This window comes from Variovorax sp. OK212, assembly GCF_900112425.1.
Classification (GTDB): Bacteria; Pseudomonadota; Gammaproteobacteria; order Burkholderiales; family Burkholderiaceae_C; genus Variovorax.
In genome coordinates this window covers 57,672-171,727 of record NZ_FOLP01000001.1, presented here as the reverse complement: position 1 = coordinate 171,727, position 114,056 = coordinate 57,672, and the positions used below count along the sequence as shown (strand labels likewise).

General features: G+C 68.1%; 97 protein-coding genes, 2 pseudogenes and 2 riboswitches (2 of these 101 cut by a window edge). Of the genes and pseudogenes, 40 read left to right on the top strand and 59 right to left on the bottom strand.

Annotation, left to right across the window (positions count from 1 at the left end; genetic code table 11):
* From BM004_RS00680 to BM004_RS00660, 5 genes are all read right to left on the bottom strand, one after another.
* On the bottom strand, positions 1 to 1,947 hold the 5' portion of the coding sequence (locus BM004_RS00680; protein ID WP_093210645.1) for a 3-hydroxyacyl-CoA dehydrogenase/enoyl-CoA hydratase family protein. The gene continues 489 nt to the left of window position 1, outside the view; 1,947 of the gene's 2,436 nt are visible here — the first part of the coding sequence; it begins with the start codon at positions 1,945 to 1,947; its stop codon lies off the left edge, out of view.
* A gap of 121 nt (positions 1,948 to 2,068) precedes the next feature.
* Positions 2,069 to 2,503 carry a DUF2147 domain-containing protein gene (locus tag BM004_RS00675; RefSeq protein ID WP_093210643.1) on the bottom strand — a complete coding sequence of 145 codons (435 nt, stop codon included), beginning with the start codon at positions 2,501 to 2,503 and terminating at the stop codon, positions 2,069 to 2,071.
* Between the two features lie 55 nt (positions 2,504 to 2,558).
* Positions 2,559 to 4,355 carry an acyl-CoA dehydrogenase C-terminal domain-containing protein gene (locus BM004_RS00670; protein WP_093210641.1) on the bottom strand — a complete coding sequence of 599 codons (1,797 nt, stop codon included), beginning with the start codon at positions 4,353 to 4,355 and terminating at the stop codon, positions 2,559 to 2,561.
* A 94-nt stretch (positions 4,356 to 4,449) separates the two neighbouring features.
* Positions 4,450 to 5,139: a TetR/AcrR family transcriptional regulator gene (locus tag BM004_RS00665; RefSeq protein ID WP_093126433.1), complete on the bottom strand. Its 690-nt coding sequence runs from the start codon at positions 5,137 to 5,139 to the stop codon at positions 4,450 to 4,452.
* Between the two features lie 154 nt (positions 5,140 to 5,293).
* On the bottom strand, positions 5,294 to 6,052 hold the full coding sequence (locus tag BM004_RS00660; protein ID WP_093210639.1) for an SDR family oxidoreductase: 759 nt from the start codon (positions 6,050 to 6,052) through the stop codon (positions 5,294 to 5,296).
* 143 nt (positions 6,053 to 6,195) lie between these two features.
* On the opposite strand from BM004_RS00660, the gene BM004_RS00655 reads away from it, so the two are divergent.
* On the top strand, positions 6,196 to 7,083 hold the full coding sequence (locus BM004_RS00655) for a LysR family transcriptional regulator (protein ID WP_093126438.1): 888 nt from the start codon (positions 6,196 to 6,198) through the stop codon (positions 7,081 to 7,083).
* A 3-nt stretch (positions 7,084 to 7,086) separates the two neighbouring features.
* Here BM004_RS00655 and BM004_RS00650 read toward each other — a convergent pair whose 3' ends face one another.
* The 18 genes from BM004_RS00650 to BM004_RS00565 form a co-directional block, all read right to left on the bottom strand.
* Complete coding sequence (locus BM004_RS00650) at positions 7,087 to 7,950, bottom strand: isocitrate lyase/PEP mutase family protein (RefSeq protein WP_093126440.1); 864 nt, start codon at positions 7,948 to 7,950, stop codon at positions 7,087 to 7,089.
* Complete coding sequence (locus BM004_RS00645; RefSeq protein WP_093210637.1) at positions 7,947 to 9,359, bottom strand: FAD-dependent oxidoreductase; 1,413 nt, start codon at positions 9,357 to 9,359, stop codon at positions 7,947 to 7,949. The genes BM004_RS00650 and BM004_RS00645 overlap by 4 nt, the downstream gene beginning before the upstream one ends.
* On the bottom strand, positions 9,356 to 9,970 hold the full coding sequence (locus BM004_RS00640) for a cysteine hydrolase family protein (RefSeq protein WP_093210635.1): 615 nt from the start codon (positions 9,968 to 9,970) through the stop codon (positions 9,356 to 9,358). Before BM004_RS00640 ends, BM004_RS00645 begins: the two co-directional genes overlap by 4 nt.
* Entirely contained in the window at positions 9,967 to 12,021 is a 2,055-nt protein-coding gene (locus tag BM004_RS00635; RefSeq protein WP_093210633.1) for a hydantoinase/oxoprolinase family protein, read from the bottom strand. Before BM004_RS00635 ends, BM004_RS00640 begins: the two co-directional genes overlap by 4 nt.
* Positions 12,018 to 13,715 carry a hydantoinase B/oxoprolinase family protein gene (locus BM004_RS00630; RefSeq protein WP_093210631.1) on the bottom strand — a complete coding sequence of 566 codons (1,698 nt, stop codon included), beginning with the start codon at positions 13,713 to 13,715 and terminating at the stop codon, positions 12,018 to 12,020. Before BM004_RS00630 ends, BM004_RS00635 begins: the two co-directional genes overlap by 4 nt.
* The gene (locus BM004_RS00625; RefSeq protein ID WP_093126452.1) at positions 13,708 to 14,229 is read right to left on the bottom strand and encodes a LeuD/DmdB family oxidoreductase small subunit; all 522 of its coding nucleotides are present in this window, start codon (positions 14,227 to 14,229) and stop codon (positions 13,708 to 13,710) included. Before BM004_RS00625 ends, BM004_RS00630 begins: the two co-directional genes overlap by 8 nt.
* Entirely contained in the window at positions 14,226 to 15,524 is a 1,299-nt protein-coding gene (locus BM004_RS00620) for a 3-isopropylmalate dehydratase large subunit (protein ID WP_177206291.1), read from the bottom strand. Before BM004_RS00620 ends, BM004_RS00625 begins: the two co-directional genes overlap by 4 nt.
* Complete coding sequence (locus BM004_RS00615; RefSeq protein WP_093211933.1) at positions 15,521 to 16,477, bottom strand: tripartite tricarboxylate transporter substrate binding protein; 957 nt, start codon at positions 16,475 to 16,477, stop codon at positions 15,521 to 15,523. The genes BM004_RS00620 and BM004_RS00615 overlap by 4 nt, the downstream gene beginning before the upstream one ends.
* A 39-nt stretch (positions 16,478 to 16,516) precedes the next feature.
* On the bottom strand, positions 16,517 to 17,227 hold the full coding sequence (locus tag BM004_RS00610) for an ABC transporter ATP-binding protein (RefSeq protein WP_093126455.1): 711 nt from the start codon (positions 17,225 to 17,227) through the stop codon (positions 16,517 to 16,519).
* Positions 17,224 to 17,994 carry an ABC transporter ATP-binding protein gene (locus BM004_RS00605; RefSeq protein ID WP_093210629.1) on the bottom strand — a complete coding sequence of 257 codons (771 nt, stop codon included), beginning with the start codon at positions 17,992 to 17,994 and terminating at the stop codon, positions 17,224 to 17,226. Before BM004_RS00605 ends, BM004_RS00610 begins: the two co-directional genes overlap by 4 nt.
* Entirely contained in the window at positions 17,987 to 18,967 is a 981-nt protein-coding gene (locus tag BM004_RS00600) for a branched-chain amino acid ABC transporter permease (protein WP_177206289.1), read from the bottom strand. Before BM004_RS00600 ends, BM004_RS00605 begins: the two co-directional genes overlap by 8 nt.
* Positions 18,964 to 19,836 (bottom strand): branched-chain amino acid ABC transporter permease, encoded by an 873-nt coding sequence (locus BM004_RS00595; RefSeq protein ID WP_093126463.1) that lies wholly within the window; start codon positions 19,834 to 19,836, stop codon positions 18,964 to 18,966. The genes BM004_RS00600 and BM004_RS00595 overlap by 4 nt, the downstream gene beginning before the upstream one ends.
* Before the next feature lie 145 nt (positions 19,837 to 19,981).
* Entirely contained in the window at positions 19,982 to 21,184 is a 1,203-nt protein-coding gene (locus BM004_RS00590; protein WP_093210627.1) for an ABC transporter substrate-binding protein, read from the bottom strand.
* A gap of 21 nt (positions 21,185 to 21,205) precedes the next feature.
* Complete coding sequence (locus BM004_RS00585) at positions 21,206 to 21,988, bottom strand: GntR family transcriptional regulator (protein ID WP_093126845.1); 783 nt, start codon at positions 21,986 to 21,988, stop codon at positions 21,206 to 21,208.
* Positions 21,945 to 22,895, bottom strand: a complete 951-nt coding sequence (locus BM004_RS00580) for an AraC family transcriptional regulator (RefSeq protein ID WP_093210624.1) — start codon at positions 22,893 to 22,895, stop codon at positions 21,945 to 21,947. The genes BM004_RS00585 and BM004_RS00580 overlap by 44 nt, the downstream gene beginning before the upstream one ends.
* A gap of 21 nt (positions 22,896 to 22,916) precedes the next feature.
* Positions 22,917 to 23,765: a fumarylacetoacetate hydrolase family protein gene (locus BM004_RS00575; protein ID WP_093126471.1), complete on the bottom strand. Its 849-nt coding sequence runs from the start codon at positions 23,763 to 23,765 to the stop codon at positions 22,917 to 22,919.
* A 27-nt stretch (positions 23,766 to 23,792) separates the two neighbouring features.
* Entirely contained in the window at positions 23,793 to 24,548 is a 756-nt protein-coding gene (locus BM004_RS00570; RefSeq protein WP_093210622.1) for an SDR family NAD(P)-dependent oxidoreductase, read from the bottom strand.
* Complete coding sequence (locus BM004_RS00565; protein ID WP_093210620.1) at positions 24,545 to 25,279, bottom strand: SDR family oxidoreductase; 735 nt, start codon at positions 25,277 to 25,279, stop codon at positions 24,545 to 24,547. Before BM004_RS00565 ends, BM004_RS00570 begins: the two co-directional genes overlap by 4 nt.
* Before the next feature lie 146 nt (positions 25,280 to 25,425).
* Here BM004_RS00565 and BM004_RS00560 point away from each other — a divergent pair, with 146 nt between their 5' ends.
* The 4 genes from BM004_RS00560 to BM004_RS00545 all read left to right on the top strand — a co-directional run bounded on the left by BM004_RS00560 (position 25,426) and on the right by BM004_RS00545 (position 29,798).
* A complete protein-coding gene (locus BM004_RS00560; protein ID WP_093210618.1) occupies positions 25,426 to 26,166 on the top strand; it encodes a FadR/GntR family transcriptional regulator in 741 nt (246 codons plus the stop codon).
* An 86-nt stretch (positions 26,167 to 26,252) separates the two neighbouring features.
* Entirely contained in the window at positions 26,253 to 27,779 is a 1,527-nt protein-coding gene (locus tag BM004_RS00555; protein ID WP_093126478.1) for a UxaA family hydrolase, read from the top strand.
* A gap of 21 nt (positions 27,780 to 27,800) precedes the next feature.
* Positions 27,801 to 28,733 (top strand): SMP-30/gluconolactonase/LRE family protein, encoded by a 933-nt coding sequence (locus BM004_RS00550; RefSeq protein WP_093210616.1) that lies wholly within the window; start codon positions 27,801 to 27,803, stop codon positions 28,731 to 28,733.
* 3 nt (positions 28,734 to 28,736) lie between these two features.
* Positions 28,737 to 29,798 (top strand): malate/lactate/ureidoglycolate dehydrogenase, encoded by a 1,062-nt coding sequence (locus tag BM004_RS00545; protein ID WP_093210614.1) that lies wholly within the window; start codon positions 28,737 to 28,739, stop codon positions 29,796 to 29,798.
* 68 nt (positions 29,799 to 29,866) lie between these two features.
* On the opposite strand, the gene BM004_RS00540 is transcribed toward BM004_RS00545, so the two are convergent.
* The 4 genes from BM004_RS00540 to BM004_RS00525 all read right to left on the bottom strand — a co-directional run bounded on the left by BM004_RS00540 (position 29,867) and on the right by BM004_RS00525 (position 33,243).
* Positions 29,867 to 30,433, bottom strand: a complete 567-nt coding sequence (locus tag BM004_RS00540; protein ID WP_093210612.1) for a hypothetical protein — start codon at positions 30,431 to 30,433, stop codon at positions 29,867 to 29,869.
* Between the two features lie 32 nt (positions 30,434 to 30,465).
* Positions 30,466 to 31,116, bottom strand: coding sequence for a nucleoid occlusion factor SlmA (gene slmA / locus BM004_RS00535; RefSeq protein ID WP_093126487.1), 651 nt, complete (start codon positions 31,114 to 31,116; stop codon positions 30,466 to 30,468).
* A gap of 77 nt (positions 31,117 to 31,193) precedes the next feature.
* Positions 31,194 to 32,087: an acetylglutamate kinase gene (argB, locus tag BM004_RS00530; RefSeq protein ID WP_093126490.1), complete on the bottom strand. Its 894-nt coding sequence runs from the start codon at positions 32,085 to 32,087 to the stop codon at positions 31,194 to 31,196.
* 58 nt (positions 32,088 to 32,145) lie between these two features.
* Positions 32,146 to 33,243, bottom strand: a complete 1,098-nt coding sequence (locus tag BM004_RS00525) for a glycosyltransferase family 4 protein (RefSeq protein ID WP_093126492.1) — start codon at positions 33,241 to 33,243, stop codon at positions 32,146 to 32,148.
* A 45-nt stretch (positions 33,244 to 33,288) separates the two neighbouring features.
* On the opposite strand from BM004_RS00525, the gene BM004_RS00520 reads away from it, so the two are divergent.
* Positions 33,289 to 34,059, top strand: coding sequence for a glycosyltransferase family 2 protein (locus BM004_RS00520; protein WP_093210610.1), 771 nt, complete (start codon positions 33,289 to 33,291; stop codon positions 34,057 to 34,059).
* Here BM004_RS00520 and BM004_RS00515 read toward each other — a convergent pair whose 3' ends face one another.
* Positions 34,060 to 35,046 (bottom strand): glycosyltransferase family 2 protein, encoded by a 987-nt coding sequence (locus BM004_RS00515; protein WP_093210608.1) that lies wholly within the window; start codon positions 35,044 to 35,046, stop codon positions 34,060 to 34,062.
* Positions 35,046 to 36,911, bottom strand: a complete 1,866-nt coding sequence (locus BM004_RS00510) for a glycosyltransferase family 2 protein (protein ID WP_093210606.1) — start codon at positions 36,909 to 36,911, stop codon at positions 35,046 to 35,048. Before BM004_RS00510 ends, BM004_RS00515 begins: the two co-directional genes overlap by 1 nt.
* A gap of 328 nt (positions 36,912 to 37,239) precedes the next feature.
* On the opposite strand from BM004_RS00510, the gene BM004_RS00505 reads away from it, so the two are divergent.
* Positions 37,240 to 38,043, top strand: coding sequence for an ABC transporter permease (locus BM004_RS00505; RefSeq protein WP_093210604.1), 804 nt, complete (start codon positions 37,240 to 37,242; stop codon positions 38,041 to 38,043).
* 3 nt (positions 38,044 to 38,046) lie between these two features.
* On the top strand, positions 38,047 to 38,748 hold the full coding sequence (locus tag BM004_RS00500; protein ID WP_093210602.1) for an ABC transporter ATP-binding protein: 702 nt from the start codon (positions 38,047 to 38,049) through the stop codon (positions 38,746 to 38,748).
* A gap of 11 nt (positions 38,749 to 38,759) precedes the next feature.
* Here the strand turns inward: BM004_RS00500 and BM004_RS00495 are convergent, their stop codons facing one another.
* The 13 genes and pseudogenes from BM004_RS00495 to rfbB all read right to left on the bottom strand — a co-directional run bounded on the left by BM004_RS00495 (position 38,760) and on the right by rfbB (position 54,660).
* The gene (locus tag BM004_RS00495) at positions 38,760 to 39,929 is read right to left on the bottom strand and encodes a glycosyltransferase (RefSeq protein WP_093210600.1); all 1,170 of its coding nucleotides are present in this window, start codon (positions 39,927 to 39,929) and stop codon (positions 38,760 to 38,762) included.
* Positions 39,929 to 41,299, bottom strand: coding sequence for a rhamnosyltransferase WsaF family glycosyltransferase (locus BM004_RS00490; RefSeq protein WP_256219733.1), 1,371 nt, complete (start codon positions 41,297 to 41,299; stop codon positions 39,929 to 39,931). The genes BM004_RS00495 and BM004_RS00490 overlap by 1 nt, the downstream gene beginning before the upstream one ends.
* 104 nt (positions 41,300 to 41,403) lie before the next feature.
* A pseudogene (locus BM004_RS00485) lies at positions 41,404 to 42,298 on the bottom strand (hypothetical protein).
* 287 nt (positions 42,299 to 42,585) lie between these two features.
* Complete coding sequence (locus BM004_RS00480) at positions 42,586 to 44,586, bottom strand: rhamnan synthesis F family protein (protein WP_093210596.1); 2,001 nt, start codon at positions 44,584 to 44,586, stop codon at positions 42,586 to 42,588.
* Positions 44,583 to 46,472, bottom strand: a complete 1,890-nt coding sequence (locus BM004_RS00475; protein ID WP_093210594.1) for a glycosyltransferase family 2 protein — start codon at positions 46,470 to 46,472, stop codon at positions 44,583 to 44,585. Before BM004_RS00475 ends, BM004_RS00480 begins: the two co-directional genes overlap by 4 nt.
* Before the next feature lie 75 nt (positions 46,473 to 46,547).
* Positions 46,548 to 47,537 carry a GHMP family kinase ATP-binding protein gene (locus tag BM004_RS00470; protein ID WP_093210592.1) on the bottom strand — a complete coding sequence of 330 codons (990 nt, stop codon included), beginning with the start codon at positions 47,535 to 47,537 and terminating at the stop codon, positions 46,548 to 46,550.
* Positions 47,534 to 49,444: an HAD-IIIA family hydrolase gene (locus BM004_RS00465; protein ID WP_093210590.1), complete on the bottom strand. Its 1,911-nt coding sequence runs from the start codon at positions 49,442 to 49,444 to the stop codon at positions 47,534 to 47,536. Before BM004_RS00465 ends, BM004_RS00470 begins: the two co-directional genes overlap by 4 nt.
* A complete protein-coding gene (locus tag BM004_RS00460; protein WP_093210588.1) occupies positions 49,441 to 50,400 on the bottom strand; it encodes an SDR family NAD(P)-dependent oxidoreductase in 960 nt (319 codons plus the stop codon). The genes BM004_RS00465 and BM004_RS00460 overlap by 4 nt, the downstream gene beginning before the upstream one ends.
* A gap of 80 nt (positions 50,401 to 50,480) precedes the next feature.
* The gene (locus BM004_RS00455) at positions 50,481 to 51,110 is read right to left on the bottom strand and encodes a D-sedoheptulose-7-phosphate isomerase (protein ID WP_093210586.1); all 630 of its coding nucleotides are present in this window, start codon (positions 51,108 to 51,110) and stop codon (positions 50,481 to 50,483) included.
* Positions 51,111 to 51,214: 104 nt separating this feature from the next.
* Positions 51,215 to 51,763, bottom strand: a complete 549-nt coding sequence (rfbC, locus tag BM004_RS00450) for a dTDP-4-dehydrorhamnose 3,5-epimerase (RefSeq protein WP_093210584.1) — start codon at positions 51,761 to 51,763, stop codon at positions 51,215 to 51,217.
* Positions 51,760 to 52,656, bottom strand: a complete 897-nt coding sequence (gene rfbA / locus BM004_RS00445) for a glucose-1-phosphate thymidylyltransferase RfbA (RefSeq protein ID WP_093210582.1) — start codon at positions 52,654 to 52,656, stop codon at positions 51,760 to 51,762. The genes rfbC and rfbA overlap by 4 nt, the downstream gene beginning before the upstream one ends.
* A gap of 28 nt (positions 52,657 to 52,684) precedes the next feature.
* On the bottom strand, positions 52,685 to 53,575 hold the full coding sequence (rfbD, locus tag BM004_RS00440; protein ID WP_093210580.1) for a dTDP-4-dehydrorhamnose reductase: 891 nt from the start codon (positions 53,573 to 53,575) through the stop codon (positions 52,685 to 52,687).
* Positions 53,572 to 54,660 carry a dTDP-glucose 4,6-dehydratase gene (gene rfbB, locus BM004_RS00435; RefSeq protein WP_093210578.1) on the bottom strand — a complete coding sequence of 363 codons (1,089 nt, stop codon included), beginning with the start codon at positions 54,658 to 54,660 and terminating at the stop codon, positions 53,572 to 53,574. The genes rfbD and rfbB overlap by 4 nt, the downstream gene beginning before the upstream one ends.
* A 116-nt stretch (positions 54,661 to 54,776) precedes the next feature.
* A riboswitch (glycine riboswitch) is annotated at positions 54,777 to 54,867 on the top strand.
* A 36-nt stretch (positions 54,868 to 54,903) separates the two neighbouring features.
* A riboswitch (glycine riboswitch) is annotated at positions 54,904 to 55,018 on the top strand.
* A 90-nt stretch (positions 55,019 to 55,108) separates the two neighbouring features.
* Here rfbB and BM004_RS00430 point away from each other — a divergent pair.
* Positions 55,109 to 56,410 (top strand): D-amino acid dehydrogenase, encoded by a 1,302-nt coding sequence (locus BM004_RS00430; protein WP_093210576.1) that lies wholly within the window; start codon positions 55,109 to 55,111, stop codon positions 56,408 to 56,410.
* 61 nt (positions 56,411 to 56,471) lie between these two features.
* On the opposite strand, the gene BM004_RS00425 is transcribed toward BM004_RS00430, so the two are convergent.
* From BM004_RS00425 to BM004_RS00415, 3 genes are all read right to left on the bottom strand, one after another.
* On the bottom strand, positions 56,472 to 57,752 hold the full coding sequence (locus BM004_RS00425; protein WP_093211929.1) for an FIST signal transduction protein: 1,281 nt from the start codon (positions 57,750 to 57,752) through the stop codon (positions 56,472 to 56,474).
* 45 nt (positions 57,753 to 57,797) lie between these two features.
* Positions 57,798 to 58,565 carry a PhaM family polyhydroxyalkanoate granule multifunctional regulatory protein gene (locus tag BM004_RS00420; RefSeq protein WP_093126548.1) on the bottom strand — a complete coding sequence of 256 codons (768 nt, stop codon included), beginning with the start codon at positions 58,563 to 58,565 and terminating at the stop codon, positions 57,798 to 57,800.
* Positions 58,566 to 58,635: 70 nt separating this feature from the next.
* Positions 58,636 to 60,081, bottom strand: a complete 1,446-nt coding sequence (locus BM004_RS00415; protein WP_093210574.1) for an aminotransferase-like domain-containing protein — start codon at positions 60,079 to 60,081, stop codon at positions 58,636 to 58,638.
* 122 nt (positions 60,082 to 60,203) lie between these two features.
* On the opposite strand from BM004_RS00415, the gene BM004_RS00410 reads away from it, so the two are divergent.
* The 11 genes from BM004_RS00410 to BM004_RS00360 all read left to right on the top strand — a co-directional run bounded on the left by BM004_RS00410 (position 60,204) and on the right by BM004_RS00360 (position 69,030).
* A complete protein-coding gene (locus BM004_RS00410) occupies positions 60,204 to 60,803 on the top strand; it encodes a LysE family translocator (RefSeq protein ID WP_093210572.1) in 600 nt (199 codons plus the stop codon).
* Positions 60,800 to 61,768: a DMT family transporter gene (locus BM004_RS00405; RefSeq protein ID WP_093210570.1), complete on the top strand. Its 969-nt coding sequence runs from the start codon at positions 60,800 to 60,802 to the stop codon at positions 61,766 to 61,768. Before BM004_RS00410 ends, BM004_RS00405 begins: the two co-directional genes overlap by 4 nt.
* Positions 61,768 to 62,250 (top strand): VOC family protein, encoded by a 483-nt coding sequence (locus BM004_RS00400; RefSeq protein ID WP_093210568.1) that lies wholly within the window; start codon positions 61,768 to 61,770, stop codon positions 62,248 to 62,250. Before BM004_RS00405 ends, BM004_RS00400 begins: the two co-directional genes overlap by 1 nt.
* A gap of 12 nt (positions 62,251 to 62,262) precedes the next feature.
* On the top strand, positions 62,263 to 63,465 hold the full coding sequence (locus tag BM004_RS00395; protein ID WP_093126562.1) for an aminotransferase-like domain-containing protein: 1,203 nt from the start codon (positions 62,263 to 62,265) through the stop codon (positions 63,463 to 63,465).
* 41 nt (positions 63,466 to 63,506) lie between these two features.
* Positions 63,507 to 64,163 (top strand): LysE family translocator, encoded by a 657-nt coding sequence (locus BM004_RS00390; protein WP_093210566.1) that lies wholly within the window; start codon positions 63,507 to 63,509, stop codon positions 64,161 to 64,163.
* Positions 64,164 to 64,173: 10 nt separating this feature from the next.
* On the top strand, positions 64,174 to 65,025 hold the full coding sequence (locus BM004_RS00385; protein WP_093210564.1) for a PhzF family phenazine biosynthesis protein: 852 nt from the start codon (positions 64,174 to 64,176) through the stop codon (positions 65,023 to 65,025).
* A 39-nt stretch (positions 65,026 to 65,064) separates the two neighbouring features.
* Positions 65,065 to 65,706 (top strand): glutathione S-transferase, encoded by a 642-nt coding sequence (locus BM004_RS00380; RefSeq protein WP_093210561.1) that lies wholly within the window; start codon positions 65,065 to 65,067, stop codon positions 65,704 to 65,706.
* 5 nt (positions 65,707 to 65,711) lie between these two features.
* Positions 65,712 to 66,635 (top strand): PhzF family phenazine biosynthesis protein, encoded by a 924-nt coding sequence (locus BM004_RS00375; protein WP_177206287.1) that lies wholly within the window; start codon positions 65,712 to 65,714, stop codon positions 66,633 to 66,635.
* Between the two features lie 69 nt (positions 66,636 to 66,704).
* Positions 66,705 to 67,397, top strand: coding sequence for a VOC family protein (locus BM004_RS00370; RefSeq protein ID WP_093210559.1), 693 nt, complete (start codon positions 66,705 to 66,707; stop codon positions 67,395 to 67,397).
* 2 nt (positions 67,398 to 67,399) lie between these two features.
* Positions 67,400 to 68,032 carry a LysE family translocator gene (locus BM004_RS00365; RefSeq protein ID WP_093126579.1) on the top strand — a complete coding sequence of 211 codons (633 nt, stop codon included), beginning with the start codon at positions 67,400 to 67,402 and terminating at the stop codon, positions 68,030 to 68,032.
* 26 nt (positions 68,033 to 68,058) lie between these two features.
* Entirely contained in the window at positions 68,059 to 69,030 is a 972-nt protein-coding gene (locus tag BM004_RS00360; protein ID WP_093210557.1) for a threonine dehydratase, read from the top strand.
* Between the two features lie 21 nt (positions 69,031 to 69,051).
* On the opposite strand, the gene BM004_RS00355 is transcribed toward BM004_RS00360, so the two are convergent.
* Complete coding sequence (locus tag BM004_RS00355) at positions 69,052 to 69,879, bottom strand: creatininase family protein (protein ID WP_093210555.1); 828 nt, start codon at positions 69,877 to 69,879, stop codon at positions 69,052 to 69,054.
* Between the two features lie 349 nt (positions 69,880 to 70,228).
* On the opposite strand from BM004_RS00355, the gene pgaA reads away from it, so the two are divergent.
* The 5 genes from pgaA to BM004_RS00330 all read left to right on the top strand — a co-directional run bounded on the left by pgaA (position 70,229) and on the right by BM004_RS00330 (position 77,700).
* Positions 70,229 to 72,802, top strand: a complete 2,574-nt coding sequence (pgaA, locus tag BM004_RS00350; protein WP_093210553.1) for a poly-beta-1,6 N-acetyl-D-glucosamine export porin PgaA — start codon at positions 70,229 to 70,231, stop codon at positions 72,800 to 72,802.
* A gap of 56 nt (positions 72,803 to 72,858) precedes the next feature.
* Complete coding sequence (gene pgaB / locus BM004_RS00345; RefSeq protein WP_093210551.1) at positions 72,859 to 74,949, top strand: poly-beta-1,6-N-acetyl-D-glucosamine N-deacetylase PgaB; 2,091 nt, start codon at positions 72,859 to 72,861, stop codon at positions 74,947 to 74,949.
* A complete protein-coding gene (gene pgaC, locus BM004_RS00340) occupies positions 74,946 to 76,223 on the top strand; it encodes a poly-beta-1,6-N-acetyl-D-glucosamine synthase (RefSeq protein ID WP_093210549.1) in 1,278 nt (425 codons plus the stop codon). Before pgaB ends, pgaC begins: the two co-directional genes overlap by 4 nt.
* On the top strand, positions 76,213 to 76,794 hold the full coding sequence (gene pgaD / locus BM004_RS00335) for a poly-beta-1,6-N-acetyl-D-glucosamine biosynthesis protein PgaD (RefSeq protein WP_093126593.1): 582 nt from the start codon (positions 76,213 to 76,215) through the stop codon (positions 76,792 to 76,794). The genes pgaC and pgaD overlap by 11 nt, the downstream gene beginning before the upstream one ends.
* 108 nt (positions 76,795 to 76,902) lie before the next feature.
* On the top strand, positions 76,903 to 77,700 hold the full coding sequence (locus BM004_RS00330) for an SDR family oxidoreductase (protein ID WP_093126596.1): 798 nt from the start codon (positions 76,903 to 76,905) through the stop codon (positions 77,698 to 77,700).
* A gap of 471 nt (positions 77,701 to 78,171) precedes the next feature.
* On the opposite strand, the gene BM004_RS00320 is transcribed toward BM004_RS00330, so the two are convergent.
* A complete protein-coding gene (locus tag BM004_RS00320; protein ID WP_093210547.1) occupies positions 78,172 to 79,080 on the bottom strand; it encodes a LysR family transcriptional regulator in 909 nt (302 codons plus the stop codon).
* 108 nt (positions 79,081 to 79,188) lie between these two features.
* On the opposite strand from BM004_RS00320, the gene BM004_RS00315 reads away from it, so the two are divergent.
* Positions 79,189 to 80,199 (top strand): zinc-binding alcohol dehydrogenase family protein, encoded by a 1,011-nt coding sequence (locus BM004_RS00315; protein ID WP_093210545.1) that lies wholly within the window; start codon positions 79,189 to 79,191, stop codon positions 80,197 to 80,199.
* Positions 80,200 to 80,217: 18 nt separating this feature from the next.
* Here the strand turns inward: BM004_RS00315 and BM004_RS00310 are convergent, their stop codons facing one another.
* The gene (locus BM004_RS00310) at positions 80,218 to 81,993 is read right to left on the bottom strand and encodes a chloride channel protein (RefSeq protein WP_093210543.1); all 1,776 of its coding nucleotides are present in this window, start codon (positions 81,991 to 81,993) and stop codon (positions 80,218 to 80,220) included.
* A complete protein-coding gene (locus BM004_RS00305) occupies positions 81,990 to 82,415 on the bottom strand; it encodes a MarR family winged helix-turn-helix transcriptional regulator (RefSeq protein WP_093210541.1) in 426 nt (141 codons plus the stop codon). The genes BM004_RS00310 and BM004_RS00305 overlap by 4 nt, the downstream gene beginning before the upstream one ends.
* Before the next feature lie 95 nt (positions 82,416 to 82,510).
* Here BM004_RS00305 and BM004_RS00300 point away from each other — a divergent pair, with 95 nt between their 5' ends.
* Positions 82,511 to 83,065, top strand: coding sequence for a GNAT family N-acetyltransferase (locus BM004_RS00300; protein ID WP_093210539.1), 555 nt, complete (start codon positions 82,511 to 82,513; stop codon positions 83,063 to 83,065).
* 15 nt (positions 83,066 to 83,080) lie between these two features.
* Here BM004_RS00300 and BM004_RS00295 read toward each other — a convergent pair whose 3' ends face one another.
* On the bottom strand, positions 83,081 to 84,466 hold the full coding sequence (locus BM004_RS00295; RefSeq protein ID WP_218152662.1) for a PQQ-dependent sugar dehydrogenase: 1,386 nt from the start codon (positions 84,464 to 84,466) through the stop codon (positions 83,081 to 83,083).
* 131 nt (positions 84,467 to 84,597) lie between these two features.
* Between BM004_RS00295 and BM004_RS00290 the strand changes: the two are divergent.
* From BM004_RS00290 to BM004_RS00260, 7 genes and pseudogenes are all read left to right on the top strand, one after another.
* A pseudogene (locus BM004_RS00290) lies at positions 84,598 to 85,364 on the top strand (alanyl-tRNA editing protein).
* 54 nt (positions 85,365 to 85,418) lie between these two features.
* The gene (locus tag BM004_RS00285) at positions 85,419 to 87,659 is read left to right on the top strand and encodes a protein-disulfide reductase DsbD family protein (protein WP_177206285.1); all 2,241 of its coding nucleotides are present in this window, start codon (positions 85,419 to 85,421) and stop codon (positions 87,657 to 87,659) included.
* Between the two features lie 94 nt (positions 87,660 to 87,753).
* The gene (locus BM004_RS00280; protein WP_177206283.1) at positions 87,754 to 88,446 is read left to right on the top strand and encodes a thioredoxin family protein; all 693 of its coding nucleotides are present in this window, start codon (positions 87,754 to 87,756) and stop codon (positions 88,444 to 88,446) included.
* 175 nt (positions 88,447 to 88,621) lie between these two features.
* Entirely contained in the window at positions 88,622 to 89,947 is a 1,326-nt protein-coding gene (locus tag BM004_RS00275) for an MFS transporter (protein ID WP_093126613.1), read from the top strand.
* A 484-nt stretch (positions 89,948 to 90,431) separates the two neighbouring features.
* Complete coding sequence (gene hemE / locus BM004_RS00270; protein WP_093210535.1) at positions 90,432 to 91,550, top strand: uroporphyrinogen decarboxylase; 1,119 nt, start codon at positions 90,432 to 90,434, stop codon at positions 91,548 to 91,550.
* A 472-nt stretch (positions 91,551 to 92,022) separates the two neighbouring features.
* Positions 92,023 to 94,122 (top strand): replication restart helicase PriA, encoded by a 2,100-nt coding sequence (priA, locus tag BM004_RS00265; protein ID WP_256219803.1) that lies wholly within the window; start codon positions 92,023 to 92,025, stop codon positions 94,120 to 94,122.
* A gap of 49 nt (positions 94,123 to 94,171) precedes the next feature.
* A complete protein-coding gene (locus BM004_RS00260) occupies positions 94,172 to 95,152 on the top strand; it encodes a hypothetical protein (protein WP_256219732.1) in 981 nt (326 codons plus the stop codon).
* 41 nt (positions 95,153 to 95,193) lie between these two features.
* Here BM004_RS00260 and BM004_RS00255 read toward each other — a convergent pair whose 3' ends face one another.
* A complete protein-coding gene (locus BM004_RS00255) occupies positions 95,194 to 95,403 on the bottom strand; it encodes a hypothetical protein (RefSeq protein ID WP_093126632.1) in 210 nt (69 codons plus the stop codon).
* A 284-nt stretch (positions 95,404 to 95,687) separates the two neighbouring features.
* Here BM004_RS00255 and BM004_RS00250 point away from each other — a divergent pair, with 284 nt between their 5' ends.
* Positions 95,688 to 96,413, top strand: coding sequence for a hypothetical protein (locus BM004_RS00250; RefSeq protein WP_256219731.1), 726 nt, complete (start codon positions 95,688 to 95,690; stop codon positions 96,411 to 96,413).
* Here BM004_RS00250 and BM004_RS00245 read toward each other — a convergent pair whose 3' ends face one another.
* Positions 96,414 to 97,442 carry an AEC family transporter gene (locus tag BM004_RS00245; RefSeq protein WP_093210531.1) on the bottom strand — a complete coding sequence of 343 codons (1,029 nt, stop codon included), beginning with the start codon at positions 97,440 to 97,442 and terminating at the stop codon, positions 96,414 to 96,416.
* Positions 97,443 to 97,607: 165 nt separating this feature from the next.
* On the opposite strand from BM004_RS00245, the gene BM004_RS00240 reads away from it, so the two are divergent.
* The 5 genes from BM004_RS00240 to BM004_RS00220 are packed head-to-tail and all read left to right on the top strand — an operon-like array spanning position 97,608 to position 103,699.
* Entirely contained in the window at positions 97,608 to 99,713 is a 2,106-nt protein-coding gene (locus tag BM004_RS00240) for an ATP-dependent helicase (protein WP_093126645.1), read from the top strand.
* Positions 99,710 to 100,204, top strand: coding sequence for a hypothetical protein (locus BM004_RS00235; RefSeq protein WP_093210529.1), 495 nt, complete (start codon positions 99,710 to 99,712; stop codon positions 100,202 to 100,204). Before BM004_RS00240 ends, BM004_RS00235 begins: the two co-directional genes overlap by 4 nt.
* Positions 100,201 to 101,376: a phospholipase A gene (locus BM004_RS00230; RefSeq protein WP_093126649.1), complete on the top strand. Its 1,176-nt coding sequence runs from the start codon at positions 100,201 to 100,203 to the stop codon at positions 101,374 to 101,376. Before BM004_RS00235 ends, BM004_RS00230 begins: the two co-directional genes overlap by 4 nt.
* A 32-nt stretch (positions 101,377 to 101,408) precedes the next feature.
* Complete coding sequence (gene nadE, locus BM004_RS00225) at positions 101,409 to 102,272, top strand: ammonia-dependent NAD(+) synthetase (RefSeq protein WP_093210527.1); 864 nt, start codon at positions 101,409 to 101,411, stop codon at positions 102,270 to 102,272.
* Between the two features lie 5 nt (positions 102,273 to 102,277).
* Positions 102,278 to 103,699 carry a coniferyl aldehyde dehydrogenase gene (locus BM004_RS00220; RefSeq protein WP_256219730.1) on the top strand — a complete coding sequence of 474 codons (1,422 nt, stop codon included), beginning with the start codon at positions 102,278 to 102,280 and terminating at the stop codon, positions 103,697 to 103,699.
* A 34-nt stretch (positions 103,700 to 103,733) separates the two neighbouring features.
* On the opposite strand, the gene BM004_RS00215 is transcribed toward BM004_RS00220, so the two are convergent.
* The 7 genes from BM004_RS00215 to BM004_RS00185 all read right to left on the bottom strand — a co-directional run.
* Positions 103,734 to 105,107: a sigma-54-dependent transcriptional regulator gene (locus BM004_RS00215; RefSeq protein ID WP_093210525.1), complete on the bottom strand. Its 1,374-nt coding sequence runs from the start codon at positions 105,105 to 105,107 to the stop codon at positions 103,734 to 103,736.
* Positions 105,108 to 105,114: 7 nt separating this feature from the next.
* The gene (locus BM004_RS00210) at positions 105,115 to 107,007 is read right to left on the bottom strand and encodes a sensor histidine kinase (protein ID WP_093210523.1); all 1,893 of its coding nucleotides are present in this window, start codon (positions 107,005 to 107,007) and stop codon (positions 105,115 to 105,117) included.
* A gap of 137 nt (positions 107,008 to 107,144) precedes the next feature.
* Entirely contained in the window at positions 107,145 to 108,494 is a 1,350-nt protein-coding gene (locus BM004_RS00205; protein ID WP_093210521.1) for a dicarboxylate/amino acid:cation symporter, read from the bottom strand.
* A 245-nt stretch (positions 108,495 to 108,739) separates the two neighbouring features.
* Positions 108,740 to 109,987 (bottom strand): tetratricopeptide repeat protein, encoded by a 1,248-nt coding sequence (locus tag BM004_RS00200; RefSeq protein ID WP_093210519.1) that lies wholly within the window; start codon positions 109,985 to 109,987, stop codon positions 108,740 to 108,742.
* Positions 109,988 to 110,011: 24 nt separating this feature from the next.
* On the bottom strand, positions 110,012 to 111,169 hold the full coding sequence (locus BM004_RS00195; RefSeq protein ID WP_256219729.1) for an HlyD family type I secretion periplasmic adaptor subunit: 1,158 nt from the start codon (positions 111,167 to 111,169) through the stop codon (positions 110,012 to 110,014).
* Entirely contained in the window at positions 111,162 to 113,336 is a 2,175-nt protein-coding gene (locus BM004_RS00190) for a type I secretion system permease/ATPase (protein WP_256219728.1), read from the bottom strand. Before BM004_RS00190 ends, BM004_RS00195 begins: the two co-directional genes overlap by 8 nt.
* On the bottom strand, positions 113,333 to 114,056 hold the 3' portion of the coding sequence (locus BM004_RS00185; protein WP_256219727.1) for a TolC family outer membrane protein. Its footprint extends 704 nt past the window's final position; 724 of the gene's 1,428 nt are visible here — the last part of the coding sequence; its start codon lies off the right edge, out of view; its stop codon occupies positions 113,333 to 113,335. Before BM004_RS00185 ends, BM004_RS00190 begins: the two co-directional genes overlap by 4 nt.

Below are 114,056 nucleotides of genomic sequence, written 5' to 3'. Positions count from 1 at the left end.
GGCGTTCTCCGCCGCGCGGCGCGCGATGTAGGTCAGGCCGCCCGCGCCGGGGATCAAGCCCACGCCGACTTCGACCAGGCCGATGTAGCTTTCCATCGCCGCCACGCGCCTGGCCGAATGCACGGCCAACTCGCAGCCGCCGCCCAGCGCCATGCCGCGCACGGCCGAGATCACCGGCACGTTGGCGTAGCGGATCTTGAGCATCACGTTCTGCAGCTCTTCTTCCGCGCCCTCGACCGCGCCGATGCCCGCGACCACGAAGGCCGGCAGCATCGCCTGCAGGTCGGCGCCGACCGAGAACATCTCGTCGGGCGACCAGATCACCAGGCCCTTGTATTCGGCTTCGGCCAGGTCCACCGCGGCGCCCAGCGCCTCGGCCACATCGGGGCTGATGGCGTGCATCTTCGAGTGGATGCTCGCGATGAGCACTCCCTCGAATCCTTCCTTGTCGAGCGTCCACACGCGCACGTCGCCTTCGTCGCTGATCGTGGTGCCGGCCGTGTTGGCGTCGGGCGCGTTGGCGCCCAGCACGCTCTCGGGGAACAGCTGGCGGTCATGCACGGGCAGCTTGCGCTGCGGCACGAACTTGTTCTGCGAGGCGCTCCACGAGCCCTCGGGCGTGTGCACGCCACCGGCCTCGGCCACTGGGCCTTCGAACACCCACTTCGGCAGCGGCGCGCTGCTCAGCGCCTTGCCCGCGTCGATGTCTTCCTGCACCCACTTGGCCACCTGCGCCCAGCCGGCTTCCTGCCACAGCTCGAACGGGCCCTGCTTCATGCCGAAGCCCCAGCGCATCGCGAAGTCGATGTCGCGCGCGCTCTCGGCAATGTCGCCCAGGTGCACGGCGGCGTAGTGGAAACCGTCGCGCAGGATCGCCCACAGGAACTGGCCCTGCGGCCCTTCGCTCTCGCGCAGCAGCTTCAGGCGCTCGGCGGCGGGCTTCTTCAGCATGCGGCCGTAGACCTCGTCGGCCTTCGCGCCGGCGGGCACGTACTCGCCGCTCTTCAGGTCGAAGCGCAGGATGTCGCGGCCGACTTTCTTGAAGAAGCCGGCCTTGGCCTTCTGGCCCAGGTTGCCCAGCTCCAGCAGCTTGGCGAGCACCGGCGGCGTCGCGAAGTTGGCGTAGAACGGATCGGTCTGCGCGTCCAGGTTGTCCTGCAGCGTCTTCACGACGTGGGCCATGGTGTCCAGGCCCACCACGTCGGCGGTGCGGAAGGTGCCCGAGCTCGCGCGGCCCAGCTTCTTGCCTGTGAGGTCGTCCACCACGTCGGGCGTGAGGCCGAACTTCTCGACTTCCTTCAGCGTGGCCAGCATGCCGGCAATGCCGACGCGGTTGGCGATGAAGTTGGGCGTGTCGTGCGCGCGCACCACGCCCTTGCCGAGCGTGCTGGTGACGAAGGCCTCGAGGTCGTCGAGCACCTGCGGCTGCGTGGTGGGCGTGTTGATGAGTTCCACCAGGAACATGTAGCGCGGCGGGTTGAAGAAGTGAATGCCGCAGAAACGCGGCTTCAGCGCTTCGGGCAGTGCCTCGCTGAGCTTGGTGATCGACAGGCCCGAGGTGTTCGAGGCCAGGATCGAATGCTTGGCCACGTGCGGCGCGATCTTCCGGTACAGGTCGAGCTTCCAGTCCATGCGCTCTGCAATGGCCTCGATGATGAGGTCGCACTCGCCGAGCTTGGCCAGGTCGTCTTCGTAGTTGGCCTGCTCGATCAGCACCGCGTCGGCCACGTCGCCGAGCGGCGCGGGCCTGAGCTTCTTGAGGTTGTCGATGGCGCGCGTGACGATGCCGTTCTTCGCCGCGCCTTGCGCGACCGCGCCGGTCGCGTCCTTGGCGGCCAGGTCGAACAGCACGACCGGCACGCGCACGTTGACGAGGTGGGCCGCAATCTGCGCGCCCATCACGCCGGCGCCGAGCACGGCGACCTTCTTCACTTGAAATCGGGACATAGCTGGGTTTCGAAGTTCTGAATTCATTCGGGGAACACCGCGGAACCGGCTTTGCCGGGCCGCTGGTGTTGCACCCTTGAGGGGGAGGCTGCTACACGAAGTGAGCAGCAACGGGGGTGGGTCATTGAACACGGTTCCAGGTTTGGGTGCGCCAGAAGGGGCCCAGGTAGCCGCGCACTTCGAGCTTCTTGCCGCCGTCGATGGGCGTGAAGCTCGCGCGGTATTCCTTGCCGTTCTCGGGGTCGAGGATCTTCCCGCCCTCCCAGACGTCCTTGCTCTCGGCCTTCTTGCCGCCGCGGATGATGTCCAGGCCGACCATGGGCTTGCCCTTGCGGTCGTCGCTGCATTCATCGCAGGTGGCGCCGGGCTTGGCGTCCTTGCCCAGCGCCTTCTCGATGCGCCCGAGCAGCGCGCCGTTGGTCTCGGCAATGCTGATCTCGGCCTTGACCTCGCCGGTCTTGTCGTCGACGTTGCGCCACACGCCCACCGGCGTGCTCTGGGCCATGGCCGAGAGGGCGGTCGCGGTGAACAACAGGGCTGCAAGCGTTTTTTTCATGATCGGCTCCCGGATGAGTGGATGAGGAAGAACAGCGGCTTTTATCAGCGGCCTTTTATGCCAGCGCCGCGTCGGTGTCCATGAGCACCTTGCTGCCGGCGCGCGCGGTGCGCATCAGCGTCGCGGTCTCGGGGAACAGCTTGGCGAAGTAGAAGCGCGCGGTCTGCAGCTTGGCCACGTAGAACGGGTCGGTGTTGCCGGCGGCAATTTCGCGCAGCGCCACTTGCGCCATGCGGGCGAACAGGTAGCCGAACACGAAGTGGCCGGCCACGCGCAGGTAGTCCACCGCGGCGGCGCCCACTTCGTCGGGGTTCTGGAAGCCCTTGAAGCCGATCTCGGTGGTGAACTTGGTGAGCTGGTCGCCCAGCACGGCCACGGGCGTGATGAACTCCGACATCTTCTCGTTCACGCCCTCTTCTTCCACCAGGCGGGCCACCAGCTTGCCGAACTTCTTCAGCGACGCGCCGTTGTTGCCCAGCACCTTGCGGCCCAGCAGGTCCAGCGACTGGATGGTGTTGGTGCCTTCATAGATCATGTTGATGCGGTTGTCCCGCACGAACTGCTCCATGCCCCATTCCTTGATGAAGCCGTGGCCGCCGAACACCTGCATGCAGGCGTTGGTCGAGATGTGGCCGTTGTCGGTGATGAAGGCCTTGACGATGGGCGTGAGCAGCGCGACCAGTTCGCCCGAGTCCTTGCGCACCTTCTCGTCGGGGTGGTTGTGCTCCTTGTCGAGCAGCAGCGTGCAGAAGATCTGCAGCGCGCGCCCGCCCTCGGCATACGCCTTGGCGGTGAGCAGCATCTTGCGCACGTCGGGGTGCACGATGATCGGGTCGGCTTCCTTGTCCTTGGCCTTCACGCCCGACAGCGAGCGCATCTGCAGGCGGTCCTTGGCGTAGGCCAGCGCGTTCTGGTAGGCCACTTCCGTGAGGCCCAGCGACTGGTTGCCCACGCCCAGGCGCGCGGCGTTCATCATCACGAACATCGCGGCCAGGCCCTTGTTGGGCTCGCCCACCAGCGTGCCGGTGGCGCCTTCGATCACGATCTGCGCGGTGGCGTTGCCGTGGATGCCCATCTTGTGCTCCAGGCCGGCGCAGAAGATCGGGTTGCGCTCGCCCAGCGAGCCGTCGGCCTTCACATGGAACTTGGGCACCACGAACAGGCTGATGCCCTTGCTGCCCTTGGGCGCGTCCGGCAGACGGGCCAGCACCAGGTGAATGATGTTGTCCGTCATGTCGTGCTCGCCGGCCGAGATGAAGATCTTGCTGCCGGTGATGCGGTAGGTGCCGTCGGCCTGCGGCTCGGCCTTGGTGCGCAGCAGGCCCAGGTCGGTGCCGCAATGGGGTTCGGTCAGGCACATGGTGCCGGTCCACTCGCCGCTCGTGAGCTTGGGCAGGTAGGTCTTCTTCTGTTCTTCGGTGCCGTGCGCCTTGAGCGCTTCGTACGCGCCGTGCGAGAGGCCGGGGTACATGGTCCAGGCCTGGTTGGCGCTGTTGAGCATTTCGAAAAGGCACTGGTTCACCACGAACGGCAGGCCCTGGCCGCCGAAGGCCGGGTCGCACGACAGCGCGGGCCAGCCGCCTTCGACGTACTTGGCGTAGGCGTCCTTGAAGCCGGTGGGCGTCTTGACTTCGTGCGTGGCCTTGTCGAGCACGCAGCCTTCTTCGTCGCCGCCGATGTTCAGCGGGAACGTCACTTCGGCGGCGAACTTGCCGGCCTCTTCGATCACCGCGTTGATGGTGTCGGCATCGGTCTCGGCATGGGCCGGCAGCGCCTTGAGTTCCTCGGCGACGTTGAGCACTTCGTGCAGCACGAATTGCATGTCGCGCACGGGTGGGTTGTAGGTAGGCATCCGGAACTCTCCTGGTCGAAGCTAGATAGAAAAAGAAAAAGGGGGAAGAACGAAAACGGAAAAAACGGGAAAGCGAAAGCGGGGCGCGCCTGCCTCAGCGCACGGGCTTGAGGCGGCGGCCGGCGGCCGGCGCGGCGGCATCGGCCTTCGGCGCGGCGGGCGTGGCGCTGCGCGCCAGGATGTTGTCGAAGCCGACGTTGGCGCGGCCGATGGAGCCGGGCACCTGCAGGAAGCGCGCCTCGTAGTGCAGCGCGAGGATCAGCCCGTGGATCTCGAACGCCACCTGGCGCTCGTCGGCATCGGCGCGCAGATGGCCTTCGGTCTGCGACTGCACGATGGCACGCAGCACGGCGGCCTGCCAGATGCTGACCGACTCCACCAGCGCGTCGCGCACGGGGCCCGGACGGTCGTCGAATTCGGAGGCGCCGCTGATGTAGATGCAGCCCGAGTCGATCTCGGTCGAGGTGCGCTTCATCCAGTTGGCGAACATGGCGCGAAGGCGCGGGAGGCCGCGCGGCGCCTTGAGGGCAGGAAAGAACACTTCCTGCTCGAAACGGGCGTGGTACTCGCGCACCACGGAAATCTGCAGTTCCTCGCGCGAGCCGAAGTGGGCGAAAACGCCCGACTTGCTCATCTTGGTGATCTCGGCCACGGCGCCGATCGACAGGCCTTCCAGGCCGATCTGCGCGGCCAGCGCCAGTGCGGCGTCGACGATCACGGCCTTGGTCTGCTGGCCCTTCTGGGCGGCGCGGGCCGGCTTGGCGGGAACGGCATTGACAGGCATCGTGGGGCTCCGAATAAAACGAACGGTCGTTCTATTTTGCAGGGGCTTCCCACTTTTGGCTTCTAGAAGCCTTCAGTTATTGAAGGTTAATTGAACCGGCCGGGAGCGGCAAGGGGGCCATACCCTGCCCCGCCCCCGGCTTACTTTCAGCAGATCAGAAGTCCTGCGACACCGGCCGCACCACCACTTCGTTGATGTCCACGTTCGCCGGCTGCTCCACCGCGTAGACCACGGCGCGGGCCACCGCGTCGGACGGGATCTGGTTGGCGTCGTAGAAGGCCTTCAGGCCGGCCGTGGCGTCGGCGTCGGTGCTGCCGAACTTCAGTTCCGACTCCACCGCGCCGGGCGACACCACCGTCACACGCATGCCGGTGTTGCCCATTTCCACGCGCAGGCCTTCGGAGATGGCGCGCACCGCGTGCTTGGTCGCGCTGTACACCGTGCCGATCGGCGTGAACACCTTGAAGCCGGCGATGGACGCCACGTTCAGGATGTGCCCGCTGCCCTGCGCCTGCATGCGCGGCAGCACCGCGGCAATGCCGTAAAGCACGCCCTTGATGTTGACGTCGATGGTGCGGTCCCACTCGTCGACCTTGAGCTTCTCGATCGGCGACAGCGGCATCACGCCCGCGTTGTTCACCAGCACGTCGATGCGGCCGAAGGCCTCGACGGTGGCCGCGGCCAGTTGCTCCAGGTCGGCGCGCTTCGACACGTCGGTGGCCACGGCGATGGCTTCGCCGCCGGCTTCGCGAATCTCCGCGACCAGCTTGTCGAGCCGGTCGGTGCGGCGTGCCGCGAGCACGACCTTGGCGCCGCGGGCAGCCAGGTGGCGCGCCGTCGATTCGCCGATGCCGCTGCTGGCGCCGGTGACGATGGCGACCTTGCCCTTGATGTTGTCTTGAACGGATGTCATGGAATGTCCTTTGCGGTGGGTTGGAAAACGAAGGGAAAGAAGAGTTGGTGCATGCAGTGTCGAAAATCTGCGTATTCCCGTAAATGAAACTCTTCCGACTTCAGAATTCCTAAAATCGGAACACTGCAAAGGAAAGCCCGCCCATGTCCAACCGCCTCGAAGCCCTGCGCGTGTTCTGCGCCGCCGCCGACGCCGCCAACTTCCGCGACGCGGCGGTGCGCCTGTCGGTCTCGCCGCAGGTGGTCACGCGCGCCGTGCGCGAACTCGAGGAGGAACTGGGCGAGCCGCTGTTCCACCGCAGCACGCGCGGCGTGCAGCTCACCGACTTCGGCCGGCAGCTCGCGCAGCGCGCGCGCACCGCCGTGGGCGGCGTGGACGCGCTGTTTCACCGCACCGACCGGCGCGCGCTGTCGCAGCACGCGGGCACGGTGCGCGTCACGGCGCCGAACGTGTTCGGCCGGCGCCTGATTCCGCAGGCGCTGGCGCCCATGCTGGCCGCGCACCCGGGCCTGGTGCTCGACCTGCGCCTGTCGGAGGAGCACGCCGACGTGGTCGACCAGCAGATCGACATCGGCGTGCGCGCCGGCCCGATCCGCGACGCGCGCTTCGTGGCGCGCACCGCCGGGCGGATGCCGCTGTACGTGGTGGCCACGCCGGCGCTGGTGGCGCGCACGGGCGTGCCCAAGGACCTGGAGGCGCTCGCGGCGATGCCGCTCACCGCGCTGATCGACCGCGCCTCGGGCCGGCCGTGGTCATGGTTCTTCAGCAAGGGGCGCCAGGTACCGATCACCTCGCCGGCCTTCGTGACCGACGACGTGGATGCGGAGTGCGCCGCGGTGCAGGCGGGGCTGGGCTTCGGCCAGCTCGTGGCGCCGCTGGCCGAGCCCTTGCTGCAGGCCGGTGTGCTGGTGGCCGTGCTGGAGGCCGAGGCGCCGGAGCCCTGGCCGATTCATGTCTACCGCTCGCAGCGCGCGCCGGTGCCGGCGCGTGTGCGGCTGGTGTACGACGAGCTGGTGCGCGTGCTGCGCTGAGCCTCAGTCGTACTTCTGGCCGGTGCGCATCAGCTCGGGCGTGCCGATCACCTCGTTGAGCGCATCGAAGTCCAGCATCTGCGCGCGCCACGGCTGCGTGGTGCGGTGCTGGTGCAAGCTGGCGTAGTAGCCCTGCAGCGTGTGCACCACCGCGCGCGCCGTGCCGCCCGGGAAGATGGCGATGCGAAAGCCGTGCTTCTGCAGCGCGTCGGCATCCTGTATCGGCGTCTTGCCGCCTTCGACCATGTTCGCCAGCAACGGCACGCGGTGCGCGAAGCGGCTGCAGGCCGCGTCCATCTGCTCGGGCGAGCGCAGCGCCTCGATGAAGAGCGCGTCCACGCCGCATGCGAGGTAAGCCTCGGCGCGGTCGAGCGCGGCCTCCAGCCCCTCGACCGCCACCGCGTCGGTGCGCGCGAGGATCAGCGTGTCGCTCGACGTGCGCGCGTCCAGCGCCGCCTTCAGCTTGCCGACCATCTCGCGCTCGGGCACCACGGCCTTGCCGTCGAGGTGGCCGCAGCGCTTGGGAAAGGTCTGGTCCTCGATCTGCACCATGGCCGCGCCCGCGCGCTCGAAGCCGCGCACGGTGCGCTGCGTGTTCAGCGCGTTGCCGAATCCGGTGTCGGCATCGACGATCACCGGCAGGCGCACGCGCTCGGTGATGCGCGCCAGCGTGTCGGCCACTTCGGTGAAGGTGGTCAGGCCGATGTCGGAGCGGCCCAGGCGCGTGTAGGCAATCGACGCGCCCGACAGGTACAGCGCCTCGAAGCCGGCCTGCTCGGCCACCAGTGCGCTCAGCGCGTCGTACACGCCGGGTGCCAGCACCACGTCGGGTCGGGCCAGGCGGGTCTTGAAGTTGTGGGTCGTCATGCGGACGCCTCCTTGTGTTGAACCAGTGCGGCAGCCGTGTGCGCCGCGATGTAGCCGCCGGCCACGGCGCTCAGCAGGCCGTTGCCGGAGAGATAGCCCCACACCGCGTCACCCGAGACACCGCCGGCCGCGCCGCCCGCGGCCAGCAGGTTGGGCAACGGCGTGCCGTCCTGGCGCAGCACGCGCATGTCGGGTGCGGTGTCGAGGCCGCCTTGCGTATGAAAGAGCGCGCCGGTCACCTTGACGGCGAAGTACGGCGCGCCGAGGCCGCGCGCGAACACGCGGCCGTCGGCCGCGGGCACGCCACCGCGCATCGCGTCGAGCGTGCCCTGCAGCACCGCGGCTTCGCAGCCGATGCAGTCCGCCAGCGCGGCCACCGAGTCGCAGCGGCGCAGCGCGCCGGCGGCCTCGGCCTCGCAGAAATCAGGGAAGCCGCGCGCCAGTGCGAGCAGCGGCGTGTCGAACACGTTCCAGCCGATGCCGCCCGGCTGCGCGAGCACATGCACCGCGGCTTCGGAGTAGCCCAGCGTCTCGTCGTGAAAGCGCCGGCCGTCGCAGTTGAGCTGCACGCCGCCTTCCATCATCACGGCCCACGACATCAGCGCGCCCTGCGGCGTGACCCACGAGCCGTGGCCCTGGTACCCGCCCAGGTCGCGCAGCCGCGCGCCGAGCGACTCGCCCCAGAGGATGGCGCTGCCGTCGTTGCCGACGTGCCCGCCGAAGGTGGCCTCGGCCATCTCGGGCAGCAGCGTGCGCACCATTTCCGTGTTGCCGCCGAAGCCGTTGCAGGCCAGCAGCAGCGCGTCGCAGCCCAGCGTTTCATGCTGGCCGTCGGGGCGCAAGTAGTCGATGCCGACCACCCGGTCGTGCGCGTCGAGCACCAGCGTGTCGACCACCGCCTGCGTCAGCACCGGAATGCCCGCGGCTTCGACGGCCGACTGCAACGCCGCCATCAATGCGGCGCCCGTCTTCTGCGGCAACGCGTGCATGCGGTGCACGCTGTGGCCGGGGTAGAGAAAGCCGTCGAGCAGCATCCACCCGAGACCGTGGCGCGCCTGCAGTGCATCGAGCGCGGGGCCGATGGCATGGGCATACGCATCGACCAGCGCAGCTGCCGCGCGGCCGTGCGCCTTGGCCTGGATGTCGGCCGCAAAGCGCGCGGCACTGTCATCGGCCACGCCATGTGCGCGCTGCACGCGCGTGCCGGGCGCGGGAATGAAGCCAGAGGACAGCGCCGTCGACCCGCTGGGCAGCGCGTCGCGCTCCAGCACCACGCAGTCGATGCCCGCGTCCGCCAGCATCAGCGCCGCCGTGAGCCCGCAGGCCCCGCCGCCGACGATGGCCACCGCCACGTGCACATCGGCCTCCACCTGCGCGGCGCGCCGGACGGTTCTTGCGGGCGCGCTCATGCCAGCGATGCGATGAAAGGCGCGCAGTCCGTCACCTCGGCCACGTTGCGCATGTCGGCCAGCGAGGTGTTGTGGCGCTCCTCGCCGAAGGCCGCGCAGCCGTCGGCCAGCACCAGCGTGCGGTAGTCGCGCATGTGCGCGTCGCGCACCGTGCTGGCCACGCCGCCGTTGGTGACGATGCCGCAGACGGCCACGGTGTCGATGCCCGCGCGGCGCAGCACCCAGTCGAGCTGCGTGTTGAAGAAGGCCGAGTACGCGACCTTGCTGACCGTGACGTCGACCAGGCCCGCGAGCGCATCGACATTGGCCTGGCCCCAGCTGCCGGGCGCGAAGTCGCCCTTGGCAAGGTACGGGCGCAGCGCCTTCAGGTGCGGCGAGACCATCGGCTCGCCCTTCGCGTCGGGCCACAGCGTGAACTGGCTCGCCACCACCAGCCCCCCGCCCGCCTTCAGCGCGCGCGCCACGGCGGCCACGCGCCCGGGCAGCAGCAGCGCGGGAGGATTGGTGTCGCCGCCGCGCGCGTAGGCGCCCTTGGCGTCGAGAAAGTCGTTCTGCAGGTCGATGACGACCAGCGCCGTCTTCGCCGGAACGATCTTCGTGCCCGCGCTCATGACGGCCTCACCAGCAGGTTGCCATGCGCGTCGACCTCGGCATGGAAGCCGGGCTCGAGCCACACGGTGGTGTCGGCCTGTTCGAGGATCGCGGGGCCGTCGATGCGCGCGGCCACCGGCAGCTCGAGCCGCGCATAACGCACCGCGTCGTGCCACCGGCCTTGGTGGAACACGCGCTGCGTGCCCAGCGGCGCGGTGCTGCCCACGCCTTCGGGCGCCAGCACCTTCAGGTCGAACTTGGGCCGCACGCCGATGCGCGCATAGCGCAGGTTCATCACGCGAATCGCGATGCCGTCGAGCACGCGGCCGAAGGCTGCCGTGTAGGCCGCTTCGAAGGCAGCGCGAATGGAAGCGGCCGTGATCGGCGCCTGGCCCGCATCGGCCAGCACCACCGGCAGCGTGTGCGTCTGGCCGGCGTAGAGCATGTCGAGTGCAACCACCTGGCGCACGTCGTCGAAGCGCACGCCCGACGAGTCGAGCCGCTGCTGGCAGCTCGCGGCCAGCGTGTCGATGCGGTGCTGCAGGTCGGCCACGTCGAGGTCGGCCAGCGGCCTGTTGATGGTCTGCACCGCGTCGTGGCGCATGTCGGCAATCACGCAGCCCAGCGCCGACGTGACGCCGGGGTAGCGCGGCACGATGCCCGTGGCCACGCCCACCTCGCGCATCATCGCGCACACATGCAGCGCGCCGCCGCCGCCGAAGGGCATGTAGGCGAAGCGGCGCGGGTCGTGCCCGCGCTCGATCGACACCAGGCGGATGGCACCGGCCATGCGCGCATTGGCCACGGTCAGGATCGCTTCCGCCGCCGCGTGCACCTCGAGGCCCAGCGGGCGCGCGACATGTTCCTCGATGGCCTGGCGCGACTTCTCCGCGTCCAGCGCCGCCAGCAGGCCGCCACCCAGCGGCCGGTCCGCCGCGATGCGGCCCAGCAGCACATTGGCATCGGTCACGGTCGGGCGCATGTTGCCGCGGCCGTAGCAGGCCGGCCCGGGCACGCTGCCCGCCGACTCGGGCCCGACCTGCAGCATGCCGCTCGCGTCCACCGACGCGATGGAGCCGCCGCCGGCGCCGATGGTCTCGATCTGGATCATCGGCGAGCGGATCACCATGCCGAACTCGATGGCGGTCTGCGCCGCCAGCGCGGCCTCGCCGTTGGCCACCAGCGACACGTCGAAAGACGTGCCGCCCATGTCGCCCGTGATCGCGTTCGGAAAGCCCGCCGCGCGCGCAATGGCCGCGCAGGCGATCACGCCGGCCGCCGGGCCCGACAGCGCGGTGCGCACCGGCAGGTCGCTCGCGGTCTGGCGCGACATCACGCCGCCGTTGCTCTGCACCACCAGCAGCTCGCCCGCGAAGCCCTGCGCGCGCAGGTCGCTTTCGAGCCGGCCGAGGTAGCTGCCCACCACCGGCTGCAGCGCCGCGTTGAGCGTGGCGGTCGAGCAGCGCTCGAACTCGCGGATCTCGGGCAGCACCTCGCTGGCCGAGGTGACGTGCGGGTTGGGCCACAGCTCGCGCACCGCGGCCACGGCCAGGCGCTCGTTCTCGGGGTTGGCGTAGGTGTTGATGAAGAACACGCACACGGCCTCGCAGCCCGCCTCCAGCAGCGAGCGCGCCTCGGCGCGCACCTGCTCGAGGTCGACCGCCGTGTGCAGCGTGCCGTCGGCCAGCACGCGCTCGTCGACTTCGCGGCGCAGGTCGCGCGGCACCACGGGCTTGAAGCTGCCGCGCAGGCCCCAGGTCTCGGGCCGGTCGCGCCGGCGCATCTCGAGCACGTCGCGAAAACCGCGCGTGGTGATGATGCCGGTGCGCGCCACCTTGCGCTCCAGCAGCGCGTTGGTGCCCACGGTGGTGCCGTGCACGATGGTGGCGATGGCCGCGGCCGAATCGGCCACGCGCGCCACGCCGTTCATGAAGCCGCGCGCTTCCTCGCCGCGCGTGGAAGGCACCTTGACGATGCGCGCGCTGCCGTTGGCTTCGTCGAGCACGAAGAGGTCGGTGAAGGTGCCGCCGACATCGACGCCGACGACAAGGGAGTTACCAGGGGAAGTCATTCGGTTGCTTTCTTCGTCGTATCGGTGCTCACATAGCCCATGGCCGCATCGGCCTCGCGCTTCTCTGGCTGGCGCTCGGCCGCGTTACCCCAGCCGCCACCGCCGGGCGTTTCCAGGCGCACGCGCTCGCCGCGCGCCAGCGTGATGCCGCGCATCTTGGAGACCATGGGCGGCGTGTGCCACTCGCCCGCGTTCTCGTAGCGGAACACGTTGACCGCGCCCGCGCCGCCGCCCGCGATGCCCTTGGGCGGCGAGGTGCCGCGCTCGCCGAAGACGAACACCTCGGCGTCTTTCTCGAGCAGTTCGATTTCATAGACGGCGCCCAGGCCGCCGCGGTGCTGGCCGTCGCCGCCGGAGTCGGCGCGCAGCGACCATTCGGTGAAGCGCACCGGGTAGGCGGCTTCCAGAATTTCGAGCGGCGGGATCGTCGCGGTCGAGATGGGTGCGTTGCCGTGCGCCAGGCCGTCGCCGCCCGAGTGGCCGCCGTGGCCGCCGCCGAAGAAGCTGAACATCACCCAGCGCTGGCCTTCGCGGCCCTTGTCGCTGCGGTGGCCCGCGATCGACAGCGCGTTGATGGTGCCGTAGGCCTGCGCCACGGCGCGCGTGGGGTCGGCCTGCGCGGCGGCGCTGAAGATCACGTCGATCATGCGCAGGATGGTCTCGGTGTAGCCACCCACCGGGCGCGGGCGCTCGCAGCTGATCACCAGCCGGTCGGGAATGACGAAGTCCACCGCGTCGAGCACGCCGGCGTTGGCGGGCACGTCGGGGAACAGGTGCTTGAGCGCAACGTAGCAGGCGGCGATCGCCGTCGAGCGCGAGATGTTGACCGGCCCCGCGCACTGCGGCGAAGTGCGCGAGAAATCGAGCGTGAGCCGGTCTCCGGCCACCGTCATGTCCAGCGCGATGGTCAGCGGCTCGTTGACGATGCCGTCGTTGTCCAGCACGTCCTCGAAGCTGTAGCGGCCGTCGGGCAGCGAGGCCACGTGCGAGCGCATCAGGCGCAGCGCGCGGCTGCGCAGCTCGCCCAGCGCGGCCAGCACCAGGTCGTCGCCGTATTCGTCGAGCAGGCCGTCGAGCCGCTTTTCGCCGAGCTCCAGCGCCGCGAGCTGGCCGTTCAGGTCGCCCCACAGGCTGTCTGGCAGGCGCGTGTTGGCCTGCAGGATGGCCAGCACGTCGGGGTCGAGCACGCCGCCCTTCACGATGCGCACCGGCGGAATCTGTACCGCCTCCTGCCAGCACTCGGTGGCCGCCGGGTTGTAGTTGCCGGGCACCGCGCCGCCCACGTCGTGCCAGTGCGCGGCCGAGGCCATGTGGCAGTAGAGCTTGCCGTTGCGGAAGAACGGCTTCACCAGCTTGAAGTCGTTGGCGTGCGTGCCGCCGTCGTAGGCGTCGTTGCTGATCCAGATGTCGCCGTCGCGCATGCCGCCGCGCGGCGCGGCGGCCTTGGCCGTGGCGCGCACCGCGAAGGCCATGGCGCCCACGAACACCGGCAGGCCCGACTTGCCCTGCACCAGCGTGTCGCCGGTGGTGGCGTCGTACAGGCCGTGGCAGGCGTCATGCGCCTCGGCAATGATGGGATTGAACGCGCTGCGGTAGAGCGTGGCGTCCATCTCGTCGGCCACCTGCTCGAGGCGGCCGCGCAGCACGGCGAGCGTGACGGGGTCGATGGTTGGGGCGGAAGAAGGGTCAGACATCGGTGGCTTTCTTGGAGGCGGGGCGGCCAGTTCGCTGGCGCAGCTGGTTCAACAGTCCGCCGGCGCGGACCATGTCCATGAGGAATCCGGGCACCGGCTCGCAGGCCAGGCGCCTGCACCCGGGCATGACGATCTCGGGCGCAGTGGTGTCCAGGGCGATCTGGTCGCCTTCGCTCAGTGTTTCGGCCTCGGCGCAGGTCAGCAGCAGCAGGCCCACGTTGAAGGCGTTGCGAAAGTACAGGCCGCTGTACGACGGCGCGATCACCGCGCTCACGCCCAGGTGCACCAGCACGGCGGCGGCCTGCTCGCGCGAGGAGCCGATGCCGAAGTTGGGCCCGGCCACGAGCACGTCGCCGCGTGCCACGCCGGCGGCGAAGTCGGGGCGGATGGCCTCGAGGCAGTGCTTCGCGATGATGTCGATGCCGTGCTTCATGGCATGGCCCGGCGCGAGCAGGTCGGTGTCGATGTCGGCGCCGAGCCGCCAGACGCGGTGGGTGGCGTGCGTGACGCTCATGCCAGCACCTCGCGCGGATCGGTCACGCGGCCGCGCAATGCCGCGGCCGCCACGGTGTAGGGCGAACCCAGGTACACCTGCGCGCTCGGCGAGCCCATGCGGCCCTTGAAGTTGCGCGCCGTGGTCGAGATGACGGTGATGTCGTCGCCCATCGGGTCGCCGTAACCGGAGCAGGCGCCGCACGCGGTCGGGAACAGTTCGGCGCCCGCGTCCATCAGCGCCTGCAGCACGCCCTCTTCGCGCGCCTGCTCCTGGTCCTGCAGGCTGGCGGGCGCGACGATCAGGCGGATGCCCGCCGCCACCTTGTGGCCGCGCAGCACCTGCGCCGCGGCGCGCAGGTCGTCGAGCTTGGCGCCGGTGCACGCGCCGATGTAGGCCACGTCCACCGGCGTACCGGCGTAGTGGCTCACGCCCAGCGAATTGGCCGGGCTGTGCGGCGCGGCCACGTGCGGCTCGAGCGTGTCGGCGTCGAAGCTGTGGCGCGTGAGCGCGGCGTCCCTGTCGGTGAACCATGCAGAGCTGTCGGCGCGCGGCGCGCCGGCCGCCTCCAGGTAGGCCGCGGTGGTGGCGTCGGGCGCGATGAGCCCGGCCTGCGCGCCGAGCTCGGCGCTCATGTTCGACAGCGTCATGCGCTCCTGCATCGACATCGAGCGCACCGCCGGGCCCGCGAACTCCACCGCCTGGTAGCGCCCGCCGTTCATGCCGAAGCGCCCGATCATGTGCAGCATCATGTCCTTGGCGGTCACGCCCGCGGGCAGCTTGCCGTCCCACCACATCTGGATGGTCTCGGGCACGCGCAGCCAGATGTCGCCGGTGACGACCACGCCCAGCATCTCGGTGCTGCCCACGCCGAACATGTAGGCGCCGAACGCGCCGCCGGTGGGCGAATGCGAGTCGCCGCCCACGCACAGCATGCCGGGGCGGATGTGGCCGTGCTGCGGCACCACCACGTGGCAGATGCCCTGGCTGTCGTACACGTGCGGCAGCTGCTGGTCGCGCGCCCAGTCGCGCGCGATGCGCACGATGCGCCGCGAGTCGTCGTCGCGCTCGGGCACGTAGTGGTCCATCACCAGCACGATGCGCGAACGGTCCCAGATCTGCGCGCCCAGTTCCTCGAGCATGGGCTTCAGGCGGCGCGGGCCCGAGGAGTCGTGGAACATGGCGAGGTCGACGCCGCAGGTCACGATCTCGCCCACCGCCACGTGCGCGCGGCCGCTGGCGCGCGCAATGAGCTTCTGCGCCAGCGTCTGTGGCGGCACGCGCGCGGCTGCCGGGTTGGAGGTGTCGGCGGTCATTCGGGCTTGGCTCCGGAGAACTTCACGACCTTGGCCCAGCGCGGGATCTCGCTCTGCACGAACGCGGTGAACTGCTCGGGCGAGTTGCCCACGGGAATCGCGCCTTCGGTGTCCAGGCGCTTGAGCATGTCGGGCTGATGCAGCGCGTGGCGCGCCGCTTCGCTGAGCTTGCGCGACACGTCCGCCGGCAGGCGCGCCGGGCCGAACAGTCCGAACCATGCGCTCGACTCGTAGCCGGGCAAGGCCTCGGCGATGGCCGGCACGTCGGGGAACGCGGGCAGCCGCTTGGCCGTGGTGACGCCCAGCGCCTTGAGCTTGCCGGCCTGGATGTGGGCCTTGACGTTGCCCACCGCCGCGAACATCAGCTGCACCTGGCCGGCCAGCAGGTCCTGCACGGCGGGCGAGGTGCCCTTGTAGGGAATGTTCACGATGTCCACGCCCGACTGCATCTTGAAGGCCTCGCCCGCCATGTGCAGCGACGAGCCCACCGCGCCGATGGCGAAGTTGAGCTGGCCCGGTTTGGCCTTGGCGAGCGCGATGAGCTCGCGCACGTCCTTCGCGGGCACCGAGGGATGCGCCACCAGGATCGACGGCGAGGTGGCCACGCAGGTGAGCGCGGTGAAGTCCTTCACCGGGTCGAAGGGCAGCGTGGGGTACAGCGTGGCGTTGATGGCATGGCTGGTGAAGCTCATCAGCAGCGTGTTGCCGTCGGGCGCGGCCTTGGCCACCGCATCGGCGGCGATGTTGCCGCCCGCGCCGGGCTTGTTCTCGACGATGACGGTGCGGCCCAGCGCGGGGCCCATGCTCACGGCCAGCGAGCGCGCCAGCGTGTCGGTCGAGCCGCCGGCCGGCGCGCCGACCAGGATGCGCACGGGGGCGTTGCCGATCTGCGCGCGGGCGGCGGCGGCAAAGGCCAGCGCGGCGGGTGCGATGAGGATGTCGCGGCGATGGATCATGGGGTTTCCTTGTTGTCTCGTTGTTCTTGCGGGGGCTCAGAGCCCCAGGTAGGCGCGCCGCAGTTCGTCGCTGCCCAGCAGCGCGTCGGGCTTGCCCGAGAAGCGCACGCTGCCGTTCTCCAGCACGTAGGCGCGGTCGGCGATCTCCAGCGACTGGCCCACGTTCTGCTCGACCAGCAGCACCGCGAGGCCGCCGTCGCGCAGCTCGCGGATGAGCGTGAACATCTCTTCCACCAGCAGCGGCGAGAGGCCCAGCGACGGCTCGTCGAGGATCAGCAGCACGGGCTCGGCCATGAGCCCGCGCGCGATGGCCAGCATCTGCTGCTCGCCGCCGCTCATGGTGCCGGCGTGCTGCGCCATGCGCTCGCGCAGCCGCGGGAAGATGTGGAACATCTTCTCGACGTTGGCCGCGCGCCGCTCGCGGGCGCGGGTGAAGGAGCCGAGCTCCAGGTTCTCGAGCACGCTGAGGTTGGGGAACACCTTGCGGCCCTCGGGCACCTGGATCAGGCCGGCCTTGACCACGTCGCGGTAGTGCGCGCCGGTCAGGTCCTTGCCGTCGAAGCGCACGCTGCCGCGCCACGTGGGCGTGAGGCCGCAGACCATCTTGTTGAGCGTCGACTTGCCCGCGCCGTTGCTGCCGAGCAGCGCGACCATCTCGCCGGCGTTCACCTGCAGGTCGACGCCGCGAAGCACTTCCACGCGGCCGTAGCCGCCGCGCAGGCCTTGAATGTCCAGCAGCGCGCTCATGCCGAGGCTCCCACGTTGCCGGCCGCGGCCTTGCGCAAGCGCGCCGCCGTGCCGTGGCCCAGGTAAGCCTCGACGACGCGGTCGTCGGAGGTCACCTGCGACGGGTTGCCCTGTGCAATCAGCTGGCCCTGCGCCAGCACCCACACGTGCTCGGCCAGGTTCATCACGGCCTGCATCACGTGTTCGATCATCAGCACGGTCACGCCGCTGTCGGCGATGCCGCGCACCACCGGCATCATCTCGGCGATCTCCTGCGGGTTGAGGCCTGCGAGCACTTCGTCGAGCAGCAGCAGGCGGGGCCGCGTGGCGAGCGCGCGGGCGAGTTCGAGGCGCTTGCGGCCGGCCACGGTGAGGTCGGACGCGGGCTTGTCGAGTTGCGGCGCCAGGCCCACGCGCTGCGCCACGGCCTCGGCGCTGGCCAGGGCCTCGGCGCGGTTGCGCACATGCAGGTGCGCGCCCACGGCGATGTTCTCGCGCACGGTCTGCGCGGCGAAGGGCTTCACGATCTGGAAGGTGCGCGTCATGCCGAGCACGGCGTTGCGGTGCGGCTCGCGCCCGGTGATGTCCTGGCCGGCGAAGCGCACCGTGCCGGCATCGGGCTTGAGGAAGCCCGACATCAGCGCGAACAGCGTGGTCTTGCCCGCGCCGTTGGGGCCGATCAGCGCGGTGAGGCTGCCCTCCTTCACGGCCAGGCTCACGTTCTGCACGGCCTTCAGGCCGCCGAAGGAGCGCGAGATGCCGTCGAGTGTCAGAAGAGGCTCAGTCATTCTTGGCTCCCTTCGCGTTCCACAGCTGCCGCACGGAGAGCCCCAGGCCCGCGACGCCGCGCGGCAGGAAGATCACGATGAGCACGAGCACCGTGCCGTAGATGACCATGTTGATGCCCGGCAGCTCGCCGAACAGGTTGCGCGTGAAGTCCGACAGCAGGTGCAGCACCGCCGCGCCCAGCACCGGGCCCCACAGCGTGCCCATGCCGCCCACGATGGCCGCGACCAGCGCCTCCACCGAGGTGACCGAGCCGTAGGCAATGCCCGCGTCGATGTACTGGAACACCTGCACGTAGAACGCACCGGCCGCGCCCATGAAGGCCGCCGACAGGCCGATGGCCGCGAGCTTGACGCGGAACGGGTTCACGCCCACGGCGCGCGCGGCGTCCTCGTTGTCGCGCACGGCCTGCAGGTAGGCGCCGAAGCGGCCGTTGCGCAGCCACCAGGTCACGAGCAGCGCCACCACGACCATCGCCAGCACGACCCACAGGTAGCCGGCGCGCGAGGCGAACTGCATGTTGCCCACCGATTCGCGCAGCGGCACCATCAGGCCCACGCCGCCGCCCGTGAAGGGCACCGAGGTCGCGAGAATGCGGAACACCTCCGCGAAGGCCAGCGTGACGAGCGCGAAGTACGAACCCTTGAGGCCGTAGCGGAAGGTGAGCGCACCGACGAACAGGCCCACCACCGCGCTGCCGGCGATGGCCAGCGGCAGCGCCACCCAGGCGTTGATGCCGCCCTGCAATTGCGCGATGGCCTGGATGTAGGCGCCGGTGCCGAAGAACAGCGCATGCCCGAAAGAGAACTGCCCGCCGAAGCCGCCGAGGATGTTCCAGGCCTGCGCGATGAGCGTGGCGTACAGCGCCATCATCACGAAGTTGAGCATCACGCCCGACTGGGTCATGAACGGCACGCAGCCGATGACGACCGCGAAGAGCGCAATGCCCGCAAGTTGCTTCATGCCTGCGTTCATGCTTTCGCTCCGAACATGCCCTGCGGGCGGAACAGCACGACGCCGATGAAGATCGCGAAGATGCCCAACTGGCCGAGCGACTCGCCCAGGTACAGGCCGCCGATCGACTCCACCACCCCGATCAGGAAGCCGCCGATGAGTGCGCCCACGAAGCTGCCCATGCCGCCCAGCACCACGATGGTGAAGGCCACCAGCACGAAGCCGCCGCCCACCTGCGGGTTGACGTAGTACGCGGGCAGCAGGAAGCAGGCCGCCGCGCCCAGGCACGCCAGGCCGATGCCGAAGCTCATGGCGTACACATGGTCCACGTCGATGCCCATGAGCTTGGCGCCCTCCTTCTCCTTGGCCACCGCGCGGATGGCGCGGCCCAGGTCGGTGCGGCCCATGATCCAGAACAGCACGCCCGACACCACCAGCGCACCGGCGAAGGCAACGAGCTTGGGCACCGCGATCATGGCCGGGCCGATGGCCACGGTGCTCAGCGAGTAGGCGGTGTCGATGCTGCGCGTGTCCGACTTGAAGAACAGCAGCGCCAGGTTCTCCATGACGATGGCGATGCCCAGCGTGGCCAGCAGGATGTTCTCGTCCTTGCCGTGGCCGGCCTTGTTGATGACGATGCGCTGCAGCGCGTAGCCGAGCGCGAACATGCCGACGATGGCGATGGGAAGCGCCAGGTACGGGTCGATGCCGAAGCGTTCCTTGAGGAAGTACACGGCGTACAGCGCCAGCATCAGGCTGGCGCCGTGGGCGAAGTTGATGATGTGCAGCACGCCGTAGATCAGCGTGAGGCCCACGGCGATCAGCGCGTACACGGCGCCTGTCGTCAGGCCGTTGAGCACCGACGGAAAGAGGATGTTGATGTCTGGCATGGGCTGGCGGGTGCTGGGCTGCTTGTCTCTTCGTGCATGTTCTTCAGGGGCGTGCGACTCCACCGGACTCCGGGCAGACTCGGAATCCGTCGAAGCGCTTCATGGGTGTTGCCTTGTTGCGGCCTGGCGGCTTGGTGGCCTGGCTTCAGGCCTTGAGCGGGAAGACCGGGTCGACCTCGCGGTAGTCGCGCGGAATGATCACCTTGATGTCGTTCTTCACCACCTGCGTCATCAGCGGCTGCGCGCCCTCGTTCTGGCCGTTGACGAACCTGGTGGGGCCGTACGGCATGATGTGATTGGAGAAGGTGCTCTTCTCCAGCGCGTCGATGATGGCGGCACGCTCGGTGGACTTGGCGCGCTCGATGGCATCGGCCAGCAGCCACATCGAGGTGTAGGTCATGAAGACCTCGTAGCTGAAGAACTGGCCCTTGGCCTCCACGCGCTTGCGCAGTTCCTGCGAGCGCTTGTCCTTCGGGTTGAACCAGTGGTTGCAGTCGATGATGCCGTTGGCCGCGTCCGGAAATTCCTTCACGAACTTGTAGCTCGACGCGGCGCCGCCCAGCACCGAGAAGATGGCCTTGGGCACCACCTTCTGCTGCTGCATGGTGCGCACCAGCAGCGCGTACTCGTTGTAGTAGTTGGCGGGAATCACGATGTCGGGGTTGACCGACTTCATGCGCAGCACGATGTTGTTGAAGTCGCGCGTGGGGTTGGCGTGCTTCACCACTTCCTTCACGTCGAAGCCGTAGCCCGGCAGTTCGCGCGAGAGCAGCTGCGCGGTGCCGGCTCCGAAGAGCGACTCCTCGTGGACGATCATCACGGTCTTGGCGGGGCTGCCGGCGGCCTTGTTGAGCACCAGCAGGTTGGCCATGGCCACCTCGGTCGACTTCTTGTAGCCGGGGCCGAAGCGGAAGGTGTTCTTCAGGCCGCGCTCGACGATCTGGTCGGCCACGCCCACGTCGACCACGTGCGGCAGGTTGTACTTGGCCGCGGCCTGCGTGGTGGCCAGGCAGATGGCCGAGGCGAAGGCGCCCACGATGGCCGACACGCCGGCCTCGTTCATCTTCTCGACCTCGGCCGCGCCGGCCTGCGGCTGCGATTGCGCATCGCCCAGCAGGGCCTCGAGCTTCGCGCCGCCCAGCGACTTGATGCCGCCGGCCGCGTTGATGTCCTCGATGGCCATCAGCGCGCCGAGGCGGCATTGCTGGCCCGAGTAGGCCAGGGCCCCGGTGACCGGGTGCAGCACGCCGACCTTGACGGTCTTGGGCTGCGCGCCGGCCACGAGCGGGAAGGCGACGGCGGTGGCCAGGGCGGCGGACTGCGACACGAAACGGCGGCGGTTCTGCATGGGGCTTTCCTTTTTTTCTCTTCAGTTGAACTGGGCTGACACGTCTTTGCTGACCCACACCTTGGCGTCGATGCTGCCCACGCGGGAGAGCTGCATTTCGTAGGTGTAGCGGTCGGGGCGGTAGAAGCCGTGCAGCCACTGCACGGGCCGCTCGTCTTCGTCGTAGATCAGGCGGCGCACCGCGAGCAGGGCCGAGCCGACGGACACGTCCAGGTGCTGTGCAAGCACGTTGTCGGCCAGCCGCGCGGAGATGGTCTGGTGCGCGCGCCCCACCTTGACGCCCGACTCCTCGAGCAGCACCAGGATGGGCTTCTTCGACAGCTCGCGGCGGCCGAAGCGGCGCGCGATGGTGTCGGGCACGTAGGTGGTGATGTGCGAGAGCGGGCCTTCCTTGGTGGAACGCACGCGCACGGCCTTCTGCACCGCATCGCCGAGCTTGAGCTCCAGCGCCTCGGCCACCTGGGTGGAGGCGGTGATGGTCGCCACCTCGATCACCTTGACCGAGGTGTGCAGGCCCATGGTGACCAGGTTCTCGAGCAGGCCGCGCAGGTTGGCGCGTTCCATGCTTTTGGTGCCGGGGCCCTCGCCGCTCACGGGTGGCGGCAGCGCGCGCGTGCGGCGGCCGGGGTTGCGCTCGATCAGGCCTTCGGACGCCAGCTGTTCCAGCGCGCGCCGCACGGTGACGCGCGCCACGCTGAACTGCGCCATCAGCGCGAGTTCGCCGGGCAGTCCTTCCGCGAAACGGCCTTCGTGCAGTTGCTCACGCAGCACCAGATAGATCTGGTGGTATTTCGGCAAAGGCATTTGCGACATGCCTTCGATGGTTTTGCAGTTTCAATGTTCTGTCAATGGGACATTTAAAACCGCGGGCCATGCCGCGTTGCCAGGCACCGGGTGTAAACCCGAAGTGGCGCGCGAAGATGCGCGTCATGTGGCTCTGGTCGGCGAAGCCGCTGGCGGCGGCCGCATCGGCGAGGCCGGCGCCGCGGCGGATCAGCGCGCGGGCGCGTTCGGCGCGCTGCAGCAGCAGCCACGCGTGGGGCGGCACGCCGTAGGCTTTCTCGAAGCGGCGCAGCGCCTGGTACTTGCTGAGGCCGGCCATGGCGGCGAGCTCGTCGAGCGTGGGCGCATCGAGCAGGTCGTCGGCCATGCGCTCGCGCAGCCGGCGCACGTCGCCACCGATCTCGCGCACCGGCGCTGCGGTCGAATGGCCTTCGAGCAGCAGGCCGCAGACCTCGGCCAGGGATTCTTCGCAGGCGAGCGCTTCGGCCCTTGCGGCTTCTCGCGAAGTGGCGGACACGGTGGCATGCCATGCGTCGAGGCGGGCGAACAACTCGCGCAGCGCGTGGCACAAGCGCGCGTCCCGCAGCACGGGGCGCGTGAACTCGACGCTGTCGCCCGCCGCGCCGCCGCGCATGCTCGCCAGCACGGCCACGTCGAAATACACCATGCGCCAACGCCGCGACGGGCCACCCAGCGGGCGGCCGTCGTGCACTTCTGCAGGGTTGGTGGTGATCAGGTCACCCGCATAGGCATCGACCTTGCCCCGGCCGCTGGCCGAGCTTTGCGCGCCGTGCTCGAGCAGGCCGACGCCGTAGGTCGCATGCCAGTGCCGGCCGTAGTGGCGGGCACTGTCGATCGCGGTGCCGTGCACGCCCTCCCAGGGCGTGCCGAACACGTGCGATCGATGGTCGTCCGGCGGCGCTTTCATCCGCCGGATGATCGCAGAGGATCAGAGCTTGAAGGGAACCACTTCCTGGCGTTGCTCGCCCAGGCCTTCGATGCCCAGCGTCATGACATCGCCCTTCTTCAGGAACAGCGGCGGCTTCATGCCCATGCCCACGCCCGGCGGGGTGCCGGTGGTGATGACGTCACCGGGCATCAGCGTCATGAACTGACTCACGTAGCTCACGATCTTGGCCACGCTGAATATCATGGTCTTGGTGCTGCCGGTCTGCACGCGCTGGCCGTTCAGGTCGAGCCACATCGCGAGCTTCTGCGGGTTTTCGATCTCGTCGCGCGTCACCAGCCAGGGGCCCAGCGGGCCGAAGGTGTCGCAGCCCTTGCCCTTGTCCCAGGTGCCGCCGCGCTCGATCTGGTACTCGCGCTCGCTGATGTCGTTGATGGTGCAGTAGCCGGCCACGTAGTCGAGCGCGCTCTTTTGCGACACGTAGCGTGCGCGCGTGCCGATGACCACGCCCAGCTCGACCTCCCAGTCGGACTTGACCGAACCCTTGGGCAGCATCACCGGGTCGTTCGGGCCCTGGATGCAGCTGTTGGCCTTCATGAAGACCACGGGTTCCTTGGGCACCGGCAGGCCCGACTCGGCCGCGTGGTCCGCGTAGTTCAGGCCGATGGCGATGAACTTGCCGACGTTGGCAACCGGGCTGCCCAGGCGCGGCTTGCCCTTGACCAGCGGCAGCTTGTCGAGCTTGGTCTTGCGCAGCTTGGCGATGGCGGCGTCGCCCAGCTGGTCGGGACCGATGTCCTTGACGATGGCGCTCAGGTCGCGCAGCTTGCCGTCGTTGTCGATGAGGCCGGGCTTTTCCTTGCCGGGGTTGCCGTAGCGGACGAGTTTCATGCTTTCCTTTCAGTGCATTGAATTGGATTAATACGTGGAGCGGCCGCCCGAAAGATCGAACACGGCACCGGTGGAGAACGAACAATCTTCGGTGCAGAGCCAGCCCACCATGGCGGCCACCTCTTCCACCGTGCCGAAGCGGCCCATGGGAATCTTCGAGAGCATGAAGGCGATGTGATCGGGCGTCATCTGGTCGAAGATGGCCGTCTTCACCGCCGCGGGCGTCACGCAGTTCACGCGGATGCCGGTGTCGGCCAGCTCCTTGCCCAGCGATTTGGTGAGGCCGATGACGGCCGCCTTGCTCGCGCTGTAGGCGCTGGCGTTGGGGTTGCCCTCTTTCCCCGCGACCGAGGCGATATTGACGATGCGGCCGTACCCATGGCTGTCTTGCTTGCGCATCTGCGCGACCACCTCGCGGCAGCACAGGAACACGCCGTTGATGTTGACGTCCATCACCTGGCGCCAGTCGTCCACCGGGTAGTCCCACAGTTTGGTGTTGGGGCCGGTGATGCCGGCGCTGTTGACCAGCGCGTCGATGCGCGGCGCATGCGCCAGCGTGGCGGCCACCGCCTCGGCAACCGAGGGCTGCTGCGACACATCGACCTTCAGCGCGAAGGCCTTGCCGCCCAGCGACTGCGCGGCCTTGACGGCCGCATCTTCGTCGCGGTCCCACAGCGTGACGCTGCCGCCCGAGGCCACGAGCCGCTGCGCAATGCCGAAGCCCAGCCCCGTGGCGCCGCCGGTGACGACGGCGTGGCGGCCACTGAAGTCGAGCTGGTTCATATGGTGATGCCGCCGTCGACCGTGAAGGCCTGGCCGGTGGCGAAGACCGATTCGTCGCTGGCCAGGAACACCACCACCGGCGCGATCTCCTCGGCCTGCGCGAGCCGGCCCATGGGCTGGCGCGCGATGAAGGCCTGGCGCGCGGCGTCGGGGTCGGCGTTGGCGTTGATGCGGTCGCCCAGCGAGGGCGTGTCGACGGTGCCGGGGCACACCGCGTTGCAGCGGATGCCGCGGGCCACGTAGTCGGCCGCCACGCTCTTCGTGAGGCCGAGCACGGCCGCCTTGGTGGTGCCGTAGACGAAGCGGTTGGGCAGGCCCTTCATGCTGGAGCACACGCTCGCCATGTTGATGATGCTGCCGCGCCCGGCCGCCAGCATGCCGGGCAGCACGGCCTGGATGGTCCACATCTGCGCGCGCACGTTGAGGCTGAAGGCGAACAGCAGGTCGTCGTCGCTGGCCTGCTCGATGGTGCCGTTGTGCACCACGCCCGCGCAGTTGAAAAGAATGTCGAGCGCGGGCAGTTGGGCCACCAGCGCGCCGATGGCGGCCTTGTCGAGCACGTCGAGCTTGAGCGCGGTGACGTTGGGCATGCCGTCGTAGCGCGCGAGCAGCTTCTCGTTGACGTCGGTGGCCCACACCTGCGCGCCCTCGGCGGCCATGGCGAGCACGCTGGCGTGGCCGATGCCCTGCCCTGCGGCGGTGACCAGTGCGGTCTTTCCCTTCAATCTCATCGGGGTCTCCTCGGAATTCCTCGGGTTAGGCCCGATGGTGGCGCGGGCGGTGTGTCGTATTCTGAATTGGCCTTACCACTTGTCCAATTCAGGACAACCCTTAAGCCTGCGCACTCCTCGCAACCTTCAGCCGCCCTTTTTCAGCCGTGCCGATCCAGACCCTCGAACCCCAACGCCTCTACCGCCAGATTGCCGAGCAACTGCGCGTGCTCATCGGCAAGGGCGAGTTCGCGGTGGGCGCGCGCATTCCCGCCGAGCGCGACCTGGCCAAGCAGCTGGGCGTGAGCCGGCCGTCGGTGCGCGAGGCGCTGATCGCGCTGGAGGTCGAGGGCTGGGTGGAGATCCGCACCGGCTCGGGCGTGTACGTGCTCGACCGCTCGCACCGCACCGCACCGCCCGTAACACCCGCAACATCCGCGACGTCCGCCAACGGGGCGGGCGCCGAATGGGGTCCGCTGGAGATCATTCGCGCGCGCCGGCTGGTCGAAGGCGAGACCGCCGCCACCGCCGCGCAGCACGGCAAGCGCAAGGACGTGGACGCCATGCGCCGCGCGATCCGCATGATGCGCGAGCACGCCGCGCGCAACGAGGTGCCGCACGAAGGCGACCGCGCCTTCCACCTGGCCGTCGTCAACGCCTGCGACAACGTGGTGCTGACCGAGACGGTGCAGGGCTTCTGGGAGTCGCGGCAAGGGCCGATCTTCGCGCGGATGATCGATTACTTCGAGACCATGGACTCGTGGCAGGCCGCCATCGGCGAGCACGAAGCCATCCTCGACGCCATTGCCGCGCGCGACCCGGCGGCGGCGCGCGACGCCATGCACCAGCACATGGACAAGTTCCACCAGAGATTCAGCGCGAGCTGGCGCCGCACCAAGGCGGCTTGAAAAAGCCGCGCGCCCACTCGCTTCACATGCACACAAGTCAGCCTCAAAGCCAGCCTCATAGCCAGCCTCACAGCCAGCCAATCACCATGACGCCCTACATCCGACTCCACCCCGCCGACGACGTCGTCATCGCGCGCTCGCAACTGCTCGGCGGCACCGTCGTCGAGGACGTGGCCGTGCGCGGCCTGATCCCGCCGGGCCACAAGATCGCGATGCGCGCCATCGCGCAGGGCGAGCCGGTGCGCCGCTACAACCAGATCATCGGCTTCGCGAGCAAGCCCATCGCCGCGGGCGAGCACGTGCACACGCAGAACCTGAACATGGGCCCGGACAAGGGAGACTTCGAGCGCGACTACGCCTTCGGCGCCGACGTGAAGCCCGCGCCCGCCAAGCGCGAGGCCACCTTCATGGGCATCCGGCGCGCCGACGGCCGCGTGGCCACGCGCAACTACATCGGCGTGCTGACCAGCGTGAACTGCTCGGCCACGGCCGCGCGCGCCATTGCCGACCACTTCTCGCGCAAGACCAACCCGCAGGCGCTGGCCGACTACCCGAACGTCGACGGCATCGTGGCGCTCACGCACGGCACGGGCTGCGGCATGGACACCGAGGGCATGGGCATGCAGATCCTGGAGCGCACGCTCACGGGCTATGCCACGCACCCGAACTTCGCGGGCGTGCTGGTGGTGGGCCTGGGCTGCGAGGCCAACCAGATCAACGCCTGGCTCGCGACCGGCCACCTGGCCGAGGGCGAGAACTTCCGCACCTTCAACATCCAGGACACGGGCGGCACGCGCAAGACGGTGGACAAGGGCGTGGCGCTCATCAACGAAATGCTGCCGCGCGCCAACGCGGTGAAGCGCGAGCCCTGCAGCGCGGCGCACATCACCATCGGGCTGCAGTGCGGCGGCTCCGACGGCTACTCGGGCATCAGCGCCAACCCGGCGCTGGGCGCGGCGGTCGACCTGCTGGTGGCGCACGGGGGCACGGCCATCCTGAGCGAAACGCCCGAGGTGTACGGCGCGGAGCACCTGCTGACGCGCCGCGCGGTGAAGCGCGAGGTGGGCCAGAAGCTGGTGGACCGCATCAAGTGGTGGGAGCATTACACCGAGATCAACCAGGGCGAGATGAACAACAACCCCTCGCCGGGCAACAAGGCGGGCGGCCTCACCACCATCCTTGAAAAGTCGTTGGGTGCGGTGGCCAAGGGCGGCACCAGCAACCTGGAGGCGGTGTACGAATACGCGGAACCCGTGACCGCGCACGGCTTCGTCTACATGGACACGCCCGGCTACGACCCGGTGAGCGCCACGGGCCAGGTGGCCGGCGGCGCCAACCTGATCTGCTTCACCACGGGGCGCGGCTCGGCCTACGGCTGCGCGCCCTCGCCCTCGCTCAAGCTCGCGACCAACTCGGCGCTGTGGCAGCGGCAGGAAGAAGACATGGACATCAACTGCGGCGAGATCGTGGACGGCACGGCGTCGATCCAGGAGATGGGCCAGCGCATCTTCGAGCTGGTGCTGGCCACGGCGTCGGGCGCGCACTCGAAGAGCGAGCAGCACGGCTACGGCCAGAACGAGTTCGTGCCCTGGCAGGTCGGCGCGGTGATGTAACCCCAACCCTCAAGGACCCGCATGAGTTCCCTCCCCTTCGGCTTCCTGGAAGGCACCGGCTTCGAGCACCTGGACCCGCGCTTCAAGCGCTGCATTCCCGGCCCCGAGCGCGTGCAGCGCCTGTGGACCGGCGCGCGCTGGTGCGAGGGCCCGGCGTGGTTCGGCGCGCACCGCACGCTGGTGTGGTCGGACATCCCGAACAACCGCATGCTGCGCTACGACGAGGTGAACGGCACGGTCGGCGTGTTCCGCGAGCCGGCCGACAACACCAACGGCCACACGGTCGACCGCGAGGGCCGTCTCGTGAGCTGCGAGCACCTCACGCGCCGCGTGACGCGCACCGGGCACGACGGCACGGTCACCGTGCTGGCCTCGCACTGGCAGGGCAAGCGGCTGAACTCGCCGAACGACGTGGTGGTGCACTCGAACGGCGACGTGTGGTTCACCGACCCGAGCTACGGCATCCTGTCGGACTACGAAGGCCTGCGCGCCGACAGCGAGATCGGCGCCTGCCATGTCTACCGCGTCGATGCCGAGAGCGGCGAGGTCGTGCGCATGGCCGACGACTTCGTGAAGCCCAACGGGCTGGCGTTCTCGCCCGACGAGTCGCTGCTGTACATCGCCGACACCGGCGCGAGCCATGCGGCGGACGGGCCGCGGCACATCCGCAGGTTCAAGGTGGGCGCCGATGGCCGCAGCCTGAGCGGCGGCGAGGTGTTCGCCGAATGCACCAACGGGTTGTTCGACGGTTTCCGGCTCGACACCGAAGGCCGCATCTGGACCAGCGCCGCGGACGGCGTGCACGCCTACCACCCCGACGGCACGCTGCTGGGCAAGATCCTCGTGCCGGAGCGCGTGGCCAACGTGTGCTTCGGCGGGCCGAAGCGCAACCGTCTTTTCATCTGTGCGACGTCGTCGCTCTATGCCATCACCTTGAACGCGAAGGGAGTCTGATCCATGTCCAGAACACTGCCGGCCGACAGCCTGCAAACCAATGTCGCCCGCATCCTCGAAGCCGCGGGCAGCACGCCGGCCGAGGCGCAGCAGGTCGCGGCCAACCTCGTGCTGGCCAACCTCAGCGGCCACGATTCGCACGGCGTGGGCATGCTGCCGCGCTACATCGACGCCGTGGCCGAAGGCGGCCTGAAGCCCAACGCCGCCGTGCGCGTGAACCTCGACATCGGCACGCTGATGGGCCTGGACGGCCAGAACGGCTACGGGCAGATCGTGGGCGTGCAGGCCATGGAGCTCGGCATTGCGCGCGCCAAGCAGCACGGCAGCTGCATCTTCACGCTCTCGCACGCGCACCACCTGGGACGCATCGGCCACTTCGCAGAAATGGCGACTGCGCAGGGGCTGGTGTCGATGCACTTCGTCAACGTGCTGTCGCGGCCGGTGGTCGCGCCCTGGGGCGGCGGCGACGGGCGCTTCGGCACCAACCCGTGCTGCATCGGCATTCCGCTGGCGGGCGCCGAGCCCTTCGTGCTCGACTACGCCACCAGTCGCGTGGCGCAGGGAAAGATGCGCGTGGCGCACAACAAGGGCGAGTGCGTGCCCGACGGCTACCTGATCGACGAGAACGGCGCGCCGACCAACGACCCGGGCGTGGTGGTGGTGCCGCAGGGCAACGGCCTCTTCGGCGCGCTCATGACCTTCGGCGAGCACAAGGGCTACGGCATGGCGGTGGCGTGCGAGCTGCTGGGCGGCGCGCTGACCGGTGGCGGCACCTGGCACCGGCCGGCGGACACGGCGCGCACCGTGCTCAACGGCATGCTGACCGTGCTGATCGACCCCGAGCGGCTGGGCACGCAGAAATCGTTCGACGAAGAAGCGCGGGAGTTCGTCGACTGGCTGCGCCAGAGCCCGCCCGGACAGGGCTTCGACGGCGTGCAGCTGGCGGGCGAGCCGGAGCGCAAGGCGCGCGCGGCACGGCGCAAGGACGGGATCTGGGTGGACGACGCGACGTGGGGGGAGATTGTTGCGGCGGGGGGCAAGGTGGGGGTGCAGGTCACGGCCTGACCGGACGGACCTGCCGTACCTCACCGCACCTCACCGCACCACTGCGGTGGGCCGAACTGCCGGCCCGCTCAGGGCTGGCAGCGGCCGATGATCTTGCGGATGCCGTCGATGAACCGGTCCGCGTTCGCCCTGCCCGCGGGGTTGGACTTGAGGTAGCTGATGCGCAGCTTCACGAAGTTGTTACGCACCACCGTCAGGTAGGTGTACGACGCCAGCTGGGCGCCGTCGAGCTCCATGTCGTAGCCCTTCCAGATGAACTGCGGGCCGCAACCGGCGAGGCTCGTGGTCTGGTCGGGCGTCGGCGGGACGCTGACCTTGCTCGCAAGGCCCGGCGCTTCCATCTGCTTCACCTCACCGATCACCTGCGCGAAATGCTTGCGCACGATGGCCGAATCGGTGCCTTCGGGAATGCTGCTCAGGCCACCCGTGTACACATACACGGTGCCCTGAACCGGGCCGGCGTGCAGGTAGCCGGTGGCGGCGCCCAGCGCCTTCTGCGAGAACGTCTCGCGGCGCTTGAACTGGAACCCGCCCACCTCGTCTGGAAAGGTCACGCCGATCGCATCTTCATAGGCAGCGGCCGACGCGAAGGGCGACAGGCACAGCAGTGCCAGGAGCAGGATCAGCGGGCGCACGAAGGTCCGACAGGGGTTTATGAGGAGTCGCCTCAGACGATCAGCGCGATCGTGGCCTCGAGGTGCTCCGACGGCGCGCGCCGGAAGCCCGAGCGCGCAAAGCGCTGCAGCTGTCCCACCACGAAGGCCGTGAGCGCCGCGGCGCGCACCTGGGCGTCGACGCTGGGGGTGGCCGAGCCTTCGGCGGCGGCGGCACCGCGCAGCACCTGGCGCAGGGTGGCTTCGATCTTGTCGAAGAACTGGTTCATGCGCTGTTGGAGACGCTCGTTCTCGTAGACCAGCGCGTCGCCCACCATGACGCGGGTCATGCCGGGATTGCGCTCCGCGAACTGGACCAGCAGCGTGAGGATCCTGGCGGCCTGCTGGGCGCCGGTGGTGCCCTCGCGCTCGAGGATCTGGTTGACCAGCGTGAAGACGCTCTGCTCGATGAAATCGATCAGGCCCTCGAACATCTGGGCCTTGCTCGCGAAATGGCGGTACAGGGCCGCCTCGCTCACCTCGAGCCGGGCGGCCAGGGCCGCCGTGGTCACCCGCTCGGCGCCGGGCTGTTCGAGCATGGCGGCCAGCGCCTGCAGGATCTGCACGCGCCGCTCACCCGGCTTCGGGCGCTTTCGCACCGGGGGGGTGAGCGTGTCCGCGGGGGTCTCTACGCCGGAAGCACTGGTCGTCTCTTCGTTCTGCATGGGAGCGCGTGCAAAGATGTAATCAATTGATTCTCGCACAGGGCAGTGAGCGCGCGCCTCCTACCTGACCACGCTGGTCAGCGAGCCCGGATCATCGTCCCGTAAGCCTGGTCGGTCAGGATCTCGAGCAGCATCGCGTGCGGCACCCGGCCGTCGATGATGTGCACCGCGTTGACGCCGCTCTTGGCCGCGTCCAGCGCGCCTTCGATCTTGGGCAGCATGCCGCCCGAGATGGTGCCGTCGGCGAACAGCTCGTCGATCTCGCGCGCGCTCAGGTCGGTGAGCAGGTTGCCATTCTTGTCGAGCACGCCGGGCGTGTTGGTCAGCAGCATGAGCTTCTCGGCCTTGAGCACGGTCGCGAGCTTGCCGGCCACCACGTCGGCGTTGATGTTGTAGCTCTCGTTGTCCTCGCCGAAGCCGATGGGGCTGACCACGGGAATGAAGGCGTCGTCCTGCAGCGCCTTGACCACGCTGGGGTCGATGGACACGATGTCGCCGACCTGGCCTACGTCGTGCTGCAGGTTGGGGTCGGCGCGGTCGGCCAGCTTGAGCTTCTGCGCGCGAATGAGGCCGCCGTCGCGCCCCGTGAGGCCCACGGCCTTGCCGCCGGCCTGGTTGATCAGGCCCACGATATCCTGCTGAACCTCGCCGGCCAGCACCCATTCGACGACTTCCATGGTCTCGGCGTCGGTCACGCGCATGCCCTGGATGAAGCTGCCCTTCTTGCCCAGGCGGTTCAGCGCGGCCTCGATCTGCGGGCCGCCGCCGTGCACCACCACCGGGTTCATGCCGACCAGCTTCAGCAGCACCACGTCTTCGGCGAAGTCGGCTTGCAGGGCCGGGTCGGTCATGGCGTTGCCGCCGTACTTGATGACGATGGTCTTGCCGTGGAATTTGCGGATGTACGGCAGCGCCTGGGCCAGGATCTCGGCCTTGTCGCGCGGAGGAATGTTGAGGACGGGGTCGGTCATGGGCGGTCAGGCTCCAAAGCGGTGAACGGAAAGGCGAAATTCTCGCAAAGATGCGCGGTCAGGGGCGCAGCCAGCGCGGGACCTTGAAGCGCACGATCATCAGGTAGGCGCCCACGTAGGTCGTGACGAACAGAAGACAGAAGAACATCAGCACGATGGTGTTGTTCCAGAACAGCACGGCCGGCACCACCGACAGCGCCGCGAACATCCACAGGTAGGGCGAGGTGCGGTTGTTGCGCGCCAGCAGCTGGCGGGCCTCGTCGTCGGCCAGCGCCACGCGCACGATGCGCCGGAAGATCAGCTGGTGGAAATGCAGCGCGTCGGCCGTGCCGGGCGACTGCCCGCGCGCCAGCTTGCGATAGATGGAGAACAGCGTCTCCCACACCGGGTAGATCAGCAGCAGCATCGGGAACCAGGGCGAGACCACGCGGTGGCGCTGCACCAGCGTGACCACGGCCACGGCGATCACCATGCCCCACACGTAGGCGCCGCCGTCGCCGGCGAAGATCTTGCCGCGCGGGTAGTTCCACACCAGGAAACCGAAGGTGGCGCCGACCAGGCAGACCATCATGGCCGCCAGTTGCCGGTCGCCCACCTGCAGCGCCACATGCGAGATGGCCAGGCAGACCAGCACCGCGACCGTGCCCGCCAGGCCGTTGTAGCCGTCGATGATGTTGAAGGCGTGCGGCAGGCCGCCGATGGCCAGCGCAGCGAACAGCACGGTGGCGAAAGGAATCGCCACCAGCCAGCCGTCGACCATCTCGAAGCCGGTGCGCGACACGCCCAGCCCCAGCAGCCAGCACACCAGCAGCGCCGAGCCGATGGTCAGGCCGAGGCGGTAGCGCACCTTCACGCGCTGCGTGACGTCTTCGACGATGCCGCCCAGCACGGCCGGTGCGATGCACAGCAGCGTCAGCATGGAGGTCGTCACGGGCCAGGAGACGTTGAACGGGTCGGTGCCGGTGATGCCGGCGGCCAGCCAGGCCACCCCCATGCCCAGCAGGATGCCCGCACCACCCAGGCGTGGCACGTGGCCCTTGTGGAAGCGTTGAGGCATGTCTGCGCCATAGACACGGGCATGCCTGCGCGCGCGGCGCATGAACACCTGGACCGAGAAGGCGGCGACGAAGAAACTGATGACGATCAGAGCAATCATGTGTGGGGGTTCGGGAACCCTAGAATTCCCGAGCGAAATTAGACCATGCCCACGCCTGCCTCCTCCCCCTCCCTTCCGTTTGCCCCGATCACCATTTCAATCGTGAGCCACGGCCAGCTCGCGCTGGTGCTGCCGCTGCTCGAGCAGCTGGACCGGCACAGCCGCGCCGTCACCGCCAAGGTCGTGCTGACGCTGAACATTCCGGAGCCCGACCTGCTCACGGGCCGGACCTGGGGCTTCGAGGTGGAGCGGATCGAGAACGCGAGCCCCAAGGGCTTCGGCGCCAATCACAACCAGGCCTTCGAACGCTGCGGCACGCCGTGGTTCCTGGTGCTGAACCCGGACATCCGCTTCGACAGCGACGTGCTGACGCCGCTGCTCGCGCAGGCCGCCGCCGACGCCGGCCTGCTGACGCCGCGCATCCTGGAACCCGGCAAGGCCGAGCCGGAACCGCACCGGGCGCTGCTCACGCCGCTCGAGATCGTCGGGCGCAAGAAGCCCGGCTACGTGCGCCCGCGGGTGCCGGCGTGGATTCCAGGGCTGTTCATGCTGTTTCGCAGCGAGGCCTACCGGCAGGTCGGCGGCTTCGACGAGCGCTTCTTCATGTACGGGGAAGATTTCGACATCTGCGCGCGCACCGGGCTCGCGGGCTGGAGGCTGCAGGTCGGCGAGGACCTGGTCGCCCGGCACGACGCGCAGCGTGAAAGCCACCGCAGCAGGAAGTACCTGTACTGGCACGTGACCAGCCTGTTGAAGGTGTGGCTGTCGGGGTCGTTCTGGCGTTATCGGCGCCGCTATCAGCGCCTTCAGGGCTAGTTAGCCGCGTTCGAGCAGGTCCTGCGCGATGGCGTGGCCGCCGCGGCCGAAGCGCGCATAGCGGCCGCGCGCCGCCTCGAGCAGGATCGGCAGCAGCCGCAGCGGACGCGCCGCCGGGAGTTCCGCGCGGAACCTCTGGTGCGCGACCTTGGCGCGCTGCGCCTCGAGGTAACGGCCAGGCACCCGATCGCCGCCGAGTTGCTGCAGGCGCTGCAGCAGCGCCTCGGCCCGGCGCAGCCGCGCCACGTGCTTGTCGCCGCGCTCGGCAAAGGCCTTGGCGACCTTCTCGGACAGGCTGAGCCGCCGCGCGCCGATCTGGTTGCTGGCGTGCTGGCGGTAGTCGATGGTCGGCTCGGGCAGCACGTCCATGCGCCCGATGGCCGCGGCCACCGCGGCCAGCCATTCGTCGTGCACCCACTCGGGCGCGAACGGCAGCGCCGTGTCGAGCAGCGATCTGCGAAACACCGTGGTGGCCCCCGTCACGAGGTTGCGGCGCAGCAGGACGCCGAAGGCCTCGCCCTGCCCGATGGCCGAGAGTTCGGCGGGCTGCACTTCCAGCGCGTGGAAGAGCGTGGAACCCAGGGGCTTCAGGCCACCGTCGACCAGGCGTGCGTCGGTGTGCAGCAGCAGCAACTCGGGGCGCGCCTCGAACTGCGCCACCATGCGCGCGAGCCGGCCGGGGTGCCAGACGTCGTCCTGGTCGCACAGGGCGATGAGCTCATGGCGGCAGGCCCGCACGGCCTGCTCGAAATTGCGCGTGACGCCCAGTGGCGGCAGGTTGCTGAACACTCGCAATTCGATCCGGTCCGCCATGCCGCATTGCGCAAGGGTGTCGCGCACGACGGCCAGGGTGTCGTCGGTGGAGCCGTCGTCGGACAGCACGATCTCGCGCGGCAAGGGCGTCTGCGCACAGATGCTGCGGACCTGCTCGGGGAGGTAGCGCGCGCCGTTGCGGGTGCACAGGGCGACGGAAACGTCGAGGGTCATCAGACAGGCGGCAGGCGCGGGGGCCAGGCGTAGCTGAAGTCCTCGCGGGCGAGCATGAGGTTGGGGCTGTAGGCGGGGTCGTTCTGGAGGAGGTTGCCCCAGCGCTGCTTCATGTATTTCACATCCTGTAGCAATTGCCCTCTCGCGGGCTCCGTCGCCTTCCGTGGGCGGGAGAGCTTGTGGTCGAACAACTCGGCGTACGGCGTCCACAAGGTCCGCAAGCCGGCCTCACCCAGGCGCAGGCAGAAGTCCACATCCGTGAATGCCTCCTTCAAGTGGCTCGCATCGAGGCCGCCGATTTGCAGATAGCGGTCCTTGCAGATCACGAGGCAGGCCGAACTCACCGCCGACAGCGACTGGATCAGCGCTGCGCGCCCACCGTAGCCCTCGCGGCCGCCGGGCATGCCGCGATGCGAATAGCCGGCCACGCCGTCCGGCCCCAAGCCGAGAATGATGCCGGCATGCTTCAGCATTCCGTTGCGCTGCAGCAGTCTTGCCCCCACCGCGCCAATGCCGGGCTGCAAGGCCAGGCTCACCATTTCGGACAGCCAGTCGGGTGCGATGACCTCGATGGAGTCATCGACCAGCGCCACGACCTCGCCTTGTGCAGCCTCGACGCCCTGGTTGCGCAGGGTGGTCTCGTCCTGCACCTGCGCCTGACGAAGAACGCGGACATTGGGCGTACGGATCACCGTCTCGAGGTAACCGAGCGCCTGCGCATCGTCCGACGCGTTGTCGACGATGAGGATCTCGTACCGGGTGTATGCCGTCTTCGCGACGATCGAGTTCACGCAGCGGCGCAACGAGGCCGCGGCGTTGCGCGTCGGGATGACCAGCGACACCAGCGGCGCCGCGTCGGGCAACGCATAGTGCACCCGGTAGCCGAACCCGATGTGCTCGGCCTTCGCGAGGGTCTGCGTGCGCTCGAAATGCTCGTTGAGCGCCCGCTCTCCGGCCACCGCGGCATAGGGTTTGGCGTTCATCGACTTTGCCGTGCTCTCGGCATGCACACGCCAGTGATAGAGCACCCTGGGGATATGACGCACCTGCGTCGGCGCGATGCGCTCCATGCAGCGAATCACGAGGTCCCAATCCTGCGAACCTTCGAGGCCCTGGCGGAAACCACCGACGGCGCGAACAAGGTCAGTGGAGAGCACGCCGAGGTGGCTGAACATGTTCTGCGACCGGAACAGGTCGGCGTTCCAATCGCACTTGAAATAGGGGCCGGAACGGTTGCCGGCCTCGTCGACCTTGTCCTCGTCGGAGTAGATCAACTGGACGTCGGGATGCGACGCAATGCAGTCAGCCACCCAGAACAGGGCATGCGCTGGCAGCAGGTCGTCATGGTCCATGAGTGCAATCCACGACCCCGACGCCAGCGTCAACGCGCTGTTCGATGCAGCGGAAATGTGGCCATTTTCGGGACGGAACACCACCTTGATGCGCGGATCGATTTCGCTGTACGCCTTCAGGATCGCGCGAACTTCGGAGGATGGCGAGGCATCGTCCGCAATGCACAGCTCCCAGTTGGGGTAGATCTGCTCGCGCACCGATTCGATGGCTTCGCGCAGCCAGACCGGATTGGGGTTGTACGAGGGCATCACGACCGAGATCAACGGCAAGTCGCTCATCGAGGTCACGCGTTGCGCCAGCCTGCCCTTGATCTCAGGAGTCAACGTGTCGTAGTCGCGAACCCATCGCGTGTAGTCGTTGTGCCCGGTGATGCGACGCCCGAGCTCCCATTGGATGCCGCGCCAGCCGGCCTTGCGGAAGATCCGCCACGCACGCTGGATGCGACCTCCCACGCCGGGACTCGTCCAGAGCACCGTCAGAAGGAAGTCAAAAAGCCGAGATACTGATTTCATAGACGACTCGCCAGCAGGAATGGCGAGGGAACTTTTTCGTGGCGCACATGCCGAATGGGCGGCAGGGCGAGGACGCGGGGCTCATTGCCCGCCAAGCGGCGATTATCTTCGCATGGCCTTGCTGCCCAGACATACGGCGGCGCGACCAACCGCGACATCGCAAGGCGGCTTGACCTCGCCCGGTAAAATCCGCACGGTTCACACAAAGGATAGAAATGAGGCCGCCCTCCAGCGACGCCCACGAGGCATTTGTGCCCGTCAGGGTACAGTCCGGAGGCTCCAGGGGCGAAGACGCTACCGTCCGCCCTGCAGACTCGTATCGACGCACATGAGCCAAGTTCACTCCAACCTTCACCGCAGCGCCTGGGCCGACTGGTGGGAAGGCACACGCCGCACGGACATCTGGTGGACCCTCGCCTGGTTCGACATTGTTCTGCGCTACCGACGCTCCATGCTGGGCCCGCTGTGGCTCACGCTGAGCATGGGCGTCATGATCGGCGGCATGGGTCCGCTGTACGCCTCCCTCTTCGGCACCCATCTGGACAAGTTCTTTCCCCACCTGGCGCTCGGCGTGATCTTCTGGGGCCTCTTCTCAAGCATGGTCACCGACGCCTGCAATGCCTTCGTCGGCTCCGCCAACTACCTGAAGCAGGGCTATTTCCCGATCAGCCTTTTCGTCTGGCGAGGCTTGTCGCGCAATTTGATCCAGTTCGCGCACCAGATCGTGCTGTACATCCCTGTCGCCCTCTGGGCCGGCATTTCATTGTCATGGTCGGCCCTCCTGATCGTTCCGGCCTTCCTGATCCTCATCGTCAACGCGCATGCTCTCGGCATGCTCCTGGGCCTCATTTGCACCCGTTACCGCGACGTGACCCAGATCGTCACCAGCATCATGCAGATGCTGATGTTCCTTACCCCTGTCTTCTGGCTGCCTGAAAATCTTCCGGGCCGCGCCAAGTACGTACTGTGGAACCCCTTCGCGCAAATGCTCGACCTGCTGCGCACACCGCTCATGGGTGGTGTGGCCCACATCCACAGCTGGATCGGTATCGGCGTGTGGACCGTTCTGTGCCTGTCCCTCGCGAGCGTGCTGTTCGTCAAATACCGCCGTCGCGTCGTCTACTGGCTCTGATCCATGACATCCATTTCACTCAAAAATGTTTCCGTCAGCTTCCCCATCTACGGAGCGGGCTCGGCTTCCCTCAAGAAGACGCTGGCGGCTTCTGTCACCGGGGGGCGCTTCGGCAAGGAAACCGGGGTCACAGTAGTGCAGGCCCTCAGCGGCCTCAACCTCGAACTCAAGAGCGGCGACCGACTGGGCCTGATCGGTCACAACGGCGCTGGCAAATCCACGCTGTTGCGCACGCTGGCGGGAGTCTACGAGCCGTCCTCCGGTGAATTCGCCCGCCAGGGCTCGGTGGCCAGCCTGATCGACCCTGCGCTCGGCATCGAGATGGACGCCACCGGCATCGAGAACATCATGCTGCGCGGCTTGGTGATGGGCATGAGCAAGAAAGAGGTCGACCGGCTCACGCCCGATATCTGCGAATTCAGCGGGCTGGGCGAATACGTCAACATGCCTGTTCGCACCTACTCGACGGGCATGATGATGCGGCTCGCCTTCTCGATCTCGACCAGCGTCGAAGCCGACATCCTGCTGATGGACGAATGGCTCTCGGTGGGCGACGCAGATTTCACTGAGAAGGCTGAAAAGCGGATGCGTGATGTGGTGTCGAAGTCGGGCATTCTGGTCTTGGCGTCACACTCGCCGGAACTGATTGCGAAGGAATGCAACCGCGTCATCCACATGGAGCACGGAAGGATCGTCGAGCGCTGAGCAGCGCTGGCTCAGCCCAGCTGCAACGCGTTGAGGATGGTTTTGGTCTGGCGTTGCCAGCCGAACTTGAGCAACGCGTCTTTGCGGGCCTGCGCCGCCATCGATCCATAGGCTTCGCTGTTGTCGATGGCCCTGAGGATCGACTCGGTCCACTCGTGGGCCTTCGACAGGTATCCCGTCTCGCCGTCTCGGATGGCACGGCTGTAGGTGTAGCTCGGTGAAGCGATGCTCAATGTCCCGACGCTGGCCGCCTCGAAGTACTTCAGTTCCGACTTGCAGTCCGTGAATGCATTCGACTGCAGCGGCATCAGGTTGAATTCGACCGTGCCGAGCAAGCGCTGCAAGTTCACATAGTCGTGAAACGGCTGGCGGCTGACGCGATGGCCGAACTCGCGCATCGCAGGCCCATGGTCGATGTAGCCAACAACCATCACCTCGACGTCCGGACGTTCGGAAAGCACGTCGGCCAGCGCGGGCTCCACGATCGCGTAGTCAAGGCGGTGCGACGGTGAGCCGCTGAAGTAGCCTAAGGTGATCTTGCCGTTGCCGACAAAGCGCGCGCGCTCCTTTGCAGCAAAGACCTTCTCGGCCACGGCAAGCTGCTCTTTGTTCATGAAGTTCGGCACGACCGTCACCGGCAAGCCGGAGCAATCCGCGATCTTCTGCGCGAGAAACGTGTTGGTCGTTATGACGCCGTCGCACAACCGCAGCGTCTGGTGCATGCGGGCAATCATCGCGAACCAGTCGTCCCACACCCCCTTCTGCGAGACATCGAGACCGAGGGTGGCCACAACCAAATGAGCGTAGTCCGTGTCGACCACCAGGTCGTCTACATCAAACAACACCCTCTTGCCGCGCGCCCTGAACTTGGTGATCAAGCCGTTCACCTGGTGGCAATACCGCGACCGGCAGATCACCAGCAGGTCCGCAGCGTCGGCGATCTCGTCGAAGCGATCACTGTCCGACAGGAAGAAATAGCTGGCCGACACCTGCCCCTCACCCGACTCGTTGAGCACCTGCGCCATGTTGTATGCACGGTAGCGGAAGGTGCTGTTGTTGGGCTCTTCGTAGAAGTAGGCAACCCGTTGCGCGCCGCGTTGAAGCGTCGCCAACCTCCGGGAGAGAGGCTGCAGCCACGGGTCTGCATAAGCAACAGGGGGGACGACGTCCAGAGCGAACATCAGCGCCCCGCCACAAGCGACTGGAGGGTGGTCTCGAACGACTGGGCCCAGTCCCCGCTCAGACCGTTGGCAGCGAAATTGCGGCTGCGCGCCCCCCCGTCTTGCGCAAGCGCTACGCCCTCACGAAGCGCATCGAGAAGCGCCTCTGTGTCCAAATCGGCACAAATGATGTTCTGCGAATAGCTCGACAGATCCTGCTTGTTGCCAAACTTGTTGGTCACCACGACAGCGCCGCTGGCCGCGAGATCGAGCGGCGGGTAGCTGGGGTGCGGCGTGCACATCAGGCACAGCCCGAGGTCAATCGTTCCCGCGAGATCCGCATACGCCTCCCAGTTCAGGCCCTCGCACTGCGTGGGCAGGTAGCCGTCGCCGAAGATCACCTTCGGAATGTCTTTGCCGACCAAAAACACATCCCACTGCGCGAGGTCGAGGATGCCCTTGTTTATCGCCTGATCGATGATGTCGAGGCCGATGTGGAACAGGTTGCGCGGATTGTTCGGCCGGGCATAGAAGAAGAAGCGCTTCTTGCCGCCCGACTCGTTCTGCCGCGGCTGGAACAACGATTTCGGAAACGCGGGTTCAAACCAGAGCCCGTTGCGTTTCAGTTGTTCCAGGCCGTTGTCGACCAGATGATCGAACAGGAGCCGCGTATTGACGACGAACCGGATATCTTCGCTGCGCAGAACCTGCTCGCATTGAACCCGCTCTTCCCCGAACGGATAGAACATCCGCTCGTCCTCCTGAAGAAGGTAGACGATCGAGGTTCGAGGAACACTGGAGAGCGCGGCGGCAGTCGTCCACCACGAGGTGGTGACGAACGTCTCGTCCGGGCCGATGTCCAGACCTGACGTTGCGCCATCGGTCGGTCCAGCTCCATCGTCGTTGCCAGGGACAGGCGCAAAGGCAAACTGGATCTCGTGTCGGAGCTGGATTCCGTAGGCACTCAGTATCTGCAGCACATTCTTCGGCGATGGCGTTTCGGTTCGCGTCACGATCCGCAGCGTTGCATTCATTCGGTTGGCCAACTGCGCGGCAAACAGCAGTGCAGTGCCTACACCACCAAACAGGCTGCCGCTGCCGATGCTGTCGGTAATCAGGCTGATACGCGGAAGCGAAGGCCTCGGAATCAGGTAGGTCGCCAGCGGCTGAAGGCTGGGAAATTGAAACCGGACGACTTCACTGACAGTTCCCGGCGGTCCGGCGACTCCGGCGATCAACGATCCCGCCTTGATCTTGTTGAGCACAGGTCGGCCTGCAACCGCCGCACCTAATTTAGTGCGAAGAAGCCGCACCGTTGCCGAGGCTCCGTTCTCTTTCAAGAATGCCAACAGTCGGCGCGCACGCACACTCATTTTTTTGTCCTCAAGCACCGGGATTGATTGTTAGATAGGCGGCTTTTGACGACCATTCATCGGAGGTTCTGCCAAGGCGCCGATTATCCAGTCCGCCCTGAACAATCCGGCTTCAGATGAATTCAAAACGTGACACAACGCACCGCTGTCGGCATCGGTGCAGCCAGCAGTGCATGCAGGTCGACGCCGATTCGAGTGCAGAGAAGCCGCCGCTTCGCGAGAATCTGGCGCAGGTTTTGACCAGCGCTGCACCTCACCGCGTGCAGCGCATCGCCCAAGGCACCCTTGAGCGGGTTCCGGGCGAGGCGTCCGTCCATCGTCATGTCCCCGATCACGGGCTTATGGCGATGCGCCGATCGATCATCGCTCTCAGCATTCGGGTGATGTCGCGCTTCTGACCTGACCTCTGGACGCGTGTATCTTCGATGTCCACGTCCCAGTGGCCCTTGCCCACGATCGCCGTGGTCGGCTTGCGCCCGGCCCTTGGAGATGCACTCGACCTTCGAGGCATACAGCTCTTGCTCTTGTCCTTCGTGCGCTGGGCGAGGATGCGGCCCGTGCGAGCGAGCAATGCGCCGATCTTGTGGTTGTAGGGCTGGCGCAGGCACAGACCGTGTTCTTCGGCGGTTTTCAACAGGTGCTGGCGGCTTCGCTCCAGCACCTCGCTGCACGTCGGGTGCGCAATGGTCTTGAGCATCACGGTCATATCGACGACAACGCGATCCACGCTGAACGCCCTCACGACCCCGCCGCGGCGCGCAACATCGATGGTCGCCGTCAACAACGCCCTCCCCTCCTCATCGACGCGCGTCCTCCAGCGCGTGAGCCTGCTCGGATCGATGGGGGATCGGTCTGTGGGTAAACCTCGCAACTGAAGTGTGCATCGAACGTGCGCTCAATCCCGCTCCAGCCGATCAACGCGGCCAGTCGCACCAGCGCATGCTCCGTGTTGATCTGCCCCTCGAGCCGAGGACGAAAAAACTCCTCGGACTGCGCTGGGGGTAGTTGGGGACCCATCGAAAAACCTCGTCGAAATCTACAAGGAAACTGCATTGTTCAACGTATCACCTTGCAATTCGTGCACCGAGGAGGTATCGAAATCACCAACAAGATCAAAGGGTTGAGGATTGCTCAGGGCGGACTATCGAGGATTGCGCCCCAGGAAGTGCGCCGAGTCGCGCCAGCCGTGACCCTTAGGAAACCGAGCCAAGGCTCAGCAACTCAGCCGCGCGGCGTGCCGTCAGAAGTTCCACGGACCCACGTAAGCAACTTACGCGGCCACCGCAATTCCGTGGCCGAAACCCTTAGCCTCTTCGACGCTGAAAAACGACGAGGAAGCAATCGCCGTCCTTCTCCTGGTAGCTGTGCGCTGGACGATAGTAAACGCTGGAATTGCCATTGCCCCGAGCGAAGTCCAGCGGCAGGAAGGCCTTTGAATCTAGTACGTCAAAGCCATATTTCGCTGCCCGCTCTTGCCACCAAGGAAGCGGCTCCAACGTTTGGTGCAAGGGGGTGCCATCTTCCGTGAAGCCACCGTCTACCTGGGAGATTGAGCAGGCGAAGATGCTTCCCGGACGAGTATGGCGTGCAAGATTGGCAAACAGGCCCTCCACCCCCTCGGCTGTCAGATGCTCGAGCACTTCCCAGGCTGAGATCACGTCGAACTTGAATGTTTCGACCTCGCCGCGGCCAAGCTCAAAGGGGCGGGTCACATCACACGTGAAGAGGGAATCGCGGAGAAGCCGCCATTCAGCACGTTGCTGCAGCCTGGAGATGTCGCTTCCCTCAAGGCCAACGCCAATATGGCCCCGCAGGACTGCGTCGAGCACCATCCCCCCCGCTGAACAGCCGAGGTCCAAGAAAGACAACTGATTGCCAGAAGAACCAAAGAAGTCCTCGCAAGCGCGGATGAAGCGTGGATGCCGCGTGTGATCGAGAACCGTTCCTACAGGATGAATGTGATCCGGACTGTCGTAGGCCACTGGATAGTCCGTGACGCACTTGAAGCCCTGCAAGCTTTTGAGATCGATATTCGACATCAGCGCAATCAGGATATCCCGTTGCACCCAGTCCAGATGCCCGTGCAGCTCCGCGACGGATGTCTGAACATCACTCACGCGGCTGAGCGTGTTTGTCGAGTTCCGAGAAAGCGCCGTCATCTGGACTTGGAGAGCGGCTATTTGCGCGGCGGTGTCGCGAGACCCTTGAGCCAAGCCCGACACTTGCGCGCGAACATCGACAAAGAAACTGGGCAAGCCGTCGACCGAACTTCGCAGCGCGCCGACATCGCTTCGCAGATCACCGACATCACTGTCGATCTTGACAGTCTTTTCTGCAAGATGACCGACTCGATGCTCAATGCCGGCCAGCTTGTCGACCACCCTCAATTTGAAAGGTTGGTAGAACGGCTTCAACATCCGCTTGACCAAAGCGCGAATTGACAGGGGCGCCACTGGCGGCAATCCCTCTTGCGCCTGAAAGTCCCCCGCGCGCTTCACAAGCGCTTCCAATTGCGTTTGCGCGGCCTCCGGCTCCTCTTCGCACACAGGCTCATGCCGCTCCGCGGGGGGGGCGATCCAGGCAAGTGGGTACTTCCGCTCTTCCAACAGCGCCCGCGTCTGCGTGAGGTTTTCATTCGCAAAGTTGCGCGATGAAAATACCTTGCGCTTCAGGAAGGGCGAACCGTTCTGAAGAAGCGTGTTCTGATAGGTCGAAATATCTTCACCGAACGGAATTTCAAGAACGGATCTGTCAATTAATGGCGCAAAGGAAAATCCATTCTCAGCAAGCAGCTTGCTGAATCCGATTTCATATTTTTCACATATTCTCTGCTTTGACTCTTCGATCGCAATGGATTCGAAGAAATTCCGAAAAAATGCGCTCCCGACAACTGGCCGGTTCAGTGTCAAGAAATAACTCTGCAGGTGCCGTGCGTTGCCATAATTCTCAGTGATGCCCCACACATCCAGACCCGCAGAGTCCATGCGGTCGAAGATTTCTGCAAGGTCTCGTACAGGGCCATAGTTGCTGTCATTCGCCAGGATGACAGCGTCATACTTTTCTATCTCCTGCCACCCAAGCCGAAAAATCAATTTCTGCCAAGAGCCGAAATCGTACTTTTCATGCGCCTGCGCCCATCGCCCGCGAGTGACCTTATCCAGCTTTTGAAGCTCCTCCTCGCTGGCATGGCTTGCCGCCTGATAATAAACATCAGCAAACTTGGAAAGCTCGCTTAAATAATAAATCACATAGTCATCGACCCTATTTTCGGGACTATAGCCAGCAAAAAGACACAAACGCTTCATTCAATATCCTCCTTATCCTTCTTCCACACAGGAAGTACACCAAACACGCGATATACGTGATTTTGGATGTCTGTAGTTTTGCTCATCAGAGGGAATTTTCCAAAAACATAAAGCGTCGTACAGATACTCTCGCCGGGAACAGTTTGCAAATTTAGCAAGGGCCAGCGGCCGTTGAGAAAATATCCACGCAGCTCGCCAATACGGCGACGCTTGAAGGTGTCGCCAAAGGTATTCTGTAGTACAGCTTGCGCATCCTGTTCCTTCACCTGATCAGCATTTGCATCTGGCGCCACTCCAGTACCATATTTCTTGTGAAGCTGCTCGGCACTCATCGTGCCGTTCCAATTACTACTTCCCTGATCCAGACTGCGATAGTAAATTTCTTCGTCCGTCAGCTTCGAAAGATCCCGGTACCACGGCAAATGCCTCGCTTCGTATGGGTAACCCATTCGGAATGCAGAGAAGAAATCAGACGTACGCCATTCTTTCCGTGGACGATACAACGCAAATGTCGTGTCCACCGGCGCATCGTAAGCCGTCAGCGCGCCATGCTCCTTCGGCTTCGCGTAGAACCGCCCTTCCCACTTGAGAACATTTTCCTTCAGCTCATAGTGATCCGGCAGATCATCTAGCTTGAGGGAAAATCCGACCTTGTTCTTGGCTGGGTGGCTCAGCAAGACATCAAGAAAAGCATACAGAAAATTCAATGGACATTCTTCGACGGGAAGGACATCCGGGTCGGTCAACACAAAATAGTTTGAATCGACAATCTTTTTGAATTTCAAAGAGTCGAACAAAACTGTATGTTTATAGTTGATCCCCATATAGTGCACCCTGTGCGGGGAGGCACGCAGATACTCGACAAGCGGCGGATACGCTGAGGCATTATCGATGATATGGATGTTCTTGAATCCTGCTTTTTCAAAGTAATCAATACTTGCCTGCAGATAAGTCAGATGGTTGAACGAGATGACGAAGATCGGAATATCGCTAATGATGTCGCTGCACAGGCGAGCAAAATCATCTCTGGCCAGCGGCTTGATCTGATGGAAAACGGAGGCCAGCTCAATTGGCGAGCAAAGGTCGGTGCGCTTGATGGATGCCATCAATTTCGCCAGCATATCAAGCCGGCCGGCTTCATCGACGGACTCGCCCCTCAACATTGCTGTGATCTGTGCAACATCGGCTGGTGACAGGTCGCCCACGAGGTAACCGATCATCCGGATCTTGACACCGACGTCCAGCCGATGCATTTCGTCCATATGCGCAATCGACGCACTTTCATTGTGGCGGCGATAGCGAAGCAAGACCTCTTGGACATTTCCCAATTTCGTGACCCGAATGGCACGCGTCCACAAATCATAATCCTCGCTAAAACGCATCGACTCGTCATAGAAGAGATTGTTTTCGGCGAACAGCTGGCGTCGCAGCATTGTCGTAGGATGACCGATATAGCAACCCATGAGCATGTCGACATAGCGGACGTTCTCCATGTGATGGTGAATGGCATCACCGTCCATGAACTGCTGAAATTTCGTTCCGCAAACCCCTACGTCGAGATGCTCCTCGAGAAACGCCACCTGCTTTCCGAGTCTCGTGACTTCCGCAATGTCATCCGCATCCATGCGTGCAATGAATTCGCCTCGAGCTTCGCGATAAGCAAAATTCAATGCGGCAGCAAGACCTTTGCCTGGCCCTTTCAACACTGTGATGCGAGAGTCCTCATAGCCGCGAATGAGGTCCAAAGTGCCATCTGTCGAATTGTCATCAACAATCAGAACTTCAAAATCCGTGAAAGTCTGCCCCAGGATGCTGTTCAACGCCTCCTTCAGATATTTTTCGGAATTTCGCGTTGGGATGACAACTGATACGCGTGGAGGATACATGGGCAGTTTTATTTTTTAATTCAAGATGATAGTTTGCGCAAACTATTGCAGGCGCAGAGCAGATGCCCATTAAAACTACAGGTCAGTCGGATTGTAGAAAATTATTCGACTCCCCAAAGGTTCAAATCCGAAATTTATCCGGCGCAGGCCGAGCGCCTTTTCAATAGCATCATGGCGTTCAGGCGGCGCATAGAACATCAAAAATCCGCCTGCGCCCGCACCCAACAATTTACCACCGAGCGCGCCATTGGCTTTGGCCTTCACATACCAGTCATCAATTGCGCTGCTGGTGATGCCAGAGGCCAATTGCTTTTTTAGCCGCCAGTTTTCATCGAGAATTTCACCCATCGAGTCCAAATGGCCGCTCTGTAATTCGTCGCGTAATTCATAAACCAGCTCAACCATGCGGCTCAGCATCTTTTGCTTGCTCGCACTGTCAGCCACATTCGATGACTGCTCTTTCAGGATGCCCGAAGCGCTGCGCGTAATACCCGTGTAAAAAACAACAATACTGCTTTCAATGGCCTCTCGGATCTTTCGCTGCAACACGAGCGGCGTCACCAAAACGCTGTCATCCGGTTTGAATTCAATGAGGCTCAATCCACCGTACGCCGACGCATACTGATCCTGTTTTCCGATCGGTTCGTTGCACCGCTCAATTTCAATTTCGCAGCTCAATCGCCCCAGCTGTTCTGCCGAGACATGCCGCCCCAAATAGGCCGAAAGTACGTTGATCAACCCGACGGTAAAGGCACTGGACGACCCTAGCCCGGTGCCGCGTGAGGGAATATCGGCAGTGCTCGTGACTTCAATACCACCTTGGATTTCCAACATTTGAAGCGTCGCATGAACCAGGCGATGCTCGATCTTTTCGATGTGGTCGACCTCTTCGGTCTTGGAATACGCAATTCGGATTCCGCCATCGAACTTCTTGTTGACGCTCACATAGACATATTTATCTACGGCGGTCGAAAGCACTGCACCGCCATGCTGTCGGTAGTAGCTTGGCAGATCGCTTCCGCCTCCAACAAAACTCATCCGCAACGGTGTCCGGCTAATGATCATGGGGTGTCAAATGGAAAAATGAAATCAAAGTCAAGCACATCGTCAGCCGTGGCCCGCGCAGCGACCACTGATGGCGCTTCGTCCTGCTGTCGCTGCTCGTAGGCTTGCACCGCCCCTTGTTCATCAGCCAGGCGGCGTGCGATGAGGTCGGCCTCGACACGAACACGCCGCGGTGCTTCCGCGGCTTCGATGTGGAGACGCCAAATCCGCCGCTCACCCCGCCAATCGGCAAGCAACGCGGGGACACCCTCCAGAATCACGACAGTGTCTTGCGCAAGCACCATGCGCTCGGACAGGCCCCGTTCGCGAAGCATCCGATCGAAGGACGGCAAGTCAGCGTTGACCGCGCCGCCGGAGAGCCAGTCTTTGAGATCTTTTTTCGCCTCTTCCAGCGCATAGCGCCCCAAGACGCCCTCGGTTCGTTCAGCAGCGGGCAGCAACCAGCGATCGAGCGACAGCACTTGAGCATCCAGCTTGCGAGCGACCAATTCGGACTTCAACACGCTGGCGATGGTCGACTTCCCGGTACGCGCCAAGCCGCCGATCAATACAAGATCACCAGGCTGGATTTTGAGCACCCATTCGTGGACGGCAGCAACAAGCAGTGAATAAGTGTGAACGATGAAATGTGCTGCAGCGCCGATGTGTGCGAAACGAAAGTCGGGCGCGGCTGTGAATTTGCCATCACCTCCCGCCTCCCCGGTTTCCACCAGAACCGAACGCAGCTTGGCTCGCCGCGCCGCCAGAATGTCGGCGGTGCTATCACCGATCATCCAGGAGTCAGCGGCTTGGATGTTCATCGCCGTCATTGCCTCGTGGATCATGCCGGGCTGAGGCTTGCGACAATTGCACACGATTTTCAGCGCCGGCACTTCTCCGGCAAAACCTGTATCCGGGTGGTGCGGGCAGAAGTAGATCGCATCGACATAGGCACCGGCATCGCCCAGCCGGCTTTCCAGCCGGTTGTGGATACGCTGCAGGTCGCCGAAGCTGGCCTCTCCACGCGCAAGCACCGGTTGATTCGTCACCACAACAACGCGGTACTCCGCGTTGTTGAACGCACGCACAGCGTCGGCGGCATGCGGCAGAAGTTCGAAATCCACGGGCCGGCGCACGTAGTCGCGAAGCACATTGAGGGTTCCGTCCCGGTCCAAAAACACAGCCTTTTGCAGGTGCTGCCGACTGGCCCGTTGAACAACGCCCAAACGGAGGTGCCTTTCCACTTTGTCGAGTCGCTTGGGCGTGCCCAGGTCCTTGATGTACTCGAAGCTGACATAGCCTGCGATGTGCGCGCCGGCGCGCACCATGGCCGGAAATAGGTCTTTGGCGAAGTCACAGGGCACAGGAAAGTCGCACCAGGCCAGAAGCGCCTTCTTCTCGACGATGTAGAAGGCCGCATTGACGAGGTTGCGCAACTCGGCGCCGTTCGGGTGCGGGTAACCGTGAAACGCCTGCACCCGGCCAGATGCATCGATCTCCACGAGATCAGAGTCCGCTGGATGATCATTCGGATGCAGTAGCAGGGTGGCATCCGCACCTGAAGCCTCGTGTGCGGCCAGCATGTGCCCGATATCGATGTCGAACAGCGTATCGCCATAGACGATGATGAATTGATCGTCCAGTTCGTTCAGGCACGCCAAGAGGGCACCCGCCGTCCCGCGCGGCTCGCCATCGTCGAAAAGACGCACCCGGCTGGGAAACTGGCTCTGCTCGAAGAAAGCCTGGATCTGGTCTGCCGCGTGGTTGACCAGAACGACGACGTCATCGATCCCGTGATGCGCGAGCGTGCGGACCTGAAGCTCCAGCAACGGTGTCCCGTTGACATCCACGAGAGGCTTGGGCCGCCCGTTCAGGCGCTCTGCCAGCCGGGTGCCCTTGCCGCCCGCAAGAATGACCGCCTGTGTCACTCAGCCAACTCCTCGCGCGCGATTTCGTCGACCGCGCGGACCATGGCTTGCGTGGAATCAAGCTGAGGGCTCCAGCCACTGGCAGCGAGACGCTGAGTCGAATAGCGGAAGCGCGGGACATCGCCCACCCAACCGCGGTTGCCCTCGCCAAAGACGATGTCGGCTCTCGGAGACACTCGGTCGCGCACTGTCTGCGCAATCATGCGCACCGTGACGCCATCGTCCTTCGGCCCGATGTTAAACACCTTGTAGCGCCCCTCGATCCGGCTCACGTGAAGCATTGCGTCGATCAGGTCGTCGACGTGCAGATAAGCCTTCTGCTGTGTGCCATCCCCAAGAACCTGCAGTTGTTCAGGGGTTGCCTTCAGCTTGCGGATGAAATCAAAAATCACGCCATGAGTCGCCGGCACCCCGATGACGTTCGGAAATCGGAAGATGTCTGCGCGCGGGAGGAAAGCTTCAACTGCCGCCCGGATCTGCGCTTCCGATGCCAGCTTCATGGCCCCGTAGTTGGAGATCGGCTGCAACGGGCCGATGTCCTCATGAATTTCAAGTTCGCCGAGATCGCCGTAGATGGCCGAACTTGACGCGAAGTGCATTTCCGGAATTTCATGCCGGCGCATCGCTTCGAGCACGGCAAAAGTAGTCAGGAACGTGCGATCACGATCAATACGCGGATCGGCCACCCCTGCGGGGATATCCGAGTTGGCGGCCAGATGCCAGACATGAGCAACAGGTGCACCGGCCTCCTGGATCGCCGTCGACAAGGCGTCCAGATCGGAGCAGTCCACTTGCTGAAAACTGAAAGAGGGATGGCTGTCGAATTCCGCCACCAGTTCACGCCGTCCACGGGACAAGTCATCCAAGGCCAGAACAGCGCCACCTTCTTTAAGCAGACGGCGCGTCAGGTTGACAGCGACAAAACCAGCGCCACCAGTAATCAGGTGCAATTTCATTGGAATCTCACAATAGGAAGGCCATTGGTAACAGCGGACCTTAAGCTAGACGTTGTTTGCCAAGGCCGGCATGTCAGATGCTAGAACTTGAGCGTTCCCAGCAGGGAGGGATCTGTCAGGTGACTCTGGCGAAGGTATTGCGCCAGGATGTGCATTAGCGACTGATGCACATCCTCGACGACACCGTAATTCTCCGCATCCACGTGAAGACTGACGTCGGCGAGACGAGCGGAATCGCCACCAGAAAACCCGGTCATGGCGATCGTTGCCATCTTCATCTCGCGCGCCGTGTTGAGTGCCTTGATGATGTTGGGCGAAGCACCAGACGAGCTGATTGCGATAAGGACGTCGCCCTCGGATGCCATTGACGTCAGCTGGAACGAGAACATCTCTTCGGGCCCGATATCGTTGACAATCGCGGTAATCAGTTCGACTGCGGACGAAAGGCTATTCACCTTTGGCTTCAGCCAGCTATTGCCGCGAACACCTTTCATGCAGTCGCAAACCAGGTGGTTGGAAATGGCTGCCGACCCCCCATTGCCACATGAAAAGATCATCTTTCCCTGGATAGCACGTTCCGCAAGAAGGCGCCCAGCGGCTGCAAGCGCGCCACGATCCACAGTCTTCGCTGCAGCCGTGATTCTTTCGAAATACGCGTCCGCGTACAGTCCAGCATCTGGTATCTGGTGTTCTGGAAAGAATGAAGGCATAAAAATTCCAATGGGAGTTATAAAAATAGGAGATGGCTAGCAAATCCGACGGCCTTGACCATCTCGACAATAGCAGCGGCAAGCCAATCCGCAGCACTCGTCTTCTATTCGAAAAATTCCGCCTGTTTCATCGACAGCCCGGCGCCGTCCTTGGCAGAAAGAGCCGGGGCCTGCCCAACATTCGGCCACGCAATATCGAGAGAGGCGTCACTCCACAAGATGCATCGCTCATGCGCAGGCGCATAGTAATCAGTCGTCTTATAGAGAAAGTCAGCCGTTTCGCTCACGACGATGAATCCGTGCGCAAACCCTACAGGCACCCACAACTGCCGGTGATTGCTTTCCGTCAACTCGACACCGACCCACTGCCCGAAGGTGGGCGAAGATCGGCGGATATCCACGGCCACATCGAACACCACACCACGAACCACTCGCACCAACTTGCCCTGTGGCTGTTGGACTTGGTAGTGCAACCCCCGCAAGACACCCTTGCTTGAGCGCGAGTGATTGTCCTGCACGAAGTCGACGTGATAGCCCACGGCCTCATCGAAGGCGCGCTGATTGAAGCTCTCCATAAAAAACCCCCGCTCATCGCCGAACACCTTCGGCTCGAGGATCAAAACGTCGGGAATGGCCGTCGGCGTGACCTTCATCGCACGGCCCCTTCCTTGAGCATGCGCTGCAAATACTGGCCGTAGCCGTTCTTACGCAGTGGTTCCGCCAGCTTCTCGACTTGGGCAGCATCGATCCAGCCCGCTCGCCACGCGATCTCCTCCGGACACGCGATCTTCAAGCCCTGCCGATGCTCCAGCGTGGCGATGAACTGCCCTGCTTCGAGCAGACTCTCGTGCGTGCCGGTGTCGAGCCACGCGTAGCCGCGCTGCATGATCTGCACGTTGAGCACGTTCTTGTGAAGATACGCCTCGTTCACAGCAGTAATCTCCAACTCTCCACGCGCGCTTGGTTTCACAGCTTTAGCGATATCGACGACTTGGTTGTCATAGAAGTACAAGCCGGTAACGGCGTAGCTGCTTTTAGGCTCGGCCGGTTTCTCCTCAATGCTGCTGGCCTTGCCTTGCGCATCGAAAGCAACGACCCCATAGCGCTCCGGGTCATGCACATGGTATGCAAAGACCGTGGCGCCTTCAGCCTTGTTGTCGGCGTCGCGCAGCAGCGTTGCGAGATCATGCCCATAAAAAATATTGTCCCCCAGCACCAGCGCACTCGGCGAATTCCCCACGAACTTCTCACCAATGATGAAAGCCTGCGCCAGTCCGTCCGGGCTCGGCTGCACCGCGTACTGCAGGTTGATGCCCCACTGGCTGCCGTCGCCCAGAAGTTGCTGAAAGCGCGGCGTGTCCTGCGGCGTGCTGATGATCAGGATGTCGCGCATGCCGCCGAGCATCAGCGTGCTCAGCGGGTAGTAGATCATCGGCTTGTCGTACACCGGCAGGAGTTGCTTGCTCATTGCCAGCGTGGCCGGGTGCAGGCGGGTGCCCGAGCCACCGGCCAGGATGATGCCCTTGCGTTGCGTTGTCGTGGTCATGCGTTTTTTTCTCTTGGGTATTCGCTTCTCAGAGCGTCTCGCGCAGCATGCGCGCGACGCCTTCCTGCCAAGGCGGCAGGCGCAGGCCGAAGGTGGCCTGCAGCTTGGTGGTGTCCAGGCGCGAGTTGTGCGGGCGCTTCGCCGGCGTCGGGAAGGCGCTGGTCGGCACGGGCTCGACGGCGTCCGGGCCCGCCTTGAGTTCGACACCCGCCTGCTGCGCCATCTCGAGCACGAAGCGCGCATAGCCGTGCCATGTCGTTTCACCGCCGGCAATCGCGTGGTAGAGCCCCGCCTTGGCCGGGTCCTGCAGCGTGGCCCGAATGGCATGCGCCGTCACGTCGGCCAGCAGCTCGGCACCGGTCGGCGCGCCGAACTGGTCGTCGATGACGGTGAGCTTGTCGCGCTCCTTCGCCAGCCGCAGCATGGTCTTGGCAAAGTTGCCGCCGCGCGCGGCATACACCCAGCTGGTGCGAAAGATCAGGTGCTTGGCGCAGTGCTGGGCCACCAGTTGCTCGCCTTCGAGCTTGGTCTGGCCGTACACGCTGAGCGGGCCGGTGGCGTCGTCTTCCTTCCAGGGGCGGGTGCCGCTGCCGTCGAAGACGTAGTCGGTGGAGTAATGCACCATCATCGCGCCGATCTGCTGCGCCGCCTGCGCCACCACGCCGGGTGACGTTGCATTGAGCTTGCGCGCGAAGTCGGGTTCGCTCTCGGCCTTGTCGACGGCGGTGTGCGCCGCGGCATTGACGATGACGTCGGGGCGCACCTTCAGCACGGTCTCGGCCAGTTGCTCGGGGCGGCTGAAGTCGGCATGCAGGTCGGTGCTGTCGAAATCGAGCGCGACCAGTTCACCCAGCGGCGCCAGGCTGCGCTGCAGTTCCCAGCCGACCTGTCCGCCCTTGCCCAGCAGCAGCAACTTCATGCGGTGGCCTTCGCCGATGCGGCAGGCGCAGCGTCGTACTGCTTCTCGACCCATTCGCGGTAGGCGCCGCTTTGCACGTTGCTCACCCATGCGCTGTTCGCGAGGTACCACTCCACGGTCTTGCGGATGCCGGTGTCGAAGGTTTCGGCGGGCTTCCAGCCGAGCTCTGCTTCGAGCTTGCGTGCGTCGATGGCGTAGCGGCGGTCGTGGCCCGGGCGGTCGGTGACGTAGGTGATCTGTTCCTTGTACGGCTGGCCGCCGGCCTTGGGGCTGAGTTCGTCGAGTAGCGCGCACACGGTGTTGACGATCTCGATGTTGGGCTTCTCGTTCCAGCCGCCCACGTTGTAGGTCTCGCCAAGGCGGCCGGCTTCGAGCACGCGGCGGATGGCGCTGCAGTGGTCCTTCACGTAGAGCCAGTCGCGCACCTGCATGCCGTCCCCGTACACGGGCAGCGGCTTGCCGGCCAGGGCGTTGACGATCATCAGCGGGATCAGCTTCTCGGGAAAGTGGAACGGGCCGTAGTTGTTCGAGCAGTTGGTGGTGACCACCGGCAGGCCGTAGGTGTGGTGCCAGGCGCGCACCAGGTGGTCGCTGGCGGCCTTGCTGGCCGAGTACGGGCTGTTGGGCTCGTACTTGTGTTCTTCGGTGAAGGCCGGGTCGGTCTTCGAGAGCGAGCCGTAGACCTCGTCGGTCGACACGTGCAGGAAGCGGAAGGCGGTCTTCTCGTCGGCCGGCAGCGCGCTCCAGAAGCCGCGCACGGATTCGAGCAGGCGGAAGGTGCCGAGCACGTTGGTCTGCACGAAATCCTCGGGGCCGTGGATCGAGCGATCGACGTGCGATTCCGCGGCGAAGTTCACGACGGCGCGTGGCTTGTGCTCGGCCAGCAGGCGGTCGATCAGCGCGCTGTCGCCGATGTCGCCCTGCACGAAGATGTGCTTCGGGTTGCCCTTGAGCGACGCGAGGGTCTCGAGGTTGCCCGCGTAGGTCAGTTTGTCGAGGTTCACGACCGGCTCGTCGCTGTTCGCGATCCAGTCGAGTACGAAATTGGCGCCAATGAAGCCAGCGCCGCCGGTAACCAAGATCATGGGGTCCCCTGTGTTTGAAGCAATTGCCCTGCGGCAAATCAACTGGCGATTATCCCATTGGGCCGACAGGCCGAAACACAAGGCGTTACCGTTCACTTCAGGCCGTGTTTACAATCGGCCACACTGCAGGAGAGCGGGCCACCCCGGTGGCCCTACCGAAGGCGCAAACTCCCATAAACGCTCAGGTCGGCCCGACGAAGTCCCGATGGAGGATTTCGGCAAGGGGTCAGTACTGCATCAACTGAAACGCCGTCTGGAGAGCCGCCACGCCATTTCATGGCCGTGACGCACCGAAGGAGCAAACCCGCTGCGGGCGCAGCGGGTGAATCTCTCAGGTACCGAGGACAGGGGGAGCGGCAACTTGGACACGGCCGTCCGGTTGCCTGCTATTGATTCAATAGCACACCACGCCCGTCGTTCAAGCGCTGCAACCTCAAAGGTACTTGAAATGCGCGTGATCGTTCTTGGCGCCGGCCTGCTCGGCGTGACCTCGGCTTACTACCTCCAGCAACTCGGCCACGACGTGACCGTGATCGACCGGCAGGCCACCCCCGCCGCCGAAACCAGCTTCGCCAACGGCGGGCAGATCTCGGTCAGCCATGCCGAACCCTGGGCCAACCCCAGCGCACCGCTCAAGGTGCTGCAATGGCTGGGCAAGGAGGACGCCCCGCTGCTCTTCCGTATCCGCGCCGACATGCGCCAGTGGCTCTGGGGCCTGCAGTTCCTGCGCGAATGCACCCCGGCGCGCACCCGCCACAACATCGAGCAGATCGTTCGTTTGGGTACATACAGCCGCGACATGTTGCAGCAATTGCGTCGCGACACCCATCTGGCCTACGACCAGCGCACCCAGGGCATCCTGCACTTCTATACGACGCAGAAGGAATTCGACGGCGCCCTTGCCCCCGCCGAGCAGATGCGCGCCCTGGGCTGCGAGCGCCAGGTCATCTCGGCCGACGAGGCCGTGAAGATCGAGCCCGCCCTCGCCCACATCCGCCCGAAGCTGGCCGGCGCCACCTTCACGGCCGAAGACGAATCCGGCGACGCCAACCGCTTCGCGCGCGAACTCTGCAAGCTCGCGGCGGCGGCCGGCGTGAAGTTCCTGATGAGCCACACCATCACCGCGCTGCGCGAAGCCGGCGGCAAGATCGACCACGTCGAAGCCACCGACAACGAAGGCCGCTTCCAGCGCATCCGCGGCGACGCGTTCGTGATGGCGATGGGTTCGCTGAGCCCGCTGCTGGCCGCACCGCTGGGCATCCGGCTGCCGATCTACCCGGCCAAGGGCTATTCGGTGACGCTGCCCGTGAAAGACGCCTCCAAGGCCCACCAGGTCTCGCTGACCGACGACGAGTTCAAGCTCGTGTTCTCGCGCTACACGTCCGAGTCCGGCGACCGCCTGCGCATCGCCGGCACGGCCGAGCTCAACGGCTACGACCGCGACCTGAACCAGGTGCGCTGCGAAGCCATCGTGCACCGCGTCGAAGCGCTGTTCCCCGGCGCCGGCGACACCACGCAGGCCCAGTTCTGGACCGGCCTGCGCCCCGCCACGCCGAGCAACGTGCCGCTGATCGGCAAGACGAAGCTGCAGAACCTGTTCCTCAACACCGGCCACGGCACGCTCGGCTGGACCCACGCCTGCGGCTCGGGCAAGTCGATCGCGCGCATCGTGAGCGGGCTGGCGCCCGAGGTCGATTTCGCGTTCACCGGCATGCCGGCACCGCAGCCGCGCGTGCTGCAGCCGGCCTGACGGCTTGATGGCTTGATGGCTTGATGGCCTGATGGCCTGATGGCCGGCCTCCGGCGTTCGCTCAGTCGTTGCTGGTGAACACCGTCAGCACCCCGGTATAGCCATACAGATGGTGCCGCGCGATTTCGCCCGCGGCAAAGAAGCCGACCAGCGGCACGTCGCCCAGCGCGTGCCGCACGATCTGCAATTCCGCGCCCGGCGCGCCGAAGTGCGGGCCGCCGCGGCCGGAGCAGCTTACATACACCGCGCCCGCAATGCGCCGCGCGGGGTGCGGCGCGGCCTCGGCCTCGCCAGCGGCCACGGCGCGCGCGGTGGCCAGCGTCTGTTCTTCGGGCTCCAGCTCTTCGCGGATTTCGGCGCAGATGCGCATCAGGTCGGCCCGGGCGGCCTGCGTGTTGCGGCGGCAGAAGGTCAGCCGCATGCCGGCCTCGGCGGTGTCGGCAATGGCAATGCCGCGCCGCGTGGGGTCCAGGCCGATGATGTGGCGCACCAGCACGTCGGCCCCCAGGTCGCCGGTGCGGCGGATGCCGTCGCTGCCCGCGTCGGCCAGGCCGACCAGCGTATTGCGCACGGCGTCGATGGCTTCCTGCGGCCGCTCGAGCGACACCTGCAGGTCGGCCAGCAGCACGTCGAGCGCCGGTTCGCCGTCGAGCCTGAGCAGCAGGTTGCCGTCGGCCTCGGTGATCTCGCGCTGGCGCCCCGCCCCCGAGCGCAGCGGCTGGCAGCCCTGCGTGACGCGCGACACCAGCCGCACGCCCTCGCCGAACACCACGCCCGACAAGCCGCCCGAGAACACGCCGCCCGCCGCGCCGTGGCCGCGGATGTTGCCGTTGCCGCCGATCGCGAACTGCAGCGCGCTGCCGCGGCCCGAGGTCAGGCCGCCGAACAGGTAGCCGGTGTCGGTGCGCCCGGCCATCTCGCCGATCAGCTCGGCCAGGTCGGGCGTTGCGGGGTCGGCGTGGACCAGCGCGGTGTGCGCCTCGAAGCCGCTCATTTCCGAGTTGCCCAGCGGCGCCACGCCCGAGAACACGCGGTACTGGTCACTGGGCAGCGCGCACAGCATCAGGCTGATGCCGGGCTCGTCGAAATACTCGGCGTTGTTGGCCGACACGCCGATGCCGACGGTGCCCGACCAGTCGGTGACCTCGGGCAGCTCGGCGCTCAGGTGGTCGAGGATGTCCTGCGCGTCGCTCGCATAGTGGTCGGTGATGTAGAGCAGCCCGAGCGTCGGCGACGACGCGTAGTCGGGCAGTGCCATCTGCGCACGCAACTGGGCCAGCACGAGGCCGGCCGCCATGCGCCATTGCGGATGGGTGGCATGGCCGGTGGGAAACAACTTCATGATGCGTGCCAACCCGTTCTCTTCGGAAAATATGTGTGTATGACGTCAGCGCCGGCCGGAGGTTCGCTTGCGGGCGGCGGTCGCGGTCTTCTTCTTGGCGGCCGGCGTGGCGGCCGCCTTCTTAGCGGCGGTCCTGGCTGCGGTCTTGGCTGGCGCGGCCTTCTTCGCCGCGGCGGGCCTGCCCATCGCCTGGCCGACCACGTCGGCCAGCGGCTGCGCCATGGCGGGCACCTTCAGCTGGGCCGCGTCCTGCAGCGCCGAACTGGCGATCTGCTGGAACTGCTCGGTGAGCGAGCCCCACCATTGCATCGGGTCGACCACGCCGGCGCCGCCGGCCTTGGCACCGGCCGACGCCCTGGCGCGCGGCTTCTTCGGCGCGGGCGTTTCCTCTTCGGGCGCCTCGTCCTCGACCTCTTCGAATTCCTCGACCTCTTCGACCTCCTCGGGCTCCGGCGCGGCGGGCGCCGGCGCCATCGCGCTCGCCTGCTTGGTGAACGCGCTGGCGATGTCTTCCATGCGCACGTTCATGCCGCGCAGTGTCGACAAGGTCATCTTCTGCACCTCGAGCGCCTGGATCGTCGCCTTCAGCGCATGGCCGTTCTGCTCGAGCCAGTACTGCACGGTCTTGAGTTCCTGGATGCGCTTGTCGACTTCTTCCACGCTCAGCGTGGGCGCCACCCAGCTCGCCAGGCTGGGAATGCCGGGCACCGAGCCGGTGCCGGCGCCTGCGGCGGCACCGCCGGCAAGGTTCTTCAGGAAGTCGAATCCGGGAACGAATTGGCTGAAGTCGAAGGGCTTGCTGGTGTTGCTCATGCGGCAGGTCTCCGGGGTGGGTTTTCTTGTGTTGCCAGCTTACTCCAAGGCCCCGGGGTTTTCGCGGCCGTCAGAGTTCGCCGCGCACCTTGCTGAAGACTTTCCAGAAGGTCGCGTCCTGCGAGGTCGCGAAGTTGATCCGCATCATCGTGCTGGGCGGGCGGCGCGCATGGAACAGCGAGCCCGGCGCCAGCAGGTAGCCCTGGTCGAGCATGCGCTGCGTGAGCGCGTCGGTGTCCACGCCGGTGTCGACCCAGCCGAACAGCCCCGCCGGCTCCGACGCGAAGGTGCAGCCGTGCGCGATGGCCAGCTTCACCGAGCGCCCGCGCGCGCCGTCGAGCCGGATGCGCACGCGCTCCGAATGCCGGCGCAGCTGCCCCTGGTCGATGCACCACGACAAGGCCCGCTCGAACAGCGTGGGCGAGGTCAGCGTGGCCAGCAGCTTGGTTTCGAGCAGCCGCTCCTTCAGCGCGGGCGCCGCGGCCAGGAAGCCGATGCGCCAGTTGGGCGCGATGATCTTCGCGAAGCCGCTCACGTAGATGGTGCGCTGCAGCCCGTCGAGCGCGCTCAGGCGCGTGGCGTGCTCGGGCGCGAGGTGGCTGTAGGTGTCGTCCTCGACGATGTGGAAGTCATGCGCGTTGGCCAGCTGGAGCACACGGTGCGCGCTGCCCGGCGTGAGGCTGTAGCCGGTCGGGTTGTGCAGCACGCTCACGCTCACGAACAGCTTCGGCTGGTGCAGCGCGCAGTACTGCGCCATCACCTCCAGGTCGGGCCCGTCGGCGCGCCGCGGCACCGGCAGGATGCGCATGCCCAGCGCCTCGAGCCGCGCGAACTCCAGCGCCCAGCCCGGCTCCTCGACCATCACCGGGTCGCCCGCGCGCAGCAGCGTGCGGCTCACGATGTCCAGCGCATGCGTGGCGCCGATGGTGGTCACGATCTGGTCGGGTGAGGCCGGCACGTTGATGCCCACCAGCTTCTGCGACAGGCTGCGCCGCAGGCTCATGTCGCCCGACGGCTCGCCGTACTGCAGCGACAGCTCCTGCAGCGCCGCCGTGCTGGTCATGCGGCGCACGGCCGTGGGCATGAAGGTCGACGCCATCCAGTCCGGCGGGAACACGCCCATGCCGGGCTGCGGCTTGTCGCTCGGGCGGTGGAACATGCTGCGGATCAGCGAGCTGGCGTCGGCCGGCACGCGCGAGGCCATCATCTGCACGGCCATCGCCGCCGGCATGCCGCTCACGCCGCCGGGCTCTGCGCCGTTGTTCGAACGGCCCTCCTGTATCGGCGCCGAGTCCCGCACATAGAAGCCGCGCTGCCGGCGCGCCTCGACCAGCCCCTGCGCCAGCAACTGGTCGTAGGCCGCCACCACGGTGTACGGGCTGACGCCCTGCTGCCGCGCGCACTCGCGCACCGAGGGCAGGCGGGCGCCGGGCGGCAGCAGCCGCGTGCGGATGCGTTCGGCCAGGCGGTCGGCCAATTGCCCGGTGAGCGACTGGGTGGAGGTGCGTGTCAGCATGCGTTCAAGTGCTCCGGAAAAGCCTTGTGGGCTCTGTGCCGCAGGATTGACCAATACAGATTCCGTGATTGTTCGACTATCTGTACTGGCACTGTAATGGTCGCAAGTTTAGAGTGTGTGTCATGAACTGGCAAGAATTCACCGCGCTGCTGGTGCTGGCCACGGCGATGAGCTTCTCGCCCGGACCCAACACCACGCTCTCGACCGCCCTGGCGGCCAACGGCGGCCTGCCGCGCGCCATGCGCTTCGTGCTCGCCGTGCCCATCGGCTGGACCTTGCTGCTGGCGCTGAGCGCCGCCGGCATCGGCGCGCTGGTGGTCGCGGTGCCCGCGCTGCGGGTGGCCATCAAGGCGCTGGGCATCGGCTACCTGCTGTGGCTCGCCTACAAGCTCAGCGGCAGCGGCACCCTCGGCAAGGCCGACGGCGCGAACCTGTCGGTCGGCTTCGGCCAGGGCGTGATGCTGCAGTTCGTGAACATCAAGGCCTGGCTGCTGGCGCTCACGCTGGTGGCGGGCTGGATCGCCGGCCAGCCTGACGCGCTCGGCCGCTTCGCCATCGTCGCGCCGGTGATGCTGGTCTACGCCTTCGCCAGCAACTTCGCCTATGCGCTGGTCGGCGCGCTGCTGCGCGACTGGCTCGCCAAGGGCGCGCGGCTGCTGTGGTTCAACCGCGCCATGGGCCTGGTGCTGGTGCTCACCGCGTGGTGGATGGTGAGCGTATGAAGCTCGACATCAAGGACGAGACGCTGGGCATGTGGCTCGGCGTGGTCGGGGTGGCCATGTTCGCCATCACGCTGCCCATGACGCGGCTGGCCACCGGCTCGCAGGAGGCGCCCCAGCTCTCGCCGTGGTTCGTGACGCTCGGGCGCGCGGCGCTGGCGGGCGTGCTGTCGGCCATCTTCCTGCTGGTGACGCGTTCGCCGCGGCCGGCCCCGCACCAGTGGAAGTCGCTGGGCGTGGCGGTGCTGGGCAACTGCATCGGCTTTCCGCTGCTGCTGGCCTACGCGCTGCGCGTGGTCACGGCCAGCCACGCGGCGGTGGTGACGGCGCTGCTGCCGCTGGTCACGGCCGCCGTCGCGGCCTGGGTGCTGCACCAGCGCGCGCGGCTGGGCTTCTGGCTGTGCGCCGTCGCGGGCAGCCTGCTGGTGGTGGTGTTCTCGGTGCTGCGCGCGAGCCAGACCGGGCACGGCTTCGGCTTCGGCTTCGAGTGGGCCGACCTGCTGCTGGTGGGCGCGGTGATCGCGGCCTCGTTCGGCTACATCTACGGCGCGCAGGTCACGCCGTCGCTGGGCGCCGAGCGCGTGATCTGCTGGGTCTGCGTGATGGCGCTGCCGTTCACGCTGCCGGCCACGCTGGCGCTGTGGCCGACGCAGCCGGTGGCCACTTCGTCGTGGCTGGGCTTCGTGTACGTGGGCATGTTCTCGATGTGGATCGGCTTCTTCGCCTGGTACCGCGGCCTGGCCCTGGGCGGCGCGCTGCGCGTGAGCCAGACGCAGCTGCTGCAGCCCTTCCTGTCGATCCTGGCGTCGATCCCGATCCTGGGCGAGCCGCTGGACCTGGTGACGCTGGGCTTCGCCATCGCCGTGGTGGCCACGGTGGTGATCGGCAAGCGCCTGTCGCAGCCGGCGGCCAACAGCGCCTCCCCTGCTGCCTCAAGCGCAGGCGCCGCCGCGCCCAGGAGAGGCTGATGTTCAGCCACGTCACCGTCGGCAGTACCGACCTGCCGCGCGCCGCCGCCTTCTGCGACGCCTTCTGCGACACCTCCTGCGACGCCGTGCCGGCGCCGCTGGGCCTGGCGCGCCGCCCCGTCGTGCCCGACGCCGGCCCCGAGGCCGCCTGCCAGACCGCGCCAGGGCACGCGCTCCCGCGCTTCCATGTGCACAACCCGCTGGACGGTGAACCCGCCAGCGCCGGCAACGGCAGCATGGTCGCGTTCGACGCGGCCTCTCCCGTTGCCGTAGCCGCCGCCCACGAGGCGGCCCTGCGCCACGGCAGCCTCGACGAAGGCGCGCCGGGCCCCCGCCCACGCTACGGCCAGGGCTATTACGGCGCCTGCCTGCGCGACCCGGACGGCAACAAAATCCAGGTTGTGTACCGTGGCGATCTCCGGGCGGACCGGCCTCCGCGATCCGCCTGTACGCTCCTACCCGACTCTCACCTCACCGCCTGAAAGAAGACCCCCATGAACTGGACACTCGCCGCCCGCGCCGCAAAGATGAACCCCTCGGTGCTGCGTGAAATCCTCAAGGTCACCGAGCGCCCCGGCATCATCAGCCTGGCCGGCGGCCTGCCCTCGCCCAAGACCTTCCCGATCCAGGCCTTCGCCGACGCCTGCGCCGAAGTGCTGCACACCGACGGCCAGGCCGCCCTGCAATATGCCGCCAGCGAAGGCTACGCGCCGCTGCGCCAGGCCGTGGCCGACATGCTGCCGTGGAACGTCGACCCCTCGCAGGTGCTCATCACCACCGGCTCGCAGCAAGGCCTCGACCTGGTGGCCAAGGTGCTGATCGATCCGGGCAGCAAGGTGCTGGTGGAGACCCCCACCTACCTGGGCGCGCTGCAGGCCTTCGGCCCGATGGAGCCGCACCCCGTGGGCGTGGCCAGCGACGACGACGGCGTGGTGGTCGAGGACCTCGTGGCCAAGGCCAAGGACGCACGCTTCGTGTACCTGCTGCCCAACTTCCAGAACCCCACCGGCCGCACCATGACCGAGGAGCGCCGCGCCGCCGTGTCGGCCGCCGCTGCCGCCGCGAACCTGCCGATCGTCGAGGACAACCCCTACGGCGAGCTCTGGTTCGACGAAGCCCCGCCGCTGCCGCTGGCCGCGCGCAACCCCGAAGGCGTGATCTACCTGGGCTCGTTCTCGAAGGTGCTGGCCCCCGGCCTGCGCCTGGGCTTCCTGGTGGCGCCCAAGTCGATCTACCCGAAGCTGCTGCAGGCCAAGCAGGCCGTCGACCTGCACACGCCCATCTTCACGCAGCGCATGGTGTCGTCGGTCATGAAGGACGGCTTCCTGGACCGCCACGTGCCCACCATCCGCGCGCTCTACAAGAGCCAGCGCGACGCCATGATCGCCGCGCTCCAGCGCGAGATGAAGGGCCTGGATGTGAAGTTCAACGCGCCCAAGGGCGGCATGTTCCTGTGGGCGCGCCTGCCCGAGGGCGTGGACACCGTCACGCTGCTGCCCAAGGCGGTGGAGCGCAACGTGGCCTTCGTGCCCGGCGCGCCGTTCTACGCCGGCGAAGGCGACCCGCGCACGCTGCGCCTGTCGTTCGTGACGGCCAGCGTCGAGCAGATCGACATCGCCATCGCCGCGCTCGCGCAGACGCTGCGCGAGGAGCTGGTGCTGCTGGGCGACAAGCAGCTGGCTGCCGCGCAGATCTGAGTTCGACCACAGCGAATCACGCCCCACGCCAGGAGCCTTCCTTGATCGGCCTCGCCACACTTTCGCTCTTCCTGCTCGCGGTGCTGGCGCTGTTCCTGTCGCCGGGCCCGAACATGGCGTTCGTGCTGTCGCACGGCGTGGCCCACGGCCCGCGCGGCGGCTTTGCGGCCGCGCTGGGCATCTCGGCGGCCGACCTGGTGCACACGCTGTTCGCGGCCACCGGCGTCACCGCGCTGGTGGCGGCCTGGCCGCCGTCGTTCGACCTGCTGCGCTATGCGGGCGCGCTGTACCTGGTGTGGCTCGCGGTGCAGGCCTTGCGCCATGGCGGCGGGCTTCGCGCGGGTGCGCAGGCCAGGCCGGCCGGCTTCGGGCGCATCGTGCGCATGGCGCTGCTGAACAACCTGGTCAACCCGAAGGCGCTGCTGTTCTTCATGGTGTTCCTGCCGCAGTTCGTCGACCCCTCGCGCGGCAGCGTGCCGCTGCAGCTGGTGCAGCTCGGCGTGGTGCTGTCGATGGCCGCGCTGGCGTTCAACACATTGCTGGGCGCGTGCAGCGGGCAGGTCGGCCGCTGGCTGCACGAGCGCCCCGGCGCGGCGCGCTTCCAGAGCGGCCTGCTGGCCGCCGTGATGCTGGGGCTGGCCGTGCGCCTGCTCTTTCTCGACCGCCCCTCTTCCAGCTCTCCCGGCTTTCCCCGCTGAAAAGGCGCCCATGAACGTTCTGAAGATCGCAGCCTTCTCCCATGGCGAGACGGGCGGCAACCCCGCCGGCGTCGTCATCGCGGACGCACTGCCCACGGTGGCGCAGATGCAGGCCACCGCCACGGAAGTCGGCTTTTCCGAATCCGTGTTTGCCACGCGCATCAAAGACGACGTTGGCGACGCCAGCGGCTGGCGCGTGCGCTACTTCTCGCCGCAGTCCGAAGTGCCGTTCTGCGGCCACGCGACGATCGCGCTGGGCGCCGCGCTCGCAATGCAGCACGGCGACGGCGTGTTCCCGCTGACCATCAACCACGCGCAGATCACGGTCGAGGGCCGGCGCGACGGCGGCGTGATCGCGGCGGCACTGCAGTCGCCCCCCACGCGCAGCGCCGCAGCCACGCCCGAAATGACCGCCGCCGCCATGGCCCTGTTCGCGCTGACCCCCGGCGACCTCGACCCGCGCATTCCCCTCGCGCTGATCCACGGCGGCGCCGACCACGTGGTGCTGGCGCTGAAAAGCCGCGCCAGGCTGGCCGCCATGGCCTACGACTTCGAGGCCGGCCGCAAGCTCATGACCGGTGCCGGGCTCGCCACCATGGTCCTCGTGCATGCCGAGACCCCGCGGCTGTTCCACACGCGCAACCCCTTCGCGTCCGGCGGTGTCTACGAAGACCCCGCGACCGGCGCCGCCACGGCGGCACTGGCCGGCTACCTGCGCGACCTCGGATGGCCGCACGGCGGCGCCATCGACGTGGTGCAGGGTGAAGACATGGGCATGTTGTCGAAGCTGCATGCCGACATTTCGCCCACGGCCGGCAGCTCCATCCGCGTGTCGGGCACCGCGCGCGTCATGGCGGCGTAAGTCGACGCAACGAATCCATAAAGAAAAGGAAAACTGTCCATGCTCAACATCTGGGGCCGCATCAGCTCGATCAACGTCCGCAAGGTGGTGTGGTGCGCGCAGGAGCTCGGGCTCGACTTCCAGCGCACCGAGGCCGGCGGCAAGTTCGGCGTGGTGCAGACGCCCGAATACCTTGCGCTGAACCCGAACGCCATGGTGCCCGCCATCGACGACGGCGAAGGCGCCGAGCGGGTCGTGCTGTGGGAGTCGAACGTGATCGTGCGCTACCTCTGCGCCAGGCACTCGCACGGCATCTTCTACCCGAGCGAGCTGCCCGCGCGCTTCGACGCCGAGCGCTGGATGGACTGGCAGCAGACCTCGCTCAACCGCGCGAGCCGCGACGCCTTCGTCCAGTGGGTGCGCACGCCGCCGGCGGAGCGCCAGTTCGCGCTCATCGACGCCTCGGTGCGCGAGAGCGAGGCGCTGTTCGCCATGCTCGACGCGCACCTCGCCAAGCGCGCCTACATCGGCGGCGACCGCTTCACCATGGCCGACATCCCGATCGGCTGCGAAGCGCACCGCTGGTTCGGCCTGCCCGGCGCCGAATACCGCCGGCCGAACTGGCCGAACCTCGAGCGCTGGTATTCGGAACTGCTGTCCCGCCCGGGCACGCGCGGCGTGCTCGACCTTTCCCTCGAATGATCCCCATGAAATCCCGCCCCTTCAAGCAAGTCGACGTCTTCACCGCCACCGCCTACTACGGCAACCCGCTCGCGGTGGTGATCGACGGCCAGGACCTCGACGACGCCGCCATGCAGCGCTTCGCGCAGTGGACCAACCTGTCCGAGACCACCTTCCTGCTGCCGCCGACCGACCCGGGCGCCGACTACCGCGTGCGCATCTTCACGCCCGGCGGCGAGCTCCCCTTTGCCGGCCATCCGACCATCGGCAGCTGCCATGCGTGGCTGCAGGCCGGCGGCAAGCCCAAGGCCGCGGGCCAGGTGGTGCAGCAGTGCGGCGCCGGCCTGGTGCCGCTGCGGCGCGAGGGCAGCCGCCTGGCCTTCGCCGCGCCGCCGCTCAAGCGCAGCGCCCCCAGCCCCGCGCTGCTGGCCAAGGTGGCCGGCGCGCTGGGCCTGAAGGCGCAGCAGGTCATTGCGGCGCAGGTGCTGGACAACGGCCCGGTCTGGTTCGGCCTGCTGCTGAACGACGCCGACGCCGTGCTCGCGCTGCAGCCCGACCACCGCGCGCTGAAGGAGCTCGGCGTGAAGGCCGGCGTGGCGGGCGTGCCCGCGGCGCACGACACCTCGCTGCTCATCGGCCGCTCGAACCGCGAGGCGCGCGCCTTCGGCAACCGCCCCGCCACGCCCAACGACGACGGCGCGAAGATCGACCTCGAGGTGCGCGCCTTCGCCGAACCCATCGGCGTGCAGGAAGACCCCGTCACCGGCAGCCTGAACGCGAGCCTGGCCGAATGGCTGATCGCCGACGGCCACATGCCCGAGCGCTACCTCGCCGCGCAGGGCCAGTGCCTGGGCCGCGCGGGCCGCGTGTACATCGAGCGCGACGCCGAAGGACGGATCTGGGTCGGCGGCGACGCCGTGACCTGCGTCGACGGCCACGTCACGCTGTAGGCCACAAACCAAGCCCACCAGCCCGCCAGCCCGCCAGCCCGCCAGCCACCACAAGGAAACCACCGCACCATGCACGCGCAGCTCGACCACCTCGTGATTGCCGCGGCCTCGCTCGACGAGGGCGTGGCGTGGTGCGAAGCCACCCTCGGCGTCGCGCCGGGGCCGGGCGGCGCGCACCCGCTGATGGGCACGCACAACCGGCTGCTGAACATCGCGAGCGACGCCTTTCCGGCGGCCTACCTCGAGATCATCGCCATCGAGCCCGGCAAGCGGCCGTCGCGCCCCAGGACGCACCGCTGGTTCGACCTCGACGACGCCGCCTTGCAGGCCGCGCTCGCGCAGCGCGGCCCGCGGCTGATCCACTTCGTGGCCCGCGTGCCCGACGCGCAGGCGGCCACCCACGCCCTGGCGCACGAGGAGCACGCCCACATCGACCGCGGCCACCTGGTCGCCGCCTCGCGCGACACGCCGGCCGGCCGGCTCGAGTGGCAGATCACGCTGCGCGACGACGGCCAGCGCCTCTTCTACGGCGCGCTGCCCACGCTGATCCAGTGGGGGCCCGTGCACCCCACCGACGCCATGCCCGAGTCGGGCCTGGCGATGCGCGCGCTGCGTGCCGCGCACCCGCGCGCCCCGGCGCTGGCGGCCGCGCTGTCGGCCATCGGCATGAGCGACATGCCGGTCGATGCCGGCCCGCCCAACCTCGTGGCCGTGCTCGACACGCCGCGCGGCCCCGTCACGCTCGAATCCAAAGGACTCTGACCATGCTGAGCCTCACCGAAATCGCCTGGTTCGCCCTGGCCTCTCTGCTGCTGGCGCTCACGCCGGGGCCGAACATGATCTATTGCGTCTCGCGCACGCTGATCCAGGGCCGGCGCGCCGGGCTCATCTCGCTGGGCGGCGTGCTGATGGCGTTCCTGGTGCACCTGTTCGCGGCGGCGCTCGGCCTCACCGCGCTGCTGCTGGCCGTGCCGCTGGCGTTCGACGCGATCCGCATGGCCGGCGCGGCCTACCTGCTGTGGCTCGCGTGGCAGGCGGTCAAGCCCGGCGGCAATGCGCCCTTCGAGGCGCGCGCGCTGCCGGCCGATCCGCCGGGCAAGCTGTTTCGCATGGGCTTTCTCACCAACCTGCTGAACCCGAAGGTGGCGATGTTCTACCTCTCGTTCTTTCCGCAGTTCATCCACCCCGAGCGCGGCTCGGTGCTGCTGCAGAGCATGCAGCTGGGCATCGCCCAGATGACGACCAGCGCCGCGGTCAACACGGTGATGATCCTCGGCGCCGCGAGCATCACGGCCGTGCTGTCGCAAAGCGCCGGCTGGCTGCGCGCGCAGCGCTACATCATGGGCAGCGTGCTGGCCGCGCTGGCCGTGCGCGTCGCGCTGACCGAACGCAAGTAAGTGCAAGGAAGGACAAGGGCCATCCGATGAAGTTCACCCGCCAAGAGATCGAAGCCGCGCAGCGCACCGTGCACGCGGCCATGCCCTCCACGCCGCAGTACGCCTGGCCGCTGCTGTCGCAGCGCCTGGGCGCCACCGTGTGGGCCAAGCACGAGAACCACACGCCGGCCGGCGCCTTCAAGATCCGCGGCGGCCTCACCTACTTCGAGACGCTGGCGCGCGAGCACCCCGAGGTGCGCCACGCCATCAGCGCCACGCGCGGCAACCACGGCCAGTCGGTCGGCTTCGCCACGCGGCGCCATGGGCTGGCGGCCACCATCGTGGTGCCGCACGGCAACTCGACCGAGAAGAACGCCGCCATGCGCGCGCTGGGCGTCACGCTGGTCGAGCACGGCGACGACTTCCAGGCGGCCTCCGAACACGCGGCGCTGCTGGCCGAGCGCGACGGCCTGCACCGCGTGCCCTCGTTCCACCGCGAGCTGGTGCGCGGCGTGTCGACGGCGTACGTGGAGTTCTTCGAGGCGCTGTCGGGCACGCCGCCCGACGTGATGTTCGTGCCCATCGGCCTGGGCTCCGGCTTCGCCGCGGCGGCCGCGGCGCGCGCGCATTGCGGCGTGTCGACCCGGCTCATCGGCGTGGTGTCGGCGCATGCCACGGCGTACCGCGATTCGTTCCTTGCCGGCAAGCCGGTCGAGTCGCCCGTCAGCACCCGGCTGGCCGACGGCATGGCGTGCCGCACGCCGGTGCCCGAGTCGGTCGAGGTGATCCGGCGCGAGGCCGACGACGTGGTCATGGTCACCGACGACGAGATCGCGCAGGCCATGCGCATCCTGTTCAGCGACACGCACAACGTGGCCGAGGGCGCGGGCGCCGCGGCGCTGGCGGCCGCGCTTCAGCAGCAGGAACGCTGGCGCGGCAAGACGGTGGGCATCAGCGTGAGCGGGGGCAATGTCGACTCTGACATGTTCGCGGGCGTGCTGGGAAGCAAGCCTTCCTGAATTCGGGGACGAATTCGCGGATCAGGGCAGCGGCGCCGTATTCGCGGTGCTCAGCGGCAAGCTGGACACTTCCGCCAGCAGCAAGGCCAGCTGCTGCGCAGCCGCATCCACCACCGCGCGCCCGTTCTCCGCCGTGGCCGCGGCCGCGTTGCCGGCGGCCCCGTGCGCGTTGTAGTCCTCCATCGCCCAGCCGAGCTTGGCGCTCTTGCCGTTGCCCAGGATCGCGTAGTCCACCGAGCGCTGCTGCGAGGTCGAGCTGAAATCCTTCGCCTCGCCCATGCGCACCAGCTGCGGCGTGAGGGCCAGCATCATCGAGGTCTCGATCTCGCCCGCGTGCACGCCGAAGCGGTGTTCCTGCGCGCTGAACCGCGCGCCCGCGTCGCCCAGCGGCAGGTTGAACCAGCTCACGCTGTAGACGATGAGCCCGTGCGCCGCGCGCAGCTCGCGCGCCACGATGTCCATGGCACCCACGTGGCCGCCGTGCGCGTTGAACAGCACCAGCTTCTTCACGCCGGCGCGCGCCACGCCGGCGCCGATTTCGTTCCACATGCGGATCAGCGTCTCGGCCGACAGCGTGAGCGTGCCCGCGAAACGCGCGTGCTCGGGGCTCAGGCCGATCTGCTGGGTCGGCAAAAACAGCACCGGGAGGCCGGCCGGCAGCAGCGGCAGCGACGCGGCCACGATGCCGTCGGCCAGCACGGTGTCCACGCCCAGCGGCAGGTGCGGGCCGTGCTGCTCGGTCGCGCCCAGCGGCAGCACCGCCACGGTCGCCGCCGCGTCGAGCGACGCGAAATCGCGCGTGGTGAGCTGGGACCAGAAGCGGGGCAAGGGGGCCGTTGGAGCGTTCATCGCGCGATCTTAGTGGGCCGAACGAGGCCCGGCACGGCAGCGGTTGTTTGGCGAATGGGCCCCACGGCGGCATCAAAACCGCGCACCTGTTCACACATACGCATGAATCTTGGCACTTTGGTTTGCCATTGTTAACACTTCTGCCTAGAGTCGCCAAACTCAATTTTCAGAGCCTCGTGTCCAGCCCCATGGAACGGAGGCTCGGCTTGCACGGGTGTTGTCACGCGCCCGGCGCAAGTGCGTGGTCAAAGGGAGCAGTGTGTTCATCCAGAAGAAAAAAACTGGAGGCACGGTCACAGCCGGGCGCAGATCGGCGCTCGCCTGTCCGTTGCCTCGTCGCCCCGCCGGCATGGCCTGGGGATGGGCGCCGATCGTCTGCGTGCTGGCCTTCGGCACGTCGGCAGCCTTGGCGCAGCCGTCGGTGCCTGGGGTCGATGCAGTCGATGCGGCCAGCCAGGCCGCCGCGGCCGGCTACGACGCCCAGCGCCACGATGCGCTGATCGCCGCGCGCCGCGAAGGCCGCGTCACGCCCGCGCAGGCGCTGCAGCAGTTGAAGGACTGGCTCGCGGCACCGGCCGGCGCCCGCCCACTCGACGAGCGCGCGCGCCGCCGCGTGGCCTCCGACGCCATTGCCATGGCCGCGGCCGACGGCCAGTTCGCCGAGGCCGTGGCGCTGGCCCGCCGGTTTCCGCCGGCCGGCCTGAACGACTACGCCCTGGGCCCGCTCGCCCTCGCCGCGCGCCGCGCGCACGACCTGGGCTTGCAGGGCGAGGCCGTGAAGCTCTGGCGCGCACGGCAACCCGCCGCGCGCGAGCCGCGCTTCCACGAGGCCTACTGGCGGCTCGACAGCGGCGACGTCGCAAGCGCCAAGGCGCTGTACGGCGCACTCGCCTCCACGCCCGTGCAACAGACCGACGACCGCGTGGCGCTGCTCGAACTGCGCGCCGCCGTCGCGCGCGCCGGGCAAGACACGCTGCAGGCGCTCGCCGCCTACACCGAGGCCGGCGCGCTGCGGCCCGATCGCCTCGACCTGCGCCGCGAGGCCGACTTCTTGCTCTCGAGCGCCGGCGCCGCGTCCAGCGCCTTCACCGACGCCGAAGCGGCCGAGCGCGCGAACCCCGGCAGCTTCTCGCCGCTGGCGCTGTCCACGCTGCAGCAGGAAGCGCTGGCGCAGCAGCTGCGCTGGGCCGTGCAGGAGCGCGACCAGCGCCTCGGCGCGCAGCGCGTGGTGGCGCTCGACCGCGTGCTGGACGGTCAACAGGCCGCGCTGGCCCGCGCCGACGCGGCGGCATTGAAAGCGCCGTCTTCCGACGCGGATGCCGGCGCATGGCGCGCGCTGCGCGTGCGGCTGCTCTCCGACCGGCTGCTGGCGCTGGTCGAACGCGGCCGCCCCGCCGACGCCGTGGCGCTCTACGAGGCGATGCACGCCGCCGGCACCGAACTGCCGCCCCACGCGCTGGGCGCCGCCGCGCGCGCCTTCGCGCAGCAGCGCCGCTCGGCCGAGGCCGTGCCGCTGTACGAAGCCGCCATCGCCAAGGGCGGCGCCGACCTGCCGATGCCCGACCCGCTCTACTTCGGCCTGGTCTACGCCTACCAGGACATCGGCCGCTTCGAGGACGCCGAGGCGCTGCTGCAGCGGCTGGAAAGCAGCACGCCCGCGCTGCTGCGCCTCACGCCCGAAGCCGGCCGCCCCAACGAGCAGTACAGCGACGTGAGCGGCCTGCGCGGCCTGACACAGCTCTACACCGACCGGCCCGCGCTCGCGCAGCGCACGTTCTCGGTGCTCACGCGCGAGGCGCCGCTGAACGCCGGCTATGCCACCGGCGCGGCCCTCACCGAACGCCTGCGCGAGCACCCCGAGGCCGCGCTCGCGCGCTACGAGGCGCAGGCCGCCGACGAGCCGTACGACATCGGCGCGCGCACCGGCCATGTCGAGGCGCTGCTCGACGCCGGTGAATTCGGCGAAGCCCGCCGCCGCGCCGAAGCACTCGACGCCGATGCGCCCGACGCGGTCGCGGTGCGCGACATGCAGCGCCGCCGGCGCGCCCTCGTCGGCGCGCGGCTCGACGTCGACGCCGAGGCATCGTCCGGCGGCGCGGCCATTGCCGGGCGCGAGTGGCGCGTCGACAGCCGGCTGAGCTCCGGCCTCATCGACGACCAGTGGCGCGTGTTCTACGACCAGTCGCTGGGCCGCGGCAACACCGACATCGGCAACGCCGGCTGGGCCCGCGGCGGCCTCGGCCTGGGCTGGCAACGCGGGCGCTGGCTGGCCGAAGGCGCGCTGCAGCACGCCAACGCCGGCCCCTACCGCAACAGCGTGGCCGCCCGCGTGGACTACCGCGCCGGCGACGCCTGGCGGCTGTCGGCCAGCTACGACGGCGACAGCAAGGAGCTGCCGTGGAAGGCGCGCGTGGCCGGCATCGGCGCGCACGAGGCCGGCGCGAGCGTGGGCTACGTGGTCAACGAGTCGCGCCGCTTCGACCTGAAATGGCAGCGGCTGGACTTCAGCGACGGCAACCTGCGCAACGGGCTCGGGCTCGGCTGGCGCGAGCGCTGGGTGAGCGGGCCGCGCTTCCAGCTGGAAACGCAGCTCGCCGCCGACACCGGGCGCGGCCGCGCCATCGACGCGCCCTACTTCAACCCGTCGAGCGACACCAGCGTGCAGCTCGGCGTGCGCGCGCAATGGCTCAACTGGAAGCGCGACGACCGCCAGTTCTTCCAGGCCGTCGAGCTCAGCGGCGGCAGCTACCGGCAGGCCGGCTTCGGCAGCGGCCCGCTGTGGAGCCTGCGCTACGAGCACCGCTGGAACCTGGGCCCGAAGCTCACGCTGCGCTACGGCCTGAGCATTTCCAGCCACCCCTACGACGGCGTGAGCGAACGACAGCGCGGCGTCTTCCTGAACCTCTCGACGCCCCTGCCGTGATGCGACCGACGACGAACCCCCTTGCCCTGCTGCGTGCGGCCCTGTTGCGTACGGCCATGCTGCGCGCAGCCCTGTTGCGTGCCGCCCTCCCCGGCTTGCTGCTCGGGCTGTCCCTTGCGGCCGGCGCGCAGCCGCTGCCGTCGGCCGACCCCGACGACGGCACCAGCTTTCGCGTGCTGTCCTTCCACGACGTGCGCACCCAGGTGCGCGCCAGCTTCGTGGACTCGCCCGACGAGACCGCCGTCGACGAGCGCACCTTCGCCGAGGTGTTCGCTTGGCTGCAGCACAGCGGCTACCACCCGGTGAGCCTGCAGCAGATCGTCGACGCGCGCGCCGGCGGCACGCCGCTGCCGGCGCGGCCCGTGCTGCTGACCTTCGACGACGGCTACCGCAGCGCCTACACCAAGGTGTTCCCGCTGCTCAAGCGCTACAACTACCCGGCGCTGATGGCGCTGGTGACCAGCTGGCTCGAGGTGCCCGAGTCGCCACCGGGCCAGTTGGTGCACTGGGGCGACAAGCCCGCGCCGCGCGAGAACTTCCTGATGTGGCGCGAGGCCGCCGAGATGGCGCGCTCGGGCCTCGTGGAGTTCGCGAGCCACACCGACGCGATGCACACCGGCATCCTCGCCAACCCGCAGGGCAACCTGCTGCCCGCCGCGGCCACGCACCGCTACGACCCGGCCACCGGCCGCTACGAGAGCGACGCCGCCTACGCGCAGCGCGTCGAGGCCGACCTGCGCCGCAGCCGCGAACTCATCGAGAAGCGCACCGGCGCCAGGGTGCGCGCCACCGTGTGGCCCTACGGCGCCTACAACACGGCCGCGCTCGAGGCCTCCGCGCGCGCGGGCATGCCCATCACCTTCACGCTGGACGACGGTTCGAACACGGCCGCGGTGCCGCTCTCGCGCATCCGCCGCGCGCTGGCGGCCTACGACAACGAGGCGCCCGAGTACGCGCGGCTGCTGCGCAGCCCGGTGGGCGGCGAGGTGCGCGCGGTCAACCGCGTGATGCACGTCGACCTCGACTACGTGTACGACCCCGACCCGGCGCAGCAGGAGCGCAACCTCTCGATGCTGATCGACCGCGTGGCCGCCGTGCGCCCGCGCGCGGTGTTCCTGCAGGCCTATGCCGACCCCGACGGCGACGGCGTGGCCGACGCGCTGTACTTTCCCAACCGCCACCTGCCGATGCGCGCCGACCTGTTCGGCCGCGCGGCCTGGCAGCTGCGCAGCCGCGCCGGCGTGAAGGTCTACGCATGGATGCCGGTCACGGCCTTCCGCCTGCCGGCCGCGAACCCGATGGCCACGCACACCGTCGTGGCGCAGGGCGGCGCCATGCCGCCCGGGCGCTACCACCGCCTCACGCCCTTCGACCCCGCGGTGCGCGCGCTGGTCGGCGACATCTACGAAGACCTGGGCCGCCACGCCTTCTTCGAGGGCCTGCTGTTCCACGACGACGCGACGCTGGCCGACGACGAGGACGCGAGCCCCGCCGCACGGGCCGTCTATGCGCAATGGGGCCTGCCGCCCGACGTGGCCGCGATCCGCGCCGACCCGGGGCTGATGGCGCGCTGGACCACCGCCAAGACGCGCTACCTGATCGCCTTCACGCAGGAACTCGCCGCGCGCGTGGGCGCCTGGCGGCCCGCGCTGGAGACGGCGCGCAACCTCTACGCGCGGCCGCTGCTGGAGCCGCAGGCCGAGCAGTGGTTCGCGCAGAACTACGAGGCCTCGCTCGCCGCCTACGACTACGTCGCGCTGATGGCCATGCCACGCATGGAAGGCGAGGCCCGCAGCGCGAGCGACAGCGACGCCTGGCTGGGCCGGCTGGCGCTCCGCGTGGCCGGCACGCCGCGCGGCCTGGACGGCACGGTGTTCGAGCTGCAGGCACGCGACTGGCGCACCGGCAAGCCCGTGCCCGACACGGAGCTCACGCGCCAGTGGACGCTGCTGCAGCGCGCCGGCGTGCGGCACCTGGGCTACTACCCCGACGACTTCCTGCACGACCAGCCTTCGCTGGACACCGTGCGCCGCGCGATCTCGGTGCGCTCGCTGCTGCCGCGCGCGCTGCGTGCGTCCGCGGCCGCGGCGATTCCGGCACAGCCCGTGCCGCCCGTGCCACCGCCGCAAGGAGAACGGTCGCCATGACCTCCACCCAGTTCCTCGCGCACACGCTGCCCACGCTGCTGTTCGGCTTCGTCTTCTACTACCCCTTCTTCATGGCCTACGTGTGGATGGCCGGCGGCCTCTCGCATGCGTGGGTGTTCGAGCGCAAGCGCGACGTCGACGTGAACCCGCTCGCGCTGCTGCCCTCGCAGCCGCTGGTGACGGTGGTGGTGCCCTGCTTCAACGAGGCGCCGCACCTGCGCGAGGTGATCGAGCAGCTGATGCGCACGCGCTACCCGCACTACGAAGTCATTGCCGTGAACGACGGCAGCACCGACGGCACCGGCGAGCTGCTCGACGAGATGACCCGGGAATACAAGCGCCTGCGCGTGATCCACAACGCCAGCAACCAGGGCAAGGCGGTCGGCCTGAACACCGCCTGCCAGCTCGCGCGCGGCGAGTACATCCTGGGCATCGACGGCGACGCGCTGATCGACGAGGACGCCATCGCCTGGATGCTGCAGCCCATGCTGGCGTCCGAGCGCATCGGCGCGGTCACGGGCAACCCGCGCATCCGCACGCGCACCACGCTGCTCGGGCGCATGCAGGTGGGCGAGTTCTCTTCCATCATCGGCCTCATCAAGCGCTCGCAGCAGCTGGTGGGCACGCTGTTCACGGTGTCGGGCGTGATTGCCATGTTCCGCCGCCGCGCGGTGCTCGACGTGGGCTTCTGGAGCCCCGACGTGCTCACCGAGGACATCGACATGAGCTGGAAGCTCCAGCTCGGCGGCTGGCAGCTGCGCTTCGAGCCGCGCGCGCTGTGCTGGATCCTGATGCCCGAGACCTTGCGCGGCCTGTGGAAGCAGCGCCAGCGCTGGGCCATCGGCGGCATCCAGACCATGCTGCGCTACACCGGCCGCATATTGCGCCCGCGCAACTGGCGCATGTGGCTCATCTACGTGGAGTACATGACCAGCGTGGTGTGGGCCTATGCCATGGCCGTGGTGCTGGCGGTGAGCCTGGCGCGCCCCTTCCTGCCGCCGGACTCGTCGTGGCACTCGGCGCTGCTGCCGCACTGGCAGGGCACGCTGCTGGCCATGACCTGCATCCTGCAGATGCTGCTGAGCCTGTGGATCGACCGCCGCTACGACCGCGACCTGATGCGCTATTTCGCCGGAACGATCTGGTACCCGATCGCTTTCTGGACCATCACGATGGCGACCACCGTCATCGCCCTTCCCAAGGCCCTGATACGCCGGCGCGGCAAGCGCGCGGTGTGGACGAGCCCCGACCGAGGAGTTTCCGATGCCCCCTGAGAACCACGCGCACAGCCGCTTCCCCGACGCAGGCAACGAGACCCCGCCGCCGAGCCGCCGGCGCTCGTGGGGCCAGCCCGCGGTGGACGAGCCCATCATCGACGCCGCGCGCATCTCGCTGCGCGCCTTCGGCAACGGCCGCTCGCCGCAGCGCACGCTGGCCATGTACCTGTGGCTGCGCGTGCTGCGCCCGGCCATCACCATCGCGATCTGGTTCTGCGCGGTCTGGTACGCCTGGCCCTACGCGCTGGGCGCGCGCTCGCAGCCCGAGGTGCTGCACCTGCTGGGCCTGTACGCGGTGGTGATCGGCGTGATCCTGGTGTCGATGCTGGCGATGGCGCCATGGCGGCGCCGCCAGCACCAGCGCGAGGCGCCGCCCGAGCAGGAACAGTCGTCGCTGTTCGCGCTGGCCTCGTACATCGAGGTGCCGCCGGCGCGCCTGTCGACCTGGCAGCGCACGCGCCAGCTGCTGGTGCACCACGACAACAACGGCCACCTGCGCGACGCCACCGACACCGCGCCCGGCACACTGGAACCCGAGCCGCTGCAGCGCGCCGCCGCGCGGCGCTGACCGGGCTCCGGTCCTTGGAGCGGCGTTGCACAGCCGCGTCCGTGCAGGGGTTTCGCGGCGGTGCTTCAATCGCCGCCTCAGCTCATTCATCACGGCAAGGACTCTTTCATGGACCTCCAGCTCCAGGACCAGCACGTTCTCATCACCGGCGGCAGCAAGGGCATCGGCCTGGCCTGTGCGCTGGGCTTCCTGCGCGAAGGCGCGCGCGTGAGCCTCGTCTCGCGCGACCTCGCCAACCTGCAGCAGGGCCGCAAGACCCTGGCCGAATCGTTCGCGCAGGCCGAGGGCCGCGTGTCGGTCCATGCGGCCGACCTCAAGGACCCGGCCAGCGCCGTGGCCGCGCTCGACGCCGCCGAGCAGGCCTTCGGCCCCGTCGACGTGCTCGTCAACTCGGCCGGCGCCGCGCGCCGCACCACGCCCGCCGAGCTGACCGCCGCCTCCTGGCACGAGGCGATGGACGCCAAGTACTTCACCTACATCCACATGCTCCACCCCGTGGTCCAGCGCATGGGCGAGCGCGGCCGCGGCGCCATCGTCAACGTGATCGGCAAGGGCGGCAAGGTGGCCAGCCCCGTCCACATGGCCGGCGGCGCGGCCAACGCGGCGCTGATGCTCGTGAGCGCCGGCATGGCCGCCGCCTATGCGGCCAAGGGCGTGCGCGTGAATGCCGTGAACCCCGGCCTCACGCTGACCGAGCGGCTGCAGGAAGGCATGAAGGCCGACGCCAAGCTGGCCGGCATCGGCACCGACGAAGCCTTGAAGCGCGCCACCGCCGGCCTGCCGCTCGGGCGCATCGCCACGCCCGAAGAGATCGCCAACATGGTGGTGTTCCTGGCGTCGGCGAAGGCGAGTTATGTGACCGGGGCGATCGTGGCGATGGATGGGGCGGTGACGCCGATGATTTGAGGAGGTGAGCAGAGGGGCGGCGGGGCTGGCGACGCAGTGGCGGTTTCGAAGGCCGATGCCCTCACCCCAACCCTCTCCCAGAGGGAGAGGGAGTAAATACCGAGGCCGAGCGAAGCCTCGGGATGAAAGCAGAGAAGCCGAGCGAAGCGAAGGCCTGAATGAAAGCCGAGCGAAGCGATGGCCCGGGTGGTTCCCCAGCCCCTCTGGCCGCGCCGAGGAGCGGAGGGTTTCGCGGACCAGGGCTCGCAGCTGTTCGAGCGCAACGCAGTGGAGCGAGTTCTGCGAGACCCCGCGAAACGTGAGCACCGCAGGTTGCCCGCAGCGAAGCGGAGGGGCGCGGAGGGACGCGGACAGTGGGGTCGCCTTTTCTTTGCCTACTTTCTTTTGGCGAAGCAAAAGAAAGCAGGTCGCCTGCCGGGGCGAGTCCCGGCCAGCAGCCTCAACGCCTCCGCTACTCAACTACTCAACTACTCAAGCCTCGGCAGTCAAAGCCTCGAACTTGACCGCCAGAAAGTCGACAAACGCCCTGACCCGAGCCGGCACAAACCGCCCACTGGGCAACAGCGCATGCAACGGATAAGGCTCCGTCTCCCACTCAGGCAACAGCCGCACAAGCCGCCCCTGCCGAACATCCTCGCGCACGTCGAGCGCCGACTTCAGCGAGATCCCGTACCCCGCCACGGTCCATTCCCGCGCCAGCGAGGCATCGTCCACGCTGCGGTTCCCATTCACCCGCACCTCGCTCCACTGCCCATTCAGCCCAAAGCGCCACACCCGATGCCGCCGCCCCGACCGATTGAAAGTCAGGCAGTTGTGCTGCACCAGGTCCTGCGGCACCCTCGGCGCCCCATGGCGGCGCAAGTAATCAGGCGATGCCGTCAGCACCGGATTCGTCATCGCAAACGGCCGCGCCACCAGCCGCGAATCGGCCAGCGCGCCATAGCGCAGCGCCACGTCCACCTCGTCGCGCATCACGTCCAGCGGCCGGTCGCCCACCGACAGCGACAGCTGCACCCCCGCATGCAGGGCCAGAAACTCGTCGAACCAGGGCAGCAGCGTGCTGCGCGTGAGGTCCGACGGCGAGGCCACGCGCAGCGTGCCCACCAGCCCGCCCCGGTCCGCCGTGACCTGCGACTCGCCCTCGTCCAGCAGCTCGAAGGCCCGCACTGCGTAGTCGAGCAGCGTCTGTCCCTGCGGCGTGAGCCGCATCGCCCGCGTCGAGCGCTCGAACAGCCGCGCGCCCAGCTGCGCTTCCACCCGCTTCAGCGTGGCGCTGGCCGCCGCCGGCGTGATGCCCAGCGCATGCGCGGCCGCGGTCAGCGTGCCGCCGCGCGCGGTGTGCACCAGCACCCGCAGATCGGAGACATTTTCAATCTTCATTTGAAAGTGTTGATGTTTCAGCCCGTCTTATCAAACCAGCCTTGCGATCCTACATTCGAGGCATCGTCATTGAAAGCAGCGCCCCGAAGCGCCTGAAAGGTCCCCGCCATGAAAGCCGTCGGCTACTACCAGCCCCTCCCCATCGACAACCCCGAATCGCTGCAGGACATCGAGCTGCCCGCCCCCGTGGCCGGCGCGCGCGACCTGCTGGTGCGCGTGAAGGCGGTGTCGGTCAACCCGGTGGACACCAAGGTCCGCAAGAACGCCGCGCCCGAGGCCGGCCAGGCCAAGGTGCTGGGCTGGGACGCCGTGGGCACGGTCGAGGCCATCGGCAGCGGCGTGAAGAACTTCCGGGTCGGCGACCGCGTGTACTACGCCGGCTCGATCATCCGCCCCGGCGCCAACGCCGAGCTGCACGCGGTCGACGAGCGCATTGCCGCCCTCGCGCCCAAGAGCCTCGACGACGCGCAGGCCGCCGCGCTGCCGCTGACCACCATCACCGCGTACGAACTGCTGTTCGACCGCCTGCGGGTGCCCAAGGGCGGCGGCGAAGGCCAGACGCTGCTGATCACCGGCGGCGCGGGCGGTGTGGGCTCCATCCTGATCCAGCTCGCGCGCCAGCTCACCAAGTTGCGCGTCGTCGCCACCGCCTCGCGTGCCGAAACACGCGAGTGGTGCCTGGCGCTGGGCGCGCACACGGTCATCGACCACTCCAGGCCGCTCGCGGCCGAGCTCAAGGCCGCCGGCATCGGCGAGGTCGACATGGTCGCCAGCCTCACGCAGACCGAGCAGCACTGCGCGCAGATCATCGAAAGCCTGAAGCCCCAGGGCCAGCTCGCGGTGATCGACGACATGAAGCTGCTCGACGCCATGCCGCTGAAGACCAAGAGCCTGTCGCTGCACTGGGAAATGATGTTCGCGCGCTCGCGCTTCGAGACGCCCGACATGGCCCAGCAGGGCGCGCTGCTGGCCGAAGTGGCGGCGCTGGTGGACGCGGGCCGCATCCGCACCACGGCCAACGCGAGCTTCGGCACCATCAACGCGGCCAACCTTCGGCGCGCGCACGCGCTCATCGAGAGCGGCAAGGCGCAGGGCAAGGTGGTGCTGGCGGGCTTCTAGCCCTTCAGCCGTGGGCGCCTACGTGGACTGCCACGGCAGTCCGCGCATGCGCTCGCGCTTTTCCTCTTCGTCGAAATGCGCGAGCGACGGCTTGATGAGGTCGCTGCGCGCCACGATGCCGACCAGCGCGAGCGTGTGGGCATCCTTCACCACCGGCAGCCGCTCGAGCCGGTGGCGCGCCAGCCGCGTGGCCACGGCGCGGCAGTTGTCGCCCGGCAGCGCGTAGTACAGCGGCGCGTCGGCGCAGGCGTCGCCCACGGTCGCGATCGGGTCGCTGCTGCCCCGCGCGGCCAGCATCGCGCGGTCGACCACGCCGATCACCGCGCCGTTGCGCAGCACCGGGAACGCGCGGTGCGCCTGGCCTTCGCCGAAGCACTCGAACAGCGCCCTGGCCACGGGCATGGCGGCGTCGATGCTGCGCACCTCGCGCGTCATCACTTCTTCGACCGAATGCCGCTCCAGCGGGTCGATGCCGTACTCGCGGTAGATGTGGTACCCGCGGCGCGCGATCTTCTCGGTGAGGATCGAGCGGCGCATCGTGAGCACCGTGAAGCCGTAGGCCACGGCCGAGGTGGTCAGCAGCGGCAGCAGCGCGTTGCTGTCGTGCGTGAGCCCGAAGGCGAAGATGGTGGCGGTGAGCGGCGCGCGCATCACGCCGCCCAGCGTGGCCGCCATGCACACCAGCGGCCACAGCATCGGGTCGTTGCCCGGCAGCACGTGCGAGAGCACCACGCCCAGGCCCGCGCCCATCATCAGCAGCGGCGCCAGCACGCCGCCCGAGGTGCCCGAGCCCAGCGAGATGACCCAGATGACGGCCTTGACCGCCAGCAGCGCGAGCACCACGCCCAGCGCCAGGTGGTTGTGCAGCAGGTCGCCGATGACGTCGTAGCCCACGCCCAGCGCGCGCGGCTGCAAGTAGCCGCCGATGCCGACCGCGAGGCCGCCGATGGCCGGCCACCACATCCAGTGCAGCGGCAGCTTGCCGAACCAGTCCTCGACCTTGTAGAGCGAGATCGACAGCGACGCCGACAGCGCGCCGCACAGCACGCCGGCGATCACGCACGACAGCATGGCGAGCGGGCCGGGCACGGCCGTCTGCAGCGGGAACAGCGGGCCCGGGTCCATCAGCAGCGGCCGCGCGAAGCCCGCCACCGCGCAGGCCACGGCCACCGGCAGCAGGCTGCGCGGGCGCAGCTCGAACAGCAGCAGCTCGACGGCCAGCAGCACCGCGGCCACCGGCGTGCCGAACACCGCCGTCATGCCGGCCGTGGCACCCGCCACCAGCAGCGCCTTGCGCTCGGCCGCGGTGAGGTGGAAGTGCTGCGCGATCAGCGAGCCGATGGCGCCACCGGTCATGATGATCGGCCCCTCGGCGCCGAACGGCCCGCCGCTGCCGATGACGATGCCCGAGGACAGCGGCTTGAGCAGCGCGACCTTCGGTGACATCTTGCTCTTGCCGAACAGGATTGCCTCGATGGCTTCGGGAATGCCGTGGCCGCGGATCTTGTCGGAGCCGTAGCGCGCCACCAGCCCGACGATGAGCCCGCCGATCACCGGCACCACGATCACCCATGCGCCCAGCGTGTGCTCCGCGGGCGAGCGGTCTGCCAGCGAGAAGGTCTGGAAGAAGAACAGGTTGGTGAAGAAGCGGATCAGGTCGAGCAGCACGCGCGCGGCCACCGTGCTGATGGCGCCGATGACGGCGGCCATGACGGTGATGCGCATGAGGCGCGCGTTGAGCGCGAAGTCGCCGCGAGGCGCGTGACCCGGATGAGAGTTGGCTTTGGAGCTCATGGGGATTCCGGAAGATCGATCTGCGGCACGTCGAACACGCCCTTGAGCGAGCGCAGCTCCGCGCGGTGGAGTTCGGCCAGCCGCAGCAGCAGCTTCTCGCCGTTGCCGAGCAGGTGCACCTCGACCTGGCGGCGGTCGGTTTCGCTGGGCCGGCGCTGCACGAGGTCCAGCGCCTCGCAGCGCGTGACCAGCGCCACCGCGCCGTGCGGCTGCAGCTGCAGGCGCTCGGCGATCTCGCCGACCGAGGCCCAGTCGCGCCCCGGCACGCCCTTGATGTGCAGCAGCACCAGGTACTGCTGCGGCGTGAGGCCTTCGGCCTGCGCGGCGCGCTCGGAGAAGCGCTCGAAGCGGCGCATCTGGTAGCGGAACTGGGAGAGCGCCTCGAAGTCTTTCTTCGCGAGCTTGCGGGGTGTGGAGGCCATGGAACGTCGCCGGGAGTGAGCGTGTGGAAGGAGCGTGGGAACGGCGGCGAATATATCACGTCATGACATAAATGCGTTGCGCCAGAATCGGTGGCATGACGACCTCACCGATCGAATTCGACACCGCCCGCCTGCGGCTTCGCCCCTGGCGCGAGAGCGACCTCGCGCCCTTCTTCACGCTCGCCTGCGACCCGCAGGTGATGGAGTTCCTGCTGCCGCTGCCCACGCGCGCCGACAGCGACGCCATGGTCGCGCGCTTCCAGGCGCGCTTTGCCGAGAACCGCTGGGGCTTCTGGGCCGTGGAGCACAAGGCCCGCGGCGCGTTCATGGGTTTCACCGGGCTGAACGCGCCGGCCGCCACGCTGCCGTTTTCACCGTGCGTGGAAATCGGCTGGCGCTTCGCGCGCCAGTGGTGGGGCCAGGGCTTCGCGAGCGAGGCGGCGCGCGGCGCGCTTCAGGTGGGCTTCGAGCAGCTCGGGCTGGACGAAATCGTGGCTTTCACGGCGTGGAACAACACGCGCTCGAGCGCGGTGATGGAACGCATCGGCATGAAGGAAGACGTGGCCGGCGCCTTCGACCATCCGCTGGTGCCCGAGGGGCACGCGCTGCGCCGGCACAAGCTGTACCGCATCGCGCGCCCGCCGCGCTGAGAACAGGCCTCTTGCCTACCTGGCCTTCGACACCCGCCACACGGCATTGCCCACGTCGTCGGCCACGATCAGCGCGCCGCTCTTGTCGAGCGCCACGCCCACCGGGCGGCCCTGCGCCTTCTCGTCGGCGGTGAGGAAGCCGGTCAGCACATCGACCGGCGGGCCGCTGGGCTTGCCGCCGATGAAGGGCACGAACACCACCTTGTAGCCCGACTTGGGCTTGCGGTTCCACGAGCCGTGCTCGCCGATGAAGACACCGCTGGCGAACTGCTCGGGCATGCCGCCCGCGCGCGAGAAGGCCATGCCCAGCGGCGCGACGTGCGAGCCCAGCGCGTAGTCGGGCGCGATGGCCTTGGCCGTCATTGCGGGGTTCTGCGGCGTCACGCGCGCATCGACGATGCCGCCGTAGTAGCTCCACGGCCAGCCGTAGAAGGCGCCTTCCTTCACCGAGGTGAGGTAGTCGGGCACCAGGTCGCTGCCGATCTCGTCGCGCTCGTTCACCACGGTCCACAGGGCCTTGGTGTCGGGGTCCCAGCCCATGCCGTTGGGGTTGCGCAGGCCACTCGCGAACAGGCGCTTCTCGCCCGTCTTCGTGTCGACCTCCCAGATGGCGGCGCGGCCCTCTTCGGCCGCGAGGCCGTTCTCGCCGATGTTGCTGTTGGAGCCGACCGTCACGTAGAGCTTGCTGCCGTCCTCGTTGGCGATGACGTTCTTGGTCCAGTGGTGGTTGATGCCCGCGGGCAACTGCGTCACCAGCGTCGGGTTGGCGCTGATCGAGGTCTGGCCCTCGGTGTAGGGCACCTTCACCAGCGCGTCGGCGTTGGCGATGAAGAGCTCGTTGCCCACCAGCGCCATGCCGTAGGGCGACATCAGGTTGGTCATGAAGACCTGCTTCACCTCGGCCAGCCCGTCGCCATTGGCGTCGCGCAGCAGCGTGATGCGGTTGGCGCTGGGCACGCCGGCGCCGGCGCGGCCCATGACCTTGCCCATGACCCAGTTGCGCACCTTGGCGACCAGGCCGTCGCCGCCGTCGGTGGCGCTGCCGCCGGGCTTGGGCGGCTTGTTGCTCTCGGCCACCAGGATGTCGCCGTTGGGCAGCGTGTAGACCCAGCGCGGGTGCTCGAGGCCGCGCGCCAGCGCCGTCACCTGCAGGCCTTCGGCCGGGGTGGGCGTGGCGGTGTCGGTCCAGCCGATGGCGGGGGCCACGTTGACGGTGGGAATCAGGGTCTTGTTCGGGTCGGCCAGTTGCGGGCGCGGGCCGGTGGTGGCTTCGGGCGACAGCTTGGCGGCCTCGCCGCAGCCCGCCACCAGCAGCGCGACGGCCAGGGCCGAGGCGCCGGCCTTCCATGCGGATGCCGGTGAGGGGGCCGTGCGGGTGGGTGCTTGCTGCGGTGCTTTCATGCGTGGTCCTTGCGCGGCCGGTTGCCGCATACCGGCCGGATGATCCATGGCGCGCCGGGGCGGGGTTGTCGGTCGTGGGCGCTTTCTGGCGTGGGCGCACCCCATTCGCGCATCGCCGCTACCATCGCCGCATGACCGACGACCTGTTCCGCGCCGACGCCTACCTGCGCACCTGCGAAGCCCGCATCGTGCGCATCGACGATGCCGGCATCGTGCTCGACCGCACCGTGTTCTACCCGCTGGGCGGCGGACAGGCCGGAGACAGCGGCGTGCTGGCCCTGGCCGACGGCCGCGAGCTGGTCATTGCCGACACGCGCAAGGCCAAGGACCCAGAAGGCCAGCCGACGAACGAATTCGTGCACGTGCCCGCACCGGAACAGGCCGACCTGCTGGCCGCGCTGAAGCCCGGCGACACCGTGACCGCCCGCCTCGACTGGGAGCGCCGCCACCGGCTCATGCGCTTCCACACCGCTTCCCACCTGCTGTGCCACCTGGTCCCGGTGCCGGTGAACGGCTGCTCCATCACCCCCGAGTACGCGCGCATCGACTTCCACATGACCGACCCGCTCGACAAGGACGTGCTGACGGCCGGCCTCGCCCGGCTGGTCGAGGCGGCCCATCCGCTGACCGTGGGTGCCATCACCGACGAGGAGCTCGACGCCAACCCCGGCCTCGTCAAGAGCATGAGCGTGCAGCCGCCGCGCGGCCTGGGCACGGTGCGCACCGTCCGCATCGGCGACGAAGCCGGCGCGCAGATCGACTTCCAGCCCTGCGGCGGCACGCATGTTGCGAACACCTCGGAAATCGGGGGGTGGTGGTCACCAAGATCGAGAAGAAGAGCGCCAACAGCCGGCGCGTGGTGCTCGGTTGGGCACCGGTGGCCAGCGCCGCCGCCTGAAACATTCCGGAACATCCTGGAACTTCGCCCCTCTCGAATGCTCCGACTGACGGCATGATCTTTTCGCGCATCCATTTCGCTACGCTTCTGATAGCAACCGCGGCAGCCAGCATGCCGGCTGCCGCGCAATCGGCTTCCCCCGTGGCGCCGAAGGCGGGGGCCGTGGTCACCACGCCCCATGTGCGCGCCGAACTGATCGCGCACGCGCCCGACGGCGTGACGCCCGGCGCCCCGGTGTGGGTCGGCCTGCAGATCACGCACCAGCCCGAGTGGCACACCTATTGGAAGAATGCCGGCGACTCGGGCCTGCCCACCGAAATGACGTGGACGCTGCCCGCCGGCGTGTCGACCGGCGAGATCGCCTGGCCGGTGCCCGAGAAGATCGCGGTCGGCAACCTCGCCAACTACGGCTACGAGAACACCGTGCTGCTGCCGGTGCCGCTGGAGGTGTCCACGCTGTACAAGCCGCCGGTCACCATGGGCACAACGCCGGCCATGGACATCCAGCTCAAGGCCTCCTGGCTGGTCTGCCGCAAGGAGTGCATTCCGGAAGAAGGCACGTTCTCGCTGTCGCTGCCGCTGCAGGGCTCCACCGCGCTGCACAAGGCCGATTTCGACACCGCCGCCGCCGCGCAACCCCAGCCGCTGGCCAAGCCCGGCACCGTGCAGGTCGAGGGCCACAACCTCAAGGTGCGCCTCGAAGGCCTGCCCGCCGCCGTGCAGGGCAAGACGCTGGGCTTCTTCCCCGAGACCCCCGAGGTGATCCGCACCGCGGCCGTCTCCGGCAAGGACTGGACCCAATCCTGGGACAACGGCGTGTGGACCGCCTCGATCCCGCTGGCCGACCAGCGCAGCGAGAGCCCCACGACGATGCCGGTGGTGGTGGCGCTGGCCGAAGCCGACCGGCAGGCCGGCCAGCCGGTCGCCTGGCGCGCCGAGGCGCCGGTGTCGGGCACCTGGCCCTCCGCGGCGCCGCGCGCCGAGGTGTCGCCGGCGCTGCAGGCGGCGCTGACCGCCAACGCGGCCAGTGCCACAAGCGCCGCGGCGTCATCGACCGAACTGCCCGCGCCCTCCTCCACCACCTTCCTGGCCGCCCTTTTCGGCGCCCTGCTCGGCGGCCTGCTGCTCAACCTGATGCCCTGCGTGTTCCCGATCCTCGCGATCAAGGTGCTGGGCTTCGCGCGGCAGGCCGGCAACGACAGCGCGCACCGCAAGGCGGGCCTGGCCTACACCGGCGGCGTGATGCTGTCGTTCCTTGCGCTGGGCGGCGCCATGCTGGCGCTGCGCGCGGCCGGCGCCGGGCTGGGCTGGGGCTTCCAGTTGCAGTCGCCCGGCGTGGTGGCGGCCCTGGCGGCGCTGTTCACGCTGATCGGCCTGAACCTGGTGGGCGTGTTCGAGTTCGGCCGCGCCGCCCCGTCGTCGGTGTGCAGCGCGCAGGCCAAGCATCCGCTGGCCAACGACTTCCTCTCGGGCGTGCTGGCCGTGGTCATCGCATCGCCCTGCACCGCGCCTTTCATGGGCGTGTCGCTGGGCTTCGCCATCGGCCTGCCGGCCGCGCAGGCGCTGCTGCTGTTCGCCGCGCTGGGCTTCGGGCTGGCGCTGCCTTACCTGGTGGCCGGCTTCGTGCCCGCCATCGCGCGGCTGCTGCCCAAGCCGGGCCCGTGGATGCACACGCTGCGCCGCCTGCTCGCGTTCCCGATGTTCGCCACCGTGGCGTGGCTGGTGTGGGTGCTGGGCCAGCAAAGCGGCATCGACGGCGCGGGCACGCTGCTGGCGCTGCTGGTGTGCCTGGCCGCCATCGTCTGGGCGCTCACGCTGAGCGGGCGCACGCGGGTGGTGATTGCCGGCCTGCTGATCGCCTTCACCGCCGTGCTGACCGCGGCCATCGGGCGCAATGTGTTGCAAGTCGTTGAGCCCGCGCAACTGGCTTCGGCTGCGGCAAAGGGCGCCGCCGGCCAGCGCTGGCAGCCATGGTCGGCCGATCGCGTCGCCGCGCTGTCGGACGCCGGGCAGCCCGTGTTTATCGACTTCACCGCGGCCTGGTGTGTCACATGCCAGTACAACAAGAAGAGCACGCTGTCCGACGCGCAGGTGCTGGCCGACTTCGACGCCAAGAAGGTCGCCATGCTGCGCGCCGACTGGACCCGCCGCGACCCGGCCATCACCGCCGCGCTGACGGCGCTGGGCCGCAGCGGCGTGCCGGTGTACGTGCTGCAGGCGCCGGGCAAGCCGCCGGTCGTGCTGACCGAGATCCTGGGCAAGGACGAAGTCCGCGCCGCGCTCGCCGCGCTTTGACCACCTGCGTGACATGGGTTGTCACAAGCACTTGAAGAAACCGTTCTAAGCTGCAGTTGTTGTTTGGAATTTTTCTTTGGAGTTCAAGCTGGCCATGTCTCTTTCGCCAACCGCCGACTCGCGTTCCCTGCGTGCCGCGCGCCATGCCCGCGCCGCCCTGAGCCGGGCCTCGCGCCGTGCCGTCGTTGCCGCCGCAGTGGCGCTGGGCGCCACCTTCCTGATGGGCACCAATGCCGCTGCCGCCCCCACGGTGGGCCAGCAGGCGCCCGACTTCGTGGCCGTCGACACCACCGGCGCCAAGCACAAGCTGTCCGATTTCGCGGGCAAGTTCGTGGTGCTCGAGTGGACCAACCCCGGCTGCCCCTTCGTGCGCAAGCACTACGGCAGCGGCAACATGCCCGCCACCCAGAAGGCCGCGACCGACAAGGGCGTGGTGTGGCTGGCCATCAACTCCACCGAGCGCGCCGCCACCGACTACCTGAAGGCCGACGCGCTCGACGCGTGGATGAAGTCGCACAAGGGTGCGCCCACCGCGGTGCTGATGGACGAGGACGGCGTGATCGGCCAGGTCTACGGCGCGCGCACCACGCCGCACATCTTCATCATCGACCCCAAGGGCACGCTGGTGTACGCGGGCGGCATCGACAGCATCGCGTCGGCGCGGGCGGACGACATCAAGACCGCCACCAACTACGTGAACCAGGCGCTGGGCGAGGCCTTCGGCGGCAAGCCGATATCGACGGCCAGCACGCGGCCGTACGGGTGCTCGATCAAATACAAGACCTGAGCGCGGCGAGACGCACGCCTCGCCAAGCGTGAAAGGCGGGCGTGAACGATGGGCGTGACACGCGGGCATGACAGGCGCGGCGCGGCAGTGACAGCTACCTGACCACCACGGTCAGGCCACGGTCGGGAAGCCCGCCCTACCCTTGGCGACCACAAACGCCACAGGGGACAACACCATGAGCACAGCGCAGCAACGCGCGCCCGGCCACGCCGCCTCGGGCACCGCTTCCTCCTCGAAAGTCGCCACCGTCCTGCGCGTGACCGGCGGCAACTTCATGGAGATGTTCGACTTCTTCCTGTTCGGCTTCTACGCCACGCAGATCTCGAAGGCGTTCTTCCCCGCGGGCAACGAGTTCGCCTCGCTCATGCTCACCTTCATGACCTTCGGCGCGGGCTTCCTGATGCGCCCGCTGGGCGCGATCTTCCTGGGCGCGTACGTCGACCGCGTCGGCCGCCGCAAGGGCCTGATCGTCACGCTCGCGCTGATGGCCGTCGGCACGCTGCTCATCGCCTGCGTGCCGTCGTACGCCACCATCGGCCTGGCCGCGCCGCTGCTGGTGCTCATCGGCCGGCTGCTGCAGGGTTTTTCGGCCGGCGTGGAGCTGGGCGGCGTGTCGGTCTACCTGTCGGAGATGGCCACGCCGGGCCACAAGGGCTTCTACGTGAGCTGGCAGTCGGCCAGCCAGCAGGTGGCCATCGTCGTGGCGGCCGCGCTCGGCTACTGGCTCAACGTGACCTTCACCTCGCAGGAGATCGGCGACTTCTACTGGCGCGTGCCCTTCTTCGTGGGCTGCCTGATCGTGCCGGTGCTGTTCATCATCCGCCGCTCGCTGCAGGAGACCGAGGAGTTCATGGCGCGCAAGCACCGCCCCGACGCGCGCGAGATCTTCCAGTCGATGGTGGCCAACTGGGGCCTGGTGGTGGCCGGGATGATGCTGGTGTCGATGACCACCGTGTCGTTCTACCTGATCACCGTCTACACGCCCACCTTCGGCAAGGCCGTGCTGCACCTGAGCACCACCGACGCGCTGGTCGTCACGCTGTGCGTGGCCGTCTCCAACTTCATCTGGCTGCCGATCATGGGCGCCCTGTCGGACCGCGTGGGCCGCAAGCCGCTGCTGATCGTGTTCACCGTGCTGACCATCCTCACCGCGTACCCGTCGCTCAAATGGCTGGTGGGCGCGCCGAGCTTCACGCGCATGCTCGAGGTGGAGCTGTGGCTGTCGTTCCTCTACGCGAGCTACAACGGCGCGATGGTGGTGGCGCTGACCGAGGTGATGCCGGTGAACGTGCGCACCGCCGGCTTCTCGCTGGCGTACAGCCTCGCGACCGCGCTGTTCGGCGGCTTCACGCCGGCGATTGCGACGGGGCTGATCGAGATGACCGGCGACAAGGGCGCGCCGGGGTTGTGGATGACGGCGGCGGCCATCTGCGGACTGGTGGCGACGCTGGTGCTGTACCGGCGCAACGCGAGAGCGCCCACGGTGGGCGTGCCGGCTTGAGCGTCCTGGTTGGAGCCTGCGGGCATGCCGATACAGGCATGCCGCCTTTCACGCTCGCGGACGATGGGCGTGAAGGCTTCGGGCAGGGTGACTATTGTTAGCAGTGTGAGCCTGGCAGGCCCTCGCAAACTGCCGCGACCTCCTCTCCTGTCAAGGAAGTCGTCGATGTCGCGCATGTTGGATCCGGCTGAACGATGAGTTCGAGGATGTCCGCACTGGCGTTGCTCCTTCTGCTGCAATTTCAGCCCGCCGCGGCTGACGAAGTGGCAATGCACTGCGCCGGGCGTCCCTCGATCTCCGGCACCGACCTGCTTCTGGCCTCGTGCCGCACCGAAGGCGGAATGGCGATCGAGCGGTATCCTGGCCCGAAGCCATCCTCGCCTGATGACCGAGGTCTTCAGCGAAAAATCCGCAGCCTGAGCCGTCTCCCCGAACGCTGCGTCCAGACACAGCCCCCGGGACACACCCCTGCGACAATCGCCCGATGCCCTTCGCCCCCCTGAAAAACGACACGTTCCTGCGAGCCTGCTGGCGCCAGGCCACCGACCACACGCCCGTCTGGCTGATGCGCCAGGCCGGCCGCTACCTCCCTGAATACGTGGCCACGCGCGCCAAGGCCGGCACCTTCATGGGGCTGGCGACCAACACCGACTACGCCACCGAGGTCACGCTGCAACCGCTCGCACGCTACCCGCTGGACGCGGCGATCCTGTTCTCCGACATCCTCACGGTGCCCGACGCCATGGGCCTGGGCCTGTCGTTCGAGGCCGGCGAAGGCCCGCGTTTCGCGCGCCCGGTGCGCGACGAGGCGGCCGTGGCGGCGCTGGAGATTCCCGACATGCAGAAACTGCGCTACGTGTTCGACGCGGTGGCGTCGATCCGCAAGGCGCTGGACGGCCGCGTGCCGCTGATCGGCTTCTCGGGCAGCCCGTGGACGCTGGCTTGCTACATGGTCGAAGGCGCGGGCTCCAGCGACTACCGGCTGGTGAAGAGCATGCTGTACGGCCGCCCCGACCTGATGCACCGCATCCTCGCGGTGAACGCCGACTCGGTGGCCGCGTACCTCAACGCCCAGATCGACGCGGGCGCGCAGGCCGTGATGATCTTCGACAGCTGGGGCGGCGTGCTGGCCGACGGCGCGTTCCAGGAATTCAGCCTCGCCTACACGGCCCGCGTGCTGGCCGGCCTGAAGCGCACCGGCGCCGACGGCCAGCCGGTGCCGCGCATCGTGTTCACCAAGGGCGGCGGTCTGTGGCTCGACGCCATGCGCGCGCTGGACTGCGAAGTGCTCGGCGTCGACTGGACCGTGAACCTGGCATCGGCGCGCAAGCAGGTCGCCGAAGGCACCGACGGCCAGGTCAAGGCACTGCAGGGCAACATCGATCCGAACGTGCTGTTCGCGCCGCCCGCGCAGATCGAGGCCGAGGTGGCCAAGGTGCTGCAGGCCTTCGGCGCACCGCACACCGACCGCACGACCGCCGGGCCGACCCACATCTTCAACCTGGGCCACGGCATCAGCCAGTTCACGCCGCCGGACCACGTGTCGGCGCTGGTGCAGGCGGTGCACGACCGTTCGCGAAGCATGCGCGCCGCGCGCGGTTGAGACTGTCACACCAAGGTGCCTCGGGGCACCGGAGGAACGCCCGGCGCAGGCCGCCGGGCGGCCCCGAAAATCGGTCCCGGGCGGTTTGTCAAGTGCAAAAACGGTATATGGGTCCCGACTTATGCACAAAACCCGTGCTGCACTGCGCAAGATTGCGGGGGCTGCCACCTCTTCCGCTCTCAAACCAATAGCACCGCCAAGTTGTTGATTTATATAGGATTTGAATTTTGCTTTTTTTCCGGGCATTCCAGCCAGAGCCTTGATTTGCAAGGCTTCGCGGCGCGCGGCGCCGTCTTGTCAACAAAGTTATCCACAGAAACTCTGGATGGCTTCCAAAGCACTGAAAAATCAACGACTTAAGTAGCGTTGCTCAAAGTCGCATTAACAAACCTTGCCAAGAAGGACACCCATCTCCACCCCCGGCCTTCCTCTCGACGACGCCGCCCAGCCGACGAACGGTCAGCCGCCGGCCCTGCCGTGGCGGCTAGACATCGCGGTGCAGACCCCCGCGCACGCCGCCTTGGGCGACCTGCTGAGCTACGCCGGCGCCGAGCCGATGCCGCCCGGCACGCTGGTGCGCGTGCCGCTGGGCAAGCGCGAGGTGCTGGGCGTGGTGTGGAACGAGCCGGTGTCGCTGGAAGGCACCGAGCCCGACATGGCGCTCAAGCCCGTGGGCGCCGCGCTGGACGCGCTCGACCCGCTGGGCGAGGCCTGGCGCGACCTGGTGGCCTTTGCCGCGCGCTACTACCAGCGCTCGATCGGCGAGATCGCGCTGGCCGCGCTGCCGCCGCAGTTGCGCGACCTGACGACCACGCAGCTGGCGCGCCGGCTCAAGCGCAAGACCACGGCGGGGCCGGTGGCCGAGACCGCCGAGTCGTCGAATTTGATAGCACTGAGCGCAGAGCAGACGGCCGCGTTGGCCCGTATCGAGGCCGAAACCGGCACCTTCCTGCTGGTCGGCAGCACGGGCAGCGGCAAGACCGAGGTCTACCTGCGCTGCGTGGCCGGCCTGCTGGCGCGCGACGCAAACGCCCAGGCGCTGGTGATGGTGCCCGAGATCAACCTCACGCCCCAACTCGAAGCCCGCTTCAAGGCCCGCTTCGGCGACGAGGCGGTGGTGTCGCTGCACAGCGGCATGACCAACCCGCAGCGGCTGGCGAGCTGGCTGGCCGCGCACAGCGGCGCGGCGCGCATCGTGCTGGGCACGCGCATGGCGGTGTTCGCGTCGATTCCGGGGCTGAAGCTGGTGGTGGTCGACGAGGAGCACGACCCCAGCTACAAGCAGCAGGAAGGCGCCCGCTACTCCGCGCGCGACCTCGCCGTGTGGCGCGGCCAGCGCGAAAAGGCCAAGGTGATCCTGGGCTCGGCCACGCCCTCGCTCGAAAGCTGGCACCAGAGCCGCCCCGCCGAAGGCGACGACCCGGGCGGGCGCTATGTGCGCCTGGCCATGCCTTCGCGCATCGGCGCGGGCGCGCTGCCGGCCGTGCGGCTGGTCGACATGAACCTGCAGCCGCCGAAGACGGTGATCTCGGGCGCGCTGCTCGACGCCATCGGCCAGCGCATCGCGCGCGGCGAGCAGAGCATGATCTTCCTGAACCGGCGCGGCTATGCGCCGGTGCTGGCCTGCGGCGACTGCGGCTGGAAGAGCGAATGCCCGCACTGCAGCGCCTTCCGGGTGTTCCACAAGATCGACCGCACGCTGCGCTGCCACCACTGCGGCTTCACCGAACGCGTGCCGCGCGCGTGCCCGGCCTGCGGCAACCCCGACATCGCGCCCGTGGGCCGCGGCACCGAGCGGCTCGAGGAGCACCTGGCCGAGCTGTTCGCCGCGGTGAAGCACGCGGACGGCAGCGCGGTGCGCATCGCCCGCATCGACGCCGACAGCACCAAAAAACAAGGCGCGCTCGAATCGCAGCTCGCGGCGGTGCACGCGGGCGAGGTCGACGTGCTGGTCGGCACGCAGATGATCGCCAAGGGCCACGACTTCCGCCGCATCACGCTGGTGGCCGCGGTGAACCCCGACGGCGCGCTGTTCTCCAGCGACTTCCGTGCGCCCGAACGCCTGTTCAGCCTGCTGATGCAGTCGGCCGGCCGCGCGGGCCGCGACGCCGCCTACCTGGCGGCGCAGGGCGCCAAGGCCGAGATGTGGATCCAGACCCACCACGCGCAGCACCCGCTGTTCACGGCGTTGCGCAAGCACGACTACGCCGCCTTCGCGCAGCAGCAGCTTGACGAGCGCCGCGCCGCCGCCATGCCGCCCTTCGCGTTCCAGGCGCTGCTGCGCGCCGACGCGCGCGAGCAGTCGGTGGCGCAGGCCTTCCTGAACACCGCCGCCGACCAGGCCGAGGCGCTGCCGGGCGCCGACCTGGTCACGCGCTACCCGGCCGTGCCGCTCACGATCCAGCGCGTGGCCAACGTGGAGCGCGCGCAGATGCTCATCGAAAGCCCCTCGCGCGCCGCGCTGCAGCGGCTGCTGGCGGGCTGGCAGCCGCTGCTGCACGACCTGCGGCGCACGCCCGAGGGCAAGGGCGTGATCCGCTGGCTGGTCGACGTCGATCCGCACAGCATCTGAGCGGGTTGTCCTGCACGGGCGCGCAGGGTGCGCGCCCAGCCTGCGGGCGATGGATACACACGACATTTCGATTCCGGCCACACGCGCGGGCACCTACGGGGGCACCTGCACGGCCACCCACGCGGCCCGGCGCTTCGGCCTCAGTCTCTGCCTCGGGCTGATGTGGCTGGCGGCGGCCCTGGCGTTCACGCCGCGCAGCGCCATGGCGCAACCCGCCACCGCTACCGCCGCCACCGCCACCGACGGCGCGGCCGCGCTGCGCACCAAGCTGCAATCGCTCGCGCCGCAACTGGCGCGCAATGCCTTCAAGCGGCCGCTCACCATCGAATCGAACGAAGCATCCGACCGCTTGAGCGGCGATGTCTACGCGCTGGTCGGCCATCCGTTCGAGCGCGTGAACAGCGCGCTGCGCGAGCCGGCCGCGTGGTGCCAGGTGCTGATGCTGCACCTCAACATCAAGCACTGCGCCGTGAAAAGCGGCGGCGCGGGGCTGGCCGTGGCGGCCGGCCGCAAGTTCGACCAGCCGCTGTCGGACGCGCAGAAGCTCGACTTCGCCTACAGCGTGCGCAAGGCCGACGCGGACTACCTGCACGTGCGGCTGAGCGCGGCCAGCGGGCCGCTGTCCACGCGCGACTACGACATCGAGCTGGAGGCCGCGCCCGCGGACAACGGCAAGACCGCGCTGCACATGAGCTACGCCTATGCCTACGGCACCGCCGCGCGGCTCGCGATGAAGGGCTACCTGGCCACGCTGGGCAGCGACAAGGTGGGGTTCACGCGCCTGGGCCAGGCCGACGGTGGCGGGTTCATCGGAGGCGTGCGCGGCGTGGTCGAGCGCAACACCATGCGCTACTACCTGGCGATCGACAGCTACCTGGATGCGCCCGCGCCGGGCCAGCTCGAACAGCGCCTGGGCGAGTGGTTCGACGCCACCGAACAGTACGCGCAACAGCTGCACGAACTGGAGCGCACCGACTACATGGCCATGAAGCGCCACGAGTTCCAGCGCCTGCAGCAGCCCGCGTCCTGAGCGGGCTGCGCAGTCCGGTCACCGACCGACAGACCGCGGTTTCAGTGGTAGCCCGTGGGCTCCTTGCCCATGTCGACATAGCGCAGCTCGTTGTGCCTTCGCCGCGCGATGCTCGCCGGCCAGGCGAACACGACGAGGCTCAGCGCGGCGAGCGCTATCGCGGTGGCGGTGCCGAACTTGCCGACATGCCACAACCACCCGACTGCTGCGAGCCAGGACAACCACAGAAGGATGCGAACCAGAATTGCCATCGCGCGCCCCTATTCACACCTTTGACTTGGGGACACTGTAGCAGCGGTTCTGCAAACACAAGCATTCACCTGATGGCATAGCGGCCTCTATGCCTTACGGCCTGCCCGGACTACCCGAAAATTTGTGAAAAAACAGTTGACGCATCCCCTGGCGCTGCACAAGCTGTAACGGCGCGAACTCGCCGCGGGTTTCGCGTTCGAAGCATGTTCCGCTCATCTCCCGTGGGGTTCCCTTGGGGTGCCGCGGGGCCAGGTCCTCAAAGGTCGCCATGAAACCGCCGTCCATGTCTGGTTGGGTTCTGTCCGTCGCGTCGCTCGCCGGCGCCGGCGCGTGCATCGCGGGCCTTGCTCTTTCCTCGCAGCCGGCCCACGCGGCCGAACTGGGCCTGCAGGGCAGCCGGCTGGTGGTGTCGGGCATGCTCGACGGCACCGCCATCAAGGAATTCACCGACCAGCTCGCCAGCGGCACCGTCCACACCGTGGTCTTCGAAGACTCGTCCGGCGGCACCGCCGAAGCGGCCGGCGCCTATGCCGACGCCATCCGCGCGAGCGGCGTGCAGACCGAGGTGCGGGGCCAGTGCATGGCGGCCTGCGCCTATGCCTTCCTCGCGGGCAAGACGCACCGCTTCGGCTACGGCGGGCAGGTCAACGGCATCCTGCTGCCGGTGGCGGTGCGGCCCACGGCGGCCGAACTCGCGGTGCGCTGGCGCGGCGACGAAACCCACAAGACGCTGGCCGACTTCACGCCCTCGGCCACGTCCGCCACGCCTGTCTCGTCTGTTGCATCCGCCACCCCTGCCGCCATGGCCAAGCCGATCGAGGCCGGCGCCCCGGCGTCGCCCAAGGACAACTGGCAACCCGAGCACGGCGTGCTCTTCACCGCCAGCCCGACGCTGTTCGGCCGCGTCTACAACACCTACTACTGCGACGGCACGCAGGGCCGCGACTTCTCCAAGTGCGAGCGCCTGCCGGATGCCGACCCGTACAAGCTGGGCGTGCTGACCCCCTGATCAGTTCAGCAGGCCCACGGCCAGCGGGAAGCTGAAGAACGCCACCACCGTCGTCCACAGGATGATGCGGGCGATGCGCCCGTTGTCCGCGCCGAAGCGCTCGGCCAGCATCGACACGTTGCTGGCGCTCGGCAGCGCCGCCACCAGCACGATCGCCACCAGCGCCGCATGCGACAGCGGCAGCCCCAGCGCCATGGCGCCGAGCCCGAGGCCCCACACCATCAGCGGGTGCACCAGCAGCTTCACGGCCACCACCGGCAGCACGTCGGCCCACGGCGCCTTGGGCGCGGCCTTCAGCCCGGTGCCCATGGCCTGCGCCACCGCCTCGCTGGCGCCGTGCTCGCGCGCCACCAGCGCCGAACGCGCCAGCACCGCGCCGATGGTGAACAGCGCCACCGGCGAGGCCGCGTCGGCCAGCATCGCGACCGTGCGCTCGAGCGGGCCGGGCAGCTTCCAGCGCGCGGCCGACAGCAGCACGCCCAGCAGGATCGACCACGGCATCGGGTTGACCAGGATGCCGCGCAGCGCCTTGCGCGCCGCCAGCATGGCGCCCTGGCGGCCTGCACCCGCCGGGCCCAGGGCGCCGTCCAGCCGCGACAGCGCGATGCACAGCGAGGAGGTCACGACCAGGTCGAAGGCGATCGTGATGATCATCGGCCCCGCCGCCTGCGCCCCGAGGATGGCCACCAGCAGCGGCACGCCCATGAAGCCGGTGTTGGGAAACGCCGCCACCAGCGCGCCGAAGGCCGCGTCGTTCCAGCCGATGCGCGCATTGCGCGTGAACATCACCACGCCCGCCACCACCGCCAGCGCGCAGACGCCCCAGACCAGTGCGACGCTGCCGTCCAGCAGTTGGCCGATGGGCGTGCCCGCGCCGAAGCGCAGCAGCATGCACGGCAGCGCGAAATACAGCACGAAGGCGTTGAGGCCGGGAATCGCGTCCAGCGGCAGGATGCGCGCGCGGGCGGCGGCGTACCCTGCGGCGATCAACGCGAAGAAAGGGAAAGTAACAAGGAATACAGGCAGCACCCGCCGATTGTCATGCCTGCCAGAGGGGTCTCGCAGCGGCTGCAGCAGCCGTACAGAGGGGCGGACGGCCTACAGCCCCGGGAAGGGCGGTCCCCGTATCATTGCGCGCTTTCACGCTTTTCCCGTCCGCGGCTCCGCCGGGCGGCTTCCGGTTCCCCATCCCCCATGTCTCACGGTCTCAATCTCGCGCAGCAAGAAGCTGTCAACTACATGCACGGTCCCTGCCTGGTGCTTGCAGGCGCAGGCTCCGGCAAGACGCGGGTGATCACTCACAAGATCGGCCGGCTGATCCAGGCCGGCCTCGAGCCGCAGCGCATCGCGGCCATCACCTTCACCAACAAGGCCGCCGCGGAAATGCGCGAGCGCGCCAAGGACCTCATCGGCAAGGACGCGCGCAAGGTCGTGGTCTGCACCTTCCACGCGCTGGGCGTGCGCATGATGCGCGAAGACGGCGCGGTGCTCGGCCTGAAGAAGGCCTTCAGCATCCTGGACTCCGACGACGTCACCAAGATCCTCAAGGACGCCGGCGGCACCACCGACGCGGCCACCGCCCGCATCTGGCAGTGGACCATCAGCAAGTGGAAGAACATGGGCCTGAACGCGGCGCAGGCCGAGGCCCAGGCCGCCGACGACAACGAGCGCATCACCGCCAAGATCATGGGCCGCTACGAAGAGCGCCTGCAGGCCTACCAGAGCGTCGACTTCGACGACCTGATCGGCATGCCGCTGAAGCTGCTCTACGAATTTCCCGAGGTGCGCGCCAAGTGGCAGGCCGCGCTGGGCCACATCCTGGTGGACGAATACCAGGACACCAACGCCACCCAGTACGACGTGCTGAAGGCCCTGGCCGGCGAGAAGGGCCAGTTCACCGCGGTGGGCGACGACGACCAGTCGATCTACGGCTGGCGCGGCGCCACGCTGGACAACCTGCGCAAGCTGCCGGTCGACTACCCCGCGCTGAAGGTCATCAAGCTGGAGCAGAACTACCGCTCCACCAGCGCCATCCTGCGCGCGGCCAACAACGTGATCGGCCCCAACCCCAAGCTGTTTCCCAAGACGCTGTTCTCCGAACTCGGCGAAGGCGAGCCGGTGCGCATCGTGGACGCCGACAGCGAGCTGCACGAGGCCGAGCGCGCGGTGGCGCGCATCGTCAGCATCCGCGCGGGCGACTCGCTCACGCAGGGCAAGCAGTACAAGGAGTTCCGCGACTTCGCCATCCTGTACCGCGCCAACCACCAGGCGCGCGTGTTCGAGCAGGCGCTGCGCAAGGCGCAGATCCCGTACAAGGTCTCGGGCGGCCAGAGCTTCTTCGACCGCGCCGAAATCAAAGACCTGTGCGGGTGGTTCCGCCTGTGGGTCAACAACGACGACGACCCCGCGTTCCTGCGTGCCATCACCACGCCCAAGCGCGGCATCGGCCACACCACGCTGGCCAGCCTGGGCACCTTCGCGAGCCAGTACAAGCTGAGCCTGTTCGAGGCGCTGTTCAGCCCCTCGCTGCCCAGCGTGATGCCCAAGCGCACGCTCGAGGGCATCCACGAGTTCGGCCGCTACATCAACGACCTGGAATACCGCGCGCGCCGCACCATGGGCGCCGAAGACTCGCGCACCTTCATGCTCGACTGGCTGAAGGAGATCGACTACGAGAAGCACCTGTACGACGGCGAAGACAGCGAGGCCGCCGCGGCCTCGCGCTGGACCAACGTGCTGGAGTTCGTCGACTGGATGTCGCAGCGCGCCGGCGGCACGCTGGACGACACCTCGGGTGCCGACAGCAACATCGAGACCGAGCGCAAGAGCCTGCTCGAGGTGGCGCAGACCATCTCGCTGCTGTCCACCATCAGCGAGCGCGAGCAGGACCAGGACGTGGTCACGCTGTCGACCCTGCACGCCTCCAAGGGCCTGGAGTGGCCGCACGTGATGCTGATCGGCGTGAGCGAGGGCCTCCTGCCCTTCAAGCTCGACGACGACAACGGCCGCCAGCAGGTGGTGAGCGACGAGACCCAGCAGCGCCTGCAGGAAGAGCGCCGCCTGATGTACGTGGGCATCACCCGCGCCCAGCGCAGCCTGGCCGTGAGCTGGACCAAGAAGCGCAAGCAGGGCCGCGAGATGGTGCCCTGCATTCCGAGCCGCTTCATCGCCGAGATGGGCCTGAACAAGGAAACCATCAAGGAAGACCCGCGCGAAAAGCTCAAGGCGCTGCGCGCCGAGTTCGCGCGCAAGGCCCAGGACAGCGCGGCCAAGGCGGCCGCCGCCGCGGCGGCGCCATGACGGCGGCGCGCACCACGCTCAGCGCCGCGCTGCTGGCCGGCGCGGCCCTGCTGGCCGGCTGCGCAGGCACCGGGAGCAACGGCCGCACTGCCGACTGCCCCACCGACGCCACCGACGCACGCGACCTGCCCGCGCAGGCGCTCTACGGCCGCTGGGAGGCGCGCTTCGACGGCCTGCCCGCCGTGGCCGCCGTGCAGCTGGGCAAGCACCCCGACTACGAAGGCGTGCGCGGCACCATCTCGCGCAACGCATCCAACGCCGCCCGGCCCACCGTGGCGCAACTCGCGGGCGACGTCGACGACGAAGGCGCCCTGTCCATCGACGAATCGCTCGACGGGCGCGCCATCAGCGGCGTCTGGTCGGGCAAGCTCCAGGCCGGTTCGTGCGGCCGCGAGTTCAGGGGCACGTGGCGCAACGCCGCCGACGAGAGCGTTCATCCGTTCGTGCTCAGCAAGACGGTCGTTCCGGCCGCACCGCAAGGAAAGCAATGAAGACCCCACGATCCCCTCGTTTCAGATTCAGTGCGCTCGCGGCGGTGGCTGCCTGCCTGGGCGGCGCGGCCGGCGCGCACGCGCAGGCCGTCGACAAGCCCGCCAGCCCGCTGGCCGACGCGCAGCTCACCTGGCAGCAGTGCAGTGCGCTGGGCGCCAACAACGAAGCGCGCCTGGCCTGCTTCGACCGCTGGGCACAGCAGCAGACGCTGCCGCCGGTGTCGGTGCCCGTGGCGCCGCCCGTGCTCGCGAGCACGCAGGCACCGCCGGTGGACGCCTCGATCCCGGCCACGCGCGTGGTCTCGGTGGCCACCACCGAAGGCTGCCGCGACCGCCAGTACTCCACGCTCTCGCGCTTCTGGGAACTGGAGAACGCCACCGACTGCGGCACCTTCGGCTTTCGCGGCTACCGGCCGCTGAACGTGTCGGTCTCGGCCGCCACCAAGCGGCCCGAGACGCCGACCTCGCCCTCGGCCGACCACACCGCCGACCCGGTGGCCTACCAGGCCAACGAGATGCGCATCGGCCTGTCGGTGCGCACCAAGCTCGCGCAGGGCCTGCTCACGCAGAACGACCCGGCCAAGAAAGACTCGCTGTGGTTCGCCTACAGCCAGCAGTCGACCTGGCAGCTGTTCAACGGCGCCATCTCGCGGCCCTTCCGCACCACCGACCACGAACCCGAGCTGATGTACGTCTACCCGACCGACTTCAAGCTGCCGGGCGGCTGGCGCTGGCGCTACGCGGGCCTGGGCATCGTGCACCAGTCGAACGGCCAGACGCTGCCGCTGTCGCGCAGCTGGAACCGCGTGTACCTGATGGGCGGCGCCGAGCTGGACGACCGCTTCACCATCACCGGGCGCATCTGGAAGCGCATTTCCGAGAACGCCGCCAAGGACGACAACCCCGACATCGCCGACTACATCGGCCGCGCCGAAGTCACGGGCCGCTGGAACTTCAACCGCGACAACCAGTTCGGCATCACGGTGCGCAACAACCTGCGCGACAGCGGCCGCGGCTCGATCCGCCTCGAGTGGCTCAAGGCCATCGGCGACCCGACCAAGAGCAACCTGCGCTTCCACACGCAGCTGTTCTCGGGCTACGGCGACACGCTGGTGGACTACAACCGCAAGCGCACGGTGCTGAGCATCGGCCTGAGCCTCGTCGACTTCTGACCCTCTTCATTCCTCACACGCCGTTCCACACCATGAGCGAAGACCTCACCCCTGCCGACGCCACGCAACGTGAAATCATCGCGGCCCTGCATGTCGCGCCCGTCTTCGATGCCGCGAAGGAACTGGCGCGCCGCGTCGACTTTCTCGCCGGCTACCTGAAGCAGACCGGCCTGAAGACGCTGGTGCTGGGCATCAGCGGCGGTGTCGATTCGCTGACCGCCGGCTGCCTCGCGCAGCGCGCCGTCGAGAAGCTGCGCGCCGCAGGCCACGACGCCACCTTCATCGCCATGCGCCTGCCCTACGGCGTGCAGAAGGACGAAGCCGAGGCGCAGGCCTCGCTCGCGGTGATGAAGCCCGACCGCACCGTCACCGTCGACATCCGCCCCGCGGCCGACGGCATGCTGGCCGCGCTGAAGGCCGGCGACCTGAAGTTCCGCGACGCGGCGCACGAAGACTTCGTGCTCGGCAACATCAAGGCGCGCGAGCGCATGGTGGCGCAGTTCGCGGTGGCCGGCGCGCACGACGGCATCGTCATCGGCACCGACCACGCGGCCGAGGCGCTGATGGGCTTCTTCACCAAGTTCGGCGACGGCGCGGCCGACATCACGCCGCTCACAGGCCTCAACAAGCGCCGCGTGCGCGCGGTGGCGCAGCTGCTGGGCGCGCCCGACACGCTGGTCTACAAGGTACCGACGGCCGACCTCGAGTCGCTGGTGCCGGGCAAGCCCGACGAAGACGCCTTCGGCGTCACCTACGAGCAGATCGACGACTTCCTCGAAGGCAAGCCGGTGTCGGCCAGGGCGCGCGAGATCATTCTCTCGACCCACCGCAAGAGCGCGCACAAGCGCGCGCTGCCGGTCGAGCCCGCGCCCCCTGCACCTGTTTCGGCGAGCTGAAGCCGATGACGCACGAAGCCATGACGCAACACCACATGCGCCAGGGCTTCGATGCCCTGCGCGCCGCAAGCCTGCGCACCCCCACGCCGCCCTGGCCTGAACGCGCCGACCGCCTGAAGCGGCTGCGCGCGCTGATGCTGGACCATCGCGCGGAAATCGCCGCGGCCATCAGCGCCGACTTCCACAACCGCGCCGTGCAGGAAACCGAGCTCGCCGAGCTGTTCCCCTCGCTCGAGGGCATCGACCATGCGCTGCGCCACGGCAAGCGCTGGATGCGCGTGAAGCGCCGCGCCACCGGCCTGTGGTTCAAGCCGGCGTCGTCGCGCCTCATGCCGCAGCCGCTGAGCGTGGTCGGCATCGTGGTGCCTTGGAACTACCCGCTGTACCTCGCGGTGGGACCGATGACCGCGGCGCTGGCCGCGGGCAACCGCGTGATGGTGAAGCAGTCGGAATACACGCCGCGCTTCGCCGAGCTGTTCGCCGCGCTGGTGCGCAAGAGCTTCGCGCCCGACGAGATCCTCGTGGTCAACGGCGACGCCGAGGCCGCGCGCGCGTTCTCCGCCCTGCCCTTCGACCACCTGCTGTTCACCGGCTCCACCGCCGTCGGCCACCACGTGATGCGCGCCGCCAGCGAGAACCTCACGCCGGTGACGCTGGAGCTCGGCGGCAAGTCGCCCGCGATCGTCGGGCCCGGCGCCAACTTCGACAAGGCCGTCGAGCGCATCCTCGTGGGCAAGACGCTCAACGCGGGCCAGACCTGCATCGCGCCCGACTACGTGCTGCTGCCCGAAGGCCAGCAACAGCGCTTCGCCGACGCGGCGCGTCGCGTGTTCGCGGCCATGTACCCGTCGATGGCGGGCAACGCCGACTACACCAGCATCGTGAGCCCGCGCCACTTCGCGCGGCTGCAGGAGCTCGAGGCCACGGCCGTGCAGCAGGGCGCCACCGCGCAGCCGCTGTGCGCCACGGCGCCCGACGCCGCCACGCGCTGCTTTCCGCCGGTGCTGCTGACCGGCGTGCACGACGGCATGCGCGTGATGCAGGAAGAGATCTTCGGCCCGCTGCTGCCGGTGCTCACGTACAAGGGCACCGACATCGGCGAAGCCATTGCCTATGTCAACGCGCGGCCGCGCCCGCTGGCGCTCTACCTGTTCGAGAAAGACCGCGCCACCATCGAGCGCGTGATGCACGGCACGGTGGCCGGCGGCGTGTCGATCAACGAGACGCTGATGCACGTCGCGCAGGACGACCTGCCCTTCGGCGGCGTCGGCGCGAGCGGCATGGGCTCGTACCACGGCGAGTACGGCTTCCAGACCTTCTCGAAGCTCAAGCCGATCTTTCACCAGTCGGCGTTCAACGGCGTGGGCCTGTTCCGCCCGCCCTACGGCAAGACCTTCGCGCGGATGATGAAGCTGCTGCTGCGCTGAGCACCAGCCGAGGCCAGCGCCCAGGTCGGCTGGCCTACTTGAACTCGTCCACCGCCACGCCCAGCTTGCGCACCTTGTCGTGCAGCGTCTGGCGCGCGATGCCCAGCGCGGCCGCCGTGGCCGGCTGGTCGCCGCGCTGGCGGCGCAGCTCCTCGACGATCACCGCGCGCTCGAACGACTCGACCTGCTGCGGCAGCCCGCGCGGCAGCGCCGGCACGCCTTCCGCACTGCTGCCACCACCGCCACGTGCCAGCGTGAGCCGCTCGCCGAGCAGCCCCAGCACAAAGCGGTCGGCCACGTTGCGCAGCTCGCGCACGTTGCCGGGCCAGGCGTAGGCCATGAGGTCGGCCAGCTGCGCGTGGCTCAAGAGCGGCGCGGGGCGCTCGTAGCGGCGCGCGGCCTCCAGCGTGAAGTGCTCGAACAGCAGCGGGATGTCCTCGCGCCGCTCGCGCAGCGGCGGCAGCTCGATGAAGGCCACGCCCAGGCGGTAGTACAGGTCGGCCCTGAACTTCTGCCGGTCGCTCATTTCCTTCAGGTCGTCCTTGCTGGCGGCCACCACGCGGCAGTCGAAGGGAATGGTCTTGTTGGAGCCGATGCGCTCGATGCTGCGCTCCTGCAGCGCGCGCAGCAGCTTGATCTGCACCGCCATCGGCATGCTCTCGATCTCGTCGAGGAACAGCGTGCCGCCGCTGGCGTATTCGAACTTGCCCACGCGCGCGCGGTTGGCGCCGGTGAAGGCGCCGGCCTCGTGGCCGAACAGCTCGCTCTCGGCCAGCGCCTCGGGCAGGCCGCCGCAGTTCAGCGGCACGAAGTGCTGGCGCCGGCGCGCGCTGTGCTCGTGCAGGCAGCGCGCCACCAGCTCCTTGCCGGTGCCGGTCTCGCCGTAGACCAGCACGTCGGCCGAGGTCTCGGCCAGCGTCTTCACGGTCTGGCGCACCTGCTGCATCTGCGCCGAACGGCCGATCAGCACCGACTGGATGCCTTGCCAGTTCTCCAGCGCGTCGCGCAGCGCGCGCACCTGCAGCGTGAGCTGGCGGCGCTCGATGGCATGGCGCACGATGGCCACCAGCCGCTCGGAGCTGAAGGGCTTCTCGATGAAGTCGTAGGCGCCTTCGCGCATGGCCTGCACGGCCATCGCGATGTGGCCGTGGCCGGTGACCAGGATCACGGGCAGCTCGGGGTCGGCCTGCTTCAGCTCGGGCAGCCACTCGGTGCCGCTCATGCCGGGCAGGCGCACGTCGCTGATCACGATGGCGGGCACGCCGAAGCCGATGTGCGCACGCGCGCGTTCGACGCTGGGAAAGGACTCGACCTCGAAACCGGCCAGGGTCAGCACCTGGGTGGTGCTGACGCGGACGTCTTCGTCGTCCTCGACCAGCATCACCCGGATGGCGGGGGCTTCGCTCACGGGGGGATCACTCCTGTTGTGCAATGGAAAGGGGGGAATCTGGGGAAACAGAAACGGCGCAAGGGACAGGCGGGTTGTGTATCACGGCAATGGCGGCGGGCAGGTCGATCACGAAGCATGCCCCGCCGGTCTCCAGGTTGGCCGCGCGCAGCGTGCCGTCCATGGCCCGCACCAATTGTGCCGAGATGACGAGGCCCAGGCCCAGCCCCGACCCCGCGGGCTTGCGGGTCACGAAGGGCTCGAACAGGCGCGGCAGGATGTCGGGGTGGATGCCGGGGCCGGTGTCGGTCACGCTCAGCAGCACGCGGCCGTCGGCATCGGCCGCCGGGCCGCCCTTGTGCCGCGCCTCCAGCCGCAGCGTGCGCAGCGGCGCGTCCTGCATGGCGTCGATGGCGTTGCGCATCAGGTTGGCCAGCACGCTGCCCAGCGCGGCCTCCTCGGCCATGACGCTCAGCGTGGCGGGCTGCACGTCGACCTGGACGGTGACGCGCACCTTCTTCGAGGCGTCGGCCACGATCACCTGCGCGTCGGCAATGGCCTGCGACAGCAGCAGCGGCGCCAGCGGCAGCTCGCTCTTGTGCGCGAAGGTCTTGAGCTGCGAGGTCAGGCGCGCCAACCGGTCGACCATGTTGCGGATGCGCTCGAGGTTGCCGCGCACATCGTCCAGCCGGTTCCTGTCGAGCAGGATGCCGGCGCTCTCCGACAGCGTGCGCATGGCCGTGAGCGGCTGGTTGAGTTCGTGCACCACGCCGGCCGACATCTGGCCCAGCGCGGCCATCTTGCCCGCGTGCACCAGCTCGCCCTGCGCGGCGCGCAGCTGCGCGGTGCGCGCCACCACGGTCGACTCGAGCGTGTCGTGCGCGGCCTGCAGCGCGGCCTGGTCGGCCAGCTTCTGGCGCACCGCGCGGCGGCGCTGCCACAGCGCGACGGCCACCAGCAGCAGCACCGTCATCGCGAGCGTGGCGGTGATGGCCGTGTTGCGCGCGGCCACGCGCACCGGCGCCAGGTCGTCGAGCACCATCAGCTGCCAGGGCGCGCCGCGCAGCGTGCGGGCGGTGGCGAGCTGGTCGCGTCCGTCCAGCGAGATCACCTGCACGTCGCGGTCGAGCGATTCCTTCTGCGTCCACTGCAGCGGCTGCAGGCTGGCCTCGCCATAGGGGCGCGAGCGCAGCACCTCGGCGCGCTGCGCGGCATCGAGCGGCAGCAGCGGCCTGAACTTCAGGTCTTCCCGCGTGACCAATATCACCACGCCGCGCTGGTCGATCAGCGCCACGTCGCCCGGCAGCTTGCGCCAGGCGCGCTCGGCCTCCTCCAGGTTCACCTTGACCGCCACCACGCCGCGCTGCGGCTGGCCGCGCCGCAGCGCATACGACAGGTAGTAGCCCGGCCGCTTGCTGGTGATGCCCACGCCGTAGAAGCGGCCGCGGCCCTGGCCCAGCGCGTCGATCACGTAGGGGCGGAACGACAGGTCCTGGCCCAGCGTGGTGCCGGGCTTGTCCCAGTCGGAGGCGGCCAGCGAGGTGCCGCCGCCGTCCAGCACGTAGAGCATCTCGGCGCCCGCCGTGGCATTGACGCCGTCGAGGTAGCGGTTGACCGCGTCGCGCAGCTGCATGTCGGAGGGCGTGCCGAGCAGCGCCGGCACGATGGGCGTCATCTCCAGCAGCGCGGGCAGGTAGTCGAAGCGGGCCAGGTCGGCGTCCAGGCCGGTGGCGAGCATGTCCAGCCGGTGCTCGGCCGCCTCGCGCAGTCGCGCCAGGCCGGCCTGCATGGCGAGCTGGTAGCCGGCAAAGGCGGCCACCGCCACCAGCGCCAGTGCGCCCAGCCAGCGCGGCAGGCCGCGCCAGCCCCGCGGGGGGTCGGCGGGTACATCGATGCGGCGAACCGGCTCCCTTGGAATCATGAGAGCGTTATTGCACAAGGCCGGGCCGCCCGCATCAGTGGCAGCCCGATGACCCCGGGGAGGGCCGCGCCCTCCTCTTCTTTTCTGGCCGGGCCCGGTCCGCGAAGGCCCGGGCCGCTATGCGTTCAGGTGCGCGTTCAGGCCTGCTTCGGCATCCGCACTTCGGTGGCGTCGAGCACGCGCTCGGGCTCGTCGGCTTCCGCCGCGCTTTCCTGGTTCAGGTGCTGGTGCATGCGCACGGTGTCGAGGTCGCCGGTCCACTTGGCCACCACGATCGTGGCCACGCCGTTGCCGATCAGGTTGGTCAGCGCGCGCGCTTCCGACATGAAGCGGTCGATGCCCAGGATCAGCGCCAGCCCCGCCACCGGCACGTGGCCCACCGCCGACAGCGTGGCCGCCAGCACGATGAAGCCGCTGCCCGTGACGCCCGCGGCGCCCTTCGAGGTGAGCAGCAGCACGGCCAGCAGCGTGAGCTGCTGCGTGAGGGTCATGTCGGTGTTGGTCGCCTGCGCGATGAACACGGCCGCCATGGTCAGGTAGATCGAGGTGCCGTCGAGGTTGAACGAGTAGCCCGTGGGCACCACCAGGCCGACCACCGACTTCTTCGCGCCCAGGTTCTCCAGCTTGGCCATCAAGCGCGGCAGCACCGATTCGCTGGACGAGGTGCCCAGCACGATCAGCAGCTCTTCCTTGATGTACTTGATGAACTTCCAGATGCTGAAGCCGTGGAACCTGGCGATGCCTCCGAGCACCACGAAGATGAACAGCAGGCAGGTGGCGTAGAACGTGACCATCAGCTGGCCCAGCTGCAGCAGCGAACTCACGCCGTATTTGCCGATGGTGAAGGCCATGGCGCCGAAGGCACCGATGGGCGCGAGCTTCATGATGTAGCCGACGATCACGAAGAGCACGTGCGAGCCCTTCTCGATCACGTCGAACACCAGCGTGCCGCGCCCGCCGAAGCGGTGCAGCGCGAAGCCGAACATCACCGCGATCAGCAGCACCTGCAGGATCTCGCCCTTGGCGAAGGCATCGACCAGCGTGTTGGGAATGATGTTGAGCACGAAGTCGGTGGTGCTCTGCATCTTGCCGGGGCCGGTGTAGGCCGCGATGCCCTTGGTGTCGAGCTGCGTCACGTCGACGTTCATGCCGGCGCCGGGCCGCACGATGTTGATGATCACGAGGCCCACCACCAGCGCGATGCTGCTCACGATCTCGAAGTACAGCAGCGCCAGCCCGCCGGTCTTGCCGACCTTCTTCATGTCTTCCATGCCGGCGATGCCCACCACCACCGTGCAGAAGATGATCGGCGCGATGATCATCTTGATCAGCTTGATGAAGCCGTCGCCCAGCGGCTTCATCGAGGCGCCGGTGTCGGGGTAGAAGTGCCCGAGCAGCACGCCCAGCACGATGGCCGTGATGACCTGCAGGTACAGGGACTTGTAGAAGGGCTTGGGTGTGTTCGGTTGTTCCGCGGGGGTGCTCATGGTGTGTCTCCAGTCTCGTGGCCGGGCTCGCAACGGGAGGCACGGCCGGCCGGATCACTCAGCAATCGACATGCCACGGCCGGCATGGGCCGCAGGCGGTGCTAAGTCGTTGATTTCATTGGGTGCGGTGGCGCGGCGCCGCGGCCGGCCTGCCGATGGTCCGGATGGCGCGGGCGGTGTCCGTCCGATCCGCCGGACCGATACCCTCGGGAAAACCCTCAGGCCCTCGCGAGACGGGGTTCGGCTCAGCGCGTGACGACCTTCCACCGCCCCGCCGCCAGCTCGGCCGCATAGGGCGCGGGAATGCCGGCGATGAAGCCGTTGCCGGACACGACGGCGTCGTAGGCGCACACCGCCTGCCCCGCCGCGTCGTACAGCGTCCACGTGACCGGCTGGCCGTCGGGCGCGGCGTGCGCCACGTGCATCGACGGCGCGCCGATGTTCGCGCCCACGTGCGCGTAGCGCGGCTCCACCGCCATCGGCGCGTGCGCGGGAAAGGGCAGGCTGCCGGGCAGGTCGAACCAGGCGTCGTGCATGAGCAGGCTGTGCTGCGCCACCCGCCAGACGCGGTGCCGCAGGAAGTGCTGGTCGGCATAGCGCGCCGAGAACGGCCGGCCCTCCAGGTACGCGCGCATGTCGCCCGCCAGGTCGCGGAACATGCCCGTGCACGCGCCCCACAGGCCGGCCAGCATCAGCTCGGAATGCGTGGGGTAGTCGCGCATGGCGTGGAACCAGCGGTCCGACGCGCACCACGCGCGCACGGCCGCTTGGTCGCGCGTGGACAGCAGCGCGTCGGCGTCGCGCAACTGCACGCGGTCGAGCCCGCGGTCGTCGAGCGCAAGAAAGCGCCACATCGTGCCGGGCAGGTCGTGGCCCTCGGCATGGCGCATGTCGATGACCGACGCGCCCTCCCCCGACAACCGCTGCCGCACGGCCTCGGGCACCGAATCGTCGAGGTAGAAGCGGCAGGTCCACTCCGGAAACAGCGCGCGCCCCGCGCGCGCATTGAGCACCGCCATCTCGCAGTAGCGCGGGTCGCGCCCGAAGAGGCTGAAGGCGATGGCATTGCGCTCGCGCGCCGCGGGGTCGAAGGGCTTCAGCACCGGCGCGGCGTGCGTGGCGGCCGGCGTCTCGCGCTCGGCCTCCTGCAGCTTCAGCCGCAGCGACGCGGTGCCGTGGTCGCGCACCTCGTCGCGCCGGCCCAGCTGCCCCGCCGCTTCCGCCAGGCCGTCGTAGGTGTTCGCGGTCTTCAGGTGCTGCACGGCGCGGCGGTAGGTGTCGTAGGCCTGCTGCGGCTGGCCCAGGCGCATCTGGCACAGCGCCATGTCGGCCAGCGGCTGCGGGCTGTGCGTGGCGTGCCAGGCCTGCGTGGCGAACTTCAGCGCCTGCGTGAAGTCGCCCTGCGCGAAAGCGGCACGGAAGCGCTCGCCCATCAGGTTCAGCGCCTGCTGCGTGACGGCGGGCGCGCGCCGGGGAATGGACGGCCTCTTCATGGCATCCCGCTCCTGTCGATGGGCCTACCGCTCGCGCAAGGCCTCGCGCGCCTTGTTCAGCGGCTTCAGCAGGTAGTCGAGCACGGTCTTGCGGCCGGTGTGGATGTCGACCGTGGCGATCATGCCGGGCACGATCGGAAAGCTCTCGCCGCGCTTGTTCTTCAGGTGGTCCGCATCGGTGCGGATGTACACGCGGTAGTAGTACACGTCGCGCTTCACGTCGTCCTGGATGGTGTCGGGCGAGATGATGGTCACCTTGCCCGGCAGCCCGCCGAAGATCGAATAGTCGTACGCCGTCACCTTCACCGTCGCGTCCTGCCCGGGGTGGATGTAGGCCACGTCGCGCGGCGAGATGCGCGCCTCCACCAGCAGCTTCTCGTCGAGCGGCACGATCTCCATGAGCTTGCCGCCCGGCGGCAGCACGCCGCCCACCGTGGTCACGGCGATGTCCTTCACGATGCCGCGCACCGGCGAGGCGAAGGTCAGCCGCGTGAGCGAGTCGGAGCGCCCGCGCGTCACCGAGCGCTGCGCCTCGATCTCGGCATTGGCCCTGGTCAGGTCCTCGCGCGCCTTCACGTAGTACTGGCTCTTCAGGTCGGCTGCCTTGGTCTCGGCCTCGTTGATCTGGCGCTTCAGCCGCAGCACCTCCACGTCGCTCGCGGCACCGCGCGACACCAACGGCTCGGTCAGCGCGAGTTCGCGGCGCATGAGCACCAGCGCCTGCGTCACGCCCGCCAGGCTGCTGCCAAGCTGCTCGCGCCGCGACTGGTACAGCGCCGTCTCGCCGCGCACGAGTTCGGGTTCCTCGCGCACCTCGGGCGGGAACACCAGCGGCGTGCCGCCGACCTCGGCCGTGAGCCGCGCCGCCATGGCCAGCGCGGCGCGCACGCGCGAGGCGCTTTCCTGCACGGTCGATTCGGTCTTGGTGCGGTCGAGCTGCGCCAGCACCTGCGCGGCCTCCACGATGTCGCCCTCGCGCACCTTGAGGTCGACCAGGATGCCGCCCTCGAGCGACTGGATGGTCTGCTCGCGCGACGACGGCACCACCTTTCCGGTGCCGGTGGACACCTCGTCGAGCTGGAAGAACCAGGCCCAGGCGAGCAGCACGGCAAGCAGCGCGCCCACGATCCACACCACCAGCGAGGCGCGCGGCAGCGGCGGTTCCACGGACGCGTCAGGCATGGCCATTCGAGAGCTTCCCCAGTATCTGGTCCTTCGCGCCGTCCATCACGATGCGCCCGCCGTCGAGCACCACGATGCGGTCCACCCACTGCAGCACCGGCATGCGGTGCGTGGCCACCACCAGCGTGCGCGGCGCGGCCCAGGCGGCCACCGCCTCGATTACCTGGCGCTCGGTCACCTCGTCGAAGTGCGCGGTGGGCTCGTCGAGCAGCACGATCGAGGGCTGGCGGATCAGCGTGCGCGCCAGCAGCAGCGCCTGGCGCTGCCCGCCCGACAAGCCCAGCCCGCCTTCGTGAATCAGCTCGTCCAGCCCCTCGGCGCGCGAATGCACGAAGGGCAAGGCGCCGGCCATGGCAACGGCCTCCAGCACCTGCGCGTCGGTGGCCAGCGGCATGCCCAGCGTGACGTTTTCGCGCACCGAGCCGTGGAAGAGCCGCGCGTTCTGCGTGAGCAGCCCCATGTCGCGGCGCAGGTCGGACGGGTCGATCAGCCCGATGTCGAGCGCGTCGAGCGACACGTGGCCGCGCTGCGGCGCGTGCAGCCCGGCCATGAGCTGCAGCAGCGTCGACTTGCCCGCGCCCATGCGCCCGAGCAGCGCGACCTTCTCGCCGGCGCGGATGCGCAGCTGCGGCACCGCGAGCGCCGGGCTGCGGTCGTCCTTGCCGTAGCGGAACTCGACGCCCGCCAGCTCGTAGTTGCCGTGCAGCGCGCTCACGTGCACGCGCCGCGCGCTCTCGGGCTGGTCGACCGGGCGCTGCATGAGCTGGTCGAGCCCGGCGCGCGCCACCTTGGCCTGCTGCCAGCGCGCGAACACGCCCGACAGCTGCGCCAGCGGCGCGATCATGCGCGACGCCAGGATCGACGCACCCACCAGCGTGCCGGTCGTCATGTCGCCCTTGATCACCAGGAAGCAGCCCGCCAGCAGCACCACCGCGTAGACGATGCTCTGCACCTCCTGCGTCCACGTCATGAGCAGGCCGGTGATGAAGCGCTGGCGCATGCCGATGCTGGCCGACACGTCGTTGGCGTGGTTCCACTGGTTCTGGAAGCGCGGCTCGGCGCGCATGAGCTTGATGTCCTCGATGCCTTCCACCGCCTCCACCAGCAGCGCGTTGCGCAGCGCCGACTCGCGCATGCCCTCGTTGGCCAGCCGCGCGAGCGGCCGCTGCACCAGCAGGCCCGGAATCACCAGCAGCGGCACCGCCGCCAGCGCCACCAGCGCCAGCGGCCCGGCCACCAGCCACAGCACCACCAGGAAGAGCAGGAAGAACGGCAGGTCGGCCACCGCGCCGATGGTGGTGGAGGTGAGCAGCTCGCGCACCTGCTCCACCTCGCGCACCTGCGCGATGAAGGAGCCGGTGGAGCGCGAGCGCGCGTCGGCGCGCACGCGCAGCGCATGGCCGAACACCAGGTCGGACACCTTCAGGTCGGCGCGCTTGCCGATCAGGTCGGAGATGTGCGTGCGCGACACGCGCAGCATCAGCTCGAACACGATCGCGATCATCACGCCGCCGAACAGCACCCACAGCGTGGACTCCGACTGCGCGGGCACCACGCGGTCGTAGATCTGCATCGAGAAGACCATGCTCGACAGCGCCAGCACGTTGGCGAAGACCGAGGCCAGCACGATGTCGCCGTAGCGGCGCCAGTCGCGCAGCGCGATGGCGCGGAACCAGTCGGCGCGGTAGGGCTTGATGTAGTCGTCCACCCGCGCGTCGGGCACCGCGGTGTGGGGCCGCAGGATGGCCACGCGCCTGGCGCGGCGGCGCAGCTCGGCGGCCGCCAGCGGCGTCTCCAGGCCCTGGTCGCCGCCGAGCAGCACGCCGAGCCGGCCATGGCCGTCGGCCGCGCGCACCACGCCGACCTGCCCGTCTTCGAGCGCCACCACCAGCGGCAGCCGCCACGGGTCGAGCAGCGCGTCGTCGAACTCGGCCCAGCGCAGCGCCAGGCCCAGCTGGCGCGCCATGTGGTCGAGCAGCGTGTCCAGCGGCGCGTCGTGCTCCCAGGCCATGGCGACGCGCACGCCCTCCTCCGAGGCGCCGATGCCGTAGTGGCGCGCGACGTAGACCATGGCGGCGAGCCAGCGGGCGTGCTCGCTGGTTGCATCGCGGGACGTCTCGAGGCTGTCATCGAGCCTCGGCTCGACCGGTTGGCGCATGTCGTTCATGGCAGCAGCTCCATGCCTTGCACGGTGGTGTTGTCCAGCCCGTAGAAGGCGCGGGCCTGGCCGGTCGCGCCGATGTAGCCGACGCGGCTGGCCCACAGGTCGTGCAGCACGGCCTCCTGCTCGGCCGCGGCCTGGTAGATCTCCTGCTCGGCGTTCAGCAGGTCGAGGATGGAGCGCGTGCCCAGCGTGTACTGCTCGCGGTAGAGGTTGCGCGCCTCCACGATGCTGCGGCGCCGGTCGGCCAGCACGCCCAGCCGCGCCTGCGCGCCGATGACCTGCTCGCGGAAGTTGCGCGCCTGGTCGCCGGCGTTCAGCCGCGCGGTCTCGATGCGCAGGCGCGCGGCGTCCTCGGCCGCGGTGGCGGCGCGCACCTGCGCGTCGAGCGCGCCGCCCTGGTAGATCACGCTCGACAGGTTGAACATCACCGTGTGGTACGTGCCGTTGCGCTCCAGCGTGGCGGGGTTCACGCCGCCCACGGCCTTGTTGACGGAGGCGTCGATGCTCAGCGTGGGATAGCGCTGCGCCCGCGCGATGTCCAGCTGCGCCGACGCGGCGCGCCGCTCGGCCTCGGCCACCAGCACCTCGGGCAGCAGGCTGCTGTCGGGCAGCGCATCGACGCGCAGCGTGTTCGCCAGCCCGTCGGGCAGCTGCGCCATCAGCGGCGGCACCGAGCGGCCCAGCAGCGTGCCCAGGCGCTCGCGCCATTGCGCGAGCTGCGAC

Coding starts and splice junctions, on each gene's coding strand:
- BM004_RS00675 (WP_093210643.1), bottom strand. CDS start 2,503: ATGAAAAAAACGCTTGCAGCCCTGTTGTTCACCGCGACCGCCCTCTCG.
- BM004_RS00670 (WP_093210641.1), bottom strand. CDS start 4,355: ATGCCTACCTACAACCCACCCGTGCGCGACATGCAATTCGTGCTGCAC.
- BM004_RS00665 (WP_093126433.1), bottom strand. CDS start 5,139: ATGCCTGTCAATGCCGTTCCCGCCAAGCCGGCCCGCGCCGCCCAGAAG.
- BM004_RS00660 (WP_093210639.1), bottom strand. CDS start 6,052: ATGACATCCGTTCAAGACAACATCAAGGGCAAGGTCGCCATCGTCACC.
- BM004_RS00655 (WP_093126438.1), top strand. CDS start 6,196: ATGTCCAACCGCCTCGAAGCCCTGCGCGTGTTCTGCGCCGCCGCCGAC.
- BM004_RS00650 (WP_093126440.1), bottom strand. CDS start 7,950: ATGACGACCCACAACTTCAAGACCCGCCTGGCCCGACCCGACGTGGTG.
- BM004_RS00645 (WP_093210637.1), bottom strand. CDS start 9,359: ATGAGCGCGCCCGCAAGAACCGTCCGGCGCGCCGCGCAGGTGGAGGCC.
- BM004_RS00640 (WP_093210635.1), bottom strand. CDS start 9,970: ATGAGCGCGGGCACGAAGATCGTTCCGGCGAAGACGGCGCTGGTCGTC.
- BM004_RS00635 (WP_093210633.1), bottom strand. CDS start 12,021: ATGACTTCCCCTGGTAACTCCCTTGTCGTCGGCGTCGATGTCGGCGGC.
- BM004_RS00630 (WP_093210631.1), bottom strand. CDS start 13,715: ATGTCTGACCCTTCTTCCGCCCCAACCATCGACCCCGTCACGCTCGCC.
- BM004_RS00625 (WP_093126452.1), bottom strand. CDS start 14,229: ATGAGCGTCACGCACGCCACCCACCGCGTCTGGCGGCTCGGCGCCGAC.
- BM004_RS00620 (WP_177206291.1), bottom strand. CDS start 15,524: ATGACCGCCGACACCTCCAACCCGGCAGCCGCGCGCGTGCCGCCACAG.
- BM004_RS00610 (WP_093126455.1), bottom strand. CDS start 17,227: ATGAGCGCGCTGCTGGACATTCAAGGCCTGCGCGGCGGCTACGGCCGC.
- BM004_RS00605 (WP_093210629.1), bottom strand. CDS start 17,994: ATGACTGAGCCTCTTCTGACACTCGACGGCATCTCGCGCTCCTTCGGC.
- BM004_RS00600 (WP_177206289.1), bottom strand. CDS start 18,967: ATGAACGCAGGCATGAAGCAACTTGCGGGCATTGCGCTCTTCGCGGTC.
- BM004_RS00595 (WP_093126463.1), bottom strand. CDS start 19,836: ATGCCAGACATCAACATCCTCTTTCCGTCGGTGCTCAACGGCCTGACG.
- BM004_RS00590 (WP_093210627.1), bottom strand. CDS start 21,184: ATGCAGAACCGCCGCCGTTTCGTGTCGCAGTCCGCCGCCCTGGCCACC.
- BM004_RS00585 (WP_093126845.1), bottom strand. CDS start 21,988: ATGCCTTTGCCGAAATACCACCAGATCTATCTGGTGCTGCGTGAGCAA.
- BM004_RS00580 (WP_093210624.1), bottom strand. CDS start 22,895: ATGAAAGCGCCGCCGGACGACCATCGATCGCACGTGTTCGGCACGCCC.
- BM004_RS00575 (WP_093126471.1), bottom strand. CDS start 23,765: ATGAAACTCGTCCGCTACGGCAACCCCGGCAAGGAAAAGCCCGGCCTC.
- BM004_RS00570 (WP_093210622.1), bottom strand. CDS start 24,548: ATGAACCAGCTCGACTTCAGTGGCCGCCACGCCGTCGTCACCGGCGGC.
- BM004_RS00565 (WP_093210620.1), bottom strand. CDS start 25,279: ATGAGATTGAAGGGAAAGACCGCACTGGTCACCGCCGCAGGGCAGGGC.
- BM004_RS00555 (WP_093126478.1), top strand. CDS start 26,253: ATGACGCCCTACATCCGACTCCACCCCGCCGACGACGTCGTCATCGCG.
- BM004_RS00550 (WP_093210616.1), top strand. CDS start 27,801: ATGAGTTCCCTCCCCTTCGGCTTCCTGGAAGGCACCGGCTTCGAGCAC.
- BM004_RS00545 (WP_093210614.1), top strand. CDS start 28,737: ATGTCCAGAACACTGCCGGCCGACAGCCTGCAAACCAATGTCGCCCGC.
- slmA (WP_093126487.1), bottom strand. CDS start 31,116: ATGCAGAACGAAGAGACGACCAGTGCTTCCGGCGTAGAGACCCCCGCG.
- argB (WP_093126490.1), bottom strand. CDS start 32,087: ATGACCGACCCCGTCCTCAACATTCCTCCGCGCGACAAGGCCGAGATC.
- BM004_RS00525 (WP_093126492.1), bottom strand. CDS start 33,243: ATGATTGCTCTGATCGTCATCAGTTTCTTCGTCGCCGCCTTCTCGGTC.
- BM004_RS00520 (WP_093210610.1), top strand. CDS start 33,289: ATGCCCACGCCTGCCTCCTCCCCCTCCCTTCCGTTTGCCCCGATCACC.
- BM004_RS00515 (WP_093210608.1), bottom strand. CDS start 35,046: ATGACCCTCGACGTTTCCGTCGCCCTGTGCACCCGCAACGGCGCGCGC.
- BM004_RS00510 (WP_093210606.1), bottom strand. CDS start 36,911: ATGAAATCAGTATCTCGGCTTTTTGACTTCCTTCTGACGGTGCTCTGG.
- BM004_RS00505 (WP_093210604.1), top strand. CDS start 37,240: ATGAGCCAAGTTCACTCCAACCTTCACCGCAGCGCCTGGGCCGACTGG.
- BM004_RS00500 (WP_093210602.1), top strand. CDS start 38,047: ATGACATCCATTTCACTCAAAAATGTTTCCGTCAGCTTCCCCATCTAC.
- BM004_RS00495 (WP_093210600.1), bottom strand. CDS start 39,929: ATGTTCGCTCTGGACGTCGTCCCCCCTGTTGCTTATGCAGACCCGTGG.
- BM004_RS00480 (WP_093210596.1), bottom strand. CDS start 44,586: ATGAAGCGTTTGTGTCTTTTTGCTGGCTATAGTCCCGAAAATAGGGTC.
- BM004_RS00475 (WP_093210594.1), bottom strand. CDS start 46,472: ATGTATCCTCCACGCGTATCAGTTGTCATCCCAACGCGAAATTCCGAA.
- BM004_RS00470 (WP_093210592.1), bottom strand. CDS start 47,537: ATGATCATTAGCCGGACACCGTTGCGGATGAGTTTTGTTGGAGGCGGA.
- BM004_RS00460 (WP_093210588.1), bottom strand. CDS start 50,400: ATGAAATTGCACCTGATTACTGGTGGCGCTGGTTTTGTCGCTGTCAAC.
- BM004_RS00455 (WP_093210586.1), bottom strand. CDS start 51,110: ATGCCTTCATTCTTTCCAGAACACCAGATACCAGATGCTGGACTGTAC.
- rfbC (WP_093210584.1), bottom strand. CDS start 51,763: ATGAAGGTCACGCCGACGGCCATTCCCGACGTTTTGATCCTCGAGCCG.
- rfbA (WP_093210582.1), bottom strand. CDS start 52,656: ATGACCACGACAACGCAACGCAAGGGCATCATCCTGGCCGGTGGCTCG.
- rfbD (WP_093210580.1), bottom strand. CDS start 53,575: ATGAAGTTGCTGCTGCTGGGCAAGGGCGGACAGGTCGGCTGGGAACTG.
- rfbB (WP_093210578.1), bottom strand. CDS start 54,660: ATGATCTTGGTTACCGGCGGCGCTGGCTTCATTGGCGCCAATTTCGTA.
- BM004_RS00430 (WP_093210576.1), top strand. CDS start 55,109: ATGCGCGTGATCGTTCTTGGCGCCGGCCTGCTCGGCGTGACCTCGGCT.
- BM004_RS00425 (WP_093211929.1), bottom strand. CDS start 57,752: ATGAAGTTGTTTCCCACCGGCCATGCCACCCATCCGCAATGGCGCATG.
- BM004_RS00420 (WP_093126548.1), bottom strand. CDS start 58,565: ATGAGCAACACCAGCAAGCCCTTCGACTTCAGCCAATTCGTTCCCGGA.
- BM004_RS00415 (WP_093210574.1), bottom strand. CDS start 60,081: ATGCTGACACGCACCTCCACCCAGTCGCTCACCGGGCAATTGGCCGAC.
- BM004_RS00410 (WP_093210572.1), top strand. CDS start 60,204: ATGAACTGGCAAGAATTCACCGCGCTGCTGGTGCTGGCCACGGCGATG.
- BM004_RS00405 (WP_093210570.1), top strand. CDS start 60,800: ATGAAGCTCGACATCAAGGACGAGACGCTGGGCATGTGGCTCGGCGTG.
- BM004_RS00400 (WP_093210568.1), top strand. CDS start 61,768: ATGTTCAGCCACGTCACCGTCGGCAGTACCGACCTGCCGCGCGCCGCC.
- BM004_RS00395 (WP_093126562.1), top strand. CDS start 62,263: ATGAACTGGACACTCGCCGCCCGCGCCGCAAAGATGAACCCCTCGGTG.
- BM004_RS00385 (WP_093210564.1), top strand. CDS start 64,174: ATGAACGTTCTGAAGATCGCAGCCTTCTCCCATGGCGAGACGGGCGGC.
- BM004_RS00380 (WP_093210561.1), top strand. CDS start 65,065: ATGCTCAACATCTGGGGCCGCATCAGCTCGATCAACGTCCGCAAGGTG.
- BM004_RS00375 (WP_177206287.1), top strand. CDS start 65,712: ATGAAATCCCGCCCCTTCAAGCAAGTCGACGTCTTCACCGCCACCGCC.
- BM004_RS00370 (WP_093210559.1), top strand. CDS start 66,705: ATGCACGCGCAGCTCGACCACCTCGTGATTGCCGCGGCCTCGCTCGAC.
- BM004_RS00365 (WP_093126579.1), top strand. CDS start 67,400: ATGCTGAGCCTCACCGAAATCGCCTGGTTCGCCCTGGCCTCTCTGCTG.
- BM004_RS00360 (WP_093210557.1), top strand. CDS start 68,059: ATGAAGTTCACCCGCCAAGAGATCGAAGCCGCGCAGCGCACCGTGCAC.
- BM004_RS00355 (WP_093210555.1), bottom strand. CDS start 69,879: ATGAACGCTCCAACGGCCCCCTTGCCCCGCTTCTGGTCCCAGCTCACC.
- pgaA (WP_093210553.1), top strand. CDS start 70,229: ATGGCCTGGGGATGGGCGCCGATCGTCTGCGTGCTGGCCTTCGGCACG.
- pgaB (WP_093210551.1), top strand. CDS start 72,859: ATGCTGCGCGCAGCCCTGTTGCGTGCCGCCCTCCCCGGCTTGCTGCTC.
- pgaC (WP_093210549.1), top strand. CDS start 74,946: ATGACCTCCACCCAGTTCCTCGCGCACACGCTGCCCACGCTGCTGTTC.
- pgaD (WP_093126593.1), top strand. CDS start 76,213: ATGCCCCCTGAGAACCACGCGCACAGCCGCTTCCCCGACGCAGGCAAC.
- BM004_RS00330 (WP_093126596.1), top strand. CDS start 76,903: ATGGACCTCCAGCTCCAGGACCAGCACGTTCTCATCACCGGCGGCAGC.
- BM004_RS00320 (WP_093210547.1), bottom strand. CDS start 79,080: ATGAAGATTGAAAATGTCTCCGATCTGCGGGTGCTGGTGCACACCGCG.
- BM004_RS00315 (WP_093210545.1), top strand. CDS start 79,189: ATGAAAGCCGTCGGCTACTACCAGCCCCTCCCCATCGACAACCCCGAA.
- BM004_RS00310 (WP_093210543.1), bottom strand. CDS start 81,993: ATGAGCTCCAAAGCCAACTCTCATCCGGGTCACGCGCCTCGCGGCGAC.
- BM004_RS00305 (WP_093210541.1), bottom strand. CDS start 82,415: ATGGCCTCCACACCCCGCAAGCTCGCGAAGAAAGACTTCGAGGCGCTC.
- BM004_RS00300 (WP_093210539.1), top strand. CDS start 82,511: ATGACGACCTCACCGATCGAATTCGACACCGCCCGCCTGCGGCTTCGC.
- BM004_RS00295 (WP_218152662.1), bottom strand. CDS start 84,466: ATGAAAGCACCGCAGCAAGCACCCACCCGCACGGCCCCCTCACCGGCA.
- BM004_RS00285 (WP_177206285.1), top strand. CDS start 85,419: ATGATCTTTTCGCGCATCCATTTCGCTACGCTTCTGATAGCAACCGCG.
- BM004_RS00280 (WP_177206283.1), top strand. CDS start 87,754: ATGTCTCTTTCGCCAACCGCCGACTCGCGTTCCCTGCGTGCCGCGCGC.
- BM004_RS00275 (WP_093126613.1), top strand. CDS start 88,622: ATGAGCACAGCGCAGCAACGCGCGCCCGGCCACGCCGCCTCGGGCACC.
- hemE (WP_093210535.1), top strand. CDS start 90,432: ATGCCCTTCGCCCCCCTGAAAAACGACACGTTCCTGCGAGCCTGCTGG.
- BM004_RS00260 (WP_256219732.1), top strand. CDS start 94,172: ATGGATACACACGACATTTCGATTCCGGCCACACGCGCGGGCACCTAC.
- BM004_RS00255 (WP_093126632.1), bottom strand. CDS start 95,403: ATGGCAATTCTGGTTCGCATCCTTCTGTGGTTGTCCTGGCTCGCAGCA.
- BM004_RS00250 (WP_256219731.1), top strand. CDS start 95,688: ATGTCTGGTTGGGTTCTGTCCGTCGCGTCGCTCGCCGGCGCCGGCGCG.
- BM004_RS00240 (WP_093126645.1), top strand. CDS start 97,608: ATGTCTCACGGTCTCAATCTCGCGCAGCAAGAAGCTGTCAACTACATG.
- BM004_RS00235 (WP_093210529.1), top strand. CDS start 99,710: ATGACGGCGGCGCGCACCACGCTCAGCGCCGCGCTGCTGGCCGGCGCG.
- BM004_RS00230 (WP_093126649.1), top strand. CDS start 100,201: ATGAAGACCCCACGATCCCCTCGTTTCAGATTCAGTGCGCTCGCGGCG.
- nadE (WP_093210527.1), top strand. CDS start 101,409: ATGAGCGAAGACCTCACCCCTGCCGACGCCACGCAACGTGAAATCATC.
- BM004_RS00220 (WP_256219730.1), top strand. CDS start 102,278: ATGACGCACGAAGCCATGACGCAACACCACATGCGCCAGGGCTTCGAT.
- BM004_RS00210 (WP_093210523.1), bottom strand. CDS start 107,007: ATGATTCCAAGGGAGCCGGTTCGCCGCATCGATGTACCCGCCGACCCC.
- BM004_RS00205 (WP_093210521.1), bottom strand. CDS start 108,494: ATGAGCACCCCCGCGGAACAACCGAACACACCCAAGCCCTTCTACAAG.
- BM004_RS00200 (WP_093210519.1), bottom strand. CDS start 109,987: ATGAAGAGGCCGTCCATTCCCCGGCGCGCGCCCGCCGTCACGCAGCAG.
- BM004_RS00195 (WP_256219729.1), bottom strand. CDS start 111,169: ATGCCTGACGCGTCCGTGGAACCGCCGCTGCCGCGCGCCTCGCTGGTG.
- BM004_RS00190 (WP_256219728.1), bottom strand. CDS start 113,336: ATGAACGACATGCGCCAACCGGTCGAGCCGAGGCTCGATGACAGCCTC.